This window comes from Hylemonella sp. GW821-FHT10B10 (assembly GCF_059415585.1).
In genome coordinates, this window is the sequence record NZ_JBWKNN010000002.1 from 331,402 (window position 1) to 442,578 (window position 111,177).

Genomic DNA, 111,177 nt, shown 5'->3' on the forward strand with positions numbered 1-111,177 from the left:
CTTAAAGGGAAGCGCGGCGTGATGAACGACTTTCTTGGTCTTGCTGGGCTTGGCCAGCAGGTGATCCAGGTGTCCTCGCCAACGTGCCGGATTTTCGCCGGATCGATACTTGCGCGCAGTGGCCCAATCCAGCACCAGTTCGATCCGGCTTCTGAGCCGAACAGCTGTCTCGGTCTTGGTCGTCCAGATCGGCTCAAGAATTGCCAGGACGTGCCCCTGCAGGATATCGCGCACATCCATCTTGCCGATCACGGGGCGGGCATAGGTCTCCAACGTCGAAACCCACTGCGCCCGGTGTTTGGCGTTTTTCCACTCGGACTCGTGAGCAGTGATGTACTTTTCTGCCGCCTCGTCAAAGGTGATGGTCGTAGCCTGGGTGGCGATAAGCTCGGCGCGCTTGCGCCGTTTTTCCGCGACAGGATCGATACCGTCCACAATCTGCTGTCGGGCAGCACGCGCCAGCTCCCTGGCTTGCGCCAGGGAGACATCCGGAAAACCGCCGAGTCCGATATCGCGCCTCAAGGATCCGACCTTGGCGCGCAGGATCCAGCTTCGGGCGCCACCAGGACTCACTTGAAGTCCCAGGCCCGCGACGCCGCCGACCATGGTCAGGCCTGTCTTCTTGATCCGGCCTACGGCCAGCGCCGAGAGTTCATCCGCCTTTTTTGGCATTCACAACCTACCCCACATAAAACCCAACATTGATCATGCTATTACAAGAGATCGTGTGAGACAAGTGGAGACGACCTGAGATTCTTGATTTCTTTTTAAATCAAAGACTTAGGATCGTTCAGGCAAGAAAAAACCCCGTAGATCAATGATCTACGGGGTAGGTTCTGGCGGAGTGGACGGGACTCGAACCCGCGACCCCCGGCGTGACAGGCCGGTATTCTAACCAACTGAACTACCACTCCACGTGGAGCAACGTTCGTCCGGCTTCTTGTGAAACCGGACCAAGTGCTGCAAAACTTGGCGACCCTACGGGGATTCGAACCCCGGTACTCACCGTGAAAGGGTGATGTCCTAGGCCTCTAGACGATAGGGTCAAAACCTGGACTGATTTCCATCTCGATGCGAAATTGGTGGAGGTAAACGGGATCGAACCGATGACCTCTTGCATGCCATGCAAGCGCTCTCCCAGCTGAGCTATACCCCCATTTCGCTACAACGATCTTTTGCAAGACCATCGCGTCGAGCCTCAAATTATAAGCTGAAATTCAGGCTCTTTGCAAACGGGCCAGAACTTTTTCGCGGGGCAGCAGCTCCAGCACCGCGTCCAGCGAGGGGGTCTGGGGCGTGCCCAGCACCAACACACGCACCGGCATGGCCAGTTGCGGCATTTTCAGGCCCGCAATGGTGAGCACTTCCTTGATGGCCGCAGCAATGCTGGTCTTGTCCCAGGCACAGACGGCCAGCTTGTCTTTGAGCTGGGCCAGCGCGGGCTTGACGGCATCAGTCACATGCTGGGCGATGTCCTCGGCCTTCGGCGTCACGTCGCCATAAAAAGCCTGGGCCCAGTCGGCCAGTGCGACGAGGGTGTCGCAACGGTCTTTGAAGAGGCCGCAGATACGAACCAGCCGCTCGTCAGCGGTGATACCGCGTTTTTTCAAGTGCTCGGTCACCATCGGGGCCAGGGCCTCGTCGGCCAGGGCCTTGAGATGCTGGGCATTGACCCAACGCAGCTTGGCCTCGTCGAACTGTGCGGCGCTGCGGCCCAGGTGGTCCAAGTCGAACCACGCCAGGAACTGCGCGCGGCTGAAGATCTCGTCGTCGCCATGGCTCCAGCCCAGGCGCGCGAGGTAATTCACCATGGCGTCGGGCAGATAACCCTCTTCCCGGTACTGCGTGACGGGCTTGGCACCGTTGCGCTTGCTCATCTTCTCGCCCTGCTCGTTGAGCACGGTGGGCAGGTGGGCGTAGACCGGCGGCTCCTTGCCCAGGGCCTGGAAGATGTTGATCTGGCGCGGCGTGTTGTTCACGTGGTCGTCGCCGCGGATCACATGGGTGATGGCCATGTCGATGTCGTCCACCACCACGCAGAAGTTGTAGGTCGGTGTGCCGTCGGGGCGCGCAATCACCAGGTCATCGAGTTCATCGTTGCTGATTTCGATGCGGCCCTTGACCTTGTCATCCCAGACCACGGCGCCGCCCTGCGGGTTCTTGAAGCGCAGTACAGGCTTCACGCCCGTGGGCACAGATGGCAGGGTCTTGCCCGGCTCGGGGCGCCAGGTGCCGTCGTAGCGCGGCTTGAGCTTGTTGGCCATCTGGCGCTCGCGCAGGGCATCGAGCTCTTCCACGCTCATGTAGCAGGGGTAGACATGCCCCGCGGCCTGCAGCTCGGCCAGCACGGCCTTGTAGCGGTCCATGCGCTGCATCTGATAGAACGGACCTTCGTCATACGTGAGACCCAGCCAGGCCATGCCTTCGATGATGACGTCCACCGCGGCCTGGGTGGAACGGTCCAGGTCCGTGTCCTCGATGCGCAGGATGAAGTCGCCGCCCTGGGCGCGTGCAAAAGCCCAGGGGTAAAGGGCGGAGCGGATGTTGCCGAGATGGATGAATCCTGTCGGCGAAGGGGCGAAGCGGGTACGAACGCGTTGTGTCACGGGTGCAATCAGTTCAGAGGGTATCGAGGCCGCGCAGCAGGTCGTCCTGCACGTCCTGCGGGTGCTCCAGGCCCACGGCCACGCGGAGCAGGCCCTGGCCTATGCCAGCAGCCTGGCGTTGCGCCTCGGACAGCTTGCCGTGCGAGGTGCTGGCCGGGTGGGTGAGCAGGGTCTTGGTGTCGCCCAGATTGGTACAGAGCGACAGGGTCTGCAGCGAGTCCAGCACATGGAAGGCGCGCGCGCGCGCCTGCTCAGGGCCGCTTGCCTTGACGTCGAAGGACAGCACCGCACCGCCCAGGCCGGACATCTGCTTCATGGACAAGGCGTGCTGGGGATGCGAGGCCAAGCCGGGGTAGTAAACGCGGGCCACGGCCGGATGCCCTTCCAGCCAGGCGGCCAGCTCGTGGGCAAGCGCCGTCTGCGCGCGCATGCGCAAGTCCAGCGTCTCCATGCCCTTGAGCACCACCCAGGCGTTGAAGGGCGACAGCACCATGCCGCTGTTCTTCTGCACGGGCAGGAATTTCTCGACCACGAGCTTCTCGCTCGCACACAGGGCACCGGCCATCACCCGGCCCTGACCGTCGAGGTATTTGGTACCCGAATGCATGATCACATCGGCGCCCATATCGGCCGGCCGCTGCAACACCGGCGTGGCAAAGCAGTTGTCCACGGCAAACAAGGCCCCCGCGTTGTGCGCGAGCTCGGCCAGAGCGGTGATGTCGCAGACCTCGGTCAGCGGATTGGTCGGTGTCTCGGCAAACAGCAGACGTGTGTTTGGGCGGATCGCCGCCTTCCAGGCAGCCAGGTCGGTCTGCGGCACGCTGGTGGACTCGACACCGAAGCGCGCGAACTCCGTACCGATCAGCTTGATCGTGGAGCCAAACATGGACTGGGAGAAGATCACGTGGTCGCCGGCCTTAAGCAGGCTGAAGCACATCAGCATGATGGCGGACATGCCGGACGAGGTGGCCATGCAGGCCTCGGTGCCCTCAAGTGCCGCAAGCCGCAACTCCATGCTGCTCACCGTCGGATTGCCCGAGCGGCCGTAGGTGTAACCGTCCTCTTCACCCGCAAAGCGGCGTGCAGAGGCTTCGGCGCTGGGCTGGACATAGCCACTCGTGAGGTACAGCGCTTCGGAGTTTTCACCGTACTGGCTGCGCTCGACGGCCGCGCGTACCGCCAGCGTCTGCAGGCGCAGGCCTTCGGGTCGGGATTTGCCGCTCATGCTCATTCCATCTGGTGATTGGGCAGGGCCAGGCGCGAAGTGTCGGCATCGTCCTCGCCGCCCTTGACGCGCGCCGAGTTCATGCGCTCGATATCCGCCAGCTCGATATCGCCGGTCACGTAGACACCATCGAAGCAGGAGGCATCGAAGCCGCTGATCTTGTCGTTGAGCTTGCCGATGGCGTGTTTCATGGCATCGACATCCTGGTAAATCAGTGCGTCGGCCCCGATGATCTGGCGCACCTCTTCCACGGTACGACCGTGCGCCACCAGTTCTTCCACCGTGGGCATGTCGATGCCGTAGACGTTGGGGAAACGCACCGGCGGCGCGGCGCTGGCCATATAGACCTTGTTGGCGCCGGCCTCGCGCGCCATCTGCACGATCTCGCGGCTCGTGGTGCCCCGCACGATGGAGTCGTCCACCAGCAGCACGTTGCGGCCCTTGAACTCGCTGCCGATCACGTTGAGCTTCTGGCGCACGCTCTTCTTGCGCACGGCCTGACCCGGCATGATGAAGGTACGACCCACATAGCGGTTCTTCACGAAGCCTTCGCGGTAGGGCAGGCCCAGCAGCTGGGCGAGCTGCATGGCGCTGGGACGGCTCGACTCGGGGATGGGAATCACCACGTCGATCTCGCTGGGCGGCACGGTGGAGATCACGCGCTTGGCCAGGGTCTCGCCCAGGTTCAGACGCGCCTGGTAGACCGAGATGCCGTCCATGACCGAGTCCGGACGGGCCAAATAGACGTATTCGAAGATGCAGGGGTGCAGCTGGGGCACGTCGGCGCACTGCAGGGCGCTGACACGACCTTCCAGATCAACGAAAACTGCCTCGCCCGGAGCGATGTCGCGGTCAAACACATGGCCCGTGCCTTCCAGCACCACGGACTCGCTGGCCAGCATGACCGTGCCATCCGGGCTGCGGCCCATGCACAGGGGACGGATGCCATAGGGGTCGCGGAAGGCCAACACGCCATGGCCAGCGAGCAGCGCGATGACGGAATAGGAGCCGCGCAGGCGCTTGTGCATCTGGCGCACAGCGGTGAACACATCGCCCACGCGCAGCGGCTTGCCGCGGGTGGCTTTGTCCATCTCGTCGGCCAGCACGTTGAGCAGCACCTCGGAGTCGCTCTCGGTGTTGAGGTGGCGGTGATCGGTATTGAACAGCTCGGCCTTGAGCGCCTGCGCGTTGGTCAGGTTGCCGTTGTGCACCAGCACGATGCCAAAAGGCGCGTTCACGTAGAAGGGCTGGGCCTCTTCCTCGCTGTAGGCGTTGCCCGCCGTCGGATAGCGCGCCTGGCCCAGGCCGCAGTTGCCCGGCAGCGCCCGCATATTGCGTGTGCGGAACACGTCCTTCACCATGCCCTTGGCCTTGTGCATGAAGAACTTGCGGTCCTGCTGGGTGACGATACCGGCCGCATCCTGCCCGCGATGCTGCAACAGCAGCAGCGAGTCATAGATCAGCTGGTTGACGGGTGCGTTGCTGACAACGCCGACGATTCCACACATAGTTTCACTTCCAGTCGGGAGCACACGGCCTGTCCGTGCACGGTCCGATCAATCAGGGCAAATACTTTCCCACACTCTGCGGCAGCACCGGCTTGAGCAGCTTGAGCGCCTCCACCGAAATACGCGCCGCCTTGGCCTCACGCCACCAGGTCTGGCTCTTCAAGGGCGACATCAGCACCAGCACCGTCAGGGCCAGCAGCAGGATGAGTCCACGCAGCAGGCCAAACACGCCGCCCATCACCCGGTCTACCGGTCGCAGGCCGGCCTGTTCGATCAATTTCGGCAGACCCCAGACCAGCAGACCACCAATGAACACCGACACCACAAACACCAATACAAAACCGGCAATGTTGCCCAGGGCTTCCGAGTTGCCGCCGATCGGCAGCTGGCGGCCGACGTCGGCGCCCAGCCATTGGGCCAGCACGAAGGCCAGCAGCCAGTTCAGCACCGACAGCACCTCGTAAACGAAACCACGCCAAACGCCGAGGGCGATCGAGGCCAACAGGGCCGCGATAAAAATCCAGTCCAGTGCGCTCATGCCCATCCCTAGAGGCTCAGCACGGTGCCCGGCAGGTCGATTTTCTTGAGCTTCTCCGCGGCGCGCTCGGCCTCGGCCTTGCTCGCAAAAGGACCGGCCCGCACACGGATGCGCTTGCCCTCCTTGGTTTCCACAGCCTGGGTGTAATTCTTGAAGCCGGCGCGCTCGATCTTGCTGCGCGCATCACGCGCGCGGTTTTCATCGGCAAAGGAGCCAACCTGCACCACGTAGCGGGTTTCGGTGGCCGCTTTGGTCTCGGCTTTTTTGGGCTCGGCCTTTGCTTCCGGCTTGGTCACCTTGGCTTCAGGCTTGCTTTCAGCGTTGGTAGCCGCTGGCGCAGCCTCGGTAACCAGACCCGACGCGGCGGCGTTGGGCGCGACTTCGGATGCGGCAGGGGCAGGCGCGGGTTCGGCGGGTGCGCTCAGCGGCAGCACCTTGTTTTTATCAGGAATCTCGATAGGCAGGTCCACGGCCACGGGGCGCGGCTGCTTGTCCACCAGCAGGGGAAAGCCGATGACCCCGATCAGCACCAGAATGGCCGAACCGATCAGCCGGTTCTTGGCACGCCGGCGCAGCACCTCCACGCTCTCGGGCTGCGCGGCGGGAGCGGTCTGATCGTCGCCACCCTTGCGGAACTTGAAAAAGGCCATGGATTTGGGACTCAGGGGGTCAGATGCTGGGCTTGAAGACGCGGCACGCCTTCCTTCAGAACGCCACCGACCGTGTAGAACGATCCGAAGACCACAATTCTATCAGCGGGGTCCGCGGCGGCGATGGCCGCGCCCAGGGCCTGCAGGGGGTCGGCAAAGAGCGCGGAGGTCCCGGCCACGCGCGGGTTCAGTGCCTGGCATTTGGCCTGCAGATCGGCCGCACTGGCCGCGCGCGGCGTAGGCAGGTCGCTGAAATACCAGCGGTCCACCAAAGGCATGATGCGCGCCAGCATGGGGGCCAGATCCTTGTCGGCCATGGCACCGAAAACGGCGTGGGTGGTCGGGAAATAGCCCATGGCGTCCAGGTTGGCCGTGAGCGCGGACACCGAATGCGGGTTGTGCGCCACGTCCAGCACCAGGGTGGGCTGGCCCGGAATGATCTGGAAACGTCCCGGCAGCTCCACGAAGGCAAGGCCGTTGCGCACGGCCTGGGCCGTCACAGGCAGTTGCTCTCGCAAGGCGCTCAGCGCAGCCAGCACGCCCGAGGCGTTGACCAGCTGGTTGGCACCCCGCAGCGCCGGATAGGCCAGGCCGCTGTAACGACGGCCCCGGCCGGCCCAGTTCCATTGCTGCTTGTCGCCCGAGTAATTGAAATCGCGGCCGACACGCCAGAGGTCGGCGTCAATGGTGGCAGCATGGTCGATCACGCTCTGTGGCGGGATGGGATCGCTGACCACCACAGGGCGGCCGGTGCGCATGATGCCGGCCTTCTCGCGGCCTATGCTCTCGCGGTCGGGGCCCAGCAACTCCATGTGGTCCAGGTCGATGCTGGTGATGATGGCGCAGTCGGCGTCCAGGATATTGACAGCATCGAGCCGTCCGCCCAGGCCTACTTCCAGGATGGCCACGTCCAGCCCCGCCTGGGCCATGCAGTCCAGGATGGCAAGGGTGGTGAACTCAAAATAACTCAGCGAGATCTCGCCGCCTGCGGTCCGAGCCTGCTCCACCCGCGCGAAGGAGGGCAAAAGCTCTGCGGTTTTGACCATCTCGCCCCGCAGGCGCAGGCGTTCCTCGAAGTGCACCAGATGCGGCGAGGTGTAGACGCCGGTCCGGTAACCGGCCTGGCCCAGGATGGACTCCAGCATCGCGCAGGTCGAGCCCTTGCCGTTGGTGCCCGCCACGGTGATGATGGGACACTCGAACTTGAGGCCCATGCGCTGGGCCACGGCCTTGACGCGGTCCAGCCCCATGTCGATGGTCTTGGGATGCAGGCGCTCACAGTGGGCCAGCCAGTCGGAAAGTGTGTTCATGCTCGGCATACGGGAGAATTGTCGCTTATGAAGAATTCCATCACCCTCTACGGCATCCCGAATTGCGACACGGTAAAAAAGGCGCGCGCCTGGCTTGCTGAACAGCAAGTGGAGGTGCTGTTCCACGATTTCAAGAAGCAGGGCGTGCCCGAGGCGCGCCTGGACCACTGGATGGCCGTCGCCGGCTGGGAAAAGCTGCTCAACCGCCAGGGTACGACCTGGCGCAAGCTGGAGCCCGCCACCCAGGCCGGCGTCACCGACGCCCGCAGCGCCCGCGCCCTGATGCTGGCTCAGGCCAGTGTGATCAAGCGCCCTGTCGTGGAATGGAACCCAAAAGACGTCAGTGTGGGCTTTGACGCCCCCAGCTGGCTGGCCAGATTGAAGTAAGCACCTGCCTTAAAATCGCGGATTCGCCCCTGAAACCTATAGAACTCCCTATGAGCACCGAGCAATACAACAGCGTGACCGTCACGACCAAGGCCAATGTCTATTTCGACGGCAAGTGCGTCAGCCACAGCATCACCCTGGCCGACGGCACCAAGAAGTCCGTCGGCGTGGTGCTGCCCGCCACCCTGACCTTCAACACCGGCGCGCCCGAAATCATGGAATGCGTGGCCGGCAGCTGCGAATACAAGCTCAAGGGCTCCGACGCCTGGGTCAAGTCCGCCGCCGGCCAGAAGTTCAACGTGCCCGGCAACTCGAGCTTCGAGATCCGCGTGACCGAGCCCTACCACTACATCTGCCACTTCGGTTGATCCTCATGGCCACCATCCTGCAAAACCTCCCCATCGGCCAGAAGGTCGGCATCGCCTTCTCGGGCGGGCTGGACACCAGCGCCGCCCTGCTGTGGATGAAGCTCAAGGGCGCCGAGCCCTATGCCTATACCGCCAACCTGGGCCAGCCCGACGAACCGGACTACGACGCCATACCGCGCAAGGCCATGGAGTACGGCGCCAAGCTGGCCCGCCTGATCGACTGCCGCCGCCAACTGGCGCACGAAGGCATTGCCGCACTACAGTCCGGCGCCTTCCATATCACCACCGCCGGGGCCACCTACTTCAACACCACACCGCTGGGCCGCGCCGTCACCGGCACCATGCTGGTGGCCGCGATGAAGGAAGACGACGTCAACATCTGGGGCGACGGCTCGACCTTCAAGGGCAACGATATTGAGCGCTTCTACCGCTACGGCCTGCTGACCAATCCCTCGCTGAAAATCTACAAGCCCTGGCTGGACCAGCTCTTCATCGACGAGCTGGGCGGCCGCGCCGAGATGAGCGCCTTCATGACGCAGCATGGCTTTGGCTACAAGATGAGTGCCGAAAAGGCCTACTCGACCGACTCCAATATGCTGGGCGCCACCCATGAGGCGAAAGACCTCGAGCACCTGAACTCCGGCATGAAGATCGTGAACCCCATCATGGGCGTGGCCTTCTGGAAGGATGATGTCGCTGTCAAACGCGAGGAAGTCACCGTGCGCTTCGAGGAAGGCCAACCCGTGGCCTTGAATGGCGTGCAATTCAATGACCCAGTGGAACTGATCCTGGAAGCGAATCGCATCGGCGGGCGCCACGGCCTGGGCATGAGCGACCAGATCGAGAACCGCATCATCGAAGCCAAGAGCCGCGGTATCTACGAGGCTCCCGGTCTGGCCCTGCTGCACATCGCCTACGAGCGACTGGTGACCGGCATCCACAACGAAGACACCATCGAGCAATACCGCGACAACGGCCGCAAGCTGGGCCGCCTGCTCTACCAGGGCCGCTGGTTCGACCCCCAGGCCATCATGCTGCGCGAAGCCGCCCAGCGCTGGATTGCCCACGCCGTCACCGGCGAGGTCACCCTCGAGCTACGCCGCGGCAACGACTACTCCATCCTCAACACGGTCAGCCCCAACCTCACCTACGCGCCCGAGCGCCTGAGCATGGAGAAGGTCGAAGACGCGCCCTTCAGCCCGCTGGACCGCATCGGCCAGCTGACCATGCGCAACCTGGACATCACCGACACACGTGCCAAGCTGGGCATCTATGCCGGGACCGGCCTACTGTCGGCGGGTGTGGGCGCCGAACTGCTGTCGGTCGATACCAAGAGCAAAAAGTGAACACGCGCGCCGAGGTCTACCGCGATAAAGCCATCGTGGTGACCTCGCTGCCGCGCAACGACGGAACCTTCGGCTGGGCATACACCATCGACGGCGCGGACCCGCACAGCTCGGACCGGCGCAGCCTGCGGTCGGAGGCAGTCGCCTTGGCCGAAGGCCTGAACGCCGCCTTGGCGCAGATCGACGACGACGCCTTCCGCGAGTTCCGTACCTCCTGAACCAGCCACCTGCGGGTGGCTTTTTTCATGCTCAGCCGCCCAAAAGAAAAAGCCCGCACAAGGCGGGCTTTGTCATGAAGGGCGAAGACCGGCTTCAGGCGCGCGCCATCCGCAGTTTCATCGAGAACTCCTGCAGCGCGGCAATGCCGCTCTCTTCGGCGCGGTGGCACCAGGCCTGCAGATTGGCCAGCAGCTGCTCGCGCGAGAGCGAGGTGTTCAGCCAGAGCTGGCGCAGTTCTTCGCGCATGGTGACCATCTTGTCCAGCACCGGGGAAGCGGCGCGGGCCTGGGCCAGCTGGGGCGCGGCATGGGCCGGCACCTTGTCTTCGTCACGGTGCAGCCAACGTGCAGCGGCCTTGACCACGGCGGTGTCAGCAGTACGGGCCTTGAGGACGGCGACTTCGTGCTGGAAGGCGTGCTGCATGCCCGCGGCGTAGCCCGCCATGATCTCGTAACGGTTGGCGATCAGGGCCTCAAGGGTCTTGTCGTCGGCCACCGGCTTGATGTCACCCAGGGCCAGCTTGGGCGCAGTCTTCTTGACCTTGGCCAGGCCCATGGCGCTCAGGATGCTGATGTAAAGCCAGCCGATATCGAACTCATAGGGCTTCACGGACAGCTTGGCCGAGGTCGGGTAGGTGTGGTGGTTGTTGTGCAACTCCTCACCGCCGATGATGATGCCCCAGGGCGAAATGTTGGTGCTGGCGTCCGGCGCCTCGAAGTTGCGGTAACCCCAGTAGTGGCCGATGCCGTTGATGATGCCGGCCGCGGTGATCGGGATCCAGGCCATCTGCAGGGCCCACACGGCCGCGCCGACAGCGCCGAAGAGCGCCAAGTCGATGATGAGCATCACGCCCACGCCCTGCCAGGAATAGCGAGTGTAGAGGTTGCGCTCGATCCAGTCGTCCGGGGTGCCGTGGCCATAACGGGCCATGGTTTCCTGGTTCTTGGCTTCGGCGCGGTACAGCTCCGAACCTTCAAAGAAGACTTTCTTGATGCCGTAGACCTGCGGGCTGTGCGGGTCTTCGGCCTGCTCGCACTTGGCGTGGTGCTTGCGGTGGATGGCAGCCCATTCCTTGGTCACCATGCCGGTCGTCAGCCACAGCCAGAGACGGAAGAAGTGCGAGGGAATGGCGTGCAGGTCCAGCGCCCGGTGCGCCTGGTGGCGATGCAGGAAGATGGTGACACTGGCGATCGTGACGTGGGTCAGGGCCAGGGCGACCAGGACGGTCTGCCACCAGCTCAGGTCCAGCAGGCCGTGCGCCAGCCAGTCGATGGCCGCGTTCAACAAAGCCCAGTCAGGTAAGAACATAGAAGTCTCTCAACGTAGTGAATAGGAATAAGCCCGGTCGTCACTGAAGAAGCGGCCGGGCCTGTGGCATGGATTCTAAAGGTTTCGCCCTGTTTTGACCAGCACTGGTCAGCTTTAGGCAGAAAACCTTAATTCAAGTCAAATGATCACTTTTTTTGCCAAATTGCAGCAAAGAAGCCGTCTGTTTGATGCAGATGGGGCCAAAGACGAAGGTATTTCTGGCCATTGTCGCCCCCATGACAAAGGCGCTCGGCTCCCGAGACCTTGAGTTGGGTCAAGAGCTCGCCAGCATCCAGGGACTGGAAATCGGCGTGGGCAGCGGAAAAGGCCTCGGCGATGGCCTCGTTTTCCTGGGGGAGAACGCTACAGGTCGCATAGACCAGACGCCCGCCGGGTTTGAGCAGGCGAGCCGCGCTGGCCAGAATGGCGGCCTGCTTGACCGTCATTTCCTCCACGGCCTGCAAGCTCTGGCGCCACTTCAGGTCGGGGTTGCGACGCAGGGTGCCCAGGCCCGAACAGGGAGCGTCGACCAGCACGCGGTCGATCTTGCCGGCCAAGCGCTTGATGCGCTCATCGCGCTCGTGGGCGATGGCGGCCGGATGCACATTGGACAGGCCGCTGCGGGCAAGGCGGGGCTTGAGCGCCTCCAGGCGATGCCCTGAGGTGTCGAAGGCATACAGCCGACCGGTGCTGCGCATGGCCGCGCCAATGGCCAGGGTCTTGCCACCGGCACCGGCGCAGAAATCCACCACCATCTCGCCACGGTGCGCGTCAAGCAGCAGGGCCAGCAGCTGCGAGCCCTCGTCCTGCACCTCGATGGCGCCGCGCGTGAACACGTCCAGCTTGTTCAGGGCCGGCTTGTCTCCGATGCGCAGGCCCCAGGGTGAATAGGGCGTCGGCAGGGACTTGATGCCCGCCGCCTGCAATTCCTTCTGGATCGCTTCGCGCTTGGCCAGCTGGGTGTTGACACGGAGGTCCAGGCCAGCGCCCAGGTTCAGGCTTTCGACTAGGGGCCAGAAGCCCTTGCCCAGCTGGTCTTTCAGCGGCTGCACCAGCCATTCCGGCAGGTTGTGGCGGTGCAGGTCCATCAGCTCTTCGGGTTTGACCCTGTCGCACTGATCCAGCCATTGCTTTTCCTGCTCGGTCAGCACGCTCTTAATGAAATCACGCGGGCCATAAAAACCAAGGATGGCCAGCCGCCGCTCCCTGGGTCCGCTGCCCGAAAGCGCCAGCTTCTCGAACAGCAGCTTCTTGCGCAGCACGGTGTAGACGGTTTCGGCCAGGGTGGCGCGCTCGCGCGGGCCCAGGCCGCGATGGTCGCGGAAAAAACGCGAGACGATGGCGTCGGCCGGGTGGTCGAACTTGAGGGTGAGCCGGACCAGTTCGGTACAGACGTCCAGCAGAGCTTGAGGGTGCATAGGACAGAATTGTCCCATGAGCGATGAAAACCTCCCCCCACTGATCGAAACCCGACCCGGCCTCTACCGCCACTACAAGAACCTGATGTACGAGGTGCTGGGCACCGTGCGCCACAGCGAAACGCTGGAGCCCATGACCCTGTACCGCGCGCTGTATGGTGAGCGCGGCCTGTGGGTACGACCAGCCGCCATGTTCAACGAGGAAGTGGTCATTGAGGGCGTGCGCCAGCCGCGCTTCGCCTGGGTCGGTCCAGTCAAGACCGCAGGCAAGGCTGACTAGGACAGCAGCGACCGCGGCAGCTCCAGTGTGACCACCAGGCCACCGCTGGCGCCGTTGCGCAGATGCAGCCGGCCCTGATGCCGCCGGGCAATATCGTGCGCGATCGACAGCCCCAGACCCACGCCGCCGGTGCTGCGATTGCGGGAACCCTCCAGGCGATAGAACGGTGCCAACACCCTTTCGAGTTCCTCTTCGGGGATGCCCGGCCCCTGGTCACTGATCTCGATGCGCACACAGTCAGGCGCGTCCAGCAGACGAATGTTCGCCCCATCGCCATAACGCACGGCATTGTCCACCAGATTGTTGATGCAGCGGCGCAGGGCCGAGGCCTGGACGCGCAGCGGCAGGGCCTGCCCTTCGGCCCTCACCTTCTGCCCGCAGGCCTGGCGGTCGTCGGCCATGCTGCACACCAGCGCTTGCAGATCCAGCGGCACCAGCACCTCGGCATCGGCCGCACCGCGCAGGTAATCCAGGGTGGCGCTGATCATGGCGTCCATCTCGTGAACGTCCTGGCGAAAGCGCTGCCGCTCCTCGACATCGCTGAGCCCCTCGGCACGCAGGCGCAGGCGAGTCAGGGGCGTGCGCAGATCATGAGAAACCGCTGCCACGAAACGGTCGCGTTCGTCCAGCTGCTGCCGGATCTGCGCCTGCATCTGGTTGAAGACACGGCTGGCCTCACGGCACTCGACGGTACCGTCCTCAGGCAAGGGCGGCTGGTGAATGTCCTTGCCCAGGCCACGTGCCGCGCTGACAAGCTGGCGTATGGGCTGGGCAAGCCAGCGCGCACCGATCCAGGCCACCAGCATCAGCGCCCCCAGGCGCACGCCGATGTCCAGCAGCATGCCGGGGTGCAAGAGCGAAGGTGGCGGCCGGGGCGGCATGGGGCCGGCCTGGAACACCGGCGAATGGGGTGGCGGGGGCGGCCGCAGCTCGAACATCAGCGTGAGGGCCAGCATATGGCTGGCAAGCACGGCCACGAACAAGAGCAGCGCCAGGCGACCAAACAGGGTGGCCGGCAGCAGGCGCGCGGCCTTGGCCCTCAGCCCAGCCATGCCACCTGCCCCTGTACCGAGCGGGCGTTGAACATATAACCGGCGCCGCGCACGGTCTTGATCATGGCCGCGCCCTGCGGATCGTCCGCCAGTTTCTGGCGCAGACGCGAGACCAGCAGGTCGATGCTGCGGTCGAAAGAATCCATGGAACGTCCCCGGGCCTGCTCCATCAGCTGGTCGCGGCTGAAGATGCGACGCGGCATACGCAGAAAGGTACTGAGCAGGCGGTACTCCGCGTTGGAGAGAGCCACCACCAGCCCGGCCGGCGAGGTCAGGCAGCGCTCATGGCGGTCCAGCACCCAGCCGTCGAAGTGAATGACATCGTTATCGGCCACATCCTGCGCAGCGGACGGGCCGGCCGCCATGCGGCGCAGCACGCTCTGGATGCGCGCCACCAGCTCGCGCGGCTCAAAGGGTTTGCTCATGTAGTCGTCGGCCCCCATCTCCAGGCCGAGCACGCAGTCATAGGGACTGGAGCGTGCCGTCAACATGATGATGGGCAGACGTGAACGCTGGCGCACCTCCCGCGCCAGGGCCAGACCGTCCGTACCGGGCAGCATCAGGTCCAGCACGATCAGGTCGATGGGGTGGGCTGCCAGTTGCCGCCGCATCGAGATACCGTCACTGGCCGCATGCACGGCATAGCCGAAGCCGGCCAGGTAGGCAGACAGCAGTGAGGTGATGCCCTCGTCGTCATCGACGATGAGTATCTGCAAAGGGGCGTTCATGGCTTGGGCTGGCGGTCGGGTTCAGGCAAAAGTGTAGTCAGCGCCCCTGCTCCGCAAACCGCGAACTGGACGGGACTTGCCCGGCTTTTTGCGCCTTAGCCAGGCCTTAGGTATCAGGCCCGGTACAAAAGAGACAAATCCGTTTAACAAGGCGCTTCAAGAATGATTGAGCCAGCACCTGCCTCTTGGGCCGGCGAGGCACTCCCTTAACTTCAGCAATGAAAGGAACGATCATGAGCACGATCAGCGGGATCAGCGGCGCCAGCAGCGCCTGGTCCACCATGAGCGCCACGCGCAACAACCGCCCACCCGGCGGCCCGAGTCCGCAGGAGATGTTCAACAAGGTCGATACGGACGGCGACGGCTCGGTCAGCAAGGCCGAGCTGCAGAGCATGCTCGACGACATCGGCAAGAAAACCGGCACCACCGGCATGGGCAGCGCCGACGAACTGTTCAGCAAGATGGACGGCAACGGCGATGGCAGCCTGTCCCAGGCCGAACTGGGCGAAGGCATGAAAAGCATCATGCCGCCACCCCCGTCGACCATGGACTTTGCCCAGTCGCGTGGTGCTGGCAGTAGCGGCGACGACCTGTTCTCGAAAGTGGACAGCAACAGCGATGGCTCCATCAGCACCGAGGAAATGGCGAGCCTGCGCGAGCTGATGGACAAGATGGCCAGCTCGGAGGACGGCAACGGCACGGCCACTTCCGGCAGCGACGAACTGTTCAGCAAGCTCGATACCGATGGCAACGGCAGCCTGAGCCAGTCCGAATTCGACGCCGGCGGCCCCCAGCCCGGCCAAGGCCCGCAAGGTGCCGGTGGCATGCCGCCCCCGCCTCCAGCGGGCGGCGCGGCGAAAACCAGCAGCAGCACCAGCTACGACCCGCTGGACACCAACCAGGATGGCGTCGTGTCCACGGAGGAGCGCCTGGCCGGCGACTCGGCCAGCGACCCTCTGCAGGCGCTTTTCAAGTCCATCGACAGCGATGGTGACGGCGCCATCAACGCCAGCGAGTCCGACGCCTTCGTACAGCAGTTGAGCGCCCAGGTGCAGCGCCTGTCCGAAACCTCACAGAGCTCGGACAGTGCTTCCAGTTCAGGGCAAAAAACCTCGGACCTGGCGCGGCTAGCCCGCCTCGCCTACGAGCAGATGGCCAGCGGCTGGGCCGGGCAGCCCAGGGCATCCACCCTCAGCGCCGTGGCCTGAGAACAGCCCGGCACCGGGCGGCACGGGGATGGCCTGTGCGCGCGGCAGCCGGGTTCAGATTTTCTGAAGGAGCCTGGCAATGGCCCGCGGGTAGATCAGGTGCTCCTGCGTCAGCACGCGAGCGGCAAGCGCATGCTCGTCATCCCCCGGCAGCACAGGCACCACGGCCTGGTCCAGGATGGGGCCGTGGTCCAGCTCGGCCGTAACCTGGTGCACAGTGGCGCCGGCGAACTTGCAGCCCGCCTCGATGGCACGGCGGTGCGTGTGCAGGCCCGTGAAGGCCGGCAGCAGCGAGGGGTGAATGTTGAGCAGGCGTCCGGCGTAATGTGCGACAAAAGCCGGCGTCAGGATGCGCATGAAACCGGCCAGCACCACCAGCACAGGCTGATAGGCGTCGATGGCCGTCATCAGGGCGGCATCGAAATCTTCGCGGCTGCCATAGGCCTTGTGGTCCAGCACGGCCGTAGCGATGCCCTTGTCGCGCGCAAACACCAGACCTTTCGCGTCTGCCTTGTTGCTCAGAACGGCAGCCACACGGGCCTCGTATTTCTCTGACCAATGCTCGCGCTCGGCCGTCTGGACGATGGCGGCCATATTGGATCCGCCGCCAGAAATCAAGATAACGATGTTATTCATGGGATGGCGTGATTATCGCGTTGTCACGGTTTGGACAGCTATTTGCGAACGCTCGTGCTAAAACATGGGCATTACAGACCAATGCCTCAACCGGAGACTCCCATGGATTTGGCTTTCACCCCTGAAGAACAGAAGTTCCGCGAGGAGATCCGCGCCTGGGTGCGCGCGAACCTCCCGGCCGACATCTCGCACAAGGTGCACAACGCCCTGCAGCTGACCCGCGACGACCACCAGCGCTGGGCCAAGATCCTGGGCAAGAAGGGCTGGCTGGGCTGGGGCTGGCCCCAACAGTTCGGCGGCCCAGGCTGGAACGCCATCCAGAAGCACCTGTTTGAAGAAGAAAACGCGCTGGCCGGTGCGCCGCGTGTCATCCCCTTCGGGCCTGTGATGGTGGCCCCGGTCATCATGGCCTTTGGCAGCCCAGAACAGCAGAAGCGTTTCCTGCCCGGCATCGCCAGCGGCGAGGTCTGGTGGAGCCAGGGCTACAGCGAGCCCGGCTCGGGCTCGGACCTGGCCTCCGTGAAGACCCGCGCCGAGCGCAAAGGCGACAAATACATCGTCAACGGCCAGAAGACCTGGACCACGCTGGGCCAGTACGGCGAGTGGATCTTCTGCTTGGTGCGCACCAGCAACGAGGGGAAACCGCAGACCGGCATCTCCTTCCTGCTGATCGACATGAAATCCAAGGGCGTGACCGTGCGCCCCATCAAGCTGCTCGACGGCGAGTGCGAAGTCAACGAGGTCTTCTTTGACAACGTTGAAGTGCCGGCCGAGAACCTGATCGGCGAGGAGAACAAGGGCTGGACCTACGCCAAGCACCTGCTGAGCCACGAGCGCACCAATATCGCCGACGTGAATCGCGCCAAGCGCGAACTGGAGCGCCTCAAGCGCATCGCCAAGGCCGAAGGTGTCTATGACGACGTGCGCTTCCGCGACGAGATCGCCAAGCTCGAGGTGGACGTGGTGGCTCTGGAGATGCTGGTGCTGCGCGTGCTCTCGGCCGAGAAATCGGGCAAGAACTCATTGGACATCGCCGGTCTGCTCAAGATCCGCGGCAGCGAAATCCAGCAGCGCTACAGCGAACTCATGATGCTGGCCGCGGGCCCCTACGCCCTGCCCCTGATCCGCGAAGCCATGGAAGCCGGCTGGCAGGGTGACTACCCCGGCGGCATCCTCGCCAATGCCCCGCTGGCCTCGACCTACTTCAATATGCGCAAGACCACCATCTATGGCGGCAGCAACGAAGTGCAACGCAATATCGTCGCTCAAACCATCCTCGGCTGAGCACTAGGAGACACACATGGATTTCGACTTCACCGACGACCAGCAGCAACTGCGCGACGCCGTGCACAAATGGGTGGAAAAGGGCTACGGCTTCGAACGCCGCCGCGGTATCGAGGCCAAGGGCGGTTTCTCGCGCGAGGCATTTAATGAACTGGCAGAGCTGGGCCTTTGCGGCCTCTACATCCCCGAAGATGAGGGCGGCCTGGGCATGGGGCCCATCGAGGGCATGGTGGTCATGGAAGAGCTGGGCCGCGGCATCGTGCTGGAGCCGCTGGCACAGAGCCTGATCGCCGGCGCCGTGTTGTCGGGCTACGCAGGCGCCGAACTCAAGGGCAACTGGCTCCCGAAGATCGCCAGTGGCGAGGCCCTGGTGGTGCTGGCCCAGCAGGAGCGCAAGGCACGTTACCGCCTGAATGTGTGCGAGGCTACGGCCGCACAAACCGGTAGCAGCTGGACGGTCTCTGGCATCAAGAACATGGTGCCGGCCGGCGACCAGGCCGACGCCTTCCTGGTGCCGGCCCTGGCTGGCGGCAAGCTGGCCCTGTTCCTGGTGGAGCGCAAGGCCAAGGGAGTGAGCACCCGCGGCTACGGCACACAGGATGGCGGCCGCGCCGCTGACCTGGTTCTGGACCAGGCTGCAGCGCAACTCGTGACGGCCGACGGACTGACGGCACTGGAACATGCGGTGGACATCGGCATCGCGTCCCTCTGCGCCGAGGCTGTGGGTGTGATGGACCAAACCCTGGCCGTGACGCTGGACTACATGAACACGCGCAAGCAGTTCGGCGTGGCCATCGCCAGCTTCCAGGCGCTGCGCCACCGTGCCGCGGACATGAAAATGCAGCTGGAGTTGGCCCGCTCCATGAGCTATTACGCCAGCCTCAAGCTCAACGCCCCGACCGACGAACGCCGCCGCGCCTTGGCACGCGCGAAGTACCAGCTGGGACTGTCCATGCGCTACGTGAGCCAGCAGGCCGTGCAGCTGCACGGCGGCATCGGTGTGACCGACGAGTACATCGTGAGCCACTACTTCAAGAAGCTCACGCAGCTGGAGATGAGCTACGGCGACAGCCTGCACCAGCTAGGCGAGGTCTCGGCCCGCATGCAAGAGACCGCGGGCGTCTTTGCCTGAAGGTGCGGCCCTGGCCGGGGCCAGGCCGGATGGTCTGCTCACAGCTTCAGCAGAGCGGCTTCCAGGGCCTTGAGGTCCAGGGGTTTGAGCAGGTAGCCGCTGGCCCCGGCATCGCGATAACGGGCCCAGTCGGCCGCTAGGTCCTTGCTGCTGGCCAGGATGACGGGGACGGGCGCCTGCCCACGGGCCTGGCGCTCACGCAGGCCGGCCAGCGTGGCCATGCCATCGTGCAACGGCATATTCAGATCCAGCAGCAGCAGATCGAAGGGCAGGCGCTCCAGCATGTCCAGGGCAATCTGGCCGTTGTTGGCCAGGGCGCCGGAATGCCCGAGTTCACGCAGCAAACGCGCGGCAAGCCTCAACTGGACCGGATCGTCATCGGTCACCAGCACCCGCAAGACACGTGGAGGCAGCATGGTGGGCGACGTCTGCTATGCAAGACCACGCCCGGCCGCTTGCGCCTAGTTGATCAACAGGCGCGAGGAGCGCGGCACGTGCGCCATGAGGAACTCCATCTGGTCGGCCAGGATGCGCCGGTTGCGCAGGATGAAGTCCTCCCAGAGGCTGGGAATGTAGGGAGCGTAAAGCAGGGGCATGCCGGCCTGTTCGGGGGTGCGGCTGCTCTTGCGGTGGTTGCAGGCACGGCAATATCCCCACCAAGTAGAAGTTACCAGTTAAATTCTCCTGTCAGAAAGGATGGGTTCAAAGATATAGCAAAAATGCCAGCACCACAAGCTAGTTATCCCCGCCTACTGGTTTACGATTTGAGGACATGCTTGCCCCTCTCACCACTCATGCCGTAGTTCATTTATCCATCGACGCCGCGGACGCACAGACTCTGCCCGTAGTGATCGAATTGGACGACCTAGCAAATCCGGTTATCTCCACGAGTATTGCCAAATTCGCGCGCTACGTGCAGCTCCAGGGCAACGCTAGTTATGAGGCGATCTCGAAGGCAGTGGTCGCCATCGGCAAGCTGCGCGACTATTACAAGCATGTTAGTAACGAGCCAGCCCTGACCCCAGGCAAGCTGCGCAGCTTTCTGGAAGACTTCCTTACCGAGTTTGATCATGGAACAGTGCTCGGATGGCGACCAGCCAGCAATCAGCAGTACCTGACCACACGTGCCGCTATCTTTGACTACGTCAAGTTCGTCATGGACACCAGCTCGCCGTTCTGGAGTACTGGAGAAGCACAGTTTATCGAGGCCTGCCGCGAGTCCTGGATCAGCCTGTCCCATGCAGAGAAGAGCCTGCTGTTCCACACAAAGTCCAGATCGCGAAAAAAAACGGGAGGTCGTAAGCGACAGACCGTAGGGCTCAAGCAGTACAAACCGTTTCCACCGCACCTTGTCCAGAAACTCATCGATGAGACTAAGAACCCGCGTGACAAATTTCTTTTTGGGGTGTTGGCGTATGGCGGTAGACGCCTGTCAGAGATGCTTCACTTGTTCCTGCAGGACGTAGCCGCGCGTGAGGATGAACTGCATATCGTTCTTAAACATCCATCCTATTCGCCCATGACCTGGACCAATCAGGCTCACACCCCTGTTAATGGGCAACGGCGTGAGTATCTGCGCGCGATGTTTGGCTTGCTGCCTCGGACAGAGCATGGAGCCAACAGAAGTGCCGCAGGCTGGAAGGGAATTAAATTCGATAATGAAGCTTCTCGCAGCTCAGAGATATATTGGATCCGCGACGGCGGCCAGTACCTCTTGCATCTGCATCGCCAATACCTGCATGGCGCTCGCGCGGCTGTGCCAAAACGCAGTCATCCATACTACTTCGTTGCGCAAGACGGCGAGCCGCTGACCATCAAAGCGGTTGAAAAGCAATTCGACCTTGCGCGCCGGCGGGTTGAGAAGAAGCATGGTGTCAGTCTAAAAGGATATGGCCCACATTCGCTCCGGCACTTCTACGGGTTTTACTGTGCTGATGTATTGAAAGCCGACTTGCTTTTGATTCAAAAGTGGATGGGACACGTCCAGATTTCATCAACGGCGGTATACGCCCACATTAGCCCAGGAACCGCAGCCAAGTCTCTTAAGCGGGCCGAGGCACTGGCACAGATCGAGGGTCGCACCGGACACAGCGCGGCAGAGCGAGAGGAAGTAGCTAAGGGATTTGCAGATGCAAGGCTAGAACCGCTTCCACACACCTTGAAGCTTGGAAGTATTGCGTTTGGTCAGATCGACACGAAGACTCTCACAAGAAAAACCCGATGACCTATCAATATCTGACAGACGCAGCACCAGAGATGTATCCGGCGCCCGATGGCATCGCAAAGTCCGTCCTCCTGAACACTAACAAACTGAAGTTCCTGCTCATCGCTAGCCCAACGCGCGAAGATCTGGAGGAATCCATCGAGCAGTATGGAATCAAACGCTTAGAGGGTCGCTGGACTGAGTTATTGGAGCCTCCCACCAACGGAAGGGAAAGCTATATCCAGGCGTTGCAAATCAAGCACCCGAAACTTCGTACGCTACCGTCTGCAGCGATTATGAATCTGTTGGGCGAATCCATGATTGCGGGAGCCATCGAACGCGTTCAATCCATGAGCTTAGCTGAACAACGCGACCTCGTGCAGCCACTCAAGCCCACGAGCATAGGCGAGATGCTCGCTTTGTACAAGGACACCCAAATTGATCAAACGGGCTACAGGTATCTTCGACATGAACTCGGCAAGTCGGCTTCTACGTTGGACTTTTTTGGACGCCTGACCAATACGCTTTTCTCTGGAATCGCGGAGTCAGACTATACGCTTGGCACTCCGAAGCCCGGCTTCCACCAGCCGCGTGTCTTTGAATACCTCGGTATGGCCGCTGCGCGAGGATGGATTCTCTTCCCCTTCATATCGGGCGAAAGCGGAACCAACGAGATGTACGCTCTCATGCATAGGAGCAACACGAAGCGCTATCTTCATCCTATGTTTGGTCCGCCTGAGGTCGAAGCAATCATGAACGCGACGAGCGACCTAATGAGGAGTGGCGCGGCCCCAACGGCTTCGTCAAAGTATGCGAAATTCCTAGTCGTCAGTTCGACCCTACGATCAATTTCCCAATCAAGCACCGCGCTTTTTTCGCGCTGTCTCGAATTGATTGATAACGGCAGAGAAGACTCTCATCGACAAGTTGGATATGCGCGACGCGCATACAACGCCATGTTGATGCTACACAACAGCCAGCACCCAGATGCACCGAGGCAGCCACCGCTAGTTCGCGCACTCGATGAAGTCTCGCTTGATGACTTTGCTTCACTGAACACAATTCTTGAAGGCTTACCGCACCTCACAGCCTGGGGTGATGCAATGTCAGCGTTTATACGCAGCAATACCAATGCGCCGGCATCGGGAGTCGTTCGCAAAACAGCCTGTATTGAATTCATTCAATTCCTAGCTGAAGTAGAGAGGCCACCACAGCGGCCTGAACAAACACTGCGTGCGCTCATCAACGACTATACCGACCATAGTCCGTGCTATCGCAACAATCTGCGTCGCCGTTTCGATAGTCCTGACACGCGAAACATCAAGCTCTTGGAAATGAGTCAGTTCTTCAGCTTCGTTCAGGATCAGCTACGCGCCCAACATCAAGGGCATCCTCGGGACACGCCCTGGTTCGCAAACCCAATTGATATTAAATTCGACCGCTTCGCAGTTGAATACCGAGCAGGTACAACGCGCAAATCAATCGCCGCGGACACCATGGCAGAGATGCGGCAAGTACTCGTCGCCGACGACTATGGCTGGGCCAAGCAATGGAACACGGACTGGATCTTTCTGGTGAATCAAGGCACCAGGAAACTGGAACGCGTTTGGTGCCCCAGCACGGCTCTGTGTTTGTATACGCTGCTGTCATTACCCCTTCGAGGCCTTCAGGGGCGCCTGCTCGACTCGGGCGAAGGCGATGCCTTCATCTACGACTTCGACAGCGCGACAATGATCCCTAATCCAAACCAGCTACCCATCAACGGTCGCCTGGAAACTGGACGGCGAGAGGGCTTTATCCAGGTAATGCCGTCCGGTCTGACAGCCGATCCCGAACTTGTGGGAATGTGGATCAGCGTCAACAAGACCAGCGAGGATGGGTATGCCATTCCTTGGGTGAGCGATGATCTGTTGCGACACCTAAGGTACCAGCGAGACTGGATACAGCGCTACGCGCCACACCCGAACACACAGACTATTGAAGATGCCCAGGGGCATCGCAACACTCCAACAGAATGGATCGATTCACAGCACCGCTTCTACTGCCTGTTTCGCGACCCGGCTGTGACTGACCGTGTTCATGACAAGTCATTGCCTGTATCGAAACAGAAGCTGACGCGGCTTTGGGGTCGCCTGTCTCTTGAGGTACAAAACCGAATCAACGCCCGCTCAACCAGCGAAGCTCATCGCATTCGACTGGTCAAACCCGGAACGGAAAACGATGCCTACCCAGTAGCCATTCATGACCTGCATACCCTGCGAGTCTCCGGTATCACTGATCTGCTTGATAGAGGCGTGCCCTTGAACATCGTGTCAGAGTATGTGGCTGGCCACGCCACTTACATCATGACTCTTTGGTACGATGCACCGACACCCGGTGCAGTGCGTCGGGCAATGACGCAGGCCCAGCAGCGCGCTGGAGACAGCCTTGGGCCACTACCACGCTTGCTGGAAAGCGAGATTGAAGAGTTAAAACCATTCTTGCTCTCCAATCCTGACTTCCAGGATAGCTACACCGGCTTCGACGCCTTACAGGACAATATCGGCCTCATCCAGGTTCGGCATTCTGGCATCTGTCCCGGCACCCGCTGCGAGGAAGGCGGTCTGACCGACAAGGGCCGCATTGAACCAGTTCCTGTTGGCGATCGAGGTCCATCCTGTCCGCAGTGTCGTTTCTGGCTTACCGGCCCTGCGTTCCTTATCGGCCAAGTCATCGAAGGCAACCAGCTAATCATGAAGATTCGCAACAAGGTGGCCTCTCTGGCCTCCAGCCGCGAAAAGATTATGGATGCCGAAGACGTTGGCGACGCCGGTCTGGCTGACCTGCTGCGCGGCAAGAACGACATCGAAGAGCGGCAGCTCAACAACATGCTCACAGAGTGGTGGCACCGGATGCGTTTCTACGAGAGTTCAATTGGCAAGCTCGATGCGTACCGTGAGGCGCGTACTGCCAAGGAGGCTTCCAAGCGCGCCGAATCCATCGTGCTGTTCAAGCAGCATGACAAAGGAGAAGCTAACTTCGGGTATGGGCCAGCGACCGAGCTCGAACTCAAGCATTTCTTGTCGACCTGCGCGGAGATCCTGCCCAATTTCACCGACGAGGCCCTAAGTGCTCACCAGGACATAGAACTGGCAGTCGGGAAGTTCCTGGCCATTAATGACGAACGCGAACTGTCTTCCATGTTCTTTAAGCTGGACGACTCGCAACGCCTCGCAGCCGCAAACCTGACGATTGAGCTGATGCAGCGTGCGACGGCGTCACCGCTTGACGCCACCGCCCTGCTCGAGGGAAAAACCCAGCTCCAAAGTATCCCCAACCTTCAGGGCGACTTGAAATCTCTACTGTCCGGTGGTGCGGTCCAAGCCATGGTCGAAACCAAACGCCGCCTCAAAGCTAAGTAACCAGAATGACCACCAAGCCAACACACAAGATGACGCGGCGCGCCTCGGACGTGCTTTTTGACGAAGTCTCTGGTTCTCGCAACAGCTTGCGTCGGGAGAACATTCGACTCATCAAAGAGGTCTGTGACTGGATGGAAAAAGACAAGGTACGTATCTCGGTTGCGGAAGTAGTCCGCCGCTGCGGAACCGATGGACCGGCATATTCCACGGTGGCAAACCAAGGCTCCCAATTGGGAGAGTACATCCGCTTGAGAGTTGCCGAACAGGCCGCCACCCCTCGGTCGGCCAGCAGCACCCAAAGCATTGCCGACACCGTGCGCGACCCGGTCCTCCAAGCCCGCATACGGGACACTGAAAGCACGGCTCGCTGGGTCGCCCGGGAAAACGACGGCCTTCGAGCGCTGCTTAAATCCCTGCGGCCGGGCATCGACATTGACGGGCTCATCCGAAAGGAATCAGACGCCACTGCGGCCATCAAGCCCGAGCTGCCCAAGCCATCGCACGGCCCGAACTCAATCGAGCTGCGAGGACTGCTGCTCAAACTGATGGATCATCTAGTAAGTACGCGCCAGTACAAGGGTGTACGTGGCCGGTTTACCATCAACGGCAAGATTGTGCTGGACGCTCGTGAGTTGACAATATACCGGGAAGCGTCGGGGCTCACAGAAGAAGCTTGGCAGACGCGATACGGCGAGGCTGACGAGCGGAGAGACGACCATAGCTAATGGCCAGCAGCCATCTGTGAAGTCTAGCGTTGAACCGAAGGGGGCACTGGTTGTCTCAATCATGCCTGAATAGCGCTGGCACCGAAAATGGGGGGCCCTGTCGACCTTCCTGACAAGACGAGTGACTCGGGACTGCCGTTGTCCATGTCATGGTCCATGATCATGGACAGAGCCGGCAGTCCTACGAGCACGTCATAGATCAGTAGCTGATCTGGGGATCGCGGCCGATCACGACCGTGGCTTGGCCCGCGCTGAAGTCACGCGGGGCGATTTCCGCAACTTGGACAAGCCGTTGATCCAGGCCATTGAAGGTCCAGGAGAACTGCTTGCCATCGGCGCCCTTGAAGAGCACGGTCTCGCCGTACTGGACATTGACGCTTTGAGCCTTCGTCAGATCGATGGTCCGTGCGGGTGCGGCGCTGGTAGCCGACTGCCCGTACAGGGATTGACCGTTGCGGAAGACCTCATGCGAAGCCATGCTTTGCAGCGGGATCATCGCAGCGAGCGTCAGGGCGGCCAGGCTGAGGGTACGAGCGGTTTTCATAGGAAGTCCTTTCAAAGTGGTTTTTCAAACTGCGCACTTCGAATCAAGCGCGCATATGGACTGTATGAATCTCGTCCTAGCAGGAGCCGGTCATTTGCATTACATATTTGTCATGTGGATATGGAGTTAGAAATGGATTTCTAGTGCGTGTTCAGTGCGCTAACGCCGTGGATCCGAGGCCGCTAGCTTGAACTCCTTGAATTCATCCTCGTACGTGCTGAGGGACATCTGGTACAGGATGGCGTTCTTCATGAAGACCCCTCGCTCCCTGTCCATGTCCACGGAGTTGTTGTCCAAGCTAGGCTGCGAAGGCACGACATAGCGAGCAAAGTCCAGCGTGCTTTGAGTTGTGACTGCTGGAGCTGTCGTTCCGACATGCTTTGCCGATGTCGCCTGGAGCGCCGGACCCGGCAGCCGCTTCATGGCGTCTCGCATGGCGTCGCTGAAATCGAAATCCCTGGCCTGGTAGCCAGGGGTGTCCGCATTGGCAATATTGCTCGCAATCAGGGCTTGCCTGTGCGCACGCAGGATCAAAGCCTTGCCGCGCCACTCCTCATCGGTAGCAGCGGCTCCAGCAGCGCCATTGATCGGCAGAAACTTGGCTGAGCTTGACATGTGCCCTTGATCAGACGATCTGCCTGCCGCATAAATCGCAGAAGAATCCCATCGACATACCTTTCAAATCCGGCCCCAGCGCAACCCACGCTGGGTGATTGCCGAGAGACTAGGCTTTAACGCGATGAGCTTGGATTACATCTGAATGACAAATTGTTACTGCGGCGCCAGAGGCGATCAGGTCTTCCTCATGGCTTCAAGCAACAGACGCTTCGCTCTCCTGGGTCCGACCTTTGAACGCAAGCAATCGCAGCGCATTGGCAACCACGATCAACGTCGAGCCCTCGTGGAACAGCACCGCCGTTCCGATATTGAGCCCAAGGATCGTGGCAGGAATCAAAACGGCAACGACGCCCAGACTGACCCACAAGTTCTGCCGGATGACGCGACTGGTTGAACGGGACAGGCCTACAGCCAGCGGAAGCTGTCTGAGGTCGTCCGCCATCAAGGCCACATCCGCAGCCTCCAAAGCCACGTCAGAGCCCGCGGCGCCCATTGCGATGCCGACCGTGGCGTTCGCCATCGCCGGCGCGTCATTGACGCCGTCACCCACCATTGCGACCTTGCCTGCAGTGCCTCGAAGCGTTTGGATGGCTTTGACCTTGTCATCCGGCATCAGGTCACCCTGAGCCTCGGTCAGTCCAACCGACTTTGCAACAGCATCGGCAACTTGCTGGTTATCCCCGGAGATCATGATGAGTCGCTTAATCCCCAAGGACTGGAGCTCGCGCATCACTGACGGAGCTGCCGGCCGCGGCGTGTCCATCACCCCCAGAACGCCCAGGTAACGCGCCCCTTTTCGAACAATCATGGTCGTGCGACCCGTTCCGATGAGCAAGTTATTGATCTCGCGCACCTCATCCGACAACGGCGCTCCGTCCACTACGTCAAACAAGGTGGCCTTGCCGATATGAACCGCTTCGCCCCCGATCTGTGCCTGGATGCCTCGCCCGGTGATGCTTGTGACCTCCAGCACCTCCAGCGGTTGATGCTCGGCGCCAAGCCGGGTAGATGCTCCTTCGACGATGGCGGAGGCGATAGGATGGTCGCTGTGCTTCTCAACCGCCAGGGCGACAGCTAAGAGCTCTGCCTCCGTGGCTGACTTGGTTGGGAATGCATCAATCAGGCGAGGCTTTCCCTCAGTGAGGGTGCCAGTCTTGTCAAAAGCAATGGCAGTGAGCGTCCCAAGGTTCTCAAGGGGTGCGCCACCCTTGATCAGCACACCGCTGCGCGCAGCTCGAGCGACACCACTCAGGACCGCACTGGGAACCGATATCGCCAAGGCACATGGGCTGGCCGCGACCAGGACTGCCATGGCCCGGTAGAAGCTTGCGCTGAATGGCTCATCAATGACCAGGCCAGCACCCAGCAGAATCACGACCAGGACCAGGACAGCAGGAACAAAGACTCTCTCGAATTTCTCGGTGAAATTCTGTGTGGGCGAGCGCTGAGTCTGTGCCTCAGTCACCATCCGGACGACACGCGCCATCGTGGATTCGCTGGCTCGACGTGCCACCATCACGGTCAGTGCGCCTGAGCCATTGATCGTGCCGGCGAAGACTCTGTGTTGGGCCTCCAGCTTGTCGTATATCGCCAAGGCCGTCTGTGGGTTCTGGACCGGTTGTTTGTCGACCGGGACACTCTCGCCTGTGACCGGTGCCTGATTGACGCTGCTAAAACCAGAGACGACGATACCGTCAGCCGGTAACCGCTCATTGGGTTTGACCTGGAGCAAGTCGCCAGGATTAAGCTCGGTCACGGAGACCTCAACAATCTGATCGCCCTTGATCACCAGGGCCGTCTCAGGTGCCAGCTTTGCCAAGGCTTCGATGGCTCGCTTGGCGCGTCCCATCGCATAGTGCTCCAGGGAGTGCCCCAGGCTGAAGAGGAACAGCAAGAGGGCCCCTTCCGCCCACTCGCCCAGTGCAGCAGCACCTGCCGCAGCGACCAACATCAATGTGTCGATCTCAAACCTGCGGATTTTCAGGTTTTCAATTGCCTCCTGTAGGGTGTAGTACCCCCCGAAGAGGTAAGCCACAATGAAGATCCCTGTCGCAGTTGTCTCGTTGATCAGCTGCTGGCGCTGCAAAAACCAGCCCAGCAGAACCAATGCTCCACAGAGCAGCGAGAAAATCAGCTCGGAGTTCGCACCAAACAAGCCGCCGTGGGAGTGGTTCTGATCCTTCTCTTCAGACTTTCCGTGTTCATGATCGTGGTCATGGTCGTGATCTCCCATCGCGGGCGACGCGTGACCAGCGCCTGAGCTCACAGATGGGCTGATTGGGCTGAACCCAAGCCGACCTAGCCGACTGGATAGGGCATCTTCGCTCACAACATCACGGTCATATTCGATTCGAGCCGTACCGGACGGCGCGACTTCTGCTTCGACCACGCCGGGAATTTCCCGCAATTCGTCGCTCAGTCGTCGGGCAACGCGAGCATGCATGGGTTCGGCTTCCATCAGGCTATGGCCAAACCTTTGGGTGACGGTTGCCCCGACGCTTTCCGCAAGCTCCCTCACTCGCTGAAGTGACTGCTGTTCGGGGTCATAGTGAATGCACAGCAGCGCCTCGCCTGACTCCAGTTTGACGTGTACGTTGTCAATTCCTGGCTTGGCCTGCAGGAGGGCAATCAGTCGCTGGACGCAGCTGTCCTGATGGTCAGGAACATTCGACAGTAAGACCGGAATCTCAATAGAGATCTTCTGTAGATTGGTCATGATTCACTCTTCCTTGATGTTGTATGCAAGAGTTTGTTGAACTGAATTCTCGGAATGAGCCACTTCACGCGCTGGGATTCTCAGGGTGAGCCCAATGACAGTCTTCTGGCTTGTAGACTGAACAAAGGTTCGGCCGCCATGCATGCGCGCAATGGCGGCCACGATCGACAAGCCCAACCCATGATGCAAATGGGCGTCTGACCTGGACGCATCAGAGCGATAGAACCGGTCGAATATCTGACTCTGTCTTTCCGGGGGAATCTGCTCCCCGAAGTTCTCAACCTGAACTGTCGCTTCACTGCTGTTGATCTCTGCGACCATCTGAATTTCGGACTTGGGTGTCGCATAGCGGATCGCATTCGACAGCAGATTCGACAAGGCCCGCTCTACCAATGCGGTATCCATCGCAATCGATGCTCCCCCTCTGACGACCACCGATAGCTGCCGATCCTCCATCTCAGCCTCGTGAAATGCCGATACTCTGTGCATGAGTGCAGTCAGGTTCTGTTGTGGTTTTCGACGTGCAGATGCCCCGTGGTCGGCACGAGCCAGAAACAGCATGTCCTGGACGATCCGTGTCAGCCGCTGAAACTCCTCCAGATTGCACTCCAGTACCTGGCGTAGTTCGTTTGTGTTTCGTTGCTTTCGCAGGACGATTTCAGTGCTTCCGATGAGTGTTGTCAAGGGAGTGGCCAACTCATGGGCAACGTCCGCGTTGAATGACGCGAGCTGGTCATACGCGCGATGTAGCCGGTCCAGCGACTCATTGAAGTGCGACACCAGCGGCTCCACTTCAGCCGGCTGGCCAGTACCATCCAGCCGCTGGTCCCTGATCTCCATCGAGAGCGAGCGCGTTTGTTCGATCAGGTTCCGCAACGGCCGCAGGCCCCGTCGGACCAGAACATAGCCACCGACCGATATCAAAAGCGCCCCAACCATCGCGGCCGCCATCAACGACACAGCGAGCTTCTTCAGCACAAGGACTTCCGACTTCGTATCGAGGCTGAGACGGATGTCCCAGAGAATGCCATCCTGTCCTGGCGATGGAAGTGAAAATTGAAGCATCTCCCCAGACGCGTCCAGAATCGCCATTCGACGCTGAAAGTACGGCGTCTTGTCCTCTTTGAGAATCTCGATCGCCAACTGGTTGTTCCCCACCAGCATGTCATCCAGCTTGTGCCTCAGCAGTTGCTCGGATCGGTCTTCCCGAGCCTCAGAAAACAGATGCTCCAGCTGGATTTTCTGACGCTCCAGCGAGTCGCTACGTTGGGATCTGTAGCCCAGGTAGGTCCAACCATAAACGGCAAGACAGACGATGGCAAGAACGGCAAAACTTTGCAGTGCCAGGCCATTCCCCAGCCTGCGTCCCAGGGATACGGAAGAGGTACTCATGCGTCTCTCTCCTCCAGGATATAGCCGAAGCCGCGAACCGTATGGAGCATGGGCCGCTCGAAGGGCGCATCCAGCTTGCTTCTGAGTCGACGAACTGCAACATCAATCACGTTGGTGCCGCTGTCGAAATGCATATCCCAGACCCGTTCGGCAATCTCTGTACGTGACAGAACCTCTCCTGAGCGACGAAGCAAAAGCTCCAGAAGCTGAATCTCTTTTGTCGTCAGATCTAGTGGACGGTGTGCTCGTTTCGCTTTTCGGCGGAGCAAATCCAGCTCAAGCTCCCCAAGCTTCAGTGTTGTCTCAGCACCGCTGGTTTGCACCGTTTGCGTTCGACGCAGCAGAGCGTGAACTCGGGCCACCAATTCAGAGAATGCAAAGGGCTTGACCAGGTAGTCGTCTGCACCGGCACGCAATCCTTCGACTCGATCATCCGTTTGTTGCCGGGCCGACAGCATCAGCACGGGCGTGGATTTCACGCGCCTGAGTGCAGCAAGGAGCGCCAATCCGTCAAGGCCTGGAAGCATCCTGTCCAGCAAGACTGCGTCGTAGTCAGATTCGACAGAGAGATGCAGGCCATCCAGGCCGTTGTTCGCCACATCGACGACAAAGCCTTCTTCACTCAGACCTTTGTGCAGATAGGCAGCGAGTTTCGCCTCATCTTCAACAACTAGTAGCTTCATTTATTTGAGCTTCAAACGCACTGTGATCAGAGATCTCATATCTGCCAGATACCTCATCAATCACCGTCTTCTTTTTTTGCGGACTCGTCGGTGCGAACGTCGTTCGTCACGTCGACGCCGCTCCAAATACCACTGGTAGATACAGTAGGCGGCTATGACTCCGAGGACAGCGATCGCAAGCGTTCTATAGACCACCGCGAACTCTGACTCAAGCACATCTGGTTTGAAATGCATGCGTGTACCGGGCGCCTTGTGGCGCCCGGCCTCAGCATTACTTCAGGGTAAAACGAACTGCGACAGCAGCCTTGCCTGGCAGGCTGACTTGGGCTGCGACTTTCGCTCCAGCGCCAAGCTTGAAATTGCCCTTGGCTTCAAAGCGCTCGCCGGCAGGAGTCAGGGTCACATCGGAGCGCTCAGCGCCAGACAGGATCGTCAGCTTTGCCGTTCCGCCCACCAGTTCGATGGCCTTTCCATGGTCAGTCACATACAGGGAGATCGAGTCGGCCTTGGCAACCAGCTCATAGTTCACGTCTTTGACGACGCTGACCACACCGCCGTGGATCGGCTTTTCCGCATGCGCATGGCTTGCCGTTTTCGGGCCGTGATCGTGGCCCTTGTGATCATCGGTCGCGGCCAATGTGGCCGACGACCAGGCGAAAAGACCGGCACTGACCAGCATAAGATGATTTTTCATGTCATTTCCTTTCGGTGGGTTGATTAACTTCGTTGGGGATGGTCGAGACGGGCCGCGCAGCTGCTGACAGGCTCGCTGCGCGGTCTGATCTATTGCTTGCGGCCTAGGTGGACACCGTACGTTCAGGACTGGCGACCGGCTCTTTGTCTCGTCGGTGCGCCAACTGGTAGAGCGCGGGCAGAACCAGCAGGGTCAATGCCGTCGAGGAGAGGATCCCGCCGATCACCACTGTCGCCAGGGGGCGCTGGACTTCGGCGCCGGTCCCGGTCGCAATGGCCATCGGGACAAAGCCAAGGGAGGCCACCAGCGCGGTCATCAGGACCGGGCGAAGTCGCGTCAAGGCTCCTTCCCGAACAGCTGGATCGAGTCGCCATCCTTCTTCACGCAGATTCCGGATGAACGACAGCATCACCAGGCCGTTGAGCACCGCGACGCCGCACAGCGCAATGAATCCCACCGCAGCCGAGATAGACAGAGGAATATCTCGTAGCCACAGAGCGATGATCCCGCCGGTCAAGGCAAACGGAATACCGGTGAACACCAGCAAGCCGTCTTTGGCGTTGCCGAACATGACAAACAGCAGCGTGAACACCAGCAGCAGCGAAACAGGGACAACCACCTTGAGGCGCTGAGTTGCGGACTGCAGGTTCTCGAATTGACCGCCCCATTTCATCCAGTAGCCACTGGGAAGCTTGATTTGCTGCTGGATCAGCTCTTCCGCTTCGGCCACAAATGAACCGATATCGCGGTCACTGACGTTGGTGCTGACCACCACCCGGCGCTTGCCGTCCTCACGGCTCACCTGGTTCGGACCCGGCGCCAATGAAAGAGTGGCGACTTCACTCAGCGGGATGAACCTCTGGGCAGACTCACCGTTTCTGGGCAAAGCAATCGGCAGGCGTTTGATCGCCTCCTCGTCAGAGCGCAGGTTCTCAGGAAGGCGGACCAGAATGTCAAAGCGTCGATCGCCTTCGAACAGCAGTCCCGCTTCACGACCGCCAATGGCTGTCGCAAGGGTGTCCTGGACGTCCTGCACATTGAGGCCGTACCGGGCCGTCTTCTCGCGGTCGATGTTCACCGTAAGCATGGGCAAACCCGTGGTCTGCTCGACGTTGACTTCGGAAGCGCCGCGGATGCCCTGCAGCAGCACAGAGATCTTCTGGGCCGATTCATTGAGGACGTCCATGTCATCGCCGAACACCTTGACGGCTACGTCCGCGCGGACACCCGAAATCAGCTCATTGAAGCGGAGCTGGATGGGTTGGGAGAACTCGTAGTTCTGACCAGGCATCTTGGCAACCTCAGCCTTGACCGCTGCAATCAGCTCATCGCGGGTTTTACGCGGCTCGGGCCACTCAGACACCGGCTTGAGCATCACGTAGCTGTCCGAGATGTTGGGCGGCATAGGATCCGCCGCGATCTCGGCAGTACCTGTTCTGGCGAACACACGCTCGATCTCCGGGAATTCGGCCTTCAGCGTGGATTCCAGCTGCCGCTGCATAGCGACCGATTGCGTCAGACTGGTCCCGGGAATGCGCAGCGCTTGGACTGCAAAGTCACCCTCATTCAGGCTAGGGACAAACTCACTCCCAAGTCGGGTTGCAAGCAGCCCAGACAGGACAACAGTTACCGCGGCAAAGGTCAGCACCAAGGGTTTGGCGTCCATCACACGGTCCAGCAGGGGCTCGTAGACTTTGCGCGCCCAGGCCATAACCCGGTTTTCTTTCTCGGCCACTTTGTCGCCGATGAAAAGTGCAACGGCAGCGGGAATGAAGGTGATCGAAAGAATCATGGCGCCGACCAGGGCAATCACGACAGTGAAGGCCATCGGGTGGAACATCTTTCCTTCTACGCCGGCCAAGGCGAAGATCGGCAGGTACACGATCATGATGATCAGCTGACCGAACAGAAGAGGGCGTCGCGCCTCCTGGGACGCCAGGAAGACCTCATTGAAGCGCTCTTCCCGTGTCAGCTTACGCCCCGCGACTTCCTGGGCATGGGCGAGTCTGCGAACGCAGTTCTCGACGATCACGACGGCGCCGTCAATGATGATGCCGAAGTCCAGGGCCCCCAGACTCATCAGGTTGGCACTGACCTTCTGCTGGACCATCCCTGTGAAGGTGAAGAGCATCGACAGTGGGATCACCATGGCGGTCAGAATGGCGGCCCGCATGTTCCCAAGGAACAGGAACAGGATGGCGATCACCAGGATAGCGCCTTCAAGAAGGTTCTTCTTGACGGTATTGATGGCCTTGTCGACCAGGATGGTCCGGTTATAAACCGTCACCGCATGTACCCCATCGGGCAGATTGCGGTTGATCTCGACCATCTTCTTGTCGGCGGCCTGCGACACCTTGCGGCTGTTTTCACCGATCAGCATGAAGACGGTCCCAAGAACCACCTCACGCCCGTTGTCTGTCGCCGCACCGGTGCGGAGCTCCCGACCGATCTCCACGACAGCGACGTCACGGACACGGACAGGAACACCACGTTCGTTTCGCAGGACAACGTTACGGATGTCCTCCATCGAACGGACCTGGCTGGGCGCCCGAATCAGGTACTGCTCACCACGACGCTCGATATAGCCTGCACCGACGTTCGCGTTGTTTCGCTCCAGCGCGCCGACAAGATCGACCAAGGTCAACCCATAAGCTGAGAGCTTGATGGGATCCGGCGCGATGTGGTACTCCTTGGAGAAGCCACCGATCGTGTTGATTTCAGTGACGCCAGGCACATTGCGCAGCTGCGGCTTGATGATCCAGTCCTGGATTTCGCGCAAATCGGTAGGCGTATAGGGGTTCCCATCAGGCTTCTTGGCGCCGTCCTGTGACTCGACTGTCCACTGGTAGATCTCCCCCAAACCGGTGGAGATAGGACCGATGGCAGGCGTGACACCTTGCGGAAGGCTGTCGCGAGCACTCTGGATACGCTCGTTGACCAGCTGCCGTGCGAAGTAAATGTCCGTGCCGTCCTGGAACACCACGGTCACCTGCGACAGACCGTACCGCGACAGGGAGCGCGTCTGCTGCAGACCGGGCAAACCCGCCATCACGGTTTCGATGGGAAATGTCACCCGTTGCTCTGTCTCCAGTGGGGAGTAGCCTGGTGCCTGTGTGTTGATCTGCACCTGGACATTGGTGATGTCCGGCACAGCGTCGATCGACAAGCGCTGGTAGCTGAAGACGCCCAAGGCGGCCATGCCCAGGACGGCCAGCATCATGAGCCATCGGTTATCAATTGCAAAACGAATAATGCGTTCAAACATGGTTCTGCATCCTGATTAGTGCGAGTGGCTTGCAGAGCCCTTGCCGGCCTCCGCTTTCACGACAAAGCTGCCCGTGCTGGCGTACTTGGCGCCAGGCTGCAGGCCTTTGACGATTTCCACGCGCTTGCCGTCGCTACGGCCCACTTGCACGGGCTGCGGAATGAAGCCGGTGGGCGTGCGCAAGAACACCACCGTCTTGTTTTCCATGGTCTGGATCGCATCGCTGGCCACGGTGACCGGAACGGACGCTTCGCTGGCCAGGAGCTCGACATTGACGAAGAGCCCAGGGCGCCAGATGGCCTTGGGATTCTTGACGGTGACACGTGCCTGTGCGGTTCGGGTCTGTTCTCCGATGAGGGAGCCGACGTAAGCCACCGTCCCGGTCGCGGACTGATCGAACGAGGTTGACCGAATCGTCACCTTCTCGCCTACGCGGACCAGAGGCAGATCTTTGGCTGGAACGTTGATCTGAGCCCAGACCGTGCGCAGATCAGAGATGGTGAAGACGTTGGTGTCTTCTCGAACCTGTTCGCCCAAGGCGATGTGCTTCTCGATAACGATCCCGTCAAATGGCGCACGAAGCTCATAACGGTTCAACCCGCCGGCGCTGGCAATGGCGCTGGCGCCGACAGCCTGCAGCTTTTGGCGAACATTGGCCACGGCGATTTCTGTCTCGCGCAGCGCCTGTTCTGCCTGCAATACGTCCTGTTGAGGCGAGATCTTCTCTTCCCAGAGCTTCTTCTCACGCTCGTACGTCGTGCGGGCAAGCTGCTGGCGCATTTGCGCCGCCTGGAGCTCGGCGCGTTGCTCCGAGATGGCCGGGCTGCTGATGACAGCCAGGACTTCTCCTTTGCGAACTTGCTGGCCAAGTGCGACAGGCGAGCTCTCAACTACGCCGGCGACACGCGGAACCACGTGCGCAGTCCGGTCTTCGTTGAAGCGGATCTCGCCAGGCAGTTGCAACGTCGAACGAATGGTTGCCGGGCCAGATGTATCCACGCCCACACTGGCGGTCTTGATCTGGGTGTCCGTCATCGCAATCAGGCCTTCCTTCTGACTCAGCTGGAAGATGAGCGACTCTTTGTCTGCCTGCACCATGACCATGCCTTCAAAGGCGTGCGGTTCTTCGACGGCTTGCGTGCTGACCAGTACGTCTTTGTCAGCTTTGAAGGTGATCTTCTCGACATCGCCGCCCGGTCGCGTCAGCTCAGCCGTCACCTTCACCTTGTCCGCTGCCAAGGCCTTGCCCTTCTTGGAAAGCCACAGCTTCATCCGGGGTGCCCCACCTTGCTCAGCCAGCAGGACCTCTAGCCCGAAGTCACCGTCGGTAAGCGTCTGACCACCGTTGGGGCCTTTTGCGCCTTCCTCATGGTGCTCGTTGTCGCCGTGGCCTTCAGCGTGCTTGTGACCATCGCCACCTTTGGATTCGCCATGGTGCTCCCCGTCGCCGTGGCCTTTGGCCTCGTCGTGTCCATGGCCATGGGCTTCTGGGGCGCCCGATTTGCCGGAGCCGGAGCTCATGATGGCAACGCCACCAATGCCTCCCAATGCGATCAGCACAGCGATCGCGATCAGCTGCTTCTTGCCCAGGGTTGCGCTCGCGCGCGAGATCAGATCAGTCTTGATTTTCATGTTCAAACTCACGGTTGATTACCCACTTCGGGGCGGTCGTTCGCCGATCCGAGTCGACGCTCAAGCTCCGCGGACGCACGATGTGCCTCGCCAAGAGCATTCAAATACTGTGTTCGTGCCAGCAGCCAGGTGCGCTGGGCATCCAAGACATCCAGGAAACCGAACTTGCCGAGCTCAAAGCCACGGCTTGCCGCTTCGTACGCGCTCTGGGCTCCCGGAAGGACTTCCTGCTGCAGCGCCTGAACCTCACTCGAGCGCGCCTGCAGCTGGTCCGCCGCTTGCAGCACCTCCGAGCGAAGTCGCACCTCGTCAGCCTCTGCCTGCACTTGCGTAGCGTCCAGCCGACGCAATGCTTGGAGCTGTGCTCCCTGGTTCCGATCAAAGAGCGGCAGGGGGATAGAGAGGCCAATGATGGGCTGATCGCGTCCGAAGTCCTGCGAGCGGACAGCACCAAGGCTGACCGTGACATCGGGAATGCGGCGTGCTCGCTCGAGTTCATAGGCCGCTTGTGCTCTACGCACTTCCCCCTGAGCCCGTCTCAGCGCAGGGGATTTCATGAGGCGATCATTGATCGCTTCATTCCCCTGCGGGACGGGCAGCGTCTCCGGCCGGCCATCGAGTTGATCGATGCTGTTGACCGATGAGCCCATGACAAGAGCAAGCGAGCGCAGTGCTGCAAGCCGGTCGGCCTGAGCTTGACGCAGCTCGATCCGCACATTGGCCTCTGCAACCCTGGCACGCGTTTCTTCGGTCGGGGAGATCTTTCCGGCCGTCACCCGTCGAGCTGTGGCTGCGGTTCCGCTGGCAACAATCTTCAAGGACTCTTCGGCAACCCTGACGCGCTCTTGCGCGATCAAGGCCTCAAAGAATGCTTGCGTTGTCACGGCTCGCAATTCAGCCAGCCGCATTGCAAGCTCGGCCATGGCCACTTCCTGGCCGCTGTTGGCCAGCTCCATGCGGGCAGATCGCTTGCCACCTAATTCAATAGGCTGGCTCAGCTGGAGCGTGGTTTGGCGAGTAGCCCTACCTGTGTCCTGCTGCTCAAACCCCAACGATGGGTTGGGAATGATTCGAGCCTGCTGAACCGCACCTTTGTTGGCCTCGACCTCGAGCTCGGCGATCCGCAACTGCGGGTTTTGGCGGAGCGCGGTTTGAAGCGCGATCTCGAGTGTCAACCCGGCGCTTTTCGTGGCCGGGTTTTGGACAGAAATACTTGTAGGGCTTGAGGCAGGCGTCGTGACCTGCCCAAGGGCGAATGTGGGGAGCAGTGCCGTGCATAGCAACGGCACACAGAATCTGCGCATCGAATTCTCCAGAGTTGTACAAACAGCCGGGAGGATTCGACGAGAGCAGCAGTGATCAGGTCAGGAAAAAAAGAAAGATGCCTGCAAAAAGCGCGCTCGTCGAATCAGACGATGCGCCAATTGGGTCGTTCTAGGAGATCGGGGCCGCGAGTCGAGAATAGACCCGCGAGTGTGTTTTGGATTTCAACGCCCTGCATCTCGGATAGAACCGGGACAACCATGGGCACGGGCTGCACATTGCTCAGGTGGCAAACATTGCAGTCGGTATCGGCTAGCTTGGCACCCAGGGCACCGTCCGATGTCTTGACCTTGGCATGCGCCTGGTCAGCATCGTCTTGGTGCTGATGCTCGTGATGGCCGATATGCCACGTCTTGACAGTCTTTTCGTGCTGGCAATATCCCGCAGCTGCTGCCCAGGTGAACTGGAGCGGCAGAAGGACAAGTAGCAGAATGGACAGCCAGCGGCGCATGATCTGATTATATTGAAGAGAGCCCTTGGACAGAATGGGCTTTGTTCCTAAGGGCTTTTCTCTATCTATAGGTGCAGTTGACGGCGACGCTTTAAGCCGAGGGTTTCCCGCACTGGCCGCAAAATTTGGCGCCAGGTTGCAAGGTCGTGCCACATTGCGTGCACGCGGCGGGCTTCATCGACGTGCCACATTGCTGGCAGAACTGCGCCCCTGCGCTATTGACCGTTCGACAGCTGGGGCAAGCAACACCGCCGCCGCCGCCCATTCCACCACCGCTACCTCCACCAGGCTGAGGGTAGTAGCCCTTGCCATGATGACCCCGGCCACCATGGTGGCCACCAAAAAGTCGGTCAAAGATACTCATGATTGTTCATCCTTTCTGAGTTACAAAATAAATCGTCGTTCTGGAAATTGCAAATCCGAATCCTCTAGGGCTTGCGCTCCGCAGGATTCCCTCGGTCCGGGGTCAACCCCGTATCAGACGCCCCCGCGGTGTAACACTCCTCCAGCACGCCGAGCCTCGGAAGATGCAAGGTTGTTCGCACCTGCGTCAGTGAAAGCATGGTGTGGAACAGGTACCGGAATGGTTGCATATTGGCTGAGCAGTGACGAGAAGATCTCAGGGCGGTAAGCAGATAAATTGGGGTCCCGATGCGTAGCCATAGTTTTCCCTCTGTCGGCACGGTCTGGTTTCTTTCAGAGTCATTATTTGAAACCCTGAAGCCGCTACAGAGTCAAACTACATCGTTCGGTCTTGTCAAATTCAACCGCGGAACCCACGCCTAAGGCGCTGCTTTACCACCTGTGTGTGTCCTGTGAACGTGCCCCACACTTTTAGCCTTGATCGTGGAGGGTGTGCGGGAAAGCTCATTCAGAATCCCACAGTTCGCTGTCGCCTGCGCATCACAGCAACCCTCACGCAGGTTTCTCAACTGCTTCTCCAGCGCTCGCAACTCCCGAATCCGGCTGGCCACGTGGCCAATGTGCTCATCCAGGAGTGTATTTACATCCCCGCAGTCCGATGCGGGATCGTCTTTGAGGCGTAGCAATTGCCGTATTTCATCCAGGGTCATGTCTAGATTTCGACAGTGACGGATGAAGGCGAGTCGATCAGCATGTGCCGCGCCGTAGATTCTGTAGTTGCCCTCAGTACGGTCGGGCTCGGGCAGCAGGCCTTCGCGCTCGTAGTAGCGGATGGTTTCGACCTGGGTTTGGGTCAGTTTTGCAAGATCACCAATCTTCATGCGGCAACTCCAAGAGTCAAACCTCAACGGCACGAGGCTGGAACGCAATCAAGGCCATTCCCAGCAAGCAAATGGCACCACCCACCATATCCCAGCGCGTGGGCGTGACGCCGTCCACGCGCCAGAGCCACAGCAACGCCACCACCACGTAGATGCCGCCATAGGCGGCATAGGTGCGGCCGGCGGCTTGCGGATGCAGTGTCAGTAGCCAGGCAAAAAACGCCAGTGCCAGCGCCGCAGGCAGGAGCAGCCAAGGTGTGCGCCCCTGTACCAAGACCAACCAAGGCAGGTAGCACCCGACGATCTCCGCAACGGCGGTGAGGACAAACAGAAAAGAGACGCGCAGAGCTTCAAGCATGGTAAGGCCGACAGGCGTTTAGGGTTATGTATCTTAGCAACTTGACTCTATAGCCGCTTCAGGGTTCAAATAGAGTCCAGCAAGGAGTGAAAATGAAACTACCGCAAACCCTAGAGCAAGACACGGCTTCTTGCTGCGCCTGTAATAGTGCTTGCAGCGCCACGCCGGCACCTGCCCCCGTTGAGGCCGAACAGTCCAGCACAGCAGGCACGGTTTTTCGCATCCCGACCATGGATTGCGCTTCCGAGGAGGGCGAAATCCGAAATGCGCTGGCGGACATTGCCGGTGTACGGAGTCTGGGCTTCCAGTTGTCAGCGCGCACTTTGCGTATCGATGCGCCCGCTGACGTCTTGCCGAGCGCACTGGACGCCATCCGCAGGCCGGATTTGATCCCCAACCCGTAGCGATACAAGGACAAGACGATGACCATGCCCCTATGGCAGAAGGGATGTAGTGCATGGGCGCTTCTCTGCTGTTGGCAATCTCGGCAGAGTTTCTGGACTTCTTTGCCCCCGAAACGTTGCTATTCAAAGGCACTGGCATGGCCCTGGCGGCGGCCATCTGGTTGGCTGATTTCTCCACCTATCGCAAGGGCTTCACTGCGCTGCGACAGGGCCGTCTGAACATCAGTGCCCTGATGACGGTGGCAATCACCGGAGCCTTTTTGATTGGTCAAGGCGTAGCTACGGGTGGTGTTAGGCCGTTCGGCAAGCTTGGCATTGGTTTCGACTCTGCCCATGGCTAGATTTTCCAGTATCGAATGCTGCTTGCCCAGCATATCCGCATGGAATCAATATCCATGAGGTTTTTCATGGGCTTCTCGCCCCAGCCGCTCGTAACCCGGGCTACAGAATTCGTGTCCAATCGCCGGCAAGCATATGCTCCTCGGATTGTCCCGATCACGGTGTTTCGTTGCATCCAACGTCAGTCTGTAACGTCAGACATATGCGCTGCCGCAGCAGCCCATGGCCGATCGCTCCAGGTCAGTGCCACCGAAGTGGACATACGGGAGCAACACGAGATTCGGACATCCCCTATCGAAGTAACTCTCGCGATCGTCCAATACCAGCCAACGGGGTATTCCGGCTTTGGCTGGATAGGTTTCCCTCAGCCAAAGCTCGAATTCACGTTGACGCTGGCCGAACTGATCTTCTAAATGGGGTAAGGATGGCGTGACGCCGACGATGCGTGCTCGGAAGCCCGCGGCAATGCGGCCTAGGCCGCGCGCAACCTGGGCATCAGCCGCGCCACGGTCTACCGCAAGCTCGGCCAGCGCGGCTGAGCGCCGCGCCCGTCCATCTCAGAGATCGAACTTGGCCGCCACGCGCAGCGTGCGGGGTGCGCCCGTGCCCAGCAGGCCGTTACCGGCCGTGGCCCAGTAGCTCGCGTCCGTGAGGTTGTCGATATTGGCCTGCAGCGTCACGTTGCGGCCATCCCACTTGGTGCGGTAGCGCGTGCCCACCGAGTAGGTGGTGTAGCCAGCCAACCAAGCCTGGTTCAGGTTGTTCACGGGGCGCTCACCCACGTAGTAGGCACCGGCATTGAGCGCCAGGCCTGGCGTGTCTTTCAGGCGGTACTCGCCGAAGAGGCTGAAGGTCTGGCGCGGTGTGTTCTCCGGCGTCTTGCCGAGTTCACCTGCATTCGTCGTGCCGACCGAGACGATCTCCGCATTCAGGAACAGCGCCGAAGCCACCACGCCGAACTGCGAGCCGATCTCGCCGCTGGCCGACAGCTCCAGGCCGCGGTAACGGCTCATGCCGCCGAGCACGAAGTTGTTGCCGGCGTCCACCGTGGTCTGCGGGCGTTCGATCTGGAACACCGCCGCCTGCGCCAGCACCTTGGACCAGGCCCGTGACTTGAGGCCAAACTCATACTGCTTGTTCACCGACGGCGGCAGGATCTCGCCCGAATTGGCGCGGCTGGCCGGCGCCGTGCCGGTCTCTTCCAGGCCTTCCAGGTAACTCGCATAAAGCGAGGTGTCCGTCTGCGGCTTGAACATGACCGACATATTCGGCGATACCCTGGTGGCGTTGTAGGTCGAGCTGGTGCTCTGTGTTGTGTAGTCGACCGCCCGCAGGCCCGCCAGCAATTGCCACTGCTCGTTCAGCGCGATCCGGTCGTAGGTGTAGAGACCCTTGTCCGTGATGGTGGTGATGGCGCCTTGCGTGGCAATCACCTTCGATATCTCGGCAATCTCCACCGGGTTATACAGGTTCTGGGCAACGTTCGAGCCGGTGCCCGACGTACCCGAATAAGCCCAGCGCTCGTTGTGCGTGTAACCCGTCGTCAGCTCGTGCTGGACCGCGCCGGTGTTCACCTTGCCGGTCACTTCCACACGGTGGTTGTTGTTCACATAACGCTGGCCATCGGCAAAGGAAATCGCCAGCGTGCCGGCACCGGTGGCCATGTTGTTGAGCGTGAAGGCGGAATACCGACGGTCACGTACGGTTTCGGCCCGCCCGGTCTCCAGCACCAGCGACCAGTCGTCGTTGAGCACCAGATCGCCGCGCACCAGCGCGTTGGTGGCCTCGGCAGCGTAGCGCTGCCAAGCACCCGCCAGATTGGTCTTGTTGTTGGGCACGTCCGGCAGGGTGATCACACCGCCCACCGCCGCGGGCAGGGTGATGGCCGCCTGCTCGCTCACGCTCTTGCGGTAGCGTTCCAGATCGACCTTGAGGTTGAAACCGCGAGTCACCTTCCAGTCATAGGCCAGCGAGACCAGGTTGCGGTCGCCCTCGTAATTGTTGATGCCGGTCTCCTGCTTGCCGGCCACCGCATTGATGCGCAGGCCCATGCTGTCGTCGGAGAAACGGCGACCGATGTCGGCATGCACATCCACGGCCCCATGGTTGTTGAGCGAGGTCGCTATGCTGGTCATCGGTGTGCTGCCTGCGCGTTTGGTCACGAAGTTCACCACGCCGCTGGGCGGCACCAGGCCGTAGTACATCGACGAAGCGCCCTTGAGCACCTCGACCCGTTCCTTGTTCTCCAGCGGCACATCGATCAGATTGATGATGGGCAGCGAGCCGTTCAGGCGGTAGTTGCCGCGGTTCTCCACCAGGATGCCGCGGATGGAAATGTTGTCGTAGGTTGAACCGCTGAGCTGTGAGCGCGTCACGCCGGCCGTGTTGCGCAAGGCGCCGAACAAGGTGTTGGTGCCCTGTGCGTCCAGCACTTCGCGCGTGACCACGTTGTTGGTCAGGGGAACGTCCAGCGGGTCCTGGTCGCGGAAGGCGCCGACCTGCACATTGCTCGAACCGAAGCTGCCCACCGCATCGGCCGTCACCTTCACTTCGCCCAACGTGCCGCCCGAGGCTGCGTCCTGAGCTTGGGCGTTGAAGGCCAGGGTGAGGGTGGCCAAAGCCAGGGGTGTCAGGGAGAGATGCAAGTTGCGCATAGAATTCCAACAATCTAAATAAGAATGATTTGCATTATTTTACATTACAGATGTTGACTCCCACCACCCGCCGCCTCTGGATGAAGGCACACACCTGGTTGGCCCTCTCCCTGGGCTGGCTCCTGGCTTTGAATGCTCTGCTGGGTGCCGTACTCACCGTGGCCAAACCCCTGGACCAGTGGGTGAACGCACATCTTTTCGAGCAGCCGGCCTTGGCCGCAGCCCTGCCCGCCGCCTCGCTTGAATCACTGCGCGCCACCCTGGCGGCGGAGTTCGGCCCCGGGGCCAACTTCACCTTCCGCCCCCCGCGTGAACCCGGTGAAAGCCTGCGCGTCTTCGTTTCAGGCACCTGGGACGGCATGGTTTTCTTTGATGACGCCGGCCGCGAACTGGGCCGGCGCGGCGAGACCGAGGGCTTCCACAACCTGATCTTCGAACTGCACAGCACCGTGCTGCTGGGCGACGCCGGGCGCGCCCTGCTGGCCACCGTGGCCTTGAGCTACCTGGTGTTGCTGATGTCAGGCCTGCTGATGTGGTGGCCGCAACGCTGGCCGCCGTCTTTCAAGGTGCGCCTGAAGCGTGGCTGGTTCGTGGCCCTGTTCGACCTGCACCGCACGGGTGGTGCCTTGCTGGGCATGCTCATCGCGGTCAGCGTGGTCACCGGCGCCTATATGGCCTGGCTCCCGTTGCGCGCAGCCGTGAGCAGCGTGGCCGGACAAACCCAGGTCAAGGCTCCGGCCCTGGCCAAACACACGGTCAACGGCCCGCGGGTTCCGCTGGACGAGCTGGTTACCACTGCGCGCACACGCTTTCCGGATGCCATGGTGGGTTATGTGCAAACACCGGGCGCCGCAGACAAGCCCGTGCGCATCCGCTTCAAGGTGGCTGACGACACTCACCCCAATGGCCTGAGCTCGGTCTGGCTCAATCCTTACACGGGCCAGGTGCTCTCCACCTACCGCTGGAACGAGCTGGACACGGGCAGCCGCATCATCACCGTGATCTACCCGCTGCACACGGGTGAACTCGGTGGTGTGCTGCTCACCGTGCTCGTGGGCCTGGGCGGCCTGGTGCTGGCCGGGCTGGGCATCAGCGGCATCTGGATGTGGGTCAAGCGCCCGCGTCTGCCAAGCAAAAAGCGCCGCTAGGGAAACTCTCCATCGCCGCGTTGTCCAGCACTCCCCACGCCGACTCATGCTTCAGGTGATGCCCTGGGCCTTGAACAATTGCTGAAACTCGTCACTGGCGCACTGGCTGCCCTGGTCCGAGTGGTGCATCGTGTGTTTTCCCGAGGGCTAAAATGATTCCCATTTTTGGTCACGTTTTCATGGCTTTTTCCTCGTGGTTCCGGGTCCGCGCTTTATTGCTTTGCGCACTGACGCTGTCTTTCACCATGACTGCTAACGCAGCAGAGGCCGATGTCCGACGCATCTGGCAATTGCTGGACTACCTTGCTGTGGACTATTCGGGCGCAGTCAAGGATGGGGTCGTCATCAGTGCCCCTGAGTTCGAAGAGATGCGCGAGTTTGCCAAGACGAGTCAGACCAGACTGGGCGCGCTTGAGCCTCATCCCGAACGTGCCACCCTGGTGGCAGAAGCGCAGACACTGTCTGCTGCCATAGAAGCGAAGAAGAACTCTGAGGAAGTCGCAGCTCTGGCGAAGTCACTGGCCAACCATCTGCTTGCTGCTTACCCGGTGCCCTCTTCTCCAGCTACCCCGCCCTTGGTGGCGCAGGCAACTGCGCTATATCAAGCGCAGTGTGCTGCCTGCCATGGTGCCACCGGTAACGGTGATGGCCTCCTGGGCCTTAAGCTGGAACCGCGCCCGGTTGCTTTCACCGACAAAGACCGGGCCAGAGAGCGCAGCGCATTTGCTCTCTACCAGGCGATCAGCCAAGGCATCGAAGGCACGGCCATGCCCGGCTTTACCACGATCTCCGAAGCTGACCGGTGGGCACTGGCATTTTTCATCGGCCAGTTCGCGCACAGCAATAGTGAGGCAACTGCGGGGCAAAAGGTCTGGACCGAGAACGCCGCCGTGCGCGCCCAACTGACCAGTCTGGATGCGCTGTCGCGCATGACCGAAGCTGACTTGGCCAAGCAAGTAGGTGACGAGCCCGCATCGCTGACCATGGCCTATCTGCACATGCACCCGGAAGCCGTTGTTCAGAAACGCGCCCTGAGTTTCGACGTGGCCCGCCAGAAGCTGGCACAAAGCCTTGCTGCCGTCGAGAAGGGGCAAATGGGGCTAGCTACGGATCTGGCGCTCTCGGCCTACTTGGACGGTGTGGAGCCCATTGAACCCACGCTGGCGACACGAGACTCGGCTCTGATGGGCCGTATTGAAACAGCGATGGGCAAGTACCGCTCCTTGCTCGCCAGCAAAGCGGCGATGTCTGAACTCCAGGCTCAGGTGAAGGACATTGATGATTTGTTCAAGGAAGCCGATGAGCTGCTCGGCTCCAGCGCGGATGCAACCGCCGCGTTCCTGGGCAGCCTGACCATCCTCGTGCGCGAAGGTCTGGAAGCCCTGCTGGTGGTGGTGGCCATGATCGCTTTCCTCCGCAAGGCCGAGCGCGGTGACATGCTGCGTTATGTGCATGCAGGCTGGGTCGGTGCGTTGGCGCTGGGCGTCGTGACCTGGGGCGTCGCGACCTATTTTGTCAGTATCAGCGGCGCCAGCCGTGAGATCACAGAAGGCTTGTCCTCTCTCTTTGCTGCCGTTGTTCTGCTGAGCGTCGGGATGTGGATGCATCAGAAGAGCATGGCCGGCGCATGGCAGAAGTACATTCACGACAAGCTGTCCGCGGCATTGAGCCGCAAATCTGCCTGGTTCATGTTCGGCTTGTCTTTTATCGCTGTCTATCGCGAAGTGTTCGAGACCATCTTGTTCTACGCTGCATTGTGGGAGCAAGGGAACCATCAGGCCGTGCTGGGCGGCTTGGTCACTGGTGTTGCTATCCTGGCTGTCGTCGGAGTCGCCATGCTGCGTTTCAGCGCACGCCTGCCCATTGGTAAATTTTTCACGTGGAGCTCAATGCTGGTTGCCGTATTGGCGGTAGTGCTTACAGGCAAGGGCGTTGCCGGTCTCCAGGAAGCGGGATGGCTTGACGTGTCCTTGTTCAACGGGCCACGTATCGACCTGCTGGGCATCTATCCATCCTTGCAAGGTGTCATTGCTCAGTCGTTGATGGCGATGTTGGTCATTGCCGGTTTCCTGTGGAATGCTCGTGAAGCAGCCCAACGGCAAGGAAGGAAATTGAGGTAAACGTGTTGAATTCCGTTGAAATCTGACCCACTTAGGACAGTGATTTCCATCCAAAGTTGACCCACGTAGGCCCTACCCTGCAAGTTTTAGAAGCAGGGGGAATTTAGGAGTGATAGACGTGGCGACATTGAATGTCATCAGGCGTTGGGCACTGCGAGAACAGATGTCCATCCGCGAGATCTCCAGGCGTACAGGCCTGGCTCGCAACACAGTGAAGAAGTACCTGCGGTCGGATGAGACCGAGCCCACATATGCAAAGCGGGCCAGTCCAAGCAAGCTCGATCCCTACGCTGAGAAGCTAGCCACCTGGCTAGGAATCGAGGCAACAAAATCGCGGAAACAGCGGCGCAATCTGAAGCAGATCTACACACCAATGCCTCGGCCGCCGGCGGTTGCATCATTCGATTCACTCCTAACACCCTGCTCATAGAGCCCGTCGCCACTATGATGTAGACCTAGAACTCGACTTAGAGCGGACAAAGGACAAAGATCGAGTAGCTCACATCGCAAGGCGCGAATGCTTTGGAAGCATCGTCTTGAGAAGCTCCATCTGGTCACAAAGGATGCGTCGGTTCTGAAGCAGCAGGCCCTCCTGGTGGTTCGGTGCATACGGCAGGTACAACAACTCCCAACCCAGCTCTTCGAGCAAACTGGCCCCCTTGCGAAGGTTACAAGCAGAGCAACACGCACAGACGTTAAGCCAGGCATCAGTACCGCCGCGCGAAAGCGGGACGATGTGATCCCGGGTCAAACCACGCGTGTGCACGTCGCCGCAATAGGCGCACGTAAATCGATCCCGCCGGAACAGTGCGTGGTTGGATAACGGGATCGTCGCGTGGTGCGCTGCAACGCGATTGCGCCCGTGCATCACCAAGATGCTCTTCAACGTAACCTGCGAGTTCAGCCCCGTGTCTCGGTTCTTGCCTCCTGTGAAGGTGAACTCGAAGTCGCCGAAGCCATAGGACACTTTACCCAGCACCTCGTGAGTAACAGCGTCCTGCCAGGAAAGCCAGCGCGATGGGTATCCAGTGCTGTCAATAGCCAAGAACAGTTCGTTCATGTGTGACCCCACACCTGGCCTGCAGCAAGCCGGCCATAGGCCCGTACTCGTAAAGCGTACTCGTAAGCCTTACCAGTCCAAAAACGACTCCGAACTCGCCCCTTCAGTAAGCGGAACTCACGCTTACGGCAAAGTAGTAAGTAATTTGGGAGGGATAAGCGGCAGGCGGTGACCACGTTCATCCAGTGGTCCTGCCCGTTCTGCGCAAAAGGAATGATGTGCTCGCGCGTGAGCTCGGTCTCGTGGTGGTCCTCGCCGCAGTAGGCGCAGACGTTGCGATCGCGAATGAAGAGCTTGCTATTGGTGAGACTGGGGCGCAGGTCAAAGGGATTGATGCTGGGCACGCCCTTGGTGCCGATGATGCTGTTGACCGCGATGACGGACTGCTCACCGGTGATGGCGTTGTGCCCGCCATGGAACACTGCGATCTCGCCGCCCGCTTCCCAGCGCACCTCGTCAGCGGCGTAGTGCAGCACCGCCTCTTCGAGGGAAATCCAGGACTGGGGCAGCCCCTGGGCCGACAGCTTCAAGACCTTCAAAACACGCCTCCTGACCGGTTACGAGAACCATCCAAACGAAACGCTTGCGTCTGCGACAGCCCCTCGGGAAGGACCGCCCCGCCATTCAGACACAATATACCCTGTTTTGATGACCATTTGGCGTATCAGCTTGTAATCACGGGCTGAGCCGCTATCAAAAAAATATCAAGCGGATGAAAGTCTTACGCGGTTTCCACCACCCCGGCATCGCCACGGCCTGCGCCCTGACCATCGGCAATTTCGATGGCGTGCACCGCGGCCACCAGGCCATGCTGGCCCTGCTGCGTGGCGAGGCGCAGCAGCGCGGCGTGCCCAGCTGTGCCATGACCTTCGAGCCGCACCCGCGCGACTACTTTGCCGGCGCCACGGGCAATGCCGCCCTGGCGCCCGCGCGCATCGCCACCCTGCGTGACAAGCTGGCCGATCTGCAGCGCTGCGGCATCGACCAGGTGATCGTTTTGCCCTTCGACGCCCGCCTGGCATCACTTTCCCCGCAGGCTTTCATCGACGACGTGCTGGTGCGCGGCCTGGGCACGCGTTACGTGCTGGTGGGCGACGATTTCCGTTTCGGCGCCAAGCGGGCCGGGGACTATGCCCTGTTGGACGCGGCGGGAACGGCGAAAGGCTTCGACGTAGCGCGCATGAACAGCTACGAGGTGCACGGCCTGCGCGTGTCCAGTTCGGCGGTGCGTGCCGCCCTGGCCGAGGGCCGAATGGACAATGCAGCCCGCCTGCTGGGCCACCCGTACCACATCTCGGGCCATGTGCTGCACGGGCGCAAGCTGGGCCGCGAACTGGGCTTCAAGACCCTGAACCTGCGCTTTGCCCACTGGAAACCGGCCGCCAGCGGCATCTTCGCGGTACTGGTGCATGGCCTGACGGACCAGCCCCTGCGCGGGGTGGCCAACCTGGGCGTGCGGCCCTCGCTGGACCCGAACGATGTCAACGGCGGGCGGGTGCTGCTGGAGACCCACTGCCTGGATTGGCCCGCCGCCTTGGGCGCCGAGGGGGGCTACGGTAAAATCATCCGTGTGGAACTGCTGCACAAACTGCACGACGAGCTCAAATACGACAGTCTGGATGCCCTGAAAGCCGGCATCACCAGGGACTGCGACGCTGCACGCGCCTGGTTTAACGGGCGAATTTGACGGGGCATCACTGGCGCACCTTGCCCCGCGCCCACCCAAGCATCCCCTGACCCGCTCTCTTGGGCAGCCACGTCTTTCGAAAAGTTTGTCATGACTGAAAAAGTTGATTACCGCGCCACGCTGAACCTGCCCGACACCGCCTTTCCCATGCGCGGCGACCTGCCCAAGCGCGAGCCGGGTTGGGTCCAGGCCTGGGAAGACCAGGGCCTGTACAAGAAACTGCGCGACGTGCGCCACGGCAAGCCGAAGTTCATCCTGCACGATGGCCCCCCCTATGCCAACGGTCAGATCCACATCGGCCACGCCGTCAACAAGATCCTCAAGGACATGATCGTCAAGGCGCGCCAGCTCAAGGGGCTGGACGCGCAATACATCCCGGGCTGGGACTGCCACGGCCTGCCCATCGAGAACGCCATCGAGAAACTGCATGGCCGCAACCTGCCGCGCGACGAGATGCAAGCCAAAAGCCGCGCTTTCGCCACCGAGCAGATCGCCGGCCAGATGGCCGACTTCAAGCGCCTGGGCGTGCTCGGCCAATGGGACAACCCCTACAAGACGATGAATTTCGTCAACGAGGCGGCCGAGATCCGCGCCTTCAAGCGCGTGATGGAGCGCGGTTTTGTCTACCGCGGCCTCAAACCCGTGCACTGGTGTTTCGATTGCGCCTCCTCACTGGCTGAATTCGAGATCGAATACGCCGACAAGAAGAGCAGCACGCTGGACGTGGGCTTCGAATGCGCCGAGCCCGAGAAGCTGGCGGCCGCTTTCGGTCTGGGCAAGTTGGAACAGCCGGCCTATGCCGTGATCTGGACCACCACCGCCTGGACCATCCCCGCCAACCAGGCACTCAACCTCAACCCCGAACTCGAGTACGCGCTGGTGCAGACCGAGCGCGGCCTGCTGGTGCTGGCGGCCGTGCTGGTCGAGAAATGCCTGGAACGCTTCAAGCTGACCGGCAAGGTACTGGCCACCACCTTGGGCAAAAAGCTCGACCTGATCAACTTCAAGCATCCCCTGTACGACGTGGATGCGGGCTACCGCCGCTTCAGCCCCGTTTACCTGGCCGACTACGCCACCGCCGAGGACGGCACGGGTATCGTGCACTCGGCGCCCGCCTACGGCGTGGACGACTTCAACAGCTGTGTCGCCCACGGCCTGAAGTACGACGACATCCTCAACCCCGTGCAGGGCAACGGCGCCTACGCCGCCGACTTTCCGCTCTTCGGCGGCCTGCACATCTGGAAGGCCGTGCCGGTCGTACTCGAGACACTGAAGAACGCCGGGCGCCTGTTCGCCACGCAAGACATCACACACAGCTACCCGCACTGCTGGCGCCACAAGACGCCTGTGATCTACCGCGCCGCGGCCCAGTGGTTTGTGCGCATGGACGAAGGCACGGGCATCTTCACCAAGGACAAGGCACCGCGGACCCTGCGCCAACTGGCCCTGGCCGCCATCGACGAGACGAAGTTCTACCCTGAGAACGGTCGCACCCGCCTGCGCGACATGATCGCCAACCGGCCCGACTGGTGCATCTCGCGCCAGCGCAGCTGGGGCGTGCCCCTGCCCTTCTTGCTCGACGTAGACAGCGGCGAGCCGCATCCGCGCACGCCCGAGATCATCGACCTCGCGGCCGAGATCGTCGAAAAAGGCGGCATCGAGGCATGGAGCAAGCTCAGCACCGCCGACATCCTGCAGCGCATCGGCGACAAGAGCAACGCCGCACAGTGGAGCAAGAGCAGCGACATCCTCGAGGTTTGGTTCGACTCCGGTACCACGCACACCACGGTGCTGAAGACCTCGCACCCGCATAGCGGCCACGAGGACGGCGGCCCCGAAGCTGATCTCTACCTCGAAGGCCACGACCAGCACCGTGGCTGGTTCCATAGTTCTCTGCTCACGGCCTGCGCCATGTACGGCCGTGCGCCCTACCGCGGCCTGCTGACCCACGGCTTCACCGTGGACGGCCAGGGCCGCAAGATGAGCAAGAGCGTGGGCAACGTCGTAGCGCCGCAGCAGGTCAGCGAAAAGATGGGCGCCGAGATCATCCGCCTGTGGTGCGCCGCGACCGACTACTCGGGCGACCTGGGCATCGACGACAAGATCCTGGCGCGCGTGGTGGACACCTACCGTCGCATCCGCAACACGCTCAAGTTCCTTCTAGCCAATGTGAGCGACTTCGATCCGAAAAAGGACGCCGTGCCGCTCGACCAGATGCTGGAGATCGATCGCTACGCATTGAGTCGCGCCGCCGAGCTGCAGGCCGAGATCCTGGCGCACTACGAGGTCTATGAGTTCCACCCGGCGGTGGCCAAACTGCAGGTCTACTGCAGCGAAGACCTGGGCGCTTTCTACCTGGACGTGCTCAAGGATCGCCTGTACACCACGGCGCCCAAATCCCTGGCGCGCCGCAGCGCCCAGACCGCGCTGCACCAGATCACCCAGGCCATGCTGCGCTGGATGGCGCCTTTCCTGAGCTTCACGGCCGAGGAGGCCTGGAAGGTGTGTGGTTCATCGGAATCGATCTTCATGGAGACCTATGTCGATCTGGGCCAGCCCGATGCGGCCTTGCTGGCCAAGTGGGCCGATATCCAGCAAGTTCGAGACATCGTCAACAAGAAGATCGAGGAAAAGCGCGCAGACGGACAAATCGGCTCCTCGCTCCAAGCCAACGTATCCATCAGATGCGGTGACCCGATCTATGCCGAGTTGATGGCGTTGGCGGAGGATCTGAAGTTTGTACTTATCACTTCCAAAGTTGCACTTGAACACGTTGAAGGCAGCGGCCTGACCATGGATGTCTCACCTTCGAAAGATGAGAAATGCGAGCGCTGCTGGCACTACCGTGACGACGTCGGCACCGATGTCGCCCACCCCACCCTGTGCGGCCGTTGCACCAGCAACCTCTATGGCGCCGGTGAAGACCGGAAGGTCGCCTGATGGCCCGCCAGTCCAACGCCGGTGGCGGCCTGCTGAAATGGCTGGGCCTGGCCTTCCTGATCCTGGTGATCGACCAGATCACCAAGGTTGCCATCCTGGCCTATTACCACCATGGCGAGGCCACCGAGCTGACCAGCTGGCTCAACATCGTGCGCGTGCACAACCGCGGCGCGGCCTTCTCCTTCCTGGCCGGGGCCGACGGCTGGCAGCGCTGGTTCTTCGTGGGCATAGGCATCGCCGCCGCCCTGTTCATCATCTACCTACTGCGCACCCACGCCGGCCAGCGCCTGTTCTGCTTTGCGCTGACCTGCGTCATGGGTGGTGCGCTGGGCAATGTGCTGGATCGCCTGCTGCACGGTTATGTGGTGGACATGGTGGACTTTCACATCGGCAGCTGGCATTTCCCTGCCTTCAACGTGGCCGACAGCGCCATCACTCTGGGCGTGATCTTCCTGCTGCTCGACGAGCTCCTGCGGGTGCGGCGCTCCCGCGCCTGAGCAGGCGGGGCTTGCCCTAAACTGGCACCATGAGCAAGCCCTCAGCCCACGGTGCCAGACGCAGCAACCTCGGTCGGCTCAACGAGATCGCCGGCGTTCTGGTACGCCACGGCCTGGGTGAGCTGGTGCGCCGCTGGGGCCTGGCCACCGCCCTGGAAAAAGCCGGGCACCGCCTGCATTGGGACCACGCGGCCGACCTGGCCCAGCTGCCACCGCCCGTACAACTGCGCCAGGCCCTGGAGGAACTGGGCCCCACCTTCGTCAAGCTCGGCCAGATCCTGGCCGGCCGCGCCGACATGTTCGGCCCTGAGTGGATCGCCGAGTTCGAGAAACTACACAGCCATGTGCCGGCCCTGCCGCTGGATGCCCTGCGCGCCCAACTGCGCGAAGACCTGGGCGCCGAGCCCGAGGCCGTCTTCGCCTGGTTCGATCCGCAGCCGCTGGCTGCGGCCTCCATCGCCCAGGTGCACCGCGCACGGCTGGCCGACGGCACCGAGGTCATCGTCAAGATCCGCCGTCCCGGCATACGCGAGGTGATCGAGGCCGACCTGCGCCTGCTCGATCGTCTGGCCGCCCTGGCTGAGGCCGAGCTGCCCGCGCTGGCCCCCTATCGCCCGCGCCAGCTGCTGCGCGAGTTCGGCCGCTCCCTGCAGCGTGAGCTGGATCTGGCCAGCGAATGCCGGCACGCCGAACACCTGGCCAGAAACATGGCGGCACTGCCGTTCGTGCAGATCCCGCGCATCCACTGGGCCTGGACACGTGAACGTGTCAATGTGCAGGACCATGTGGACGGCATTCCCGGCCACGCACTCGACCAGCTCGACGGCGCCGGACTGGACCGCAAGCTGCTGGCCCGGCGCGGCGCCCAGGCTGTGCTCAAGATGATCGTGGAGGACGGCTTCTTCCACGCCGACCCGCACCCCGGCAACGTCTTCTACCTGCCGGGCAATCGCCTGGCCTTCATCGATTTCGGCATGGTGGGGCATCTCTCCCTACGCCGACGCCAGCAGCTGCTCAGGCTGCTGCTGGGTCTGGTGCAACGCGAGCCGCAGGCTGTGGTGGATGTGCTGCTGGACTGGACACGCGATGGCCAGCCGGTGCCGCAGGAAAAACTGGAAAACGACGTTGAGGCCTTCATTGACCAGTACCACGGCACGCCGCTGGCCGAACTGAGCCTGGGCCGCATGCTGATGGACGTGACAGCCATCCTGCGTGACAACCGTCTGGCCCTGCCCGCCGATCTCGCCCTGCTGATCAAGGCCTTCATCACGCTGGAAGGACTGGGCCGTGGTCTGGACCCAGATTTCAACATGGCGGATGAGGCCCTGCCCTTGCTGCGGCAGGTCACCCGGGCACGCTACCGGCCTTCTGTGCTGGCCCGGCGTACCTGGGGTTCCTGGCTGCGCCTGCTGGACGTGGCTGAACAGTTGCCACAGGATCTGGGGCGCCTGCTGCGCCGCGTCCGGCAGGGGCACATGGGCCTGGACATCGAGAGCCGCTCGCTGCGCCACGTGGGCAGGCAGCTCGACCGTGCGGCCAACCGACTTTCGCTGGCGCTGATCATCGCAGCGCTGATCATCGGCTCCTCCATCGTGATGACCGTGGGTGGCGGGCCGACCCTGCTGGGCCTGCCGGCCTTCGGCCTGATGGGGTTCGTCGGCGCCGCCGTCGGCGCGTTCTGGCTGGGGCGGGCCATCTGGCGCAGCCAGCGGCACGAGGACGAGGACCGCTAGCCTGCGTCAAGGCTTGCTCATGAAAAAAAGGCCGCGGGATTCGCATCCCGCGGCCTTTTCACGAACGGAGCTGATCAGCCCTTGCGCGGATAGCTGTTGGGGTACAGCGCGTTGAGCTTCTGGCCTTCGCTGTCGACGATGTCGCCGGTGCGCTTGGCTTCGATCAGTTCAGCCTTCACTTCGGCGCGGGTGCGGCTCGAAGCGACGGCCACCGGGTACTGGCTGGGGAACAGCTGGTTCAGCTTCTGGCCTTCGCTGTCGGCGATGTCGCCGGTACGCTGGGCTTCGATCAGCTCGGCCTTCACTTCAGCACGGGTGCGGCTCGAAACGGCAGCCACCGGGTACTGGCTGGGGAAGAGCTGGTTCAGCTTCTGGCCTTCGCTGTTGACGATGTCGCCGGCGCGCTGGGCTTGTAGCAGTTCGGCCTGGACCTGGGCACGCGTCTTGGCGGTCACGGGTTCAGCGGCGATGGCGTTGCCTGCAGCCAGGGTAGCGAGGGCCAGGGCGATGGCGGTGGTGGTATTGCGGTTCATGGTGAACTTCCTTTCAAAGACAAACAATGTTCTGGGCATGGCAGGAAATCGCTTTCTCGTCTGTGTCCAACCTTCGACGCCTCGTTTAATTTGTTTCGATCCGTCGATGGAATGAACTGTATATTTCCTTGAATCAAAGAAAAACATCGTTTATTTCAAGTCATAATTTCTGAATTAGAAATAATCAACTACTTGAAACCCAAGGAGACCTTCCATGGACCGATTGCTTTCCATGCGCGCTTTCCAGCGGGTGGTCGAAGAGGGCAGCTTTGCCGGCGCCGCCCGGGCCCTGGACCTCTCGCCCGCCGTGCTCACGCGCCTGGTGGCCGATCTGGAGCAGAGCCTGGGCACGCGGCTGTTGCACCGAACGACCCGCAAGCTCTCGCTGACCGAAGCCGGCAACGAGTACGGCGCGCGGCTGCACAGCATCCTGCAGGAGATCGAAGAAGCGGAGATGGCCGCCGCGGCCCACAGCCAGGAGCTGCAGGGCACGGTGCGTGTGCTGTGCACACCCACCATGGCGTCCTACTTCATCGCCCCCAATATCGTGCGCTGGCGCGAGCGCCAGCCCAGGCTCATGCTGGACCTTGACATCGACCCGTTGCCCCTGACACGCCTGGAGGCCTATGACCTGGCCGTGCTGGCTGCCGACGAAGGCTTTGACGCCAATGTGGTGGCACGGCCGCTGGGTACCGCGCACATGATCCTGTGCGCAGCGCCGTCCTATGTGCGCCGCGCCGGCTCACCCACTGAGCCTCAGGAACTGCAACGTCATGCTTACCTCAAGTCCTTTCAGCTGCCCGGCCAGGATCTCTCGGGCCGCAAGCTGCGGCTGGAGCCCATCGATGCACAGGAGGCGGCGGCGGTGGAGGTCGCCGTACAGCCCGTGCTGCGCAGCCAGAGCTTCAACGTGCTGCTGCAGGCCGGCCTGGACGGCGTGGGTTATCTGGCGGTTTCCGAGCTGATAGCCCGCTCCTTCCTGGCCAGCGGGCAACTGGTGCAGCTGCTGCCGGGGTGGACACTGGGCCGGGTCACGGCCTATGCGGCCCTTCCCACGCGCAAGTTCATGCCCGCCAAGACGCGGGCCCTGCTGGACTTCCTGGTCGAGCGCGCGGAGACCCGAAACTAGGGCCTGTTGCCTACAGCGTCAGGATGGTGCAGCCCGTGGTCTTGCGGGCCTCCAGATCGCGGTGCGCCTGCTGCACCTGCTCCAGCGGGTAGCGCTGGGCGATATGGATCTTCACCTTGCCGCTGGACACCATGGCGAACAGGTCGTCGGCCATGGACTGCGTGGTCTCGCGTGTGGTGATGTGGCTGAACAGGGTCTGGCGTGTGACGTAGATCGAGCCCTTGGCCGCCAGGCTGCCTGGCGCAAAAGGCGGCACCACGCCGGAGGCATTGCCGAAGCTGGCCATCAGGCCGAAGGGGCGCAGGCAGTCCAGTGACTTGTCCCACGTGTCCTTGCCCACCGAGTCGTACACCACCTTCACGCCCTTGCCGCCGGTGATCTCTTTCACGCGTGGCAGAAAGTCTTCCTTGTTGTAGTTGATCACGTGTGCGGCGCCATTCGCTTTCGCGAGTTCGCATTTCGCGTCCGAACCCGCGGTACCGATCAGCTGCAGCCCCTGGGCCTTGGCCCACTGGCAGGCGATCAGGCCCACGCCGCCGGCAGCGGCATGGAAGAGCACGTGATCACCAGGCTGCAGGGCCTCGACCGGGCGCACCCGGTTGAAGAGGTACTGCACGGTCAGGCCCTTGAGCATCATGGCCGCACCGGTCTCGAAGGAAATGTCGTCGGGCAGCTTGCACACGGTCTTGGCCGGCATCACGCGCACCTCGCAGTAGGCGCCGGGCGGCTGGCTGGCGTAGGCAGCACGGTCGCCGACCTTCAGATGCGTGACGCCCGCGCCCACCGCCTCGACGATGCCCGAGGCCTCCATGCCCAGCTGCAAGGGCATGGGCAACTGGTAGACACCACTACGCTGGTAGACGTCGATGAAGTTCAGGCCGCAGGCCTTGTGACGGATGCGGATCTCGCCCGGACCGGGCTCGCCCACGGTTACTTCGACGATCTTGAGCAGCTCGGGGCCGCCATGCTGGTCGATGCGCACGGCGCGGGAAGAAGTCTGGGTCATGTCGTGTCTCCTGATAGTGCGCAAAATTCTACGTGAGCATACGAGTACCCGTTGCCGCCGGGTCATTAATGCCCATCGGACAGCGCTGCCGCCATCGGCTTGCTACAGTGCCAACCCATGCACACCCGTCTGTCCCCCTCCACCGCCCTGCTCCTGACCCTCCCGCCCCTGATGTGGGCCGGCAACGCCGTGGTGGGCCGCATGGTGGGCGAACTCGTGCCCCCCATGATGCTCAACCTGCTGCGCTGGGTCCTGGCTGGCCTGATCCTGCTGCCCCTGGCGGCTTGGGTGCTCCAGCGCGACAGCGGCCTGTGGCCGCACTGGCGACGTTTTGCCATGCTGGGCCTGCTCAGCGTGGGTGCCTACAACGCCCTGCAGTACCTGGCGCTCAAGACCTCCTCGCCCATCAACGTCACGCTGGTGGCCGCCAGCATGCCGATCTGGATGCAGCTCATCGGTCGTCTCTTTTTCAACGCCCCGGTCTCGCGCCGCCAGTTGCTGGGCGCCCTGCTGTCCATCAGCGGCGTGCTGCTGGTGCTCAGCCGCGGCCACCTGGACACCCTGCTGCAGGTCCAGCTGCTGCCTGGTGACATCTACGTTCTGATCGCGTCCATCTGCTGGGCCTTTTACAGCTGGATGCTGGCGCGCCCGGGCGGTGAACCCGCCACCATCCGCGGGGACTGGGCCGCCTTCCTGCTGGCGCAAATCGTCTTTGGCCTGGCCTGGTCGGCGCTGTTCGCCGCCGGTGAATGGGCGGTGGTGGACCAGCCCATCGTCTGGGGCTGGCCGCTGATCGCGGCCCTGGTCTTCGTGGCCGTGGGCCCCGCCGTGCTGGCCTACCGCGCCTGGGGCATGGGCGTGCAGCGCGCGGGCCCCACGGTGGCCAGCTTCTTCGGCAACCTCACGCCGCTGCTCGCGGCACTGATGTCAGCCGCCCTGCTGGGCGAACTGCCTCAGCTCTACCACGGTGCCGCCTTCGTGCTCATCGTCTGCGGCATCGTGGTGTCGTCGGCGCGGCGTTAAGCCAGCGCCACGCTCGCATCAATACGTGCCCGGATAGGCACCGCCATCGGCCAGCACGTTCTGGCCGGTGATGTAGCCGGCCTGCATGCTGCACAGGAAGGCGCAGATGGCGCCGAACTCCTCGGGGGTGCCGAAGCGCTGGGCCGGGATGGTCTTCTTGCGGGCTTCCATGATGGCCTCGATGGGCTGGCCGGTTTTCTGCGCTGCGCCTGACATCGTCCCCTTGAGACGATCCGTGTCGAAAGCACCGGGCAGCAGGTTGTTGATCGTCACGCCCTTGGCGGCGATCTTTGCATTGCGCGACACGCCGGCCACGAAGCCGGTCAGGCCGCTGCGCGCGCCGTTGGACAGGCCCAGAATGTCGATCGGCGCCTTCACCGCGCTGGACGTGATGTTGACGATGCGACCGTAACCACGCGCTGCCATGCCGTCCACCGTGGCCTTGATGAGCTCGATGGGCGTGAGCATATTGGCGTCTACCGCCTTGATCCACGCGTCACGATCCCAGTCGCGGAAGTCGCCGGGCGGCGGGCCGCCGGCATTGGTGACAACAATGTCGAAATCCTTGCGCTGGGCAAAGATGGCCTCACGTCCCGCCACAGTGGTGATGTCGACCGGCACCGCGATGACCTGCACCCCCTTGGCCTCGGCCTTGAGCTTGGCCGCTGCGGCATTCAATGCTTCGGCGCCACGTGCGACGATCACCACGTTGACGCCCTCGCGTGCCAGCGCCTGCGCGCAGCCGAAACCGAGCCCCTTGCTGGCGCCGCCCACCAACGCCCACTTGCCTGTGATGCCGAGATCCATGATGTTCTTCCTGTGTCGAGATTTGAATGGGGGAATGATACGGAGGCTGTCTGACCTTTGCCCGGGCGGGACTTTCAGTCCGCCGCCGCGCGCGCAGCGCGGCCGAAGACAAAGATGCCGGCCAGCACCAGCAGCGTGCCGGCCACAACCCAGCCTGTGAAGGGTTCACCCAGGAGCAGCACACCCATGAGGATGGTGGACATGGGGCCCACCATGCCCGCCTGTGCCGCCATGCCAGCCCCTACCCGCTCGATGGCCATCATCACCAGCAGCACGGGCACGGCCGTGCAAGCCGTGGCGTTGAGCAGGGACAGCCAGATCACCTCGGGTGCCACCTGCGCCGCCGACAAGGGGCGCAGCAGAAGAAACTGCAGGATGCAGAACAGGCAGGCCACGCTGGTGGCCAGGCCCACGAGGCGCAGCGAACCCAGACGCTGTACCAGCTCGCCGCTGTAGCTCAGGTAAATCGCGTAGCTGACGGCGCTCAGGAAGACCAGCAGCGTCCCCCAGGCCACATCGGCCCCGGCCAGCGAGACCTCGCGCCCGAAAACGAGCATCACCCCCAGGTAGCTGATCAGCATGCCGCCCAGCTGCGCACGGCTGACGCGTCGACCATAGAGCAGCAGACCGATCAGGAGCACGATCGTCGGCGTGAGATACAGAACGAGACGCTCCAGCGAAGCCGTGATGTAGGCCAGGCCTGCAAAGTCGAGAAAGCTGGCCAGGTAATAACCGCTGAAACCCAGGCCCAGCACACCCAGCCAGTCACGCCGCGTGAGAGCGGCCTTGCCGCGGCTGGCCCACCAGGCCATGACGGCAAACAGCGGCAGGGCAAACAGCATGCGGTACATGATCAGTGTGACCGCATCCACACCATGGCGGTAGGCCAGCTTGACGATGATGGCCTTGCCGCTGAAGGCGATGGCACCGACGATCGCCAGCACCAGGCCGCTTGCTATGTTTTTGCTAGCGCCTTGTGCTGCCACGTCGGATCGCTCAGAAACCCGCGGCCTGGCCGTCTCGACGTGCGTCGCTGGCCGCCACATAACCCTGCACCTTGGGATCGCCGGCGCGCCAGATGAACTGGCCGGCGCCGAAGTCCTGGTAGGAATCGTTGATGACCTCCATGCGGTGGCCACGCGCCGACAGGCCTTGCACAGTGGCTGGATTCATGCTCGCCTCGACGTTGATCTCCAGCCCCGCGTTGTAGCGCCAGCGCGGCGCATCGCAGGCGGTCTGCGGGTTCTGGCCGTAGTCCAGCATGCGCACGAGGGTCTGCAGATGGCCCTGGGGTTGCATATTGCCGCCCATCACGCCGAAGCTCATCACGGGCTGGCCATCCTGGGTGAGAAAGGCCGGGATGATGGTGTGGATGGGGCGCTTGCCCGGCGCCACCAGATTGGCCTTGTTGTGACCCTGCGGGTCCACGTTGAAGCCGTGGCCGCGGTTCTGCAGGCTGATGCCGAAGGTCGGCTCCACGCAGCCCGAGCCGAAACCCATGAAGTTGCTCTGGATGAAGCTGATCATCATGCCGTTCTCGTCAGCCGCCGTCAGGTAGATGGTGCCGCCCTTGACCGGGTTGCCGGCCTTGAAGTCCTGCGCCTTTTTCATGTCGATCAGTTTGGCACGACTGCTCAGGTAGGCGTCATCGAGCATTTGCGCGGGGGTCACCTCCATGGACGAGGGCTCGGCCACATAGCGGTAAACGTCGGCAAAGGCCAGCTTCATGGCCTCGATCTGCAGATGCTGCGAGTCCACACTGTCCACGGGCAGGGAGCCCAGGTCGAACTTGTCCAGGATGCCCAAGGCCATCTGCGCAGCGATGCCCTGACCATTGGGCGGGATCTCGTGCAGGGTGTAACCACGGTAGTTCTTGGCCAAGGGCTGTACCCACTCAGGTTGGTAAGCCGCCAGGTCGCTGGCCTGGAGCACGCCGCCGCATTCGGCGGCAAATTTCGCCAGGGCCTGGGCGATCTCGCCCTGGTAATAGGCCTGGCCCTTGGTCTGCGCAATCAGACGCAGGGCACGGGCCGCGGCCTTGAATTGGAAGAGCTCACCCACATTCGGCGCACGACCCCAGGGCAGGAAGGACTGGGCGAAACCCGGGACCCCCTGAAGCTCGGGCGTGGCCGCCGCCCATTTCTGCTGCACAACCACGGGGATGAGGTAACCACGTTCGGCAATCTCGATGGCCGGCTCCAGCAGGTCGGCAAAAGGCAGCTTGCCAAAGCGCTCACTCAGGGCCACCCAGCCCGCCACTGCGCCGGGCACGGTGACGGCATCAATGCCGCGTTTCGGCGGCGTCTTGGCGTCCTTGCCGTATTTACGATGGAAATACTCGGGCGTCCAGCCCTGCGGTGCACGCCCCGAAGCATTGAGTCCGTGCAGCTCTTTGCCATCCCAGAGGATGGCGAAGGCGTCACTGCCCAGGCCGTTGCTGACCGGCTCGGTCAGGGTGATGGCCGCTGCTGCTGCGATGGCCGCATCCACGGCATTTCCGCCCTTTTGCAGCATACGCAGGCCGGCCTGCGCGGCCAGCGGGTGCGAGGTGGAGACGACGTTGCGCGCGAAAACGGGCAGGCGCGTGCTGGTATAGGGGGTGCTGTAGTTGAAATTCATGAAAACTCGTGTTCAGTCGGCGACGATCTTGCGTTCCGTGATGACTTTTTTCCACTTGGCCGATTCAGCCTTCACCACGGCAGCGAAAGCCTGGGGGGTACCGCCGGCGGTTTCGGCCCCCAGGCGCGCGAAGCGTTCTTTCAACTCGGGCTCGGACAGGGCCGCGTTCACGGCCTGGTTGACGCGGTTCACAACCTCCTGGGACAAGCCGCGCGGACCGTAAACGCCGAACCAGGTGACGGACTCGAAGCCCGGCAGCAGCTCGGCCACGGCCGGCAGCTCGGGCACCAAGGCACTGCGTTTGGGACTGGTCACAGCCAGGGCGCGCAGCTTGCCATCGCGCACATGGGGCATGCCCGAGACCACGGAGTCGAACAGCACGTCGACCTTGCCGCTGATCAGATCAGCAATCGACAGGCCTGTGCCGCGGTAAGGGATGTGCACGAGAAAGGTGCCCGATTGGGCCTTGAAGATCTCGGTGGACAGGTTGGAGATGGTGCCGTTGCCGCTGGAGGCGTAGTTCAGCCGCCCCGGGTTTTTACGCGCATAGTCGACGAATTCGCGCAGGTTCTTGGCGGGCGATGTCATGGGCACCAGGATCACCTGCGGCGAACTGGCCACGTAGACGATGGGCGTGAAATCAGTTTCGGCGTTGTACGGGATCTTGGGGTTGATGGCCGGGCCGATGCTGTGCGTGCTCGATGTGGTGAGCAGCAGGGTGTAGCCGTCGGGCGCGGCCTGGGCACCGGCCAGCGCGCCAATGGTGCCGCCGGCACCGGGTTTGTTGTCCACCACGATGGATTGGCCCAGCTTCTTGCCCAGTTCCTGCGAAAGCGCGCGCGAAAGGATGTCGGTAGCGCCACCGGGCGGGAAGGGTACGACCAGGCGGATGGGCTTGCTCGGCCAGGTCTGGGCCGCCAGCGGCAGGGCCAGGAACAGACCGAAGACCAGCAGACCGGTCAGCAACTTGGATTTCATGGATAGGCTCCTCCGGGGGCTGAAAGTAAGAACGGCACCCGCAGGTGCCGTTCCAGTTTAGTCGAGCGATGCGATCACTCTTCGACGAAGGCTTCCTCGCGCTTGGACTTGATGGACGGCAGCATCACGATGACGAGCAGCAGCAGTGCCATGCCCAGCAAGGTGGCCGACAGCGGACGCGTGACCAGCACGCTCCAGTCGCCGCGCGAGAGCAGCAGGGCGCGGCGCAGGTTCTCTTCCATCATCGGCCCCAGGATGAAGCCCAGCAGCAGCGGCGCCGGCTCGACCCCCAGCTTGATGAAGCCGTAACCGATGACGCCGAAGATGGCCACCATCCAGATGTCGAACACGTTGTTGTTGGTCGAGTACACGCCGATCGCGCAGAACAGCACGATGGCGGGGAACAGCCAGCGATAGGGCACGGTCAGCAGCTTGATCCAGATGCCGATCAGCGGCAGGTTCAGCACGATCAGCATCAGGTTGCCGATCCACATGGAAGCAATCAGGCCCCAGAACAGCTCGGGGTTGTTGGTCATCACCTGGGGACCAGGCTGGATGTTGTGGATGGTCATGGCACCCACCATCAGCGCCATCACCGGGTTGGGCGGGATGCCCAGCGTCAGCAGCGGGATGAAGGAGGTCTGTGCGCCGGCATTGTTGGCCGCCTCGGGAGCGGCCACACCGCGGATATTGCCCTGGCCGAAGGGAACTTCACCCGGCTTGAGCTTGGTCTTCTTCTCGATGGTGTAGGCCGCAAAGGCCGACAGCAGCGCGCCGCCGCCGGGCAGGATGCCCAGCATCGAGCCCAGGGCCGTGCCGCGCAGAACCGCTGGCACCATGCGCTTGAAGTCTTCCTTGGACGGGTAGATGTTCGTGACCTTGCCGGTGAACACTTCGCGCTTGTCTTCGGGGTGCGAGAGGTTCTGGATGATTTCGCCGTAGCCGAACACGCCCATGGCGATCACGATGAAGCCGATGCCGTCGGTCAATTCCGGGATGTCAAAGGAGAAACGCGCCACACCGGAGTTCACGTCGGTGCCTACCAGGCCCAGCAGCAGGCCCAGCACGATCATCGCGATGGCCTTGAGCAGCGAGCCGGAGGCCAGCACCACGGCGCCGATCAGGCCCAGCACCATCAGCGAGAAGTATTCGGCCGGGCCGAACTTGAAGGCCACCTCGGTCAGCGGCGCAGCGAAGGCAGCCAAGATCAGGGTGCCCACGCAACCGGCGAAGAAGGAACCCATGCCGGCAGCGGCCAGCGCGGGACCGGCACGGCCCTTGCGGGCCATCTGGTAGCCGTCGATCACGGTCACCACCGAGGACGATTCTCCCGGCAGGTTGACCAGGATGGCCGTGGTGGAGCCGCCGTACTGGGCGCCGTAGTAGATACCGGCCAGCATGATCAGCGCTGCCACCGGGGGCAGCGCATAGGTGGCGGGCAGCAGCATGGCGATCGTGGCCACAGGGCCGACGCCCGGCAGCACGCCGATCAGCGTGCCCAGCAGCACACCGATGAAGGCATACAGCAGGTTCTGAAAAGTGAAGGCGACGCCGAAACCCAGCGCGAGGTTGTCAAACAATTCCATTTTCTTTTACTCCTCAACCCGCGATGAAAGTCGGCCAGACCTGGAACTGCAGATTGAGCAGCTTGATGAAGGCACCGTAGCTCAGAATGGCCAGGAGGACGCACAGCACCAGCACCTCGCGCAGCTTGAACTTTTCACCAGCCAGGCTGGCCAGGATGGTCAGACCGAAGATGGCAACGACCAGACCCATGGAGGGAATCCCGAATTTAGGCAGGCCCCCCAGCAGGACACCGAACAGCACGTTGGCGCCGATGATGTAACCCAGCGGACGCCAGGCGATGCCGCCCAGCTTGTCACCGGTCTCCGACTTGGACACCAGACCCTTGAAGAGAATCAACCCGCCCAGGATGGCGAGGATGACGCCCAAAAGCAGCGGGAAGTACCCGGGGCCCATGCGGGCGCCGTTGCCCACGTTGTAGGTGGTCGCACCCACCGCAAAACCGACGCCCACGACGGTGAACATCAGGCCTGAGTAAAAATCTTGTTCACTCTTGATAAATCTCACGAACTTGTCTCCTACGGGCCATACCCGAAAACAAGCCGAATTCTGCCCCGGAATAAGTGTCATGCCGAATGTGGATTACACCTATGCACCCCCGGGGGCATGGGAAAAATCGGCAGGGAATACCCTAGGTTGACGAGACGTGTGCGCCGCGGCGGTGCGCAGGTCAGCTTCAGGTCAGGGGCGGCGTGGCGCCGAGCACCTCATCGATCACCGTGAGCCCCTCGGCGACGCGCAATGCACCAGCCAGGCGCAGCGGGCGCATGCCGTCGGCCACGGCCTGGCGCTTGAGTGCGTCGATGTTGGGCTCGCGGCTGACCTTGTCCTTGAAGGCCTCGCTGATCAGCAGCAGTTCATACAGGCCCATGCGCCCCTGGAAACCCGTCATGCGGCAGTCCACGCATCCCACGGGCTTGAAAGGCTTGTAGCCGCCACTGATGTTCCAGGGCTTCACCATCTCGGCCAGATGCTCCTTGGTGGCTGCCTCGTCGCGCACCTTGCACTGCGCGCACAGGGTGCGCACCAGACGCTGCGCCAGGACACCCAACACGGTGGCGTTGAGCAGGTAGGGCGGGATGCCCAGCTCCATCAGGCGCGTGATGGCCGAGGGCGCGTCGTTGGTGTGCAGGGTGGAGAACACCAGGTGGCCAGTCAGCGCAGCCTGCACCGCCATCTCGGCGGTTTCCAGGTCGCGGATTTCGCCCACCATGATGATGTCCGGGTCCTGCCGCATCAGCGCGCGCAGGCCCTCGGGGAAGCCGAAGTCCAGCTGGGGCTGCACCTGGGTCTGGTTGAAGGCCGGCTCGATCATTTCGATCGGGTCTTCCACCGTGCTGACGTTGACCTCTTCCGTGGCCACGCGCTTCAAGGTGGAGTACAGCGTGGTGGTCTTGCCCGAACCCGTGGGTCCGGTCACCAGGATGATGCCGTGGGGACGCTTGACCAACGACTCCCAGCGTTGCGCGTCGTGCGGTGAGAAACCCAGCTCGGCCAGGTCCTTGACGGTGGTGTCCGGGTCGAAGATACGCATCACCATCTTCTCGCCAAAGGCCGTGGGCAGGGTGGAGATCCGCATTTCCACCTCATCGCCGCCAGGGTTGCGTGTCTTGATGCGCCCGTCCTGGGGGCGGCGCTTCTCGATGATGTCCATGCGGCCCAGCAACTTGATGCGGGCCGTCATGGCGGTGAGCACACCCATGGGCATCTGGTACACAGGATGCAACACGCCGTCGATGCGGAAGCGGATCACACCCTGCTCGCGCCGCGGCTCCAGATGGATATCACTGGCGCGCTGGTCAAAGGCGTACTGCCACAGCCAGTCCACCACCTGCACCACGCTCTGGTCATTGGCGTCCAGCTGCTTGTTGGATTTGCCCAGCTCCACCAGCTGCTCGAAGCTGGCGCCCGTGTTGCCGCTGCCCGATTTCATGGCCGAACGCACCGACTTGGCCAGCGCGAAGAACTCGGCCGTGTAACGCGTGATCTCGCCCGGGCTGGACAGCACACGACGCACGCTGCGGCGGGTCTGGCGCTCGACCTCGCCCACCCAGTCGGTGATGTAGGGTTCGGCCGTGGCCACCACCACCTCATTAGGCAGCACCTGCACCGGCAGCACGCGGTGACGCTCGGCATAGGCCGCGCTCATGGTGTCGGCCACCTTGCCCACGTCCACCTTGAGCGGATCGATGCGCAGGTAGTCCAGGCCGGCGCGGCCGGCCAGCCACTGCGTGAGGCTTTCCACGTCGAGCGGCTTGTGGTCACTGACGCGGCGGATCGAGACGCTGGCCAGGCGCAGCAGCGGGTGCTGTGCGCTCTCGGCCTGTGAACAACGTGCAATCGTGCGCTGGGCCTCTTCGTCGGCGATCACGCCATCGGCCAGCAGCCACTCGACCAGACGACGCCAGTCAACCGGGCCCACATGCTCGGACTTGGACAGGCTTTTGAGTTTGGGCTGGGCGCTCATAAGGTCAATCGATGAGGGGTTTGAAGCCGCGCAGCCACTTGGTGGCGGGCAGGCCCCACTGAGTCTGGATGATTTCGGCCCGCTCGGCAAGCACGGCGCGCTTCGGTACCGAGGGCGTGCGCTGCGCCAGCACCACGGTGTTGCCTTCGCGCGTCGCCTTGAAGGCCCAAACTGCCTCGCGGCCGAAGGCGGCAGCGATCTTGTCCACGCTCCTGGCAAAGCTGGAGGAGCGGCCAAACAAGTTCACCGTCATGCAACCGTCGTCCGTCAGCAGGCGGCGGCAGTGGGCGTAGAACTCGGCGCTGTCGAGCACGGGCGCAGCGGCGTCATGGTCGTACAGGTCCACCTGCAAGGCGTCCACGGTGCCGAACCACTCGGGTTTCTGGATTTCCTTGGCGGCATCGGCCAGGACCACCTGCATACGGGCCGAATCCGCCGGCAGCTTGAACCAGCCGCGGCAGGCCGCCAGCACCTGCGGGTTGAGCTCGATGGCCGTGGTCTTCATGCGCAGGACCTTGGCACAGTACTTGGTCAGCGAGCCCGCGCCCAGACCGAGCTGCACGGCCTGGCGTTTCGTCACGGTGTCCGGCTCCACGAAGAGCGTCCAGGCCATCATGCGCTGGATGTACTCGTGCACCAGGGCGGTGGGGTCCCGCATGTCCATGGACCCCTGGATCCAGATCGTGCCCAGGTGCATGTGCCGGATGTGGCCCTCGTCTGAAAAATGGACTTCGGGCAGGGAAAGTTTGCGTGTGCTCAAGATCGGCCGATTATCACCGTCACAGCAACCCGGCCTGCGCCATCGCCATGCGCCAGGCTTCCAGCTTGCGCACAAAACTCCAGCTCGCATTGGCCGGGCTGGTGGACGGCAGCTTCAACAGGGGGAAATGGCCCAGCCCCAAACTGTTGCGCACCAGCTCCGCGTGTTTGTAGCTCTCACCCCCGTTGTGTGCGATCAGCTGCAGTTGCGGGCAGTGGTCCTTGAGTGCGGCAAAGTCATTCACTTCCGGATTCCGGATCGCGCTGTCCAGACTGCCGCTGCGTTCGCAGCTGGCGTACACATCCCAGACACCCAGACCCCGTGCGAGCAGCCAGGCACAACGATTCGCATAAGACGCCGGCCCCGGCAGCGGGTGCTCGGGCCACAGAGCCTGCAGGATTTTCCAGAAATGGTTCTGCGGATGGCCGTAGTACTGTTGTGCCTTGAGCGAGGCCACGCCGGGAAAACTGCCGAGGATGAGCAGACGCGTCCCGGTGCCCACGACAGGCGGCAGACCCCGCAGGCGCGCTGCCTTCATTCCAGAACGCAACGCGGCAGGGCCGCCTGCACATTCACCCGCGTTTGCTGCTGCAACTGCGCCACCTCCATCCCGCGCAACTCCGCCAGCACCTGCGCAATCCGCGGCAGCTCCCCCGGCTCGTTGCGTCCCTGCTCTTCACCTGACGCACGCTGCTCCGCCGTTTTGTAAAGCCAGTGCGGCGGCATGTCGGGCGCATCCGTTTCAAGCACGATGGTTTCCAGCGGAAGCTCAACCGCCAGCCGGCGCAGGTTCTGCGCGCGCTCGTAGGTCAGCGCCCCGCCAAAGCCTAGCTTGAGTCCCTGTGTGATAAAGGCTTCGGCCTGCTGCAGACTGCCATTGAAGGCATGTGCAATGCCCTGCCAGGGCTGGCCGCCGCCCACAGCGCGCAGGCCCTTGAGCAGCATGTCTGCCGAGCGGCGCACGTGCAGGATCACGGGTAGACCATGCTTGCGGGCCAGCCTGAGCTGTTCCACGTAGAAAAACTCCTGCCGCTCTCGCAGCGGTGAGGCGCAGAGTTCGGGCACGAAGTAGTCCAGCCCGATCTCGCCCACAGCCACCAGCTGCGGGTCGCCCCGGTGCTCGGTCAGCGCTGCGTCCAGCCGGGCCAGGTCCCCGTCGTCGGCCTGCTTTACATACAAGGGATGGATGCCCAGAGCATAGCTGTCACCGAACTGGTGCGCCAAGGCGCGCGTGGCCGCGAAATGCGCCACCTGAACCGCCGGCAGCACGCAATGCACCACACCGCGTTCACGCGCCCGCGCCCGTACGGCGGCCACGTCGGCGGCGAATTCGGGGGCGTCGAGGTGGCAATGGGTGTCGATCCATCCAGTCATGACCGGATGATGCCGTAAACAGGGTCGACCCCGGGCCAGTGCGCATGCAAAAAACGGCCAGCCGTGCTACCGTTGCTGCAATGCCATCGCGTCGGTGGCACCAGCCCCGGGGGTACGCATGCGCCAGCCCGCCCTGTACAGCCGTTCGCCGCGTGGCCCCGCCGCCGCGCCGGCCCCGGTCTTGCCTGCTGCGGTCGAACCGCCCGCTTCCCCTTCCCGCTGGCGCAAGCGCCTGCCGCACTGGCAGGAACGCCATTGGCGCTGGCTGGCCCTAGCCACCCTGCTCGTGCTGCTGGCCCAGGCCCTGTGGCCCGTCAACGGGCAGCGCAAGCTGACCCAGAAGGACATCGACGCGGCCGTGCTCCGGACGCTGGAAACGGCCAACCTGCCTTCACCGGCTGCAAAGGCCGCAGCAGCCGTCATGCCTTCATTGGTGCGGGTGGCCGGGTTCGTGACCGACAAGGACGGAGAAGAAAAGGAACACGGCCTGGGCAGCGGCGTGGTCATCGTGGACAGCGGTGTCATCCTGACCAATCTGCACGTGGTGGCCGGCGCCACCCGCATCGAACTCACCTTCCATGACGGTTCACGTTCGGCCGCGAACATGACCGGCGCGCAGATCCACAACGACCTGGCCGTGCTGCAGGCCCAGAGGCTGCCCGATGACCTCAAGGCCGCTACGCTGCGCTCCACTGCCGATCTGCAGCCTGGTGACGGCGTGGTGGCCGTGGGTTTCCCGTTCGGCATCGGGCCTTCGGTGTCCAGCGGTGTGGTCTCCGGGCTCGGGCGCAGCTTCCGCTCGCCCGAGGGCAAGCAGCAGATCGGCAACCTGATCCAGTTTGACGCAGCGGCCAACCCCGGCAACTCGGGCGGCCCCCTGGTCACCATGGACGGCGAGGTGGTCGGCATCGTCACCGCCATCCTCAACCCGTCCGAACAGCGCACCTTCATTGGCATCGGTTTCGCCGTGCCCATCGAGAACGCGGCCTCGGCCGCCGGCATGCATCCCTTCTGAAAGGCCCCTCATGGACAAGAGCACCCGTACCGCCGCCGAAACCTCCCGACTCATGGAACAGATCCTCTACGAGGTCAAGCGTGTCGTCGTCGGGCAGGACCGCTTCCTGGAACGTGTCATGGTGGCGCTGCTGGCCCAGGGCCATTTGCTGGTCGAAGGCGTGCCTGGCCTGGCCAAAACCCTGACCATCAAGACCCTGGCCCAGGTGGTGCAGGGCCAGTTCCGCCGCATCCAGTTCACCCCTGATCTGGTGCCGGCCGACCTGGTGGGCACGCGCATCTACAACCAGAAGAGCGGCGAGTTCAGCACCTCGCTGGGTCCGGTCTTCGCCAACCTGCTGCTGGCCGACGAAATCAACCGCGCGCCGGCCAAGGTACAGAGCGCACTGCTGGAGGTGATGCAGGAACATCAGGTGACCATCGCCGGCACCAGCTATCCCGTACCCACGCCTTTTGTGGTCATGGCCACCCAGAACCCCATCGAAACCGAGGGCACCTACCCCTTGCCGGAGGCCCAGGTGGACCGTTTCATGTTCAAGGTGAAGGTGGACTACCCCAGCGAAGAAGAAGAGTTCGTCATCGTGCAACGTGTCACCGGTGCCGCGGTGGCCGTGACCGCCGTCAGCACCACGGAGCAGCTGGCGGCCCTGCAGCGCCACTGCCGCGAGGTCTATGTGGACCCCGCCCTGGTGCAGTACGCGGTGAAGCTGGTGGCCGCCACGCGCGAGCCCGTGCGTGCCGGCCTCAAGGACCTCACGCGTTACCTGAGCTACGGCGCCAGCCCGCGCGCCACCATCAGCCTGATCGAAGGCGCCCGGGCCCTGGCCCTGCTGCGCGGGCGCAGCTACGCCCTGCCGGAGGATGTGGGTGATCTCGTGCCCGACGTGCTGCGGCACCGCCTGGTGCTGTCCTATGAAGCCCTCTCCGAAGGGCTGGACGCCGACGCCTTGATCGCCAAGTTCATGGCCCACGTACCCCTGCCGGCCAAGGTGCTGGAACACGAACCCCTCGCAGCCTGAACATGGCCACCGCCGCCCGACCCGCCCCCGAATCCGCCGAGCAGGCTTTGCGCCGGCTTGAGTGGACCGTGCTGCGCCGCCTGGATGGCCTGCTGCAGGGCGACTACCGCAGCCTGTTGCGCGGCGCCGGCCTGGACCTGGCCGATCTGCGTGAATACCAGCCCGGGGACGATGTGCGTCACATCGACTGGAACGTCACCGCGCGCCTGCAGGTGCCCCATGTGCGTGTCTACACCGAAGACCGCGAGATGAGCGCCTGGTTCCTGCTGGATCTCAGCCCCTCGGTGGATTTCGGGTCGGGCGAGCGTGCCAAGCGCGAGGTGCTGGCCGACTTCGTGGCCGTGCTCGCGCGCCTGCTCACGCGTCACGGCAACCGCGTGGGCGCCGTGCTCTACAACGGCGGTATCCAGGCCGTGTTGCCACCGGGCAGCGGACGACGCCACGTGCTGCAACTGTTGCAACGCCTGCAAAGCCCGGCGGCGCAGGACGAGAACTACCCCGGCGTCACGCGCCTGCAGGACATGCTCCAGCAGAGCGCCGCGCTGATACGCCGGCGTAGCACGGTTTTCGTGCTCTCGGACTTCATCAGCGAAAGCGGCTGGGAGCAGCCACTGGCCCGCCTGGCCCTGCGCCACGAGGTTCTGGCCGTGCGCCTCTACGACCCTCTGGAGCAGGAACTGCCCGACCTGGGCCTGCTGCCCATGCGCGATGCCGAAACCGGCGAGCAGCTGCTGGTGGACACGCACGACCGGGGCTTTCGCGCCCGTTTCGCACAGTTGACCGCGCAGCGCGAGGAGGCCCTAAGGCTGACACTCTCACGCGCTGGTGTTGACACGCTGGAACTCGCCACCGGCGAGGCGCTGGTGCCCGCCCTCCTGCGTTTTGCCGAGTTGCGCCGCCAGCGCAGCCGCTCACGTTCAGCACCGCCCCCGGCCCATCTGCGGCTGGTGCGCAACGCCCCTGCGGAGGTCTCACCATGAATTTCCTCTGGCCCCAAATGCTGCTGTTGCTCTTGCTGGTGCCGCTGCTGGTGCTGTTCTACCTGTGGCTGCTGCAGCGCAAGCGCAAGCTCGTGGTGCGTTACGCCAGCCTGGGCCTGGTCAAGCAGGCCATGGGCAGCCAGAGCCACTGGCGGCGCCATGTTCCCCCCGCCCTCTTCCTGCTGGCCATCTCGGCCCTGCTGCTGGCGGCGGCCCGCCCGCTGGCCGTCGTCATGCTGCCCACGCAGCAGGAAACCATCATGCTGGCCATGGACGTCTCGGGCAGCATGCGCGCGGCCGACGTGTTGCCCAACCGGCTGGAGGCCTCGCAGAACGCGGCCAAGGCCTTCCTTGCCGAACTGCCCCGTCATGTGAAGGTGGGCATCGTGGCCTTTGCCGGATCGGCTCAGGTGGCGCAAATCCCCACCCACAACCGCGAAGACCTGGTCTCGGCCATCGACCGCTTCCAGCTGCAGCGGGGGACGGCCATTGGCAACGGCATCGTGCTCTCCCTGGCCACGCTGTTTCCCGATGCCGGACTCGACCTCGGCAACATGACCTACGGCCGCGCGCGTGGCGTCTCGCTGGACCAGTCCACCGGCGTCAAGGAATTCCAGCCCGTGGCCCCGGGCTCCTACGGCTCGGCCGCCATCATCCTGCTGACCGACGGCCAGCGCACCACGGGCATCGACTCCATGGAAGCCGCCAAGCTGGCCGCCGACCGCGGCGTGCGCATCTACACGGTGGGCGTGGGCACGGTGAACGGCGAGACCATAGGCTTCGAAGGCTGGTCCATGCACGTACGCCTGGACGAAGAAACCCTCAAGGCCGTGGCCCTGCGCACGCAGGGCGAGTACTTCCACGCCGCCACGGCCGAAGACCTGAAGAAGGTCTACGAAACCCTGAGTTCGCGCCTGAGCGTGGAGAAGAAGGAAACCGAAGTCTCAGCCCTGCTGGCCCTGCTGGCCACCCTGTTCATGCTGACGGGTGCCGGGCTCTCGATGTACTGGTACCACCGGGTGGCGTGAAGCTCTCGGGCCAGCGGTAGCGCCGGTGCCCCGTCACTTCATCGCCGCCATGGAAGCGGCGATGAGGCTCCAGACGATGAGTGCCAACTGAACCAGGTTGATCAAGATGGCTGCCACGTGTATGCGGCGGAACGCTGGAATGGCACGGGTATCACCCGCCTGAATGCGGGCCCAAAGCAATTCCATCCTGGGAATGACCGTCCGGCGCAAGACGACGGCTAGAAGCGCGAGGGCCGCCGCGCCCACCGCAAAGGCCAATCTGCCCGCAAACGCATAACTCAGCGCGGTTGCACTGGCGGTGCAGATGGCGGCCAAATAGTAGATGTTGAAGAAGCCCCGGACAAAACGGGAGTCCATGGGCGTGTCGTGCTTCAGGATCAACAGCGGCACCGAGCCCATCAGAAAGTACGCCGTGGTCACAAGCAGGGCCACCGTGAAGAACATGGCGGCGATCAGGGCTGCAGACATATGCTGTAGGGACGGGCAGTCGGTGCCAGATTTATATCAGCCTTCTCTCAGAACGACCAGCCGTCACCCCTAAAAAAGCCAGTGTTGCAAGCGACGGCTGGCTCAAGCCGCCAGCCGTCCCTGCTCCAGTCGCAGCGTGCGCTGGCAGCGCGCCGCCAGGGTGTTGTCGTGCGTGACGACGATGAAGGCCGTACCCTGCTCGCGCGCAAGCTTCAGCATGAGTTCGAACACACCCTCGGCCGTGCCGCGGTCCAGATTACCCGTGGGTTCGTCGGCCAGCACACAGGCCGGCTGGGTGACCAGAGCGCGGGCAATGGCCACACGCTGGCGCTCGCCACCCGAGAGTTCGGCCGGGCGGTGCAGCACACGTTCTTTCAGGCCCACGGCTTCCAGCATGCGAGTGGCCGTTTGCGCGGCCTGCGCGCGGTCCATGCGGCGTATCCACAATGGCATGGCCACGTTGTCCAGCGCGCTGAATTCGGGCAGCAGGTGGTGGAACTGGTAGACAAAGCCCAGGTGCTGGTTGCGCAGCTGGCCCTGCACGGTCTGCGTGAGCGTGGAGAAGTCCTGGCCCATGAGTTGTACGCGGCCACTCGTGGGCGCGTCGAGCCCGCCCAGCAGGTGCAGCAAGGTGCTCTTGCCCGAACCCGAAGCACCGACCACGGCCAGGATCTCGCCCGCATGCACCTGCAGGTCCACACCGCGCAGCACGTGCACATCCAGACGGCCCTCGGTGTAGCGCTTATCCAGGCCTTGCGCCTGCAACACGATCTTGTTGTTATTCATAGCGCAGCGCCTCCGCCGGGTTCACGCGGCTGGCGCGCCAGCTCGGGTACAGGGTGGCGATAAAAGCCAGCACCAGGGAGATCACACCGATGGGTACGATGTCGCTGGCCAGGGGTTCGCTGGGCATGCGGCTGATCAGGTAGATGTCCTTGGGCAGGAAGCTGGCCTGCAAGAGGCTTTCGAGTGCCGGCACGATGACGTCAATGTTGAAAGCCACGCCCAGGCCCAGCAGCAGGCCGGACAGCGTGCCGATCACACCCACCGCGGCGCCCTGCACCACGAAGATGCCCATGATGCTGCCGGGGCTGGCGCCCAGGGTGCGCAGGATGGCGATGTCGGCACGTTTGTCGGTCACGGTCATCACCAGCGTGCTCACCAGGTTGAAGGCGGCCACGGCAACAATGAGTGTGAGGATGATGAACATCATGCGTTTTTCGAGTTGCACGGCGGCGAACCAGTTGCGGTTCTGGCGCGTCCAATCGCGGATCAGCAGGTCGCCGCTCAGCGTGCCGGCCAGTTGTGCGCCCACTTCGCGTGCCTGGTGCAAATCCTTGAGCTTGAGGCGTATGCCCGTGGGCCCTTCGAGGCGGAAGATGCGTGCCGCGTCGTCCACATGCAGCATGACCAGGCCCGCGTCGTATTCGTAGTGGCCGGAATCGAAGGTGCCCACCACGGTCATCTGTTTCATGCGCGGCACCACGCCGGCTGGTGTGACCTGGCCGCTGGGCGCAACCAGGGTCACCTTGTCGCCCTGCTGCACGCCGAGCTGGCGCGCCAGGTCGCGCCCCAGCACGATGCCGAATTCACCCGGAATGAGCCGTGCCAGTGCGCCGTTTTTCATCCCGGCGGCCAGATCGGTCACCTCGCCTTCAAGCGCCGGATCGATGCCGCGCACGATGGCCCCCTTCATGTCCTCGCCGCGCGCCAGCAGGGCCTGGGTGCCGATGAAGGGCGCAGCGCCGATGACCTGCGGGTTGGCCTTGACCTCGGCCAAGGTCCTGGCCACGTCGGGCAGGGCCTGGCCGTAGGGTGAGAAGATCTCGATGTGCGAGACCACACCCAGCATGCGATCGCGCACCTCCTTCTGGAAGCCGTTCATCACACTGAGGACGATGATGAGCGCGGCCACACCCAACGCAATGCCCAGCATGGACACGCCCGATATGAAGGAGATGAAGCCGTTGCGCCGCGTGGCGCGGCCGGCGCGGGTGTAGCGCCAGCCCAGCAGCAGTTCGTAGGGGATTTGCATGGGGTAATTCTTGGATTGGCGCTGATTATGAGTGAGACGGCGACAATACCCGTCATGCACGTCTTGATCCCCCACGCCCTGAGCGACGACGAGGCCGCGCGCGGCCCCTTGCGCGCGCTGCAGCTCCCGCGGCTGCAGAGCCTGTTGCAGCGACTGACGCCGCAGACCCTGCTGCAGCTGCCGGAACACAGCCCGCTCAGCGCCCATGAACAGCTGCTGGCCGCCGCACGCGGCCTGGACCCCCAGGCACCCGCCTGGGCCGCCCTGCGCGCGCACGAGCTGCAGCTGCCCGGCGCAGGGACCGAAACCTGGGGGTTTGTGAATCCCGTGCATTGGGAAGTAGGCCAGGCCCGCGTGAGCCTGCGTGATCCGCAGGAGCTGGACCTGCGCGAAGCCGAATCACGCGCGTTGCTAGCGGCCATGTTGCCCTTCTTTGCCGAGGACGGCCTCACCCTGCACTACGAGCAGCCGCTACGCTGGCTGGTCAGTGGCGAGCCACTCCACGGCCTGGCCGGTGCCGCGGTTGAACGCGTGATCGGCCGCAATGTGGCGGCCTGGCTGCCAGCTTCTCCTCTGCTGCGCCGCCTGCAGAACGAAATGCAGATGCTGCTCTACACCCATGCCGTGACCGAGAAACGCGATGCGCGCCGCGCGCTGAGCGTCAACTCCTTTTGGCTCAGCGGCTGCGGCGCGCTGGCCACCGTCCCGGTCCCCATGGAGCCACTGACCGTGCTCGATGGCCTGGTGCAACCCGCCCTGCGCGGCGATTGGGCCGCCTGGACGCAAGCCTGGTTGACACTGGATGCACAGCTGGCACCCTTGCAGGCCGCGCTGGATGCAGGCCAGGACGTCACGTTCACACTCTGCAGCGAGCTGCAAGCGCGTCGTTACACGCACGTCCCCCGCAGTGCCTGGGCGCGGCTCGTACAGCGATTCAGGCCACAGCAAGCCTCTGACATACTCATCGTCACATGAAAATCGTCACCCGCGACATCCCCCCACGCGCCGCCTGGGCGCTGGAGCAGGCCGGCGTGCACCCGCTGTTGGCACGTCTTTATGCCGCACGCGGTGTGTCCTCCAAGGACGAGCTTGACGATGCGCTGGCCCGTCTGCTGCCGCTCACCTTGCTCAAGGGTGCGACCGAAGCGGCGGTGCTGCTGGCCGATGCCATTCGCCAAAACAAGAAGCTCTGCATCGTGGCCGACTACGACTGCGACGGCGCCACAGCCTGTGCCGTGGGTATCCGTGGCCTGCGCATGCTGGGCGCGCAAAACGTCAGGTATCTGGTTCCGGACCGCGTGGTGGACGGCTACGGCCTGACCCCACCGATCGCGCGGCGCGTGAAAGACAGTGGCGCCGACGTGCTGATCACCGTAGACAACGGCATTGCCAGCGTGGATGGTGTGGCTCTGGCACGCGAACTGGGGCTGCAGGTGCTGGTGACCGACCATCACCTCCCCGGCCCCGCGCTGCCCGACGCCGAGGTCATCGTGAACCCCAACCAGCCGGGCTGCGCTTTCGAGAGCAAATCCATTGCCGGTGTGGGCGTGATGTTCTACGTGCTGCTGGCCCTGCGTGCCGAGCTGCGCCAGCGTGGTGTTTTCGACGCCGCCAGCCAACCCAAGCTCGATGCCCTGCTGCCCCTGGTGGCCCTGGGCACCGTGGCCGATGTGGTCAAGCTCGACCCCAACAACCGCCGCCTGGTGGCGCAGGGCCTCAAGCGCGTGCGCGCCGGCGCCCTGCCGCCGGGCCTGGCCGCGCTGTTCGAGGTGGCCGGGCGCAAGACGGCCACCGCCACGACCTTCGATTTCGGTTTTGCCCTGGGCCCGCGCATCAACGCCGCCGGCCGCCTGGCCGACATGACCCTGGGCATCGAGTGTCTGCTGACCGACGACGCCGCGCGCGGCGCCGAACTGGCCAGGACGCTGGACGGCATCAACCGCGAACGCCGCGAGATCGAGGGTGAGATGCGCGAGCAGGCCATGGACATCGTCGAGTCCATGTTCGACGAATCCGAGGAGCCGCCGCCCGCCCTGTGCGTGTTCGACCCCGATTTTCACGAGGGCGTGGTGGGCATCGTGGCCTCACGCCTCAAGGACAAGCTACACCGGCCGAGTTTCGTCTTCGCCGCCAGCCAGGCCCCCGGCAAGGAGCACGAGCTCAAGGGCTCGGGTCGCTCCATTCCCGGCTTTCATCTGCGCGACGCACTGGACTTGGTGGCCAAGCGTTATCCCGGTGTGCTGCTGCGCTTCGGCGGCCACGCCATGGCAGCGGGCTGCACCATTGCCGAGGAACACTTCGACACCTTCGAACAGGGCCTGGCCCAGGTGGCGCAGGAATGGCTGGACGCCGCCACGCTGACGCGCCGCCTGGAAACCGACGGCGCCCTCCCCGCGGAATACCGCCGCGCCGACATGGTGGACACGCTTCAGCGCGAGGTATGGGGCCAGGGCTTTGCCCCGCCGACCTTCAGCGAGGAGGTGGAAGTGGTTTCACAGCGCCTGGTCGGCGAGAAACATCTGGCGCTCAAACTCAAACACCAGGGCCAACCCGTGGACGGTATCTGGTTCGGCCATACGGATCCGCTGCCTGCACGGGTACTGCTGGCCTTCCGCCTGGATGCCGACGAATGGCAGGGCACGCGCCGCGTGCGCTTCCTGGTCGAAGGTGCGCAGGTCTAGCCGGCTCAGGCCACCTCGATGCGGTTGCGCCCCGCGTCCTTGGCTTTGTAAAGTGCCTTGTCGGCGCGCGCCAGCAGGGCGTCTATGCGGTCTTCGTCGGATCGGTTGGTTGCCACGCCTATGCTGACTGTGATCGGCGGCAAGCCGTCGCGTGTTTCTGCCGCATGGGCCAGGATGCGTTCGGCCACGGTGACGGCCTCTTCCAGACTGGTTTCCGGCAACAGCAGCACGAACTCCTCACCGCCAAAACGCGCCAGTTGGTCGGGCTGGCGCAACTGGGCCGCGATGCGGCCCACCAGATCGACCAGCACGCGGTCCCCCATCTGGTGCCCATGGGTATCGTTGATGGCCTTGAAATGGTCGATGTCCAGCAGCAGCAGGGCCATGCTGCGCCCATGGCGGCGGCAACGCGCCAGCTCCTGCTCGCAGGCGTCCAGGAACACACGGCGCGTCAGCACATTGGTCAGCGCATCGTGCGAAGCCAGATGTTCGAACTCCGCGCGCAGTCGATCACCCGCCATGAGGATCAGCCCCATGCCCAGGGCCAGCAACATCAAGGCGTTGGAGCCCACATAGAGCGTCTGGATGCGCGTGGGCGTGAGCAGGCCCTCCTCGGCCAGTGGCATCCATGCGGAAAAAAAGCGCAGCAGCAGCACCAGGGCATGAATGGACAGCACCGCAGCCGTGAAGCGGGTGGAGAAGGTGACAGGCCCCAGTCGCCAGATCCGCCAGGCGATGGACAGGAAGATGCAGGCCCAGACCAGGCAGATCACGATCAGGCGGGCGTTGTAGCTCGGCTCGACCAGCGCGTACCAGTACAGGGGGGGCGTCAGCGCCACCAGCAGGGCGATCCACCGCGCCCAGGCTGGTCGTTGTCCGAAGAACCGGGCCACCCCGGCGTGGTAGGACATCACCCCGATCAGAACAACCAGGTTGGCCACCACGATGGTCAGGAAGTCCGGCAGGATGCCGCGCCCGGCGAACAGCAGCGTGGACAGGAAAACCCAGGCGGGTGCGGCGGCCCACAGACCCAGCCCTCGAATGCTGCGGGGGTAGCTCAGCCGCAGGAAAAACGTCATGAAGGCCAGCAACAGGCCCATCAGGCCGCTCATGAGCACGAGGGAACGCAGATCAATCGACATCATGCGCGCAGGATCAGCCGTGATGACGGGCGGTACCCCGGGCGCTGTCAGCGCCGACGGGCATCGGATGCTCGATGAAATACCGCATGGAGACATTGTGCCAGCCCCCACCCATCCTGCAAGGGGAAGGCGCAAGGCCTAAAATGCCCGGGTGAGCTCCATCCTCAACGCCGACCTGCATTGCCACTCCGTCGTCTCCGACGGCACCCTCACACCCGAGGCACTGGCAGCACGCGCGCACGCCAACGGCGTGGAACTGTGGGCCTTGACCGACCACGACGAGATCGGGGGCCAGCAGCGTGCTCTGGCAGCCGCCCGTTCGCTCGGCCTGCCCTACCTGACGGGCACCGAGATCTCCATCACCTTTGCTGGTCAGACCGTGCACATCGTGGGCCTGGGCTTCGACGCCGAGGATCCGCGCATGCAGGCCGGCCTGCGCCAGACGCGCGGCGGCCGCGGCGAGCGCGCCAAGGAAATGTCGGCCAGCCTGGCGGCGGTGGGCATCCATGGTGCCTACGAAGGCGCGCTCAAGTTCGCTGGCAACCCCGAACTGATCTCGCGCACGCACTTCGCGCGCTTCCTGGTGGAGAGCGGCGTCTGCCGCGAGACCAACGAGGTCTTCCGCAAATACCTGACCGAAGGCAAGCCCGGCTTCGTGCCGCACCGCTGGGCCACGCTGCGCGACGCCGTGCACTGGATCGGAGACGCCGGCGGTGTTGCCGTGATCGCCCACCCGGCCCGCTACAACTTCACACCCACCGAGGAATACGCCCTGTTCTCCGAATTCAAGGCCCATGGCGGCCGCGCGGTGGAAGTGGTAACCGGCAGCCATACCGCCGCCGAGTATGTGAAATACGCCGAGACGGCGCGCGAGTTCGACCTGGCCGCCTCGCGCGGCAGCGACTTCCATAGCCCCGACGAATCGCACACCGACCTGGGTGCCCTGCCTTTCCTCCCCGGCAAGCTGACCCCCGTGTGGGAACTGCTGGCCGACCGCATCCAACAATGAAACACCCCCATTTCGTGAGCGGCATGCTGTTCGCGCTTGCCGCCCTGGCCTGCTTTGCCACGCTGGACACCTCAGCCAAGGTCGTGGCCCTGAGCCTGCCCGTGCTGCTGGGCCTGTGGTTCCGCTACATCTTCCAGGCCGTGCTCACCACGGCCGTCATGCTGCCGCAGCGCGGGCGCGCCATCTTCCATACACGGCACCCCGGTCTGCATGTGCTGCGTGGTGCCCTGCTCGCAGTCACCAGCCTGCTGACCTTCCTCAGCGTGGCTTACATGCCCGTGGGTGAATTCACGGCCATCGCGATGATCGCGCCGCTGGTGGTGACGCTCCTGGCAGCCACCCTGCTGGGCGAGCACGTCTCGCGCCTGCGCTGGACCCTCGTGGCCGGCGGCTTCGCGGGCACGCTCGTCATCATCCGGCCCGGTGGCGACCTCTTCGGCTGGCACGTCCTGCTGCCGCTGGCCCAGGTGGCCACCCACTCGACCTTCCAGATCCTGACCGGCAGGATGGTGAAGACCGAGGACGCCGTGACCATGCATTTCTACACCGGCTGGGTCGGCGCCATCCTGGCCTCGCTGGCGCTGCCCTTCATCTGGGTCACGCCGCAGACCATCCCCCAATGGACCGCGCTTTTCCTCATGGGCCTCATGGGCACCATCGGCCACTTCGTGCTCATCTTGGCCTACCGGCGCGCGCCGGCCGCCACGCTGATGCCGCTGATGTACGTGCAGATCGCCTTTGCCATGTTCGGCGGCTGGCTGGTCTTCGGTCATATCGCCGATGGCTGGTCCCTGCTGGGCATGATCCTGATCGCCGGCTGCGGTGCCGCAAGTGCCTGGCTGGCCATGCGGGAAAACCGCCCGAAACTCGACCCCATGGAAGTCTGAGCACCCCCGCACCATGGCCCAGTACTTTGAAGTTCATCCGGAGAATCCCCAGATCCGCCTGCTCAAGCAGGCCGCCGCCCTGCTGGAAAAAGGCGGCGTGGTGGCCGTGCCCACCGACTCCAGCTACGCCCTGGTCTGCCACCTGGACGACAAGGCCGCCGCCGACCGCCTGCGCAGCATCCGTCAGGTGGACGACAAGCACCACCTGACCCTGCTGTGCCGCGACCTGGCCGAACTGGCCAGCTACGCCCGCGTGGACAACCGGCAGTACCGCCTGCTGAAAGCCGCCACCCCCGGCCCCTGGACCTTCATCCTGGAGGCCACCAAGGAAGTGCCGCGCCGCGTGAGCCACCCCGCGCGCAAGACCATAGGCCTGCGCGTACCCGAGCACAAGGTGCTGCACGCCTTGCTGGCCCTGCACACGGGCGGCCCCCTGCTGGCCACCACCCTGATCCCGGCCGGCGAGACCGACCCGCTGAACGACGCCCAGGAGATCCGCGAGCGCTACGAGCACCAGCTGGCCGCCGTGATCGACGCCGGCGCCTGCCCTCACGAACCCACCACGGTGATCGACCTCAGCGGAGAGGAACCCGAGGTGCTGCGCCGCGGCCGTGGGGACCCGGTCGAGCTGGGTCTGTAGAGCCACCCTCCCGCGCCGGCCTCGGCCCGTGTCCCGCACTCTGAGACAATCGACCCCGTGGATTTCAACAACCTGATTCAAACCGTCCTCATCTACGCCCTGCCGGTGCTGTTCGCCATCACCGTGCATGAGGCCGCCCATGGCTATGCCGCGCGCCATTTCGGCGACAACACAGCGGCCATGATGGGGCGCATCACGCTCAACCCCCTCAAGCACATCGACCCGGTGGGCACCCTGCTGATGCCGCTGCTGCTGTACTTCGCCACCAGCGGCGCCTTCCTCTTCGGTTATGCCAAGCCGGTGCCGGTGCGCTTTGACCTGCTGAAGAACCCGAAACGCGACATGGTCTGGGTGGCGCTGGCTGGCCCCGGCGCCAATCTGCTGCAGGCCTTGCTATGGGGCGTACTGATGTACCTGCTGGTGGCTGCCGATGTACAGGAGCGCTTCTTCCTCGAGATGTGCCGTGCCGGCGTGCTGGTCAACGTGGTGATGTTCGCCTTCAATCTCTTCCCGCTGCCACCGCTGGACGGCGGGCGCATCCTGGTGGGCCTGCTGCCCTGGAAACAGGCTGCCCTGGTGTCGCGCGTCGAGCCCTGGGGCTTTTTCATCGTGATGGCCCTGGTGCTCACCGGCATCGTCAGCACGCTCTGGATGCAACCGGTCATGGGCCTGACCTACCGCCTGCTGGACCTGCTGCTCACGCCCCTGTCCCTCCTATTGCACTAATGTCATGAGCACTGTCCGCGTCCTGACCGGCATCACCACCTCGGGCACCCCCCATCTGGGCAACTACGTGGGCGCCATCCGCCCGGCCATCGCGGCCAGCCGCGCGGCCGGGGTACAGAGTTATTACTTCCTGGCCGACTACCACGCGCTGATAAAGGTAGATGAGCCCGCGCGCATCCAGCGCTCCACACTGGAGATCGCCGCGAGCTGGATCGCCTGTGGCCTGGACCCCGAACGCGTCACGTTCTATCGCCAATCCGACGTGCCCGAGATTCCCGAGTTGACGTGGTTCCTCACCTGCGTCTGCGGCAAGGGCCTGCTCAACCGCGCCCATGCCTACAAGGCCTCGGTGGACAAGAACAACGCCGCCGGCGTGGACCCGGACACCGACGTGACCGCCGGCCTTTTCATGTACCCGGTGCTGATGGCGGCCGACATCCTGATGTTCAACGCGCACCGCGTGCCCGTGGGTCGTGACCAGATCCAGCACATCGAGATGGCGCGTGACATCGCCGCCAGCTTCAACCATCTGTATGGCGAGCACTTCGTCCTGCCCGAGGCACAGATCGAGGAAAGCGTGGCCACCCTGCCCGGCCTCGACGGCCGCAAGATGAGCAAGAGCTACGACAACACCATCCCGCTCTTCGCCCCGCGCGAGCAGCTCAAGAAACTCATCGCCGGCATCAAGACTGATTCACGCGCGCCCGGCGAGCCCAAGGACACCGAAGGCTCCGCCCTGTTCCAGATTTACCAGGCCTTCGCCACGCCCGAGGAAACCGCCAGTTTGCGACAGGCTTATGTCGATGGCATTGCCTGGGCCGAAGCCAAGACCATCCTGTTCGAGCGCATCGACCAGGAGATCGCGCCCAAACGCGAAGCCTACGAAACATTGATCAGCCACCCTGCCCGCCTGGAGGAGATGCTCAAGGCCGGTGCGACCAAGGCCCGCGCCATTGCCACACCTTTCACTACCAGGCTGCGCCACGCTGTGGGCCTGCGCGACCTGTGTGTCCAGGCTTCTGACAAAAAGGGTGACAAAAAAGACAAGATCGCCCTGCCCAGCTTCAAGCAGTACCGCGAAAGCGATGGCCGGTTCTATTTCAAGTTCGTGGACGCGCAGGGCAAACTGCTGCTGCAAAGTGACGGTTTTGCCAGCCCCAAAGAAGCCGGCCAGGCCGTCAAACGGCTGCAGGAACTGGGCAGCGCCCCACTGGAACCCCTGCTCCAAGAGATACCGGTGAAACAACTGGTTACTGCACAGGAGCTCGAGTCTGCGCTACAACTGCTGCTGGCCGCCAAAGACTGATCCCTGTTGTTGAGACTGCTCCCACATCTGTAGCGTGGTACGGTTCTTGCAGGCAGCGGCTACCCCAAGTTGAGGAGTGCCGCTTCCATGTCCCTTGCCCGCCCCGCCGTCACACGCAAACAGGTCGCCCTATCGGATCACCGGCAGACCTTTGACGAACTCTGCACCTGGATCGAGGTGCACCTGCACGAGCCCATAGGTTGGCAGGAGCTCATGACCCAGAGCGGCCTGGACCACCAGACCCTCAACGCACTCTTCTTCAAGTTTGTGAGCACCACACCCATGGCCTGGATCCGCAAGCGCCGCGAACACCAGCTACCGGTCCAGGCCGCAGCGGCTCCCGCCCGCCGCCTGCTACGCATCGTGCCCGTCGCCGCTGCGGCCTGAAGTCTGGAGCCCCGGTTGGCCTCCAGAAAAGACCACCGGCACGCTGCTACAATACGCCCTTCCACAAAGCCGGAGAGGTGGCAGAGTGGTCGAATGTACCTGACTCGAAATCAGGCGTAGTGGCAACACTACCGTGGGTTCGAATCCCACCCTCTCCGCCAAATAAACACGGGCCTCACGGCCCGTTTTTATTGCCTGCCCGACATCCAGCCCATCCCTGGAAATCCTAGGGCAGCAGCGGCACGATTGCGTCCAACCACTTCTGGGCGATTTTGGCGTGCGCCGCTTCGGTCGGGTGAACTCCGTCATACAGGTCCGCCGTGGTCAGGACCGAATTGACATCCACAAACCGGATCTTCTGCCCTGCTGATTGCCGTGCCTGCACGTTGGCGCGTATCGCGGCGTTCAACTGCTGGACCAAGGTAGCGCGGTCCACCTTGTTGGGCTGGATGATGGCCGAAGAGACGGGCGGAATGCTCGCGACAAAGATCCATGCATTGGGCCGAGCAGCCTGGATCCGACCAATCAATGCGTCATGGCGTGCGCCGACCTGCATGCCATTCTGGAACGTCCACCAGGCGACATCGTTGGTGCCCGCCATCAGCAAGATGATGTCCGGTTGAGAGGCAGTGAGCCAGACCTTCACGCCATTGGCAATGTCGTCGATGGTCTTTCCCGGGTGGCCCTCATGGTCCTTGTCGGCGACACGCGTGTACTGGTCGGATTGGGAGCCGACGTAGCTCACGCCACAATTCTTTTTCTGCAGCCCCGTGAACAGATTGTTGCGGTAGCCACCGCTGACACCCAGGGTGATGGAATCACCCAGCGGCATGATGTTGGCACAGCTTGTGATCTTTCCAGGCTCCGTGGTCGATGTCGATTCAGTGCCTTGGGCATAACAAGCCGTCAGGATGGTCATCAGCAACACCAAGCCCGTACGCTTGAAACTAGGCGTCTTCATGCAACTTCTCCCATGCTTACTCATACACTGATCTCCGACCGGCGCAGTCTTTGCACCCGTCGCCACTGTATCTCGATTACCTTCAAGTAGGGGATCGGCCGCGATTTTGGTAGCCTAGCATCGGCCAGAGAGGTCAATTTGGGAAGTTGAGGACCGGGCAACCTATCTAACAAACCTCGCTTGGAGGCACATTGGGACCTGAACATGTCTTTCCGAACCTGCGCATGCACCCAAAGCGAAAAGTTGCCGCAAGTGAGGGCTTGAAAATACGGAAAGCCCCGCAGAGTCAATGAATGGTGAGCTCGCCATGGAGTTCCACCCCATCCGCCAAAGAAAAAGCCTCGCGATGCGAGGCCTATTCTTTCGAGACCGCTCTCAAAGTACGGCGATCAGAACTTATAGCCGATACCCACAGTCGCCATGCCGTGCCGGAAGCTGGATGTCAGACCTGAATTCGTGTCAACGTCTCTGAATTTGATTACTTCATAACTCAATTGCCAGTAGTAATTGTTGCTAAGGCCACCGCGAACACCGAGCCCGTAGCCGATGCCCTGCAAGGTCAAGCTGGTCCCGTCGTCGGCTATCCCTTTGGCAGTTACGGCCGACAATTTTGCATAGAGCAGATACGCGTCATTGACGACAAAACCCGGGACCACATCAAACGAATAGCGGTCACGAGTCGTAGCCTCAATACCACTGGCGTACGTACCCGCATTGCGTGTGCCCACATCGGCCGTGGCACCCAGACCGAACGCCATCTTGGAACCCAATGCCATCGTGTACAGGCCATTGACAGCAACGCCGGTACCGCTGGAACTATTGGAAGACCCATCGGTGGCATTCAGGGAGGCCGCGTCAAAAAGGAAATTGGCACCAACACTAAAGCCCTGGAAATTCTGGGCTTGGGCATGCACCTGATGCATTGAACAGGTCAGCAACAGGACGGCGGCAATTGTTCTAAAAAGTTTCATGGGGCTCTCCCAATCAAGTTGAACGAGTGATGACAAGGTATCGCTGACAAGTCAACCTCAACCAAGAAGCAGACCCGATTCCATCATTCTCCGGGATTTTCCTGGGGGTGGGCCGAAAGAGCCATACCGATGCCGAACTAGAGCGGCGACTGTCTCCAAATCCGCACACTGCAATTCCCCTGCTCCTCGGATTCAGAAGCAAAAACAAGCCCCGAGAAATTCGGGCCATAGGAATTTCGAATGCCCCACCTCACCGCGAGCTTATCCGTTCACACCGGCTGGGTCGCAAACTCCAGCACATGCGGATGCGCCTGCCAGGTGGCGCGCAACTGGTTCATGTGCCCCAGGTCCTTGGCCCGCAGCGTCACCTCGTACTCGAACTCACCTGCGCCGCGCGCATAACGCGTGCGCATGCGGGAAACGTGAAAGCCATGGGTCCGGATGATGGACACCAGCTGTTCTTCGTTCGGCTCCTGCCCGGACACGAAGACCACCCTGTGGATAGCGTACTTGAACGCTGGCAGGATGGCCTCCAGCCAGCGAAAGACGGCCAGCGCTGCCAGGGTCAGCAGCGTGGCGATGATCACCGGCTCGTAGAAGCCGATGCCGGCCAGGATACCGATGGCTGCCGTGATCCAGATCGAGGCTGCTGTGGTCAGGCCCTTGACGGACAAGCCGTCCTTCATGATCACGCCCGCGCCCAGGAAGCCGATGCCCGTCATGATGCCCTGGGCCATGCGGGTCGGGTCCGAGGCCACCTTGTAGGCGCTGCCATCCGGAAACCAGCGGGTCTGGTACAGCGTGACCAGCATCAGCAAGGCCGAGGAGAGGCACACGAGCACATGGGTGCGGAAGCCGGCGTCGCGGCCGTGGTAACTGCGCTCCAGGCCGATGAGGCCACCGGCCACGAGGGCCACGCCGAGATGGGAAGAGACTTCGATAACTTCGGTAAAGGTCAGCATGGACAAACTCGGAAAACCAGGCGCAGCACACATGGCACCTGCAGATGAGACTCCATGTTACGGCAGCCGGACGGCCCGGCCTCACGATCTTTTGCCCGCCCCTGAAACCACCGTCACGACAGGGTTGTCCCGGCAGGAACAGAATCGGCCCATGCGCCTGCTACCCCCTATCCTGTGCGTGCTCCTGACCGCGACCCTCCTGCCCATGAACAGTTCCGCCCAGACCACCCCACCTGCAGTATCCTGCCCCGCCCTGTTGCAGCACCAATTCCCGCGCCTGCAGGACGACGCACCACAGAACCTCTGCCAGTACGCGGGCAAGGTGGTGCTGGTGGTGAACACCGCGAGCTACTGCGGTTTCACGAAGCAGTACGAAGGGCTGGAGGCGCTGTACGCCAAGTACGAGAAACGCGGCCTGGTCGTCCTGGGTTTTCCGGCCAATGACTTTGGCCAGCAGGAACCCGGTGATGCCAAGCAGATCGCCGACCTCTGCTACAACACCTATGGTGTGAAGTTCCCCATGCTGGACAAGACCGTGGTCGTCGGCCCCAAGCGCAATGCCTTCTACGCCCAGCTGTTCCAGGCCACCAAGGCCGCGCCGCAGTGGAACTTCCACAAGTACCTGATCGCGCGTGACGGCAAGACCGTGAGCAGCTTTGCGAGCGATGTGGAGCCGGGCAGCAAGACTCTGGTGACGGCCATCGAAGCAGCGCTGCAACGACCCTGAACCAGAGGCCAGGCATATGAACCAGGATCTCTTCCGTCAGCAGCTGCAAGCCGCCGGTTTCGAGCAGATCACCCTGGTCACGCGCGACCCCGATGGTTTTCTGGACACGCACACCCACCCCTTCGAGGCGCGGGCCCTGATCCTCAGCGGCGAGATCACCCTGGTCTGCCAGGGACAGGAGCAGCGCTACCGGCCCGGCGAGATCTTTCACCTCGCGCTGGCCGAACCCCATACCGAGCGCTACGGCCCCCAGGGCGTGACCTACCTGGTCGGTCGGAAATAGAGGTGCAGGCGATCAGGCCGCAAGGGCCAGTTCCGTGGCCTCGCGCGCCAGGCGGGTGATGGCGGCCCAGTTGCCGGCCTCCACCAGCTCCAGCGGTGTCAGCCAGGAGCCGCCGACCATCGGCACATTGCCCTGGCGCAGAAAGTCCTGCAGATTGGCCAGCGAGACACCACCCGTGGGACAGAACTGCATGTCCGCCAGCGGGCCGGCCATAGCCTTGAGCATGCCCAGGCCCCCGGCCTGCGCAGCAGGAAAAAGCTTGACGAGTTTGAAACCATGGTCGCGCGCGCGCATGACTTCACCGGGGGTCATCACACCCGGCACAAAAGGCAGCTTGTTCGCCATGGCTTCGGCGACGAGCACGTCCGTCATGCCCGGGGAGAGCGCAAAACGCGCACCGGCATTCTTCACACGCGCCATTTCACCGGCCACGGTCACCGTGCCCGCGCCGACCTGCATGGCCGGCACAGCCTTGGCTACGGCCTCGATGGCCGCCAGGCCCGCGGCGTGGCGCAGGGTGATTTCCATGACGTCGATGCCGCCTTCGAGCAGCGCCTCGGCCAGGGGCACGCCCTGGGCCGGGTTTGTGATCACGATCACAGGCACCACGCGGGAAGCGAACGCCGGGCGCTGAGTATGGGCAAGTTCTTGTGTCATCTTCATGGTCAGCGAGCATAGCCTGACAGCAGGGGCGAAGCGCCCTCTTCGGCCAACAGTGGTCGGTCGCGGAACAGGCCGAACAGCTCACGCCCTATGCCCTGGCCGTTGGCGGCGAGGTCCGGCAACTGCGCGTCGCGCGCCGCCAGCTCGGCATCACTCACCTGCACCTGCAGGGTCTGCGTCTCGCAATCCAGCGTGAGCAGGTCGCCGTCACGCACCTTGCCAATGAAACCGCCCGCCACTGCCTCGGGCGTCACATGGATGGCCGCGGGCACCTTGCCGGAAGCACCGGACATACGACCGTCGGTCACCAGAGCCACCTTGTAGCCCTTGTCCTGCAGCACGCCGAGCAGGGGCGTGAGCTTGTGCAGCTCAGGCATGCCGTTGGCCTGCGGGCCCTGGCAGCGCACCACGGCGATGAAGTCGCGCTCGAGCTTGCCCTGTTTGAAGAGCTGCTCCAGCTCCTTCTGGCCGTTCACCACCACAGCCGGCGCGCTCACCACACGGTGCTGCGGCTTGACCGCCGAGACCTTGATGACGGCACGACCCAGGTTGCCCTGCAGCAGGCGCAGGCCGCCGTCGGGGCTGAAGGGGCGAGTCACGGGACGCAGCACGTCCTCATCACCCGAGGCAGCGGGCAACTCACGCCAGGCCAGCACATTCTTGTTGAGCCAGGGTTCCACCGTATAACGGTGCAGGCCGCGGCCCATGATGGTGTGCACATCGTCGTGCAGCAGGCCCGCCGAGAGCAGCTCGCGGATCACAAAACCCATGCCGCCGGCAGCGTGGAAATGGTTCACGTCGGCCGATCCGTTGGGGTACACACGGGCCAACAGAGGCACGCAGGCCGACAGATCCGAGAAGTCTTCCCAGTTGATCAACCAGCCCGCCGAACGACCCATGGCGATCAAGTGCAAGGTGTGATTGGTGGAGCCCCCGGTGGCCAGCAGGCCCACCATGCCGTTGACCAGTACCTCGGCGGTTATCTGGTGGCCCACGCCGGACCCCGGTTCATTCGACAGCGCCACCGCGCGCTCGACGGCTGCATCGGTCAGCGCTTCGCGCAGCGGCGTTCCTGGGTTCACGAAAGACGATCCGGGCAGGTGCAGGCCCATGATCTCCATCAGCATCTGGTTGGAGTTGGCCGTGCCGTAGAAGGTGCAGGTGCCCGCGCTGTGGTAGGCCGCCTGTTCGGCGCTGAGCAGGGTGGCGCGGTCCACCAAGCCTTGCGCGTACTGCTGGCGGATCTTGGATTTTTCGTCGTTGGACAGGCCCGAGGTCATGGGACCGGCAGGCACGAAGACCGCAGGCAGGTGACCGAAGTGCAGCGCGCCCATGAACATGCCGGGCACGATTTTGTCGCACACGCCCAGGAACATGGCGGCGTCGAAAACGTTGTGCGACAGGCCCACGGCCGTGGCCAGGGCGATCACGTCGCGCGAGAACAGCGAAAGCTCCATGCCGGCCTCGCCCTGGGTCACGCCGTCACACATGGCGGGCACGCCGCCGGCCACCTGTGCGCTGGCGCCCAGGCTGCGCGCCTTCTGACGTATGCGTTCGGGGTATTGCTCGTAGGGCTTGTGCGCCGAGAGCATGTCGTTGTAGGCCGTGATCAGGCCCAGATTGGGCTGGCGTTCCTGCTTGAGCAGCAGCTTGTCCTCACCCGGCATGGCCGCATAGGCGTGCGCGGCGTTGGCGCAGCCCATGCCACTGCGGTAGGGGCCGGGGCGTGCTGTGCGGTTCACCACGTCCAGGTAGGCGGCGCGTGTGTGCGTGCTGCGTTGCTCGATACGGCGGGTCACCTCGACCAGCGTCGGGTGGGTCGGCTCAGACATGCTTGCTTTCCTGCAGTGGAAGGGTATTCAGCGCGAACGGTGCATCCGGCTCGCCAGAGCCATGATGCACCATCCGTGTTTCAGGCTCGGACGGGGCTCACTTGCCCTTCTTGCCCGAGCGGATTTTGCCCAGCTCGGCCTGGGTTTCGTTCCACAGGTCCATGCCCACGCTGGTGCCGATGGAGGCGTAGACATGGGTCAGGTTGTTGCGCATGCGGGCAGTTTCTGCGGGCGACAGCTCGTTGACCTGCATGCCCTTGTCCTTGAGTGCGGCCACGGCGCTGGCGGCTTCGTTGCGCGTATCCTTGCGCTCGTAGTCGCGGCTGGCCTTGGCGGCGTCCAGCAGGATCTTCTGCTCGGTCGCGGAGAGCTGGTCCCACCATTTCTTGCTCACCAGCACGATCCAGGGGCTGTAGACGTGGTTGGTGATGGTCAGGTACTTCTGGACTTCGTAGAACTTGCTGGAGAGGATGGTGTTGAAGGGGTTTTCCTGGCCTTCCACCGTGCCGGTCTCCAGCGCGGTGAACAGCTCCGAGAAGGCCAGGGGCACGGCATTGGTGCCCAGGGACTTGAAGCTGTCCAGGAAGACGTTGTTCTGCATCACGCGCAGCTTGATGCCGTTGAGGTCTTCCAGCTTGTTGATGGGGCGCTTGCTGTTGGTCAGGTTGCGGAAGCCGTTTTCCCAGTAGACGAGGCCCACCAGGTCCTTCTCCTTCAGCTTGGCCATGACCTTGTCGCCGATGGGACCGTCGAGCACGGCGTCCGCCTCAGCCGCGTTGTTGAACAGGAAGGGGGTGTCCCACAGCGCCATCTCCTTGGTGATGCCCACCAGGGTCGCCGTGGAGCCCACCATCATTTCCTGGGCGCCGCCACTCAGGGCTTGCTGCATCTGCAGGTCCGAGCCCAGGGCGGCCGCGCCGATGGCGCGGGTCTTCATCTTGCCGGCCGAGGCTTTTTCCACCGCTTCGGCAAAAACCTTGACCGCGCGGCCCTGGTTGCTCTGTTCGTTCAGGCCATAGCCGAAACGGATGAGTCGGGGCTTGATGTCCTGGGCCATAGCGGCCAGCGGGGCCAACATGGCCAGGGCCGCGGTGGCGGCCACGAATGTTCTGCGGAAGGGGGTCATCGTTTGCTCCTAGAAAATGTTTGAGGACGGGAGGGAATCAGCGCATCCACGCCACCGGCGCGGTGACGATCTGCGGAAAGATGATGAAGAGGACCAGCAGCACGAGGTATGTGATCAGGAAGGGATTCACCCCCTTGATCACCTGGTGCATGGGCAGGCGGCCCACGCCGGCCACGACGTTGAGCACGGTGCCCACCGGCGGAGTGATCAGGCCGATGGCGCCGTTGAGCACGAACATCAAACCGAAGTACACGGGGTCGATGCCGGCCTTGACGGCGATAGGCAGCATCACAGGCGCGAAGATCAGGATGGTGGGCGTCAAGTCCAGCGCCGTGCCGATCAGCACCAGGGCCAACATCATGGCGGCCATGAGCAGGCGGGGGTTGTCGATCATGGTGCCCAGCATGCCGGTCAGCACATTCGGCAGATCGGCCAGCGTGATCATGTAGCTGGCCACCTGGGCGCCCGCACAGAGGAACATGACCACGGCGGTCGTCTTGGCCGCGCGTACCAGCACGGGCCCAACTTCGACGATCTTGAGTTCACGGTGGATCAACAGGGCGACCATCAGCGCGTACACGGCGGCCACCACGGCGGCTTCGGTCGGCGTGAACACGCCGCTTTTCATGCCGCCGATGATGATCAAGGGCATGAGCAGGGCCCAGAAGGCCTTGCGCACGGCCCGCAGGCGCTCGCCCAGGGGCAGGCGGGGGCCGCCCTGGGGCAGGTCGATGCTGCGCAGCTGGAATTTCCAGGCCATGATCAGGCCCACGCCCATGAGGATGCCAGGCACGATGCCCGAAATGAACAGCGCCGAGATCGAGGTGTTGGTGGTCACGCCGTAGATCACGAAAGGCATGGACGGCGGAATGATGGGCGCGATGATGCCGCCTGAGGCGATCAAACCCGCCGAGGTGTGCATGGGGTAGCCCTGCTGCTTCATCATGGGCAGCAGGATGGTGGCCAGGGCCGCCGTGTCGGCCAGGGCTGAGCCGCTCATGCTGGCCATGAGCACGGCCGCACCGATGGCGACGAAACCCAACCCACCACGGATGTGCCCCACCCAGGCCTGGGCCATCTCGATGATGCGCCGGCTGATGCCACCGCTGTTCATGAGTTCGCCCGCGAGGATGAAGAAGGGCACGGCCAGCAAGGGGAAGCTGTCGATGCCAGCCACCATGTTCTGCGCCAGCAGCTGCGTGTCCCAGAAATCGAGGGCCCAGGCCATGGCCGCGCCCGTGAGCACCAGCGCGAAGGCCATGTTCAGGCCGATGCCCATGAGCAGCACCAGGCCGGCGATGAACATCAGGAATGCCAAAGCTTCAGAACTCATGGCCTCACTCCGCTTCCATGCCGTGGCCCAGATCCAGCGGATCCTGACGCACGAGTTCCACCAGGGCCATGATGGCAATCGCCACCGAGCTCAGCAAGGCTGGCAGGGGCAGCAACGCGGCGGAGTAACCCAGCACCACCGAATGGCTGTTCATGCCCACGACCACCTGTTGCCATGCACCTGTGGCCACCAAGCCCGCTGCGGCGATCACCAGGATGCGGATCAGCACGGTGAGCGCCTTGAACGCCAGCGGCCGGCTGCGCAGCCTGGCCACCAGGCTGGTGAAGGCCATGTGTTCGCCGCAGGGATAGGCCACGGTAGCCCCGATGAAGACCATCCACACAAAGAGCAGGCGCGACAGCTCCTCGCTGGCAGCAATGCCGCTACCGAAGCCGTAACGCAGCACCACGTTCACAAAGACCGCCAGCGCCATGATGCCCAGGCAGGCGCCCATGAAGGCATGCGCGATGCGCTGCAACAGCGGGCCGAAGGTCGCCGGCTTCATGCGCACACTCCCTGGTGCAGCCAGGTGCTGATCTGGCGCTGCAGTTGCTCGACGGTCTGCGTCGCATCCAGCGGCAAGGTGTTGGGTTCGTTCACAGGTGACTCCAAGATTGCGAACTGGTTGTCCACCAGTGCGGTAGGAAAGAAATGGGAAGTCGCCCGCGCTGCCACACGCGACAAGGACTCTTCGCGGGTGATCTGCAGAAACGCGAAGCGCAGGCCCGGCGAGGCAGCCCGCAACTGTTCCCGGTACTGGCGCTTGAGGGCAGAGCAGGTCAACACCACCGGCGCCGGACTGGCCGCCAGCAAGCGGCCCAGCTCAGCCAGCCAGCCCTCGCGGTCTGCATCCGTCAGCGGGATGCCCTGGCTCATCTTTTGGCGACTGGCTTCGCTGTGGAAGTCGTCGCCTTCGATCAGGCGCCAGCCTTCGGCCGCAGCCACCGCCGCACCGATATGCGACTTGCCGCAGCCGGCCACCCCCATGATGACGATTGAGGAACCCATTTGGTTAGCGCTATCTCAGATATCTAAAAAATGAACCCGGATCGAACCTCTCTGGAAATTTCCAAGATAGAAACTCCCAAATAAGAGTGGACGATCCGAGTTGGATAGCGCTATCATAATCGCTCATGAACCGGCCCAGATCAGTAGTAACCCGCACCCCATGAGTGCCTCACCCGCCCGCAAAAAGACCCGTGCCACCGGCCGCGTCACCATGTCTGACGTGGCCCAGCTTGCCGGCGTGAGCCTGATGACCGTCTCGCGCGCCCTGCGCGGGGAACGCGCAGTCGACGCCCAGCTCGTGAGCAAGGTACAGGCGGCCGCCGACAAGCTGGGCTACATGCCGGATCCGGCCGCCCGGGCCCTGGCGTCCAGCCGCAGCCGGCATGTGGCCGTACTGATCCCCATGCTCTCGAATGCGCTCTTCGTGGATCTGCTCGAAGCCGTGCAGCACACCCTGCACCCGGCCGGTTACCAGACCCTGATAGGCATCACTCACTACAACCCCGTCGAAGAAGAACAGTTGCTGCGCGAGCAGTTGCTGCACCGGCCCGCCGGCATCCTGGTCACGGGCATGGAGCGCAGCGACGCCACCCGCAAACTGCTGCAGCAGAGCGGCGTGCCCTGCGTGCACCTGATGGAGGTGGCGCAGCAGCCGGACATCTACAGCGTGGGGCTCTCGCAGACCGACGCCGGCGCGTTGCTCACGCGGCACCTGCAGTCGCGCGGCTACCGGCGCATCGCCTTTGCCGCTGCCCAGCTGGACCCGCGCACCATGCAGCGCCTGGCTGGCTGGCGCCAGGCCATGACCGAGGCGGGCCTGCACGAAGCTGCGCTGGAATGGTTGAACCCCGCCCCCTCCTCGCTCGCCCTCGGGGGCCAGCTCTTCGAACAGATCGTGCGGCAGCAACCCGCCGTGGACGCCATCTTCTTCTGCAATGACGACCTGGCCCAGGGCGCGCTGCTGGCCGCGCTGCGGCTGGGCATCCGCGTGCCACAGCAGGTGGCCGTGGCCGGCTTCAACGACTTGACGGGCAGCGACCAGATGCTGCCGCCGCTCACGACGATACGCACTCCTCGCGCGCAGATCGGTGAAGCCGCGGCGCAGATGCTGCTGCAACTCATGACCGGCCAGCCGGTCGCCTCGCACTCGATCGACCTGGGCTACCAGTTGGTCGAGCGCGGCAGCACCTGAAGCACGGGTTCAGCCCTGCTGCGGCAAGGCTGACGCAGCAACACGCAGACCCGGCGTACTGCCCGCATAAGCCTGCTGCACCACACCCGCCACCAGATCGGCCGTCACGGCCGACAGTGTCCAGCCCAAGTGGCCATGGCCCGTGTTGTAGAACACATTGGCCGCCCGACCTCGACCCACGCGCGGCATCATGTCCGGCATCATGGGCCGCAGGCCCGCCCAGGGCACCACCTGGCGCGTGCTCACGCCAGGGAAGCACTGGTTCACCCAGTCCACCAGCGGACGGATACGGTCGGCGCGTATGTCCTTGTTGTAGCCGTTGAACTCCGCCGTGCCGGCCACGCGGAAGCGGTCCGTACCCAGGCGGCTGGTGACCAGCTTGGTTGCGTCATCGAGCAGGCTCACAGTGGGCGCGGCAGCCTGGCTCTGGGCATCGAGCAGGTTGACCGTGATGGAATACCCTTTGACCGGGTAGACGTTGACGCGGTCCCCCAGCTGCGCGGCGAATTCGCGGCTCTTCACACCGGCGCAGACCACCAGCCCGTCGTAGCGCCAGGTCCGCTCACCGGACTCGTCGCGCACGGTCACCTGCGCACCACGACCGTCGCTCTGCAGGCGCAGCACTTCCTGTCCGTAGATCGTGCGCACGCCCTGGCGCGCGGCGGCCGCGGCCAGGCCGGTGGTGAACTTGTGGATGTCACCGGTGGCGTCGCTTTCGGTGTAATAGCCACCGTAGTAGCTGCCGGCCAGTGTGGGCTCGATGGCCCGCATCTCCTCGGGCGTCACGGCGCGGCGTGGCAGGCCCCCTTCGGCCAGCAGCTGACTGACCTCGCCTGCATGATCAAAACCCTTTTTGTCGCGGTAGATGTGCAGGATGCCCTGCTTCTTGAGGTCAAAGTCCAGCCCCTCGGCCTCGGCCCAGGCAAACAGATGCTGGCGCGCCGCCACGGCCAGGCGGGCGGTCTCGATGGTGTTGCGCCGGTAGTTCGGAATGTTGGCAATGAACTCGGCAAACCAGCTCAGCTTGTGCCAGCTGGGCTTGGGGTTGACCAGCAGTGGAGCGTCGCTCCTGAGCATCCACTTGAGACCCTTGAGGATGGTGGAGGTGTGGTTCCAGACTTCGGCGTTGGACGCAGAGAGCTGGCCACCGTTGGCGAAGGAAGTCTCCATCGCGGGGTAGCGGTGCTGTTCGAACAGCGTGACGGTAAAGCCGCGTTTGGACAGGGCGTAGGCAGTGGTGACGCCGGTGATACCGGCGCCGATGACGGCGATCGACTTCATGAGTACAGGCTCCAAACGTCATGGGGGTGGGGTGCGTGGCACACCATGTGCCCTGCACGCCCCCTCTGTTTGGTACCTGAGAGATTCACGCGGCCGTGTCGGCAGCGCTTGCTCCTGCGGTGGGCCGGGTGACGAAATCCGGCCACTCTTCAGAGTTCAAATGATCCGATCGGTCCTTTTGCCTGAGAGTTTCCGGGGCGGTTGCTCCTTCGGCGCTGCCAGAGTTCGACAGTCTCTCCCGATCGGGTCCGGCCACGCGCGTGGCCTGTGTCCATTCTAACTTCGAATCCTGATTCTGTATGCGGATCTAGGCCATCCAGTCCTGGGAAACGATGCTGTCACGCCCCATGCGCTTGGCCTGCTCCAGCGCACCTTCGCACAACTCGACCAGTGCTTCGGGGCCCGTTTCACCGGTTGGCGTAAAAGCAGCCACGCCGATGCTGACGGTGACGATGCCGCCCTCGCCGCCGCTGTGCGGCATGGCCAGGGCATTGACCAGCATGCGCACGCGTGCCGCCACCACCCGCGCGCCCACTTCGTGCACGGCTGGCAGCAGGATGGCGAACTCATCGTCGTCATACCGCGCCACCATGTCGGCCGGACGGAAGACGGCGCGCGTCAGGGTGGAGGCGATCTTGTTCAGGCGCTCCTCGCTCAGGGAGGCGGTGTGGGTATCGACATAGGCGCGGAAATGGTCCACATCGATCAGCAGCAGCGACAGGGGTTCGCCCGCACGTCTGGCACGTTCCCACTCCTGGGCCAGGCGTTCGTCAAAAGCAGCGCGCTTCGCCACCTCCGTGGTGTTGGTGGCCTGGGCTCCTGCCACTGGCTGTCCGGACTTGCTTGGGGTCTTGGCAGGCATGGCGCGGGCTGGTTTGTGCTTCAGCGACGTTGCTGCAACTGTTTGAGATCCGCCACAATTTCGGCTGAATGTTTGGCCGTGTCCACCGAGCGGTAAGCCTTGGCCAAGCGCCCCTGGGGATCGATCACAAAGGTGTAGCGCTTGGCAAACTTGTAGACCAACCAGTCCGACAGGGTGCCGTAGCGCGCCGCCACCTCGCCTTTTTCGTCGGCCAGCAGCGGAAAGGGGAGCTTGTATTTCTGCGCAAACGTGGCGTGCGAGGCGCTGCTGTCCACGCTGATGCCCACAACTTCGGCGCCCAGGGCCTGCAGCTGCAACCAGTCGTCGCGGAAGGTGCATGCCTCTTCGGTGCACCCGGGCGTGTCGTTCTTGGGATAGAAATAAAGCACCAGCCACTTGCCGTGCCAGTCGGCCAGCTTGCGCGTCTTGCCCTGCTGGTCGGGCAGTTCGAAGTCCGGCGCGGGCTGGCCCGCTTCGGGCACGGCCGCCTGTACGACGCCCGCACCGAGCACCGCGCTGCCGGTCAGCAGCTGGCACAGGGTGCGGCGCCGCAAGTTCACGGCCGCAATTCCTTGAGGCCGCCCATATAGGGCTGCAGGGCGGCGGGAATTTCCACGCTGCCGTCAGCGCGCTGGTAGTTTTCCAGCACGGCCACCAGGGTACGGCCCACGGCCAGACCTGAACCATTGAGCGTGTGCAGCAACTCGTTCTTGCCTTGGGTATTCTTGAAACGCGCCTGCAGGCGGCGGGCCTGGAAGGCCTCGCAGTTGGAGACCGAGCTGATCTCGCGGTAGGTGTTCTGCGCGGGCAGCCAGACTTCGAGGTCATAGGTCTTGGCAGCGCCAAACCCCATGTCCCCCGTGCACAGGCTCATCACGCGGTAGGGCAGGTCCAGCTTCTGCAGAATGGCCTCGGCGTGGCGCGTCATCTCTTCCAGCGCCTCGTAGCTCTTCTCGGGATGCACGATCTGCACCATTTCGACCTTGTCGAACTGGTGCTGGCGGATCATGCCGCGCGTGTCGCGGCCGTAGCTGCCGGCTTCCGAGCGGAAGCAGGGCGTGTGGGCCGTGAGCTTGAGGGGCAGGTCCGCCTCGGCCACGATCTCGTCGCGCACGAAATTGGTCAGCGTGACTTCGCTGGTGGGAATCAGGTAAAGCGCTACGTCCTCGGCCGCGCCCTCCTGACCACCCTTCTTGGCGGCAAAGAGGTCTTCTTCGAACTTGGGGAGCTGGCCCGTACCGCGCAGCGTGTCGGCGTTGACGATGTACGGTGTGTAGCACTCGGTGTAACCATGCTCCTGCGTCTGCACGTCCAGCATGAACTGCGCCAGCGCGCGGTGCAGGCGGGCGATGCCGCCCTTCATGACCGTGAAACGAGAACCGGTGAGCTTGGTGCCAGTGTCGAAGTCCAGGCCTAGCGGCTCGCCCACATCCACATGGTCCTTGACCGCAAAGTCATAGGTCCTGGGCGTGCCCCAGGTCCGGGCCACCACGTTGCCGTGTTCGTCGCTGCCCACGGGCACACTCTCGTGCGGCAGGTTGGGCACAGCCAGCAACAGGGCCTGCATATCGGTCTGGATCTGGTCCAGGCGGGCAGCCGAACTTTCGAGTTCGCCCTTAAGGGCATTGACCTCGGCCTTGGCCGCTTCGGCCTCGTCCTTCTTGCCCTGGCCCATGAGCGCGCCGATCTGCTTGCTCAAGGTGTTGCGCTTGTTCTGCAACTCTTCGGTGCGGGTCTGGATGGTCTTGCGCTCGGCCTCCAGGCCGCGGAACTTGTCAGCGTCCAGGAAGGGCTGGGGGTTCTTGCGTGTCTGCAGGCGCGCGAGCACGCCGTCGAGGTCTTTGCGGAGCAGGGTCAGGTCTAGCATGGGGGAATTGTAAGTTGGCGGTTGCTCAGGCCTTCAAGCCCTTGGGCAGGGGGAACTTGATGGTTTCCTCGATGCCATCCATCTTGCGCACAGCCACGGCCCCCAGGGCGCGGATGCGCTCGATCACCTGCTGCACCAGGATTTCCGGGGCCGAGGCACCGGCCGTCAGTCCCACGCGGCCCTTGCCCTCGAACCACTCGGGTTTCAGTTCCTCGGCGTTGTCCACCATATAGGCATCGGTCCCCAGCTTCTTGGCTACCTCACGCAGGCGATTGCTGTTGGAACTGGTGGGGCTGCCCACGACGATGACCACGTCCACCTGGGGGCTCAGCAGCTTGACGGCGTCCTGCCGGTTCTGCGTGGCGTAGCAGATGTCCTGCTGTTTGGGTTCGCGCACCTGGGGAAACCTGGCCTTCACCGCCGCCATGATGCTGGCCGCATCGTCCACGGAAAGTGTGGTCTGCGTCACCACGGCCAGCTTGCTGGTCTGCGCGGGCGACACATGTGCCACATCGCTTTCGTCCTCCACCAAATGGATGCCGGAATCGAGCTGGCCCATGGTGCCCTCCACCTCAGGATGGCCCTTGTGGCCGATCATGATGAACTCGTAGCCTTCCTTGTGCAGCTTGGCCACCTCGACATGGACCTTGGTCACCAGTGGACAGGTGGCGTCGAAGATCTGGAAACCACGGGCTTGCGCCTCCTGCTGGACAGCCTTGCTCACACCGTGGGCCGAGAACACCAGCGTAGCGCCGGGCGGCACATCACTCAGTTCTTCGATGAAGATGGCGCCCTTGGCCTTGAGGTCGTTGACCACATAGGTGTTGTGCACGATCTCGTGGCGTACGTAGATCGGACGGCCGAACTTGCTCAGCGCACGCTCGACGATCTCGATCGCCCGGTCCACCCCGGCACAAAAACCGCGCGGTTCGGCCAAGAGAATTTCTGCCTGCGAACCCATGGTCATAACACCCCGATCAGTTGTACTTCAAAGGTCACCGGCTGGCCGGCCAGCGGGTGGTTGAAGTCGAACAATACAGCCTCCTCGCCCAGCTGGCGCACCACACCGCCGAACTGCCCCTTGCGGTCGGGCGTGGGGAACTGCACCACATCACCCACCGCATACTGCTCGTTCGGGTCACCCAGTTCACGCAATTCCTTGCGCGAGAGCCATTGCTGCATATCAGGGTTGCGCTCGCCGTAAGCGCCCGGGGGCAGCTCCAGTGTCGTATGCACCCCCTCCTCCAGCCCCATCAGCGCGGCCTCGACACCCGGGGCAAGTTCGCCCGTGCCCAGGGTCAACGTGGCCGGCTTGCCCCCGAAGGTATTGATGATGTCGCCAGCCGGCCCGGCAAGGCGGTAATGCAGCGTGAGGAAGGCGCCGGGCTGGACCCGGACAGGGGTGGTGGTCATGAAAGTCCCGATAAACTGGGCTCCATTGTAAATTTTCAGGCTCCCTCATGCCCCTGAAAGACCTTCCCCCTGACGCGCGACCCCGCGAAAAGCTGATCGCCCGCGGTCCGGGGGCACTGAGCGACGCCGAATTGCTGGCCCTGCTGCTGCGTACCGGCCTGGCCGGCAAGGGCGTGCTGCAACTGGCGCAGGAGCTGATCGACAGCTTTGGCGGCATGGCCGGCCTGCTGCATGCCAGCGCCGATGACCTGAAACGCATCAAGGGCCTGGGCCCGGCCAAACGGGCCGAACTGGTCGCCGTGCTGGAACTGGCCCGCCGCGCCCTGGCCGAACAGCTGCGTGAGCGCGCCGCGCTGGACACACCCCAGGCCGTCAAGAACTATTTGCAGCTGCAGCTGGCCAGCAAGAAGCACGAGTGTTTTGCCGTGCTCTTCCTGGACAACCAGCACAAGCTGCTGGCGCTGGAAGAACTCTTTCGCGGCACCCTGGCGCAAACCAGCGTCTACCCGCGCGAAGTGGTGCTGCGCGCCTTGCACCACCATGCCGCCGCCGTGGTGCTGGCGCACAACCACCCCAGCGGCACGGTGCAGCCTTCGCGCGCCGACGAGGCGCTCACGCAAGCCCTCAAGGCTGCGCTGGCCCTGGTGGACGTACGCGTACTGGACCATGTGATCGTGGCACCGGGCCTGGCGCTGTCCATGGCCGAGAAAGGCCTGATCTGATGGTCAAGATCAATACGCTGGCTGACCTCAAGCAGGTCAAGAAAGCCATCGAGGCCCAGGCCAAAGCGGAAGCCGAGCGCAAGGTTGAAGCGGCCAAGCGGGCACGCCAGGCCACGGCGGACAAGGACCTTTTTCTGCAGGCTGCCGGCAAGGTGCAGCCCTTGCAGCAGCCGGCCAAGGCACAGCTCAAAAAAAGCCAGCCTCCAGCGCGCCCCCTGCAACACCAGATCGATGAGCAGGCCGCGCTGCAGGAAACCCTCAGTGACGAATTCGACGCCAGCACGCTGCTGGAGACCGACGAGCACCTGAGCTACCGCCGCCCGGGCATCGGCCCGGACGTTACCCGCAAGCTGCGCCGCGGTGAATGGTCCATCCAGCGCCAGATCGACCTGCATGGCCTGCGCACCGAGGAAGCCCGTGAAGCCCTGGGCCAATTCATCCGCGAAGCCAACCAGCAGGGCATACGCTGCGTGCGCGTGGTGCACGGCAAGGGTCTGGGTTCACCGGGCAAGACACCGGTGCTCAAGGGCCGGGTACAGAGCTGGCTGGCGCAGAAGAAGGAAGTGCTGGCCTTTGTGCAGGCGCGGCCGGCCGAAGGTGGCGCAGGGGCGTTGGTGGTGTTGCTACAGCCCGCCGGCTAAGTCAGCCGGGGGTGTTTCTCATCCAGTCAGCCGTACCAGCGAAAGACTCGCGCAACTTGCCGCGCAATTCTTCATCGATGCCCACCTCTCCCATGGCCTGGTCCATGCACGCCAGCCACTGGTCGCGCTCGACCAGGCCGATCTTGAAGGGCATGTGCCGCGCGCGCAGGCGCGGGTGGCCGAAGCGTTCGGTGTAGTGCTGCGGGCCGCCAAGCCAGCCGGTGAGGAACCAGAAGAGTTTCTGTCGGGCATCGGTCAGCACGCTGCCGTGCGCGGCGCGCAGTTCCTTGTAGCCCGGCTCCAGGTCCATCAGGTCATAGAAGCGTTCGACCAAGGCATGGACCTTGGCTTCGCCGCCTATCCATTCGAAGGGGGTAGCGGGTCTGGTTTGCTCTTCAGATGTCATGCCCGGATTATCCCAGCGCTATAGACAAACGCCCATGGCTACTGAATTGATAGCAATCAGGTGGCCGCCTGTCGCAAGGTCTGCACCACCGGGCGGCGCAGCACGCTGCGCAAGCCCCACCAGCCGGCGAACCAGGCCAGCAGCGCGCCGCTGACGGCGCCCACGGGCAGCAGCCACCAGGTCACGCTCCATTCGAAGTTGAAAACGTAACGCGCCAGCGCCCAGCCCACCACAGCCGAGACCACGGCGGCCAGAGCCCCGGCCAGGGCCCCAACGCCCGCCAGTTCAGCTCGTTGTACTTGGCGCAACAGGCCGCTGCCCGCACCCACGGCGCGCATGATGGCGTACTCACGTGCGCGTTCCTCGCGCGTGGCGGTGACAGCCGCGAACAGGACCACCAGGCCGGCGGCCAGCGTGAAACCGAAGAGAAACTCCACCGCGCGACTCACCTGCTCCAGCACACGCTGCACCTGGGCCAGGGTGGCGCTGAGATCCACCACGGTGATGTTGGGAAACTGGCGCACCAGCGTGTTGTCAAAACCAGGACGGTCAGGCGCCCGGAACGCTGCGAGGTAGGTGACAGGCAACTCGGGCATCTGGCTTACAGGGTAGAGCGCGAAGAAGTTGGCCCGCATGGAACCCCAGTCCACCTTGCGCAGCGAGGTGATGGTGCTCTCTTTCTGCAGGCCGGCAATATCAAAACGCAGCTTGTCGCCGAGCTTGAGGTTCAGCGTCTTGGCGATGCCCTCTTCCATGCTGATGCCGTTCGCATCCTCCGCCGTCCAGCGCCCCGCGACGATGGGGTTGTGGCCCGGTGATTGAGCGCTGTGCGAAAGGTTGAACTCGCGCTCGACCAGGCGCTGGGCCCGATCGTCTTCGTAATCCTGCGCCTGCACTGCGCGGCCGTTGATGGCCACCAGGCGGCCACGGATCATGGGAAACCAGTCGTAGCCCGTCACGCCCGCCTCGCGCAGCTGGCGCTGGAAGGCCTCGCCCTGGTCGGGTTGCACATTGATGACAAAGCGGTTGGGCGCGTCGGCCGGGGTGGCCTGGCGCCAGCTGCTGATCAGGTCAGTGCGCAGCAAGACCAGCAACAGCAGCGCCAGCAGACCCACAGCCAGGCTGCTGACCTGCAGCACGGCGTAGATGGGCCGGGCCGAGAGCTGACGCGTGGCCAGCACCAGCCAACGCGGCGCCGTGTTCTCGCGCACCACACGGCGCAGCAACAGGACGGCGCCCCAGCTGGCCAGCGCAAAGACGGCCACGGCGCCACCAAAACCACCCACAGTGATCAGCCCGAGCTTGATATCGCTGCTGGCTGCCAGCAGCAACACGGCAAAACCCAGCACACCCAGCGCCAGCACGCCGACCGACATGGGGCGCAGTGTGCCCAGATCGCGCCGGATCACGCGCAGCGCCGGGACCTGGGCCAGCTGCAGCACGGGCGGCAGCCCGAAGGCCAGCATGAGCGTGAGGCCCATGCCCAGGCCGAAGAAAACGGGCCACAGGCCAGGCGCTGGCAAGGCCGTGTCCACCAGGCCTGCGAGCAGCAGCACAAAGACATGGTGCACAGCCCAGCCCAGGGCCACACCCAGAACACCACCGGCCAACCCCACGAGCAGGAACTCCAGCGCATGGCTGCGTGCGATGGTGGCTTGCGACAGGCCCAGCACGCGCAACATGGCGCAATCGTCCAGATGCTGATTGGCAAAAGAACGCGCTGCCAGGCCCACGGCCACGGCACTCAGCAGCGCGGCCAGCAGGGCCACGAGGTTGAGGAATTTCTCGGCACGCTCCAGCGTCTGCGCCATTTCGGGCCGGCCGCCCTGCAGGGCCTCGATACGCACCCCACGCAGCTGTTCGCGTTCGACGGTTTCATTGGCGCGTTTGACAAAGGCGTTGACCACCTTGTCCTCTCCAGCCACGGCCAGACGGTAGACCAGGCGGCTGGCCGGCTGTACCAGCTGCGTGGCAGCCAGGTCACCCTGATGGATCAGCGCGCGCGGCGCGAAGTTGATGAAACCGGCTCCCCGGTCAGGCTCCACGCCGATCAGGCGCGTGATACGCAGAGCTGCTTCGCCCAGCAACAACTTGTCACCCACCTTGAGCCCGAGCGCATCCAGCAGGGCGGGATCCACCCAGGCCTCGCCTGCGGCGGGAATCTCGCGTGTGGCTACCGCCGGTCCACCGGTTTCGGTGCTTACGGTGAGCTGCCCGCGCAGCGGGTAACCCGCCTCCACCGCCTTGAGGGAGACTAACCGCGTGGCACCGCCCTGCGCCTCACTGGCGCGCGCCATGGTCGGAAAACTCAGCGAGCCGGAAACCTGCAGTCCGCTGGACTTGGCCAGCGCCAGCAGAGAAGCCGACGTAGGGTTGTCGCTAACGATGACAGCATCACCGCCGAGCAACTGACGCGCATCGCGCTGCATGCCGCCCTTGAGACGATCGGCGAAAAAGCCCACGGCGGTCAGCGCCGCCACAGCCAGCGTCACAGCCAGAATCAGCAGGCGCAGCTGGCCGGCACGCAGATCACGCCAGAGGGTTTTCCAGGCAAGTTGCCAGAAGGTGATGTTCATGGGGCTAGCTTAGGGGATTTCTGTGTCTATGTGCACGAGCAGGGTTTTCGCCTGGCCAGCGAGCTAGGTGCGCCAGCTCGGCGGTCTCGCCCCAGCAATACAACGCTAGAAATCACCCAAGCAGGAAAAAATTAAGCCGCAGCCCGCAACTTCGGCCCAGCCAGTTCCGGCTGCAGCACCAACCGCGCCGGAGACGTATAGCAATAGAAATGCCGCCCCGTAGCCCGCCCAATCGCACAAAGCCCCACGCGCTCAGCAACAGCATGCCCCATCTGCGTGATCCCGCTGCGCGAAACCACGATAGGCACCCCCATCTGTGCCGACTTGATGACCATCTCGCTGGTCAAGCGTCCGGTGGTGTAGAACACCTTGTCCCCGCCGTCCACCACAACTGCGTCCTGCAGCCACATCCACCCCGCGATGGTGTCGATGGCGTTGTGGCGGCCCACGTCTTCGACGAAGAGCAGCATCTCCTCGCCGCGGAACAAAGCGCAGCCGTGCACCGAGCCGGCGGACTTGTAGGTGCTCTCCTGCAGGCGGATGGCGTTGACGATGCCGTAGAGCTGGGCCTGCGTGAGCGTGGCCTCGGGCAGCTGGATCTGGTCCACCTCGTCCATCATGTCGCCGAACACGCTGCCCTGCCCGCAGCCTGTGGTGACCACACGCTTGGAGGTGCGCTCTTCAACATTGGCGATGCCCTCGCGGGTCTTGACGGCGGCAGCGCCCACGTCCCAGTCCACGGTGATGGATTCGATCTCGTCCACCGAACGCACCAGGCGCTGGTTGCGCAGGAAACCCAGCACCAGCAGTTCCGGGTAACCCCCCAGGGTCATCAACGTGACCAGTTCACGCTTGTCCACGTAGACGGTGAGCGCCCGCTCCGCCGGGATGGACAGGGATGTGGCCTCACCGTGCTCGTTGACGGCCGTGACTTCGCGCGTGAGCGGGGCCTGGGCCCGGGTGAGATATGGCAGGGACATGGATGGCAGCGTACAACAAAACGGGCCGGACTTTACAGCCCGGCCCGTGAGACCGCGAAGCCTGTGCGGATCAGGATTTCTTGGCTTTTTTCTTGTCGGCTGCCGGCGCAGCAGCAGGGGCTGCTGCGGGGGCCGGAGCAGCGGCCGTGTAAACGAAGGGGCCCGGGTCGGCGCAAGGGGCCGTGGCCACCGGCTTGGCGTCCTTGCTGGCCTTACCCGACTTGCGGTACTGGGCTGCGACCTTGTCCTGGGACTTGCACAGCTTGTAAGCGTCGACCTTGCCGGCGTGCGCGGTCTTGGCGGCAGCCTCGGCAGCCGTCGCCTTGGCGGCATCACTGGGCGCAGGCAGCTTGGCCAGAGCGGACAGGCTGAGAGCGCAGGCGGCGATGAAGATGGTGATGGATTTCATGGTGACCTCTCTTCTGGGTGTTCAGGCTTTGGCGGGAGCACCGGGCGCAGCCGGCTGCGTACGCTGGGCCGGGATCTTGCCGGCCTTGATGTCGTCGTACCAGAGTTCGTGGTGTTCCTTGGCCCAGGTTTCGTCGACATAACCGGTCTTCATGGCGGTGTAGGCGCCGGACATGCCGACCGTGCCCATGTAGATGTGGCCGATGAACATGGCCATCATCAGCACCGTGGCCACAGCGTGGACCATGTGGGCGATCTGCATGCTGCCGCGTTCGTAGATCATGCCCGGGACCAGCTTGTCCAGGAACAGGCCTGACGCCACGACGATCAATCCCAGGACGAACACGCCGGCCCAGAACAGCACCTTCTCGCCCGCATTAAAACGGTGTGAGGCCACCTCGTGCCCGGACAGCAGGCCACCGCCCTTGACCAGCCAGGTGATGTCTTCCTTGCGCGGCAGGTTGTCCTTGACGAAGGTGATGATGACCACCACCAGCGAGACCGCGAACACCGGACCGGCAAAGTTGTGCAGGTTCTTGAGCACATAGGTCAGCCAGCCGTACAGGGCACCACCGATGACCGGGTGCAGGAAGAACTTGCCGAAGGCCATGACCAGACCGGAGATGGCCAGGATGCAGAAGGCGATCGCGTTGGCCCAGTGGGCCGAGCGCTCGAAGGCAGTGAAGCGCTCTATCTTGCGGCCGGTCTCGGCGCCGTGCAGTTGCATCGTGCCCTTGCGCCAGTAGAAGATGCCCACCGCACCCAGTGCGATCAGGATCAGCGCGCCGCCATAGGGAATGATCCACTGGTTGCGCACCTGACGCCAGGCTTCGCCGGCATTGGTGAGCATGGAGCCCGGATACTGCACAAAGGGCTGGATCAGGTTGCCGGCTTCAGGCGCCTGGCTCTTGGGCAGGCTGCTGTAGCCCGTGACGCCGGAGCCGACCTGACGCCACACAGGCGCGTTGTTGCCGGGCTGAACTTGGCTGCGCTCGGCATTCGTCTGCGTCGCGTAACCCGGCTCTTCACTGGCGTCGGGCTTCACGTCGAAGATGTTCTGGCCCTTGATGCCACCCTCGGCTGGTGCCGCCTTGGCCGGCGGCGCGTCGAGCTTGAGTTTGTCCTGCTGGGCCAGGGCCGGAGCGGCCCAGCCCAGGGCCATGCAAAGGGCCAGCGCAAGCACTTTTTTCATGAGGCGTCCGATCTTCAGTTGACCCGGTTGTACTCGTTCTGGCCGTATTGGCCTCGCGCCTTCAGCTTGGACTCCCAGCTGGCCTTGTCGCCAGCTTTCCAGCCCGGCTCGGCGTAGGCCTTGCCGGTGCCGGTGTAAGCGCCCGTATCCTGCTTGGCCCCACCGATGGTCTGCTGGGCTTCACCGCAGGCAGCCAGCAGCAACGTGGCGCAAATGATGGTCAGTGCCTTTTTCATGACTTGGCTCCTGCGGGTGTGGGCTTGCCAGCCTGGCGTGAGCCATAGGCCGTGCCCCAGCCCCAGACTTCGGCGCCCTTGCCGCGCTGCAGCACGCGGGTGCGGAAGATGTCCGCCACCATGTCGCCGTCACCGGCGAGCAGGGCCTTGGTCGAGCACATCTCGGCACAGGCCGGCAGCTTGCCTTCGGCCAGGCGATTGCGCCCGTATTTCTCGAACTCGGACTGGCTGCCATTGGCCTCAGGGCCACCGGCACAGAAGGTGCACTTGTCCATCTTGCCGCGGACACCGAAAGTGCCCTGCGAGGGGAACTGCGGCGCGCCGAAGGGGCAGGCGTAAGAGCAGTAGCCGCAGCCGATGCAGATGTCCTTGTCATGCAGCACCACACCCTCGTCGGTGCGGTAGAAGCAGTTGACCGGGCAGACGGCCATGCAGGGCGCGTCGCTGCAGTGCATGCAGGCCACCGAGATGGATTTCTCGCCAGGCACGCCGTCGTTGAGCGTGACCACGCGGCGGCGGTTCACACCCCAGGGGACTTCGTGTTCGTTCTTGCAGGCGGTGACGCAGCCGTTGCACTCGATGCAGCGCTCGGCGTCGCAGACAAATTTCATTCTTGCCATGACGTTACTCCTCAGGCTTTCTCGATGTTGCAGATCGTGGTCTTGGTTTCCTGCATCATGGTCACGCTGTCATAACCATATGTAGTCGCCGTGTTGACCGCCTCGCCGCGCACGATGGGCGCCGCACCCTTGGGGTAGTGGGCCAGCATGTCGGCACCTTGCCAACGACCGGAGAAGTGGAAAGGCATCCAGACGGTGTCGGACGCGACGCGCTCGGTCACCAGGGCCTGCACATTCAGCTTCGCACCGGTCGGGCTGTGCAGCCAGACCCGCTCGCCGTTGCGGATGCCGCGCTCGGTCGCCGTCTTCGGGTTGATTTCCACAAAGGCTTCCTGCTGCAGTTCGGCCAGCCAGGGATTGGAGCGGGTTTCCTCGCCGCCGCCCTCGTACTCGACCAGACGGCCCGAGGACAGGATGAGCGGGAACTTCTCGTGCAACTTGTCGGCGATGTTCTTGGTCTGCACGCTCTTGTACAGCGTGGGCAGGCGCCAGAAGGCCTTCTTGTCGTCGTGCGTCGGGTACTTGGCCATGAGCTCGGGCTTGGTACCGTAGAGCGGCTCGCGGTGCTGCGGCACCGGATCCGGGAAGTTCCAGACCAGGGCGCGCGCCTTGGCGTTGCCGAAGGGGTGGCAGCCGTGGTTCTGCATGAACACGCGGATCATGCCGCCCGAAGGATCGGTCTTCCAGTTCTTACCCTCGGCCGCCTTGGCTTCGGCTTCGGTGAGTTCACCCCACCAGCCCAGCTTCTTGAGCAACACGTGGTCGAGCTCCGGGTAACCGGTGGTGATGTCGGCGCCCTTGGAGTAGGAACCGTCTTCGGCCAGCAGGTTCTTGCCCTCACGTTCCACACCGAAGTTGGCGCGGAAGTTGCCGCCGCCGTCCATGACGTGGCGGGAGGTGTCGTACAGGTTGGCCGAGCCCGGGTGCTTGAGCTCGGGCGTACCGTAGCAGGGCCAGGGCAGGCCGAAGTAGTCGCCGGACATGTCGTAGCCGGTTTCCTTGTCCACCACCTTGCCCTTGCATTTGAGCGTCTTCACGTCGAAGGCGTTCATGTTGCGCATGTGGGCCTTCAGGCGCTCCGGGCTCTGGCCGGTGTAGCCAATGGTCCAGACGCACTTGTTGATCTCGCGCAGGATGTCCTCGGGCATGGGCTCGTCCATGCCCTTGACCTTCTGCATCTTGTAGTTCTTGGACAGCTCCTTGGCAAAGCCCAGCTTCTCGGCGAACTGATGCATGATCATGTGGTCGCTGCGGCTCTCCCACAGCGGGTCGATGACCTTCTCACGCCACTGCAGCGAGCGGTTGGAGGCGGTGCAGGAACCGCTGGTCTCGAACTGGGTGGCCGCCGGCAACAGGTAGACCGCGCGATTGGGGTTGAGGTCCTCCGGCTTGCCGGGCATGGCGGCCATGGCGGCCGTGGCCGAGGGGTAGGGATCCACCACCACCAGCAGGTCCAGTTTGTCCATGGCGCGTTTCATCTCCAGACCGCGGGTCTGGGAGTTGGGCGCATGGCCCCAGTAGAAGACACCGCGCAGATTGGAGTCCTGGTCGATCAGCTCGTTCTTCTCGAGCACGCCGTCGATCCAGCGTGACACGGTGATACCGGGCTTGCTCATCATGGCCGGCGAAGCGAACTGCTTCTTGATCCACTCGAAGTCCACACCCCAGGCGTTGGCAAAGTGCTTCCAGGCGCCTTCGACGATGCCGTAGTAACCCGGCAGCGAATCGGGGTTAGGGCCGACGTCGGTCGCGCCCTGCACGTTGTCGTGGCCGCGGAAAATGTTGGTGCCGCCACCGGACTTGCCGACGTTGCCCAGGGCCAGCTGCAGGATGCAGGAGGCGCGCACCATGGCGTTGCCGATGGTGTGCTGGGTCTGGCCCATGCACCACACGATGGTGCCCGGGCGGCTCTCGTGCAGCATCTTGGCGACCTTGGCCATCTGGGCCTCGGGCACGCCGCAGGCTTCCTCGACGGCGGCCGGGGTCCACTTGGCCAGCACGTCCTTCTTGACCTCTTCCATGCCATAGACACGGTCGTTGATGTACTTCTTGTCTTCCCAGCCGTTCTTGAAGATGTGGTGCAGCAGGCCGAACAGGAAGGGGATGTCCGAACCCGAGCGGATGCGCACGTACTCGTCAGCCTTGGCCGCGGTACGCGTGAAGCGCGGGTCGACCACGATCATCTTGCAGCCGGTTTCCTTGGCGTGCAGCATGTGCAGCAGGCTGACGGGGTGGGCTTCGGCGGCGTTGGAGCCGATGTACAGGGCGACCTTGCTGTT

General features: G+C 63.1%; 105 protein-coding genes, 4 tRNA genes, 4 pseudogenes and 2 riboswitches (2 of these 115 cut by a window edge). Of the genes and pseudogenes, 40 read left to right on the top strand and 73 right to left on the bottom strand.

The window, feature by feature from the left end:
* The 10 genes from AC07NT_RS11750 to folC all read right to left on the bottom strand — a co-directional run.
* A protein-coding gene (locus AC07NT_RS11750) for a tyrosine-type recombinase/integrase (protein WP_498598845.1) crosses the window boundary here: on the bottom strand, positions 1–672 show its 5' portion. 525 nt of this gene lie to the left of the window's left edge; 672 of the gene's 1,197 nt are visible here — the first part of the coding sequence; the start codon lies at positions 670–672; its stop codon lies beyond the left edge, outside the window.
* A gap of 165 nt (positions 673–837) precedes the next feature.
* A tRNA-Asp gene (locus AC07NT_RS11755) sits at positions 838–914 on the bottom strand.
* Positions 915–970: 56 nt separating this feature from the next.
* A tRNA-Glu gene (locus AC07NT_RS11760) sits at positions 971–1,046 on the bottom strand.
* A gap of 34 nt (positions 1,047–1,080) precedes the next feature.
* Positions 1,081–1,156: transfer RNA gene (locus tag AC07NT_RS11765), tRNA-Ala, on the bottom strand.
* Between the two features lie 61 nt (positions 1,157–1,217).
* Positions 1,218–2,606: a glutamate--tRNA ligase gene (gltX, locus tag AC07NT_RS11770; RefSeq protein ID WP_498598844.1), complete on the bottom strand. Its 1,389-nt coding sequence runs from the start codon at positions 2,604–2,606 to the stop codon at positions 1,218–1,220.
* A gap of 13 nt (positions 2,607–2,619) precedes the next feature.
* A complete protein-coding gene (locus AC07NT_RS11775; protein ID WP_498598843.1) occupies positions 2,620–3,831 on the bottom strand; it encodes an O-succinylhomoserine sulfhydrylase in 1,212 nt (403 codons plus the stop codon).
* Positions 3,832–3,833: 2 nt separating this feature from the next.
* Positions 3,834–5,339, bottom strand: a complete 1,506-nt coding sequence (gene purF / locus AC07NT_RS11780) for an amidophosphoribosyltransferase (protein WP_498598842.1) — start codon at positions 5,337–5,339, stop codon at positions 3,834–3,836.
* Positions 5,340–5,391: 52 nt separating this feature from the next.
* On the bottom strand, positions 5,392–5,877 hold the full coding sequence (locus AC07NT_RS11785; RefSeq protein ID WP_498598841.1) for a CvpA family protein: 486 nt from the start codon (positions 5,875–5,877) through the stop codon (positions 5,392–5,394).
* An 8-nt stretch (positions 5,878–5,885) separates the two neighbouring features.
* Entirely contained in the window at positions 5,886–6,527 is a 642-nt protein-coding gene (locus tag AC07NT_RS11790; RefSeq protein ID WP_498598840.1) for an SPOR domain-containing protein, read from the bottom strand.
* 11 nt (positions 6,528–6,538) lie between these two features.
* Positions 6,539–7,846: a bifunctional tetrahydrofolate synthase/dihydrofolate synthase gene (folC, locus tag AC07NT_RS11795; protein WP_498598839.1), complete on the bottom strand. Its 1,308-nt coding sequence runs from the start codon at positions 7,844–7,846 to the stop codon at positions 6,539–6,541.
* A gap of 18 nt (positions 7,847–7,864) precedes the next feature.
* Between folC and AC07NT_RS11800 the strand changes: the two genes are divergently transcribed.
* Genes AC07NT_RS11800 through AC07NT_RS11815 form a run of 4 tightly spaced genes read left to right on the top strand, consistent with a single transcriptional unit; the run spans position 7,865 to position 10,156 of the window.
* Positions 7,865–8,224: an ArsC family reductase gene (locus tag AC07NT_RS11800; protein WP_498598838.1), complete on the top strand. Its 360-nt coding sequence runs from the start codon at positions 7,865–7,867 to the stop codon at positions 8,222–8,224.
* Positions 8,225–8,274: 50 nt separating this feature from the next.
* A complete protein-coding gene (gene ppnP / locus AC07NT_RS11805; protein WP_498598837.1) occupies positions 8,275–8,592 on the top strand; it encodes a pyrimidine/purine nucleoside phosphorylase in 318 nt (105 codons plus the stop codon).
* Between the two features lie 5 nt (positions 8,593–8,597).
* Positions 8,598–9,938, top strand: coding sequence for an argininosuccinate synthase (gene argG, locus AC07NT_RS11810; protein ID WP_498598836.1), 1,341 nt, complete (start codon positions 8,598–8,600; stop codon positions 9,936–9,938).
* Positions 9,935–10,156 carry a hypothetical protein gene (locus tag AC07NT_RS11815; protein WP_498598835.1) on the top strand — a complete coding sequence of 74 codons (222 nt, stop codon included), beginning with the start codon at positions 9,935–9,937 and terminating at the stop codon, positions 10,154–10,156. Before argG ends, AC07NT_RS11815 begins: the two co-directional genes overlap by 4 nt.
* Before the next feature lie 94 nt (positions 10,157–10,250).
* Here the strand turns inward: AC07NT_RS11815 and AC07NT_RS11820 are convergent, their stop codons facing one another.
* Together AC07NT_RS11820 and AC07NT_RS11825 are read right to left on the bottom strand one after the other, a co-directional pair.
* Entirely contained in the window at positions 10,251–11,465 is a 1,215-nt protein-coding gene (locus tag AC07NT_RS11820) for a DesA family fatty acid desaturase (RefSeq protein ID WP_498598834.1), read from the bottom strand.
* Between the two features lie 146 nt (positions 11,466–11,611).
* Positions 11,612–12,883: an RsmB/NOP family class I SAM-dependent RNA methyltransferase gene (locus AC07NT_RS11825; protein ID WP_498598833.1), complete on the bottom strand. Its 1,272-nt coding sequence runs from the start codon at positions 12,881–12,883 to the stop codon at positions 11,612–11,614.
* A gap of 16 nt (positions 12,884–12,899) precedes the next feature.
* Between AC07NT_RS11825 and AC07NT_RS11830 the strand changes: the two genes are divergently transcribed.
* Positions 12,900–13,163: a DUF1653 domain-containing protein gene (locus tag AC07NT_RS11830; RefSeq protein ID WP_498598832.1), complete on the top strand. Its 264-nt coding sequence runs from the start codon at positions 12,900–12,902 to the stop codon at positions 13,161–13,163.
* On the opposite strand, the gene AC07NT_RS11835 is transcribed toward AC07NT_RS11830, so the two are convergent.
* A complete protein-coding gene (locus AC07NT_RS11835) occupies positions 13,160–14,215 on the bottom strand; it encodes an ATP-binding protein (protein WP_498598831.1) in 1,056 nt (351 codons plus the stop codon). The genes AC07NT_RS11830 and AC07NT_RS11835 overlap by 4 nt on opposite strands.
* Complete coding sequence (locus AC07NT_RS11840) at positions 14,203–14,943, bottom strand: response regulator (protein WP_498598830.1); 741 nt, start codon at positions 14,941–14,943, stop codon at positions 14,203–14,205. The genes AC07NT_RS11835 and AC07NT_RS11840 overlap by 13 nt, the downstream gene beginning before the upstream one ends.
* Before the next feature lie 233 nt (positions 14,944–15,176).
* Here AC07NT_RS11840 and xopAW point away from each other — a divergent pair, with 233 nt between their 5' ends.
* On the top strand, positions 15,177–16,151 hold the full coding sequence (xopAW, locus tag AC07NT_RS11845; RefSeq protein ID WP_498598829.1) for a XopAW family type III secretion system calcium-binding effector: 975 nt from the start codon (positions 15,177–15,179) through the stop codon (positions 16,149–16,151).
* Positions 16,152–16,205: 54 nt separating this feature from the next.
* Here xopAW and purN read toward each other — a convergent pair whose 3' ends face one another.
* A complete protein-coding gene (purN, locus tag AC07NT_RS11850; protein ID WP_498598828.1) occupies positions 16,206–16,787 on the bottom strand; it encodes a phosphoribosylglycinamide formyltransferase in 582 nt (193 codons plus the stop codon).
* Between the two features lie 102 nt (positions 16,788–16,889).
* Here purN and AC07NT_RS11855 point away from each other — a divergent pair, with 102 nt between their 5' ends.
* Together AC07NT_RS11855 and AC07NT_RS11860 are read left to right on the top strand one after the other, a co-directional pair.
* Positions 16,890–18,071, top strand: a complete 1,182-nt coding sequence (locus AC07NT_RS11855) for an acyl-CoA dehydrogenase family protein (RefSeq protein ID WP_498598827.1) — start codon at positions 16,890–16,892, stop codon at positions 18,069–18,071.
* 16 nt (positions 18,072–18,087) lie between these two features.
* On the top strand, positions 18,088–19,203 hold the full coding sequence (locus AC07NT_RS11860) for an acyl-CoA dehydrogenase family protein (RefSeq protein WP_498598826.1): 1,116 nt from the start codon (positions 18,088–18,090) through the stop codon (positions 19,201–19,203).
* A gap of 38 nt (positions 19,204–19,241) precedes the next feature.
* Here AC07NT_RS11860 and AC07NT_RS11865 read toward each other — a convergent pair whose 3' ends face one another.
* Positions 19,242–19,619, bottom strand: a complete 378-nt coding sequence (locus AC07NT_RS11865) for a response regulator (RefSeq protein ID WP_498598825.1) — start codon at positions 19,617–19,619, stop codon at positions 19,242–19,244.
* A gap of 45 nt (positions 19,620–19,664) precedes the next feature.
* Positions 19,665–19,850: pseudogene (locus AC07NT_RS11870) on the bottom strand (HNH endonuclease); the annotation flags it as partial.
* Between the two features lie 125 nt (positions 19,851–19,975).
* Between AC07NT_RS11870 and AC07NT_RS11875 the strand changes: the two are divergent.
* From AC07NT_RS11875 to AC07NT_RS11885, 3 genes are read left to right on the top strand one after another with little or no spacing between them, the layout of a single operon-like run.
* Positions 19,976–21,427, top strand: coding sequence for a tyrosine-type recombinase/integrase (locus tag AC07NT_RS11875; RefSeq protein ID WP_493036782.1), 1,452 nt, complete (start codon positions 19,976–19,978; stop codon positions 21,425–21,427).
* Positions 21,424–24,807, top strand: a complete 3,384-nt coding sequence (locus tag AC07NT_RS11880) for a VPA1269 family protein (RefSeq protein ID WP_493036784.1) — start codon at positions 21,424–21,426, stop codon at positions 24,805–24,807. Before AC07NT_RS11875 ends, AC07NT_RS11880 begins: the two co-directional genes overlap by 4 nt.
* A 5-nt stretch (positions 24,808–24,812) precedes the next feature.
* On the top strand, positions 24,813–25,532 hold the full coding sequence (locus tag AC07NT_RS11885) for a hypothetical protein (protein WP_493036786.1): 720 nt from the start codon (positions 24,813–24,815) through the stop codon (positions 25,530–25,532).
* A gap of 199 nt (positions 25,533–25,731) precedes the next feature.
* On the opposite strand, the gene AC07NT_RS11890 is transcribed toward AC07NT_RS11885, so the two are convergent.
* The 13 genes from AC07NT_RS11890 to AC07NT_RS11950 form a co-directional block, all read right to left on the bottom strand.
* Complete coding sequence (locus tag AC07NT_RS11890; RefSeq protein WP_493036788.1) at positions 25,732–26,076, bottom strand: CzcE family metal-binding protein; 345 nt, start codon at positions 26,074–26,076, stop codon at positions 25,732–25,734.
* A gap of 159 nt (positions 26,077–26,235) precedes the next feature.
* Positions 26,236–26,691: a flagellar basal body rod protein FlgB gene (flgB, locus tag AC07NT_RS11895; RefSeq protein WP_493036790.1), complete on the bottom strand. Its 456-nt coding sequence runs from the start codon at positions 26,689–26,691 to the stop codon at positions 26,236–26,238.
* A gap of 196 nt (positions 26,692–26,887) precedes the next feature.
* On the bottom strand, positions 26,888–29,410 hold the full coding sequence (locus tag AC07NT_RS11900; protein ID WP_493036792.1) for a heavy metal translocating P-type ATPase: 2,523 nt from the start codon (positions 29,408–29,410) through the stop codon (positions 26,888–26,890).
* A gap of 3 nt (positions 29,411–29,413) precedes the next feature.
* Entirely contained in the window at positions 29,414–30,802 is a 1,389-nt protein-coding gene (locus AC07NT_RS11905) for a heavy metal sensor histidine kinase (protein ID WP_493036794.1), read from the bottom strand.
* Positions 30,799–31,485: a heavy metal response regulator transcription factor gene (locus AC07NT_RS11910; RefSeq protein ID WP_493036796.1), complete on the bottom strand. Its 687-nt coding sequence runs from the start codon at positions 31,483–31,485 to the stop codon at positions 30,799–30,801. Before AC07NT_RS11910 ends, AC07NT_RS11905 begins: the two co-directional genes overlap by 4 nt.
* A gap of 271 nt (positions 31,486–31,756) precedes the next feature.
* Positions 31,757–32,179, bottom strand: coding sequence for a hypothetical protein (locus AC07NT_RS11915; RefSeq protein WP_498598824.1), 423 nt, complete (start codon positions 32,177–32,179; stop codon positions 31,757–31,759).
* A 103-nt stretch (positions 32,180–32,282) separates the two neighbouring features.
* Positions 32,283–35,444 carry a CusA/CzcA family heavy metal efflux RND transporter gene (locus tag AC07NT_RS11920; protein ID WP_498598823.1) on the bottom strand — a complete coding sequence of 1,054 codons (3,162 nt, stop codon included), beginning with the start codon at positions 35,442–35,444 and terminating at the stop codon, positions 32,283–32,285.
* Positions 35,445–35,459: 15 nt separating this feature from the next.
* Positions 35,460–37,076: an efflux RND transporter periplasmic adaptor subunit gene (locus tag AC07NT_RS11925; RefSeq protein WP_498598822.1), complete on the bottom strand. Its 1,617-nt coding sequence runs from the start codon at positions 37,074–37,076 to the stop codon at positions 35,460–35,462.
* Positions 37,077–37,084: 8 nt separating this feature from the next.
* Positions 37,085–38,251 (bottom strand): TolC family protein, encoded by a 1,167-nt coding sequence (locus AC07NT_RS11930; RefSeq protein ID WP_498598821.1) that lies wholly within the window; start codon positions 38,249–38,251, stop codon positions 37,085–37,087.
* A 233-nt stretch (positions 38,252–38,484) separates the two neighbouring features.
* Positions 38,485–38,850: a cation efflux protein, CzcI family gene (gene czcI / locus AC07NT_RS11935; RefSeq protein ID WP_498598820.1), complete on the bottom strand. Its 366-nt coding sequence runs from the start codon at positions 38,848–38,850 to the stop codon at positions 38,485–38,487.
* A gap of 91 nt (positions 38,851–38,941) precedes the next feature.
* Positions 38,942–39,214: a double zinc ribbon domain-containing protein gene (locus AC07NT_RS11940; protein ID WP_493036808.1), complete on the bottom strand. Its 273-nt coding sequence runs from the start codon at positions 39,212–39,214 to the stop codon at positions 38,942–38,944.
* A 418-nt stretch (positions 39,215–39,632) separates the two neighbouring features.
* Positions 39,633–40,094, bottom strand: coding sequence for a Cd(II)/Pb(II)-responsive transcriptional regulator (cadR, locus tag AC07NT_RS11945; RefSeq protein WP_493036810.1), 462 nt, complete (start codon positions 40,092–40,094; stop codon positions 39,633–39,635).
* 16 nt (positions 40,095–40,110) lie between these two features.
* Positions 40,111–40,452, bottom strand: coding sequence for a YnfA family protein (locus AC07NT_RS11950; RefSeq protein ID WP_493036812.1), 342 nt, complete (start codon positions 40,450–40,452; stop codon positions 40,111–40,113).
* A gap of 230 nt (positions 40,453–40,682) precedes the next feature.
* Here AC07NT_RS11950 and AC07NT_RS11955 point away from each other — a divergent pair.
* A pseudogene (locus AC07NT_RS11955) lies at positions 40,683–41,128 on the top strand (heavy metal translocating P-type ATPase); the annotation flags it as partial.
* Positions 41,129–41,389: 261 nt separating this feature from the next.
* Here the strand turns inward: AC07NT_RS11955 and AC07NT_RS11960 are convergent.
* The gene (locus tag AC07NT_RS11960) at positions 41,390–41,662 is read right to left on the bottom strand and encodes an HAD domain-containing protein (RefSeq protein WP_493037096.1); all 273 of its coding nucleotides are present in this window, start codon (positions 41,660–41,662) and stop codon (positions 41,390–41,392) included.
* Positions 41,663–41,671: 9 nt separating this feature from the next.
* Here AC07NT_RS11960 and AC07NT_RS11965 point away from each other — a divergent pair.
* A pseudogene (locus AC07NT_RS11965) lies at positions 41,672–41,734 on the top strand (helix-turn-helix domain-containing protein); the annotation flags it as partial.
* An 18-nt stretch (positions 41,735–41,752) separates the two neighbouring features.
* Here the strand turns inward: AC07NT_RS11965 and AC07NT_RS11970 are convergent.
* On the bottom strand, positions 41,753–43,849 hold the full coding sequence (locus tag AC07NT_RS11970) for a TonB-dependent siderophore receptor (protein WP_493036814.1): 2,097 nt from the start codon (positions 43,847–43,849) through the stop codon (positions 41,753–41,755).
* Positions 43,850–43,899: 50 nt separating this feature from the next.
* On the opposite strand from AC07NT_RS11970, the gene AC07NT_RS11975 reads away from it, so the two are divergent.
* From AC07NT_RS11975 to AC07NT_RS11985, 3 genes and pseudogenes are all read left to right on the top strand, one after another.
* Positions 43,900–44,997 carry a PepSY-associated TM helix domain-containing protein gene (locus tag AC07NT_RS11975; RefSeq protein WP_493036816.1) on the top strand — a complete coding sequence of 366 codons (1,098 nt, stop codon included), beginning with the start codon at positions 43,900–43,902 and terminating at the stop codon, positions 44,995–44,997.
* Between the two features lie 152 nt (positions 44,998–45,149).
* Positions 45,150–47,117, top strand: a complete 1,968-nt coding sequence (locus tag AC07NT_RS11980) for an FTR1 family protein (protein WP_498598819.1) — start codon at positions 45,150–45,152, stop codon at positions 47,115–47,117.
* 109 nt (positions 47,118–47,226) lie between these two features.
* Positions 47,227–47,493: pseudogene (locus tag AC07NT_RS11985) on the top strand (IS21 family transposase); the annotation flags it as partial.
* Positions 47,494–47,616: 123 nt separating this feature from the next.
* Here AC07NT_RS11985 and AC07NT_RS11990 read toward each other — a convergent pair.
* Complete coding sequence (locus AC07NT_RS11990; protein ID WP_493036820.1) at positions 47,617–48,177, bottom strand: HNH endonuclease; 561 nt, start codon at positions 48,175–48,177, stop codon at positions 47,617–47,619.
* Positions 48,174–48,716 (bottom strand): HNH endonuclease, encoded by a 543-nt coding sequence (locus AC07NT_RS11995; RefSeq protein WP_498598818.1) that lies wholly within the window; start codon positions 48,714–48,716, stop codon positions 48,174–48,176. Before AC07NT_RS11995 ends, AC07NT_RS11990 begins: the two co-directional genes overlap by 4 nt.
* Positions 48,717–48,889: 173 nt before the next feature.
* Here AC07NT_RS11995 and AC07NT_RS12000 point away from each other — a divergent pair, with 173 nt between their 5' ends.
* The 4 genes from AC07NT_RS12000 to AC07NT_RS12015 all read left to right on the top strand — a co-directional run bounded on the left by AC07NT_RS12000 (position 48,890) and on the right by AC07NT_RS12015 (position 55,034).
* Complete coding sequence (locus tag AC07NT_RS12000; protein ID WP_498598817.1) at positions 48,890–49,864, top strand: bifunctional riboflavin kinase/FAD synthetase; 975 nt, start codon at positions 48,890–48,892, stop codon at positions 49,862–49,864.
* A 90-nt stretch (positions 49,865–49,954) separates the two neighbouring features.
* Entirely contained in the window at positions 49,955–52,804 is a 2,850-nt protein-coding gene (gene ileS, locus AC07NT_RS12005) for an isoleucine--tRNA ligase (RefSeq protein WP_498598816.1), read from the top strand.
* A complete protein-coding gene (lspA, locus tag AC07NT_RS12010; protein WP_498598815.1) occupies positions 52,804–53,301 on the top strand; it encodes a signal peptidase II in 498 nt (165 codons plus the stop codon). Before ileS ends, lspA begins: the two co-directional genes overlap by 1 nt.
* A 29-nt stretch (positions 53,302–53,330) precedes the next feature.
* A complete protein-coding gene (locus AC07NT_RS12015; RefSeq protein ID WP_498598814.1) occupies positions 53,331–55,034 on the top strand; it encodes an ABC1 kinase family protein in 1,704 nt (567 codons plus the stop codon).
* Positions 55,035–55,108: 74 nt separating this feature from the next.
* Here the strand turns inward: AC07NT_RS12015 and AC07NT_RS12020 are convergent, their stop codons facing one another.
* Positions 55,109–55,567, bottom strand: coding sequence for a DUF4148 domain-containing protein (locus tag AC07NT_RS12020; protein ID WP_498598813.1), 459 nt, complete (start codon positions 55,565–55,567; stop codon positions 55,109–55,111).
* Between the two features lie 214 nt (positions 55,568–55,781).
* Here AC07NT_RS12020 and AC07NT_RS12025 point away from each other — a divergent pair, with 214 nt between their 5' ends.
* Positions 55,782–56,696 (top strand): LysR family transcriptional regulator, encoded by a 915-nt coding sequence (locus AC07NT_RS12025; RefSeq protein WP_498598812.1) that lies wholly within the window; start codon positions 55,782–55,784, stop codon positions 56,694–56,696.
* Positions 56,697–56,706: 10 nt separating this feature from the next.
* On the opposite strand, the gene AC07NT_RS12030 is transcribed toward AC07NT_RS12025, so the two are convergent.
* On the bottom strand, positions 56,707–57,702 hold the full coding sequence (locus AC07NT_RS12030; RefSeq protein WP_498598811.1) for a quinone oxidoreductase family protein: 996 nt from the start codon (positions 57,700–57,702) through the stop codon (positions 56,707–56,709).
* Positions 57,703–57,819: 117 nt separating this feature from the next.
* Between AC07NT_RS12030 and AC07NT_RS12035 the strand changes: the two genes are divergently transcribed.
* On the top strand, positions 57,820–58,725 hold the full coding sequence (locus tag AC07NT_RS12035; RefSeq protein WP_498598810.1) for a DMT family transporter: 906 nt from the start codon (positions 57,820–57,822) through the stop codon (positions 58,723–58,725).
* An 18-nt stretch (positions 58,726–58,743) separates the two neighbouring features.
* Here AC07NT_RS12035 and AC07NT_RS12040 read toward each other — a convergent pair whose 3' ends face one another.
* From AC07NT_RS12040 to AC07NT_RS12085, 10 genes are all read right to left on the bottom strand, one after another.
* Positions 58,744–59,532, bottom strand: coding sequence for an SDR family oxidoreductase (locus AC07NT_RS12040; RefSeq protein WP_498598809.1), 789 nt, complete (start codon positions 59,530–59,532; stop codon positions 58,744–58,746).
* Between the two features lie 74 nt (positions 59,533–59,606).
* Complete coding sequence (locus tag AC07NT_RS12045; RefSeq protein ID WP_498598808.1) at positions 59,607–60,578, bottom strand: DMT family transporter; 972 nt, start codon at positions 60,576–60,578, stop codon at positions 59,607–59,609.
* Positions 60,529–62,151, bottom strand: coding sequence for a gamma-glutamyltransferase family protein (locus AC07NT_RS12050; RefSeq protein WP_498598807.1), 1,623 nt, complete (start codon positions 62,149–62,151; stop codon positions 60,529–60,531). The genes AC07NT_RS12045 and AC07NT_RS12050 overlap by 50 nt, the downstream gene beginning before the upstream one ends.
* A gap of 12 nt (positions 62,152–62,163) precedes the next feature.
* Positions 62,164–63,129 (bottom strand): Bug family tripartite tricarboxylate transporter substrate binding protein, encoded by a 966-nt coding sequence (locus AC07NT_RS12055; RefSeq protein ID WP_498598806.1) that lies wholly within the window; start codon positions 63,127–63,129, stop codon positions 62,164–62,166.
* A gap of 74 nt (positions 63,130–63,203) precedes the next feature.
* Positions 63,204–64,715 carry a tripartite tricarboxylate transporter permease gene (locus tag AC07NT_RS12060; RefSeq protein ID WP_498598805.1) on the bottom strand — a complete coding sequence of 504 codons (1,512 nt, stop codon included), beginning with the start codon at positions 64,713–64,715 and terminating at the stop codon, positions 63,204–63,206.
* Between the two features lie 13 nt (positions 64,716–64,728).
* The gene (locus AC07NT_RS12065; protein WP_498599163.1) at positions 64,729–65,178 is read right to left on the bottom strand and encodes a tripartite tricarboxylate transporter TctB family protein; all 450 of its coding nucleotides are present in this window, start codon (positions 65,176–65,178) and stop codon (positions 64,729–64,731) included.
* 211 nt (positions 65,179–65,389) lie between these two features.
* Entirely contained in the window at positions 65,390–67,180 is a 1,791-nt protein-coding gene (gene tfpB, locus AC07NT_RS12070; protein ID WP_498598804.1) for a type IV pilus assembly ATPase TfpB, read from the bottom strand.
* Between the two features lie 4 nt (positions 67,181–67,184).
* Positions 67,185–67,940 carry a class I SAM-dependent methyltransferase gene (locus AC07NT_RS12075; protein WP_498598803.1) on the bottom strand — a complete coding sequence of 252 codons (756 nt, stop codon included), beginning with the start codon at positions 67,938–67,940 and terminating at the stop codon, positions 67,185–67,187.
* Between the two features lie 19 nt (positions 67,941–67,959).
* Positions 67,960–68,478 carry a DNA-deoxyinosine glycosylase gene (locus AC07NT_RS12080; RefSeq protein WP_498598802.1) on the bottom strand — a complete coding sequence of 173 codons (519 nt, stop codon included), beginning with the start codon at positions 68,476–68,478 and terminating at the stop codon, positions 67,960–67,962.
* Positions 68,475–69,314: a TatD family hydrolase gene (locus tag AC07NT_RS12085; protein ID WP_498598801.1), complete on the bottom strand. Its 840-nt coding sequence runs from the start codon at positions 69,312–69,314 to the stop codon at positions 68,475–68,477. Before AC07NT_RS12085 ends, AC07NT_RS12080 begins: the two co-directional genes overlap by 4 nt.
* A 118-nt stretch (positions 69,315–69,432) precedes the next feature.
* On the opposite strand from AC07NT_RS12085, the gene AC07NT_RS12090 reads away from it, so the two are divergent.
* Genes AC07NT_RS12090 through AC07NT_RS12105 form a run of 4 tightly spaced genes read left to right on the top strand, consistent with a single transcriptional unit; the run spans position 69,433 to position 73,355 of the window.
* Positions 69,433–70,329: a S1C family serine protease gene (locus AC07NT_RS12090; protein ID WP_498598800.1), complete on the top strand. Its 897-nt coding sequence runs from the start codon at positions 69,433–69,435 to the stop codon at positions 70,327–70,329.
* Between the two features lie 10 nt (positions 70,330–70,339).
* Positions 70,340–71,347: an AAA family ATPase gene (locus AC07NT_RS12095; protein ID WP_498598799.1), complete on the top strand. Its 1,008-nt coding sequence runs from the start codon at positions 70,340–70,342 to the stop codon at positions 71,345–71,347.
* Positions 71,348–71,349: 2 nt separating this feature from the next.
* Complete coding sequence (locus AC07NT_RS12100) at positions 71,350–72,327, top strand: DUF58 domain-containing protein (RefSeq protein ID WP_498598798.1); 978 nt, start codon at positions 71,350–71,352, stop codon at positions 72,325–72,327.
* On the top strand, positions 72,324–73,355 hold the full coding sequence (locus AC07NT_RS12105) for a VWA domain-containing protein (RefSeq protein WP_498598797.1): 1,032 nt from the start codon (positions 72,324–72,326) through the stop codon (positions 73,353–73,355). Before AC07NT_RS12100 ends, AC07NT_RS12105 begins: the two co-directional genes overlap by 4 nt.
* Before the next feature lie 33 nt (positions 73,356–73,388).
* On the opposite strand, the gene AC07NT_RS12110 is transcribed toward AC07NT_RS12105, so the two are convergent.
* The 3 genes from AC07NT_RS12110 to AC07NT_RS12120 all read right to left on the bottom strand — a co-directional run bounded on the left by AC07NT_RS12110 (position 73,389) and on the right by AC07NT_RS12120 (position 75,858).
* Positions 73,389–73,823, bottom strand: a complete 435-nt coding sequence (locus AC07NT_RS12110) for a hypothetical protein (protein ID WP_498598796.1) — start codon at positions 73,821–73,823, stop codon at positions 73,389–73,391.
* A gap of 102 nt (positions 73,824–73,925) precedes the next feature.
* A complete protein-coding gene (gene lolD / locus AC07NT_RS12115; RefSeq protein WP_498598795.1) occupies positions 73,926–74,609 on the bottom strand; it encodes a lipoprotein-releasing ABC transporter ATP-binding protein LolD in 684 nt (227 codons plus the stop codon).
* Entirely contained in the window at positions 74,602–75,858 is a 1,257-nt protein-coding gene (locus AC07NT_RS12120) for a lipoprotein-releasing ABC transporter permease subunit (protein WP_498598794.1), read from the bottom strand. The genes lolD and AC07NT_RS12120 overlap by 8 nt, the downstream gene beginning before the upstream one ends.
* Before the next feature lie 54 nt (positions 75,859–75,912).
* Here AC07NT_RS12120 and AC07NT_RS12125 point away from each other — a divergent pair, with 54 nt between their 5' ends.
* Both AC07NT_RS12125 and recJ read left to right on the top strand, forming a co-directional pair.
* Positions 75,913–76,833, top strand: coding sequence for a phosphoglycerate mutase (locus AC07NT_RS12125; protein ID WP_498598793.1), 921 nt, complete (start codon positions 75,913–75,915; stop codon positions 76,831–76,833).
* On the top strand, positions 76,830–78,539 hold the full coding sequence (gene recJ / locus AC07NT_RS12130; RefSeq protein WP_498598792.1) for a single-stranded-DNA-specific exonuclease RecJ: 1,710 nt from the start codon (positions 76,830–76,832) through the stop codon (positions 78,537–78,539). The genes AC07NT_RS12125 and recJ overlap by 4 nt, the downstream gene beginning before the upstream one ends.
* A gap of 5 nt (positions 78,540–78,544) precedes the next feature.
* Here recJ and AC07NT_RS12135 read toward each other — a convergent pair whose 3' ends face one another.
* On the bottom strand, positions 78,545–79,684 hold the full coding sequence (locus AC07NT_RS12135) for a GGDEF domain-containing protein (protein ID WP_498598791.1): 1,140 nt from the start codon (positions 79,682–79,684) through the stop codon (positions 78,545–78,547).
* 148 nt (positions 79,685–79,832) lie between these two features.
* Here AC07NT_RS12135 and AC07NT_RS12140 point away from each other — a divergent pair, with 148 nt between their 5' ends.
* The 7 genes from AC07NT_RS12140 to AC07NT_RS12170 all read left to right on the top strand — a co-directional run bounded on the left by AC07NT_RS12140 (position 79,833) and on the right by AC07NT_RS12170 (position 84,797).
* Complete coding sequence (locus AC07NT_RS12140; RefSeq protein ID WP_498598790.1) at positions 79,833–80,690, top strand: 3',5'-nucleoside bisphosphate phosphatase; 858 nt, start codon at positions 79,833–79,835, stop codon at positions 80,688–80,690.
* The gene (locus AC07NT_RS12145; RefSeq protein ID WP_498598789.1) at positions 80,687–81,577 is read left to right on the top strand and encodes a DMT family transporter; all 891 of its coding nucleotides are present in this window, start codon (positions 80,687–80,689) and stop codon (positions 81,575–81,577) included. The genes AC07NT_RS12140 and AC07NT_RS12145 overlap by 4 nt, the downstream gene beginning before the upstream one ends.
* 13 nt (positions 81,578–81,590) lie before the next feature.
* Entirely contained in the window at positions 81,591–82,217 is a 627-nt protein-coding gene (locus AC07NT_RS12150; protein WP_498598788.1) for an L-threonylcarbamoyladenylate synthase, read from the top strand.
* A gap of 57 nt (positions 82,218–82,274) precedes the next feature.
* A complete protein-coding gene (locus AC07NT_RS12155) occupies positions 82,275–82,943 on the top strand; it encodes a site-2 protease family protein (RefSeq protein ID WP_498598787.1) in 669 nt (222 codons plus the stop codon).
* Between the two features lie 4 nt (positions 82,944–82,947).
* The gene (locus AC07NT_RS12160) at positions 82,948–84,249 is read left to right on the top strand and encodes a tryptophan--tRNA ligase (protein WP_498598786.1); all 1,302 of its coding nucleotides are present in this window, start codon (positions 82,948–82,950) and stop codon (positions 84,247–84,249) included.
* Positions 84,250–84,336: 87 nt separating this feature from the next.
* Entirely contained in the window at positions 84,337–84,636 is a 300-nt protein-coding gene (locus AC07NT_RS12165; RefSeq protein ID WP_498598785.1) for a hypothetical protein, read from the top strand.
* A gap of 71 nt (positions 84,637–84,707) precedes the next feature.
* Positions 84,708–84,797: transfer RNA gene (locus AC07NT_RS12170), tRNA-Ser, on the top strand.
* 65 nt (positions 84,798–84,862) lie between these two features.
* Here AC07NT_RS12170 and AC07NT_RS12175 read toward each other — a convergent pair.
* The 3 genes from AC07NT_RS12175 to AC07NT_RS12185 form a co-directional block, all read right to left on the bottom strand.
* Positions 84,863–85,555, bottom strand: coding sequence for an SGNH/GDSL hydrolase family protein (locus AC07NT_RS12175; RefSeq protein ID WP_498598784.1), 693 nt, complete (start codon positions 85,553–85,555; stop codon positions 84,863–84,865).
* Between the two features lie 431 nt (positions 85,556–85,986).
* On the bottom strand, positions 85,987–86,568 hold the full coding sequence (locus AC07NT_RS12180) for an outer membrane protein (RefSeq protein ID WP_498598783.1): 582 nt from the start codon (positions 86,566–86,568) through the stop codon (positions 85,987–85,989).
* A 269-nt stretch (positions 86,569–86,837) separates the two neighbouring features.
* Positions 86,838–87,530: an MgtC/SapB family protein gene (locus AC07NT_RS12185; protein ID WP_498598782.1), complete on the bottom strand. Its 693-nt coding sequence runs from the start codon at positions 87,528–87,530 to the stop codon at positions 86,838–86,840.
* Positions 87,531–87,681: 151 nt separating this feature from the next.
* Here AC07NT_RS12185 and AC07NT_RS12190 point away from each other — a divergent pair, with 151 nt between their 5' ends.
* Both AC07NT_RS12190 and AC07NT_RS12195 read left to right on the top strand, forming a co-directional pair.
* A complete protein-coding gene (locus tag AC07NT_RS12190) occupies positions 87,682–88,257 on the top strand; it encodes a glutathione peroxidase (RefSeq protein ID WP_498598781.1) in 576 nt (191 codons plus the stop codon).
* 16 nt (positions 88,258–88,273) lie between these two features.
* The gene (locus tag AC07NT_RS12195) at positions 88,274–88,540 is read left to right on the top strand and encodes a cupin domain-containing protein (RefSeq protein WP_498598780.1); all 267 of its coding nucleotides are present in this window, start codon (positions 88,274–88,276) and stop codon (positions 88,538–88,540) included.
* Between the two features lie 12 nt (positions 88,541–88,552).
* Here AC07NT_RS12195 and eda read toward each other — a convergent pair whose 3' ends face one another.
* The 6 genes from eda to AC07NT_RS12225 form a co-directional block, all read right to left on the bottom strand.
* Positions 88,553–89,203, bottom strand: coding sequence for a bifunctional 4-hydroxy-2-oxoglutarate aldolase/2-dehydro-3-deoxy-phosphogluconate aldolase (gene eda / locus AC07NT_RS12200; RefSeq protein ID WP_498598779.1), 651 nt, complete (start codon positions 89,201–89,203; stop codon positions 88,553–88,555).
* Between the two features lie 2 nt (positions 89,204–89,205).
* Positions 89,206–91,035 carry a phosphogluconate dehydratase gene (gene edd, locus AC07NT_RS12205; RefSeq protein WP_498598778.1) on the bottom strand — a complete coding sequence of 610 codons (1,830 nt, stop codon included), beginning with the start codon at positions 91,033–91,035 and terminating at the stop codon, positions 89,206–89,208.
* A gap of 97 nt (positions 91,036–91,132) precedes the next feature.
* On the bottom strand, positions 91,133–92,161 hold the full coding sequence (locus AC07NT_RS12210; protein ID WP_498598777.1) for a TRAP transporter substrate-binding protein: 1,029 nt from the start codon (positions 92,159–92,161) through the stop codon (positions 91,133–91,135).
* A gap of 37 nt (positions 92,162–92,198) precedes the next feature.
* Complete coding sequence (locus AC07NT_RS12215; protein ID WP_498598776.1) at positions 92,199–93,494, bottom strand: TRAP transporter large permease; 1,296 nt, start codon at positions 93,492–93,494, stop codon at positions 92,199–92,201.
* A gap of 4 nt (positions 93,495–93,498) precedes the next feature.
* Positions 93,499–93,999 (bottom strand): TRAP transporter small permease subunit, encoded by a 501-nt coding sequence (locus tag AC07NT_RS12220; RefSeq protein WP_498598775.1) that lies wholly within the window; start codon positions 93,997–93,999, stop codon positions 93,499–93,501.
* The gene (locus AC07NT_RS12225) at positions 93,996–94,502 is read right to left on the bottom strand and encodes a gluconokinase (protein ID WP_498598774.1); all 507 of its coding nucleotides are present in this window, start codon (positions 94,500–94,502) and stop codon (positions 93,996–93,998) included. The genes AC07NT_RS12220 and AC07NT_RS12225 overlap by 4 nt, the downstream gene beginning before the upstream one ends.
* Positions 94,503–94,662: 160 nt before the next feature.
* Between AC07NT_RS12225 and gntR the strand changes: the two genes are divergently transcribed.
* Complete coding sequence (gene gntR / locus AC07NT_RS12230) at positions 94,663–95,694, top strand: HTH-type transcriptional regulator GntR (RefSeq protein ID WP_498598773.1); 1,032 nt, start codon at positions 94,663–94,665, stop codon at positions 95,692–95,694.
* A 9-nt stretch (positions 95,695–95,703) separates the two neighbouring features.
* Here the strand turns inward: gntR and AC07NT_RS12235 are convergent, their stop codons facing one another.
* The 6 genes from AC07NT_RS12235 to AC07NT_RS12260 form a co-directional block, all read right to left on the bottom strand.
* Positions 95,704–96,975, bottom strand: coding sequence for a D-amino acid dehydrogenase (locus AC07NT_RS12235; RefSeq protein ID WP_498598772.1), 1,272 nt, complete (start codon positions 96,973–96,975; stop codon positions 95,704–95,706).
* Between the two features lie 55 nt (positions 96,976–97,030).
* Positions 97,031–97,135: riboswitch (glycine riboswitch) on the bottom strand.
* Positions 97,136–97,226: riboswitch (glycine riboswitch) on the bottom strand.
* Positions 97,227–97,282: 56 nt separating this feature from the next.
* Positions 97,283–97,837, bottom strand: coding sequence for a diguanylate cyclase (locus AC07NT_RS12240; RefSeq protein ID WP_498598771.1), 555 nt, complete (start codon positions 97,835–97,837; stop codon positions 97,283–97,285).
* 20 nt (positions 97,838–97,857) lie between these two features.
* Complete coding sequence (locus AC07NT_RS12245; protein WP_498598770.1) at positions 97,858–98,397, bottom strand: peroxiredoxin; 540 nt, start codon at positions 98,395–98,397, stop codon at positions 97,858–97,860.
* On the bottom strand, positions 98,394–99,704 hold the full coding sequence (serS, locus tag AC07NT_RS12250) for a serine--tRNA ligase (protein ID WP_498598769.1): 1,311 nt from the start codon (positions 99,702–99,704) through the stop codon (positions 98,394–98,396). The genes AC07NT_RS12245 and serS overlap by 4 nt, the downstream gene beginning before the upstream one ends.
* Before the next feature lie 25 nt (positions 99,705–99,729).
* A complete protein-coding gene (ispH, locus tag AC07NT_RS12255; RefSeq protein WP_498598768.1) occupies positions 99,730–100,665 on the bottom strand; it encodes a 4-hydroxy-3-methylbut-2-enyl diphosphate reductase in 936 nt (311 codons plus the stop codon).
* 2 nt (positions 100,666–100,667) lie between these two features.
* On the bottom strand, positions 100,668–101,117 hold the full coding sequence (locus tag AC07NT_RS12260) for an FKBP-type peptidyl-prolyl cis-trans isomerase (protein ID WP_498598767.1): 450 nt from the start codon (positions 101,115–101,117) through the stop codon (positions 100,668–100,670).
* A gap of 47 nt (positions 101,118–101,164) precedes the next feature.
* On the opposite strand from AC07NT_RS12260, the gene radC reads away from it, so the two are divergent.
* A complete protein-coding gene (gene radC, locus AC07NT_RS12265; RefSeq protein ID WP_498598766.1) occupies positions 101,165–101,839 on the top strand; it encodes a RadC family protein in 675 nt (224 codons plus the stop codon).
* Positions 101,839–102,480 (top strand): Smr/MutS family protein, encoded by a 642-nt coding sequence (locus AC07NT_RS12270; RefSeq protein ID WP_498598765.1) that lies wholly within the window; start codon positions 101,839–101,841, stop codon positions 102,478–102,480. Before radC ends, AC07NT_RS12270 begins: the two co-directional genes overlap by 1 nt.
* Before the next feature lies 1 nt (position 102,481).
* On the opposite strand, the gene AC07NT_RS12275 is transcribed toward AC07NT_RS12270, so the two are convergent.
* The 8 genes from AC07NT_RS12275 to AC07NT_RS12310 all read right to left on the bottom strand — a co-directional run.
* Complete coding sequence (locus AC07NT_RS12275) at positions 102,482–102,886, bottom strand: group II truncated hemoglobin (RefSeq protein ID WP_498598764.1); 405 nt, start codon at positions 102,884–102,886, stop codon at positions 102,482–102,484.
* Between the two features lie 56 nt (positions 102,887–102,942).
* Positions 102,943–105,462, bottom strand: coding sequence for an ABC transporter permease (locus AC07NT_RS12280; RefSeq protein ID WP_498598763.1), 2,520 nt, complete (start codon positions 105,460–105,462; stop codon positions 102,943–102,945).
* 131 nt (positions 105,463–105,593) lie between these two features.
* Positions 105,594–106,442, bottom strand: a complete 849-nt coding sequence (locus tag AC07NT_RS12285; RefSeq protein WP_498598762.1) for a formate dehydrogenase accessory sulfurtransferase FdhD — start codon at positions 106,440–106,442, stop codon at positions 105,594–105,596.
* A 70-nt stretch (positions 106,443–106,512) separates the two neighbouring features.
* Complete coding sequence (locus tag AC07NT_RS12290) at positions 106,513–106,851, bottom strand: hypothetical protein (RefSeq protein ID WP_498598761.1); 339 nt, start codon at positions 106,849–106,851, stop codon at positions 106,513–106,515.
* A 21-nt stretch (positions 106,852–106,872) separates the two neighbouring features.
* Positions 106,873–108,042: a formate dehydrogenase subunit gamma gene (locus tag AC07NT_RS12295; protein WP_498598760.1), complete on the bottom strand. Its 1,170-nt coding sequence runs from the start codon at positions 108,040–108,042 to the stop codon at positions 106,873–106,875.
* Between the two features lie 14 nt (positions 108,043–108,056).
* Positions 108,057–108,278, bottom strand: coding sequence for a hypothetical protein (locus tag AC07NT_RS12300; protein WP_498598759.1), 222 nt, complete (start codon positions 108,276–108,278; stop codon positions 108,057–108,059).
* Positions 108,275–108,898 carry a formate dehydrogenase FDH3 subunit beta gene (gene fdh3B / locus AC07NT_RS12305; RefSeq protein ID WP_498598758.1) on the bottom strand — a complete coding sequence of 208 codons (624 nt, stop codon included), beginning with the start codon at positions 108,896–108,898 and terminating at the stop codon, positions 108,275–108,277. The genes AC07NT_RS12300 and fdh3B overlap by 4 nt, the downstream gene beginning before the upstream one ends.
* A gap of 11 nt (positions 108,899–108,909) precedes the next feature.
* A protein-coding gene (locus AC07NT_RS12310) for a formate dehydrogenase subunit alpha (protein WP_498598757.1) crosses the window boundary here: on the bottom strand, positions 108,910–111,177 show its 3' portion. 693 nt of this gene lie beyond the right edge of the window; the window shows 2,268 of its 2,961 coding nt (coding positions 694–2,961); the start codon falls outside the window, past its right edge; it ends in the stop codon at positions 108,910–108,912.

Bases quoted from the DNA above. Each gene is read 5' to 3' on its own strand.
- AC07NT_RS11775 (WP_498598843.1), bottom strand. From the start codon at position 3,831: ATGAGCGGCAAATCCCGACCCGAAGGCCTGCGCCTGCAGACGCTGGCG.
- purF (WP_498598842.1), bottom strand. From the start codon at position 5,339: ATGTGTGGAATCGTCGGCGTTGTCAGCAACGCACCCGTCAACCAGCTG.
- AC07NT_RS11785 (WP_498598841.1), bottom strand. From the start codon at position 5,877: ATGAGCGCACTGGACTGGATTTTTATCGCGGCCCTGTTGGCCTCGATC.
- AC07NT_RS11790 (WP_498598840.1), bottom strand. From the start codon at position 6,527: ATGGCCTTTTTCAAGTTCCGCAAGGGTGGCGACGATCAGACCGCTCCC.
- folC (WP_498598839.1), bottom strand. From the start codon at position 7,846: ATGCCGAGCATGAACACACTTTCCGACTGGCTGGCCCACTGTGAGCGC.
- AC07NT_RS11800 (WP_498598838.1), top strand. From the start codon at position 7,865: ATGAAGAATTCCATCACCCTCTACGGCATCCCGAATTGCGACACGGTA.
- ppnP (WP_498598837.1), top strand. From the start codon at position 8,275: ATGAGCACCGAGCAATACAACAGCGTGACCGTCACGACCAAGGCCAAT.
- argG (WP_498598836.1), top strand. From the start codon at position 8,598: ATGGCCACCATCCTGCAAAACCTCCCCATCGGCCAGAAGGTCGGCATC.
- AC07NT_RS11820 (WP_498598834.1), bottom strand. From the start codon at position 11,465: ATGTTCTTACCTGACTGGGCTTTGTTGAACGCGGCCATCGACTGGCTG.
- AC07NT_RS11825 (WP_498598833.1), bottom strand. From the start codon at position 12,883: ATGCACCCTCAAGCTCTGCTGGACGTCTGTACCGAACTGGTCCGGCTC.
- AC07NT_RS11830 (WP_498598832.1), top strand. From the start codon at position 12,900: ATGAGCGATGAAAACCTCCCCCCACTGATCGAAACCCGACCCGGCCTC.
- AC07NT_RS11835 (WP_498598831.1), bottom strand. From the start codon at position 14,215: ATGGCTGGGCTGAGGGCCAAGGCCGCGCGCCTGCTGCCGGCCACCCTG.
- AC07NT_RS11840 (WP_498598830.1), bottom strand. From the start codon at position 14,943: ATGAACGCCCCTTTGCAGATACTCATCGTCGATGACGACGAGGGCATC.
- xopAW (WP_498598829.1), top strand. From the start codon at position 15,177: ATGAGCACGATCAGCGGGATCAGCGGCGCCAGCAGCGCCTGGTCCACC.
- purN (WP_498598828.1), bottom strand. From the start codon at position 16,787: ATGAATAACATCGTTATCTTGATTTCTGGCGGCGGATCCAATATGGCC.
- AC07NT_RS11855 (WP_498598827.1), top strand. From the start codon at position 16,890: ATGGATTTGGCTTTCACCCCTGAAGAACAGAAGTTCCGCGAGGAGATC.
- AC07NT_RS11860 (WP_498598826.1), top strand. From the start codon at position 18,088: ATGGATTTCGACTTCACCGACGACCAGCAGCAACTGCGCGACGCCGTG.
- AC07NT_RS11865 (WP_498598825.1), bottom strand. From the start codon at position 19,619: ATGCTGCCTCCACGTGTCTTGCGGGTGCTGGTGACCGATGACGATCCG.
- AC07NT_RS11875 (WP_493036782.1), top strand. From the start codon at position 19,976: ATGCTTGCCCCTCTCACCACTCATGCCGTAGTTCATTTATCCATCGAC.
- AC07NT_RS11880 (WP_493036784.1), top strand. From the start codon at position 21,424: ATGACCTATCAATATCTGACAGACGCAGCACCAGAGATGTATCCGGCG.
- AC07NT_RS11885 (WP_493036786.1), top strand. From the start codon at position 24,813: ATGACCACCAAGCCAACACACAAGATGACGCGGCGCGCCTCGGACGTG.
- AC07NT_RS11890 (WP_493036788.1), bottom strand. From the start codon at position 26,076: ATGAAAACCGCTCGTACCCTCAGCCTGGCCGCCCTGACGCTCGCTGCG.
- flgB (WP_493036790.1), bottom strand. From the start codon at position 26,691: ATGTCAAGCTCAGCCAAGTTTCTGCCGATCAATGGCGCTGCTGGAGCC.
- AC07NT_RS11900 (WP_493036792.1), bottom strand. From the start codon at position 29,410: ATGACCAATCTACAGAAGATCTCTATTGAGATTCCGGTCTTACTGTCG.
- AC07NT_RS11905 (WP_493036794.1), bottom strand. From the start codon at position 30,802: ATGAGTACCTCTTCCGTATCCCTGGGACGCAGGCTGGGGAATGGCCTG.
- AC07NT_RS11910 (WP_493036796.1), bottom strand. From the start codon at position 31,485: ATGAAGCTACTAGTTGTTGAAGATGAGGCGAAACTCGCTGCCTATCTG.
- AC07NT_RS11915 (WP_498598824.1), bottom strand. From the start codon at position 32,179: ATGAAAAATCATCTTATGCTGGTCAGTGCCGGTCTTTTCGCCTGGTCG.
- AC07NT_RS11920 (WP_498598823.1), bottom strand. From the start codon at position 35,444: ATGTTTGAACGCATTATTCGTTTTGCAATTGATAACCGATGGCTCATG.
- AC07NT_RS11925 (WP_498598822.1), bottom strand. From the start codon at position 37,076: ATGAAAATCAAGACTGATCTGATCTCGCGCGCGAGCGCAACCCTGGGC.
- czcI (WP_498598820.1), bottom strand. From the start codon at position 38,850: ATGCGCCGCTGGCTGTCCATTCTGCTACTTGTCCTTCTGCCGCTCCAG.
- AC07NT_RS11940 (WP_493036808.1), bottom strand. From the start codon at position 39,214: ATGAGTATCTTTGACCGACTTTTTGGTGGCCACCATGGTGGCCGGGGT.
- cadR (WP_493036810.1), bottom strand. From the start codon at position 40,094: ATGAAGATTGGTGATCTTGCAAAACTGACCCAAACCCAGGTCGAAACC.
- AC07NT_RS11950 (WP_493036812.1), bottom strand. From the start codon at position 40,452: ATGCTTGAAGCTCTGCGCGTCTCTTTTCTGTTTGTCCTCACCGCCGTT.
- AC07NT_RS11970 (WP_493036814.1), bottom strand. From the start codon at position 43,849: ATGCGCAACTTGCATCTCTCCCTGACACCCCTGGCTTTGGCCACCCTC.
- AC07NT_RS11975 (WP_493036816.1), top strand. From the start codon at position 43,900: ATGTTGACTCCCACCACCCGCCGCCTCTGGATGAAGGCACACACCTGG.
- AC07NT_RS11980 (WP_498598819.1), top strand. From the start codon at position 45,150: ATGATTCCCATTTTTGGTCACGTTTTCATGGCTTTTTCCTCGTGGTTC.
- AC07NT_RS11990 (WP_493036820.1), bottom strand. From the start codon at position 48,177: ATGAACGAACTGTTCTTGGCTATTGACAGCACTGGATACCCATCGCGC.
- AC07NT_RS12000 (WP_498598817.1), top strand. From the start codon at position 48,890: ATGAAAGTCTTACGCGGTTTCCACCACCCCGGCATCGCCACGGCCTGC.
- ileS (WP_498598816.1), top strand. From the start codon at position 49,955: ATGACTGAAAAAGTTGATTACCGCGCCACGCTGAACCTGCCCGACACC.
- lspA (WP_498598815.1), top strand. From the start codon at position 52,804: ATGGCCCGCCAGTCCAACGCCGGTGGCGGCCTGCTGAAATGGCTGGGC.
- AC07NT_RS12015 (WP_498598814.1), top strand. From the start codon at position 53,331: ATGAGCAAGCCCTCAGCCCACGGTGCCAGACGCAGCAACCTCGGTCGG.
- AC07NT_RS12020 (WP_498598813.1), bottom strand. From the start codon at position 55,567: ATGAACCGCAATACCACCACCGCCATCGCCCTGGCCCTCGCTACCCTG.
- AC07NT_RS12025 (WP_498598812.1), top strand. From the start codon at position 55,782: ATGGACCGATTGCTTTCCATGCGCGCTTTCCAGCGGGTGGTCGAAGAG.
- AC07NT_RS12030 (WP_498598811.1), bottom strand. From the start codon at position 57,702: ATGACCCAGACTTCTTCCCGCGCCGTGCGCATCGACCAGCATGGCGGC.
- AC07NT_RS12035 (WP_498598810.1), top strand. From the start codon at position 57,820: ATGCACACCCGTCTGTCCCCCTCCACCGCCCTGCTCCTGACCCTCCCG.
- AC07NT_RS12040 (WP_498598809.1), bottom strand. From the start codon at position 59,532: ATGGATCTCGGCATCACAGGCAAGTGGGCGTTGGTGGGCGGCGCCAGC.
- AC07NT_RS12045 (WP_498598808.1), bottom strand. From the start codon at position 60,578: ATGTGGCGGCCAGCGACGCACGTCGAGACGGCCAGGCCGCGGGTTTCT.
- AC07NT_RS12050 (WP_498598807.1), bottom strand. From the start codon at position 62,151: ATGAATTTCAACTACAGCACCCCCTATACCAGCACGCGCCTGCCCGTT.
- AC07NT_RS12055 (WP_498598806.1), bottom strand. From the start codon at position 63,129: ATGAAATCCAAGTTGCTGACCGGTCTGCTGGTCTTCGGTCTGTTCCTG.
- AC07NT_RS12060 (WP_498598805.1), bottom strand. From the start codon at position 64,715: ATGGAATTGTTTGACAACCTCGCGCTGGGTTTCGGCGTCGCCTTCACT.
- AC07NT_RS12065 (WP_498599163.1), bottom strand. From the start codon at position 65,178: ATGTTCACCGTCGTGGGCGTCGGTTTTGCGGTGGGTGCGACCACCTAC.
- tfpB (WP_498598804.1), bottom strand. From the start codon at position 67,180: ATGAGCGCCCAGCCCAAACTCAAAAGCCTGTCCAAGTCCGAGCATGTG.
- AC07NT_RS12080 (WP_498598802.1), bottom strand. From the start codon at position 68,478: ATGAAGGCAGCGCGCCTGCGGGGTCTGCCGCCTGTCGTGGGCACCGGG.
- AC07NT_RS12085 (WP_498598801.1), bottom strand. From the start codon at position 69,314: ATGACTGGATGGATCGACACCCATTGCCACCTCGACGCCCCCGAATTC.
- AC07NT_RS12090 (WP_498598800.1), top strand. From the start codon at position 69,433: ATGCGCCAGCCCGCCCTGTACAGCCGTTCGCCGCGTGGCCCCGCCGCC.
- AC07NT_RS12095 (WP_498598799.1), top strand. From the start codon at position 70,340: ATGGACAAGAGCACCCGTACCGCCGCCGAAACCTCCCGACTCATGGAA.
- AC07NT_RS12100 (WP_498598798.1), top strand. From the start codon at position 71,350: ATGGCCACCGCCGCCCGACCCGCCCCCGAATCCGCCGAGCAGGCTTTG.
- AC07NT_RS12105 (WP_498598797.1), top strand. From the start codon at position 72,324: ATGAATTTCCTCTGGCCCCAAATGCTGCTGTTGCTCTTGCTGGTGCCG.
- AC07NT_RS12110 (WP_498598796.1), bottom strand. From the start codon at position 73,823: ATGTCTGCAGCCCTGATCGCCGCCATGTTCTTCACGGTGGCCCTGCTT.
- lolD (WP_498598795.1), bottom strand. From the start codon at position 74,609: ATGAATAACAACAAGATCGTGTTGCAGGCGCAAGGCCTGGATAAGCGC.
- AC07NT_RS12120 (WP_498598794.1), bottom strand. From the start codon at position 75,858: ATGCAAATCCCCTACGAACTGCTGCTGGGCTGGCGCTACACCCGCGCC.
- AC07NT_RS12125 (WP_498598793.1), top strand. From the start codon at position 75,913: ATGCACGTCTTGATCCCCCACGCCCTGAGCGACGACGAGGCCGCGCGC.
- recJ (WP_498598792.1), top strand. From the start codon at position 76,830: ATGAAAATCGTCACCCGCGACATCCCCCCACGCGCCGCCTGGGCGCTG.
- AC07NT_RS12135 (WP_498598791.1), bottom strand. From the start codon at position 79,684: ATGATGTCGATTGATCTGCGTTCCCTCGTGCTCATGAGCGGCCTGATG.
- AC07NT_RS12145 (WP_498598789.1), top strand. From the start codon at position 80,687: ATGAAACACCCCCATTTCGTGAGCGGCATGCTGTTCGCGCTTGCCGCC.
- AC07NT_RS12150 (WP_498598788.1), top strand. From the start codon at position 81,591: ATGGCCCAGTACTTTGAAGTTCATCCGGAGAATCCCCAGATCCGCCTG.
- AC07NT_RS12160 (WP_498598786.1), top strand. From the start codon at position 82,948: ATGAGCACTGTCCGCGTCCTGACCGGCATCACCACCTCGGGCACCCCC.
- AC07NT_RS12165 (WP_498598785.1), top strand. From the start codon at position 84,337: ATGTCCCTTGCCCGCCCCGCCGTCACACGCAAACAGGTCGCCCTATCG.
- AC07NT_RS12175 (WP_498598784.1), bottom strand. From the start codon at position 85,555: ATGACCATCCTGACGGCTTGTTATGCCCAAGGCACTGAATCGACATCG.
- AC07NT_RS12180 (WP_498598783.1), bottom strand. From the start codon at position 86,568: ATGAAACTTTTTAGAACAATTGCCGCCGTCCTGTTGCTGACCTGTTCA.
- AC07NT_RS12185 (WP_498598782.1), bottom strand. From the start codon at position 87,530: ATGCTGACCTTTACCGAAGTTATCGAAGTCTCTTCCCATCTCGGCGTG.
- AC07NT_RS12190 (WP_498598781.1), top strand. From the start codon at position 87,682: ATGCGCCTGCTACCCCCTATCCTGTGCGTGCTCCTGACCGCGACCCTC.
- AC07NT_RS12195 (WP_498598780.1), top strand. From the start codon at position 88,274: ATGAACCAGGATCTCTTCCGTCAGCAGCTGCAAGCCGCCGGTTTCGAG.
- eda (WP_498598779.1), bottom strand. From the start codon at position 89,203: ATGAAGATGACACAAGAACTTGCCCATACTCAGCGCCCGGCGTTCGCT.
- edd (WP_498598778.1), bottom strand. From the start codon at position 91,035: ATGTCTGAGCCGACCCACCCGACGCTGGTCGAGGTGACCCGCCGTATC.
- AC07NT_RS12210 (WP_498598777.1), bottom strand. From the start codon at position 92,161: ATGACCCCCTTCCGCAGAACATTCGTGGCCGCCACCGCGGCCCTGGCC.
- AC07NT_RS12215 (WP_498598776.1), bottom strand. From the start codon at position 93,494: ATGAGTTCTGAAGCTTTGGCATTCCTGATGTTCATCGCCGGCCTGGTG.
- AC07NT_RS12220 (WP_498598775.1), bottom strand. From the start codon at position 93,999: ATGAAGCCGGCGACCTTCGGCCCGCTGTTGCAGCGCATCGCGCATGCC.
- AC07NT_RS12225 (WP_498598774.1), bottom strand. From the start codon at position 94,502: ATGGGTTCCTCAATCGTCATCATGGGGGTGGCCGGCTGCGGCAAGTCG.
- gntR (WP_498598773.1), top strand. From the start codon at position 94,663: ATGAGTGCCTCACCCGCCCGCAAAAAGACCCGTGCCACCGGCCGCGTC.
- AC07NT_RS12235 (WP_498598772.1), bottom strand. From the start codon at position 96,975: ATGAAGTCGATCGCCGTCATCGGCGCCGGTATCACCGGCGTCACCACT.
- AC07NT_RS12240 (WP_498598771.1), bottom strand. From the start codon at position 97,837: ATGCCTGCCAAGACCCCAAGCAAGTCCGGACAGCCAGTGGCAGGAGCC.
- serS (WP_498598769.1), bottom strand. From the start codon at position 99,704: ATGCTAGACCTGACCCTGCTCCGCAAAGACCTCGACGGCGTGCTCGCG.
- ispH (WP_498598768.1), bottom strand. From the start codon at position 100,665: ATGGGTTCGCAGGCAGAAATTCTCTTGGCCGAACCGCGCGGTTTTTGT.
- AC07NT_RS12260 (WP_498598767.1), bottom strand. From the start codon at position 101,117: ATGACCACCACCCCTGTCCGGGTCCAGCCCGGCGCCTTCCTCACGCTG.
- radC (WP_498598766.1), top strand. From the start codon at position 101,165: ATGCCCCTGAAAGACCTTCCCCCTGACGCGCGACCCCGCGAAAAGCTG.
- AC07NT_RS12270 (WP_498598765.1), top strand. From the start codon at position 101,839: ATGGTCAAGATCAATACGCTGGCTGACCTCAAGCAGGTCAAGAAAGCC.
- AC07NT_RS12275 (WP_498598764.1), bottom strand. From the start codon at position 102,886: ATGACATCTGAAGAGCAAACCAGACCCGCTACCCCCTTCGAATGGATA.
- AC07NT_RS12280 (WP_498598763.1), bottom strand. From the start codon at position 105,462: ATGAACATCACCTTCTGGCAACTTGCCTGGAAAACCCTCTGGCGTGAT.
- AC07NT_RS12285 (WP_498598762.1), bottom strand. From the start codon at position 106,442: ATGTCCCTGCCATATCTCACCCGGGCCCAGGCCCCGCTCACGCGCGAA.
- AC07NT_RS12290 (WP_498598761.1), bottom strand. From the start codon at position 106,851: ATGAAATCCATCACCATCTTCATCGCCGCCTGCGCTCTCAGCCTGTCC.
- AC07NT_RS12295 (WP_498598760.1), bottom strand. From the start codon at position 108,042: ATGAAAAAAGTGCTTGCGCTGGCCCTTTGCATGGCCCTGGGCTGGGCC.
- AC07NT_RS12300 (WP_498598759.1), bottom strand. From the start codon at position 108,278: ATGAAAAAGGCACTGACCATCATTTGCGCCACGTTGCTGCTGGCTGCC.
- fdh3B (WP_498598758.1), bottom strand. From the start codon at position 108,898: ATGGCAAGAATGAAATTTGTCTGCGACGCCGAGCGCTGCATCGAGTGC.